The following is an 83,259-nucleotide window of genomic DNA, read 5'->3' as shown; positions in this document are numbered from 1 at the left end:
GCGCGGAAGCCCTCGGCCATCTGGCACATCCCGACCGTGCCCGGCAACTGCTGCAGCCCTCATTGTTCGACGGCGCCACCGTCACCCCTGGCGGTGAGGTGGTCAACAAGCACGGCGAGATCGTCACGGCCACCTCCGAACGCTGCCGGCACGGTGCCGAACTGATCCTGCACGTCCACCAGAAGGACCTCGCCAACCGCCGCGGCGGTGAAGGCGACGCCCTCGGACCCGTGACCCTGCAACACCTGAAGGAACTGCTGGAGCGCTGCGCTGGAACCGTTCGCGTGCGGCCGGTCATCGATCTGGCCGCCCCGGTGATGGTCAACACCTACCGACCCAGTGACGAACTCGCCCAGCGGGTCAAACTCCGCGACCGGTATGTGATGTTCCCCCGCTCGAATCGCAGTGCGTTCGGCCGCGGGATCGACCTCGATCACACGATCCCCGCCCCGGAGGGACCGACCAGCTCGGGCAATCTGGGGCCGTTGAACCGGGCCTCGCACCGGGCCAGAACCCACGCCGGATTCCGGGTCGAGCAACCCTCACCCGGGGTGTTCCACTGGAAAACACCGGCCGGGCAGGAAGCCTGGGTCAGCCGCCACGGCACCTGGGACCATCCACCACCCGACCACCTCATCAACGACCCCGCGGCTTCACTCTCCCGAACCGAAAAGCTTCTCTGGGAGACCCTGTGCAACGGGCGAACCCAGTTGGAGAAGGAACAGGCCGAAGCCGAACAAGCAGCCGACGAAGCCCGTGAACGCGAGCGACTCCGCCGCGCCCGGAAGAACCAGCGCCTTCGCGACCTACGCCAGGCTGCCCGCGACCAAGCCAACGCAGGCAAACAGAAGAGTGCGAAGCAGAAGGCGAAGCAACCGGTTCCACCGGAATCCCAGCCTGCCCTGATTCCCAACCAGGGCTAGGTTTCCGCTCGCTGCGCGAGCTACTCGAGGAACGTGAGGGACACGGTCACTGCGCGAGTTGCGGGGGTGCGTCACAGCTCCAACAGCTTCGTCGCCGTATCGCGCATCTCGACCTTGCGTACCTTGCCGGTCACCGTCATCGGGAAGTCCTCGACGACCAGCACGTACCGCGGGATCTTGTGCCGGGCGAGCTTGCCGGTGGCGAACTCGCGGACATCGTCGGCAGAGAGTTCCTTGCCGTCGCGGGTTTTGACGAAGGCGCACAGCTCCTCGCCGTACTTCTCATCGGGCACCCCGACGACCTGCACATCGGTGATGTCGGGATGGGTGTAGAGGAACTCCTCGATCTCCCGTGGATACAGGTTCTCGCCACCCCGGATCACCATGTCCTTGATCCGCCCCACGATGTTCAGATACCCGTCCGGGTTCATCACGGCCAGGTCACCGGTGTGCATCCATCCATCGTCGTCGATCGCCTCGGCGGTCTTCTCCGGCTCATTCCAATAGCCGAGCATCACCGAGTAACCGCGGGTGCAGAACTCACCGGTTTCCCCACGAGGCATGGTTTTCCCGTCGACGGGATCGACCACCTTCACCTCGACGTGCGGGTGCACCACGCCGACGGTCGCGGTGCGATGTTCGACATCGTCATCGGGCAGGGTCTGCGTGGACACCGGCGAGGTCTCGGTCATCCCGTAGCAGATGCTCACCTCGGCCATGTGCATCTGGGTCATGCACTTCTTCATCACCTCGACCGGGCACGGCGAACCCGCCATGATCCCCGAACGCAGCGTGGACAGATCATAGGATTTGAAGTCGGGCAGGTTCTGCTCGGCGATGAACATCGTCGGGACACCGTGCAGGATCGTCGCCCGCTCCGCCTGCACCGCCCGCAGACAACTCTCCGGATCGAAGGAGGGCGCCGGTTGGATCTGGGCCGCGCCATGGGTCACACAGGCGAGCGAGGACATCACCATCCCGAAGCAGTGATACAGCGGCACGGGGTAGACCAGGCGGTCCTCCGGGGTCATCGAAATCCCTTCCCCCACAAGGAATCCGTTGTTCAGGATGTTGCGGTGGGAGAGGGTCGCACCCTTCGGGAAACCGGTGGTGCCCGAGGTGTACTGGATGTTGATCGGGTCATCGGCGGACAACGTGCGCTCCACCTCTGCGACGGCGGTCGGGTCACCGGAGTCACCGGCGGTGAGCAACTCGGCCCAGCTGAGCGCCTGCATGCCCTCTGGGGCGTACCCGTCGGGCAGCGGCGCATCCGGCTGACCCGGCTCGCCGAACAGCACCACCTGCTTGAGGAACGGCAGGTTGGCCGACACCTCGGCGATCATCTGCGCATAGTTCGAGGTCTTGTACGCCCCGGCCGAGACCAGCATCGTGCATTCGGACTGGTTCAGCGCGTACGCCAACTCGTGCGTCCGGTAGGCGGGGTTGATGTTGACCAGCACCACGCCGATCCGCGCGGTGGCGTACTGCAACAGGATCCACTCGGCACAGTTCGGCGACCAGATCCCGACCCGGTCGCCCTTGCTCAACCCGAGCGCCAGCAGACCGCGGGCGACCCGCTCCACATCGTCGGCGAGCTCGCGGTAGGTCCAGCGACGCCCGGTCCAGAACTCGACCAGCGCATCCCGATCGGGATGGCGGGCCACCGTGGCAGCCAGGTTCTCACCGATCGTCTGGTCCAACAGTGCGGTTTCGGTCGGGCCCGCCGCGTACGACGCATCGTCCGCGTACAACTCTGTCGCGTTCATGGGCCCTACCGTAGCCGGTAGGGCCCATCCGGTTCAGTCCTCGCTGGCGGGCGATTCCGCGGGGGACTCGGCCGTCGCCTGACCGCCGCCCTCGCCGCGGCCGCGACCCCGGCTGCGACGCCGACGCCGACGCGGCTTCTGCTCACCGTCGCCCTGCGCCTCGCTCTTGGACTCGCCCGCGGGCTCGGCGGCCTTCGCCTGCTGCTCGCCCTCGGCGAGCACCTCGCCATTGCGGGTACGCCGACGGTTCCGGTTGCGCTTCGGGCGCTGCTCGCGGGGCCGTTCGGTGCCCTCCTCGCGGCTGCGCTCCTTGCGGGGCGCCGGCTCGGCGTCCTTGATCCGGCCCCGGGTGCCCTCGGCGATGCCCAGATCGGTGTAGAGATGCGCGGAGGTGGAGTAGGTCTCGACCGGCTCGTCGAAATCCAGTCCGAGGGTCTTGTTGATGACCTTCCAGCGAGTCAGATCAGCCCAGTCGACCAGGGTGATCGCGACGCCGGTGGCGCCGGCGCGGCCGGTCCGGCCGATCCGGTGCACGTAGGTCTTGTCGTCGTCGGGGGACTCGTGGTTGATCACGTGACTGACCCCGGAGACGTCGATGCCGCGGGCCGCGACATCGGTCGCGACCAGCACGCGTACCTTGCCCTCCCGGAACTTCTTCAGCGCCTTCTCCCGCGCCTCCTGGCGCAGATCACCGTGGATCGGGGCGGCGTTGAAGCCGCGGTCCACCAGATCGTCGGCGATCCGCTGCGCGGCGCGCTTGGTGCGGCAGAAGACGATCACCTTCTCCACCTCGTCGGCCTGCAGCACCCGGCCGATGATCTCCGGCTTGTCGAGATCGTGGGCCTGGTAGACGAACTGGGTGGTCAGCGGAACGGTCTGCGACTCGTCGTGGTGCTCGGCGCGGATGTTCACCGGCTGGGTGAGATGGGTCCGCGCGAGCGAGGCGATCGCCGACGGCATGGTCGCGGAGAACAGCAGCGTCTGCCGGGAATCCGGGGTGTGGCTGAGGATCCGCTCCACATCGGGCAGGAAGCCCAGGTCGAGCATCTCGTCGGCCTCGTCGAGGACCAGCACCTTGATGTGGCGCAGGTCGAGGGCACGGCGGTTCACCAGGTCGAGCAGTCGGCCGGGCGTACCGACGACCACGTCGACCCCGGCGGCCAGGGCGTCCAGCTGCGGCTCGTAGCCGACGCCGCCGTAGACGGTGAGCACCCGGGCGCGACGGATCTTCGAGGCGACCTCGAGGTCCTTGGAGACCTGCAGGGCGAGCTCACGGGTGGGGGCGACGACCAGCGCCTGCGGGGCGACGCCGGACTCGTTGTCGACGGTGATCCGCTGCAGCAGCGAGACCCCGAAGGCCAGCGTCTTGCCGGTACCGGTACGGGCCTGGCCGATCATGTCGGTGCCGGCCAGCGCGATCGGGATCGACATCGTCTGGATCGGGAACGGATGGGTGATGCCGACGGCGTCGAGCGCCTGGGTGATCTCGGGGAGCACGCCCAGGTCGGCGAAGGTGGTCTGCGGATCGGCGACCCGCTCGTCATCGGTGATCAGATCGGCGGCCACGACGTCTTCGAGTGTGGCTTCGGTCTGCAGATTGTCGGTGGACAGAGTGATTCCTCTTCTCGGTCCCGGACCCGTCAGGACCCGGAGGTGTTCGGCGCCCGGCACCTGCGCGCGATCGCGGCGCGGGCCTGGGGCAGCGCACGCGGGAGCGCGTACGACGGCCCCAGTCTAGCTAGGCTGCGTCCATGAGCGAAACGAGCACCCCGCCCGGCGAGCCCACCCCCGGGGTGGTGGATCTGCTCGGGATCATCGCCTACGGCGAGCTGACCGGCTTCCAGCGGCTGGCCGAGGACGCCGCGCACGCCCCGACGCTGGCCGACAAGGTGATGATGGCCTCGATGGCCGCGGTGCAGTTCAACCACTTCGACCGGGTCCGGCAGTACCTGCTGGAGCAGGACGTCGACGTGATGGCCGCGATGGAGCCGTTCCACAAGCCGTGGGACGCCTACCACGAGTTCACCAGGCCGCGGTCCTGGCTGGAAGGGCTGGTGAAGACCTATGTCGGTGACGGGTTCGCCGCCGACTTCTACCGCGAGGTGGCCGCCAACGTCGACCCACAGACCCGCGATCTGGTCTACGAGGTGCTGGCCGACGACCGCGAGGGCGACTACATCGTGGGCCGGGTTCGCCAGGCGACCGCCGAGGACCCGAAGGTGGCCGGCAAGCTCGCGCTCTGGGGCCGGCGCCTGGTGGGGGAGGCGCTCACCCAGGCGCAGCGGGTGGCCGCCGACCGGGATTCGCTGACCGGGTTGCTCACCGGCACGGTGGATCGTCCCGGAATGGACCTGGCCGCCATCGGGCGGATGTTCTCCCGGCTCACCGAGAACCACGCGCTGCGGATGGATCGGCTGGGGTTGGCGAGCTGAGGCGTACGCCCGGCCCGCAGCCGGCCGACGCTGGGACATGCAGTGGTCGGTGAGTTCCATGATCAAACCCAGTCGGACTGGGTTTGCAATCGCGACAATTCGCAGGACTGCATGTCCCAGCGCACGGCATTCGGTTCAGCTCAGCACCCCAGGGGTCGAGGCGCGGCGGCGGCGAATTGGACCAAAGTACCGGTCGGCAGCGGGATGCTTGTCGGCCTCTGGTGTCCACGATAGGAAGAGGGGCACGACACCCCTCGTACGCCGACGCAACCGGACGGCGTACGGAATCGAAGGAGATTCCCAACAATGGCAGGTAACCCCTCGACCACCAGGCCCTTCGCACGCCGGATGCTGCCCCGACTGGCGACGCTCGCCGTCGCGGGCGCGATGCTGGCCGCTGCCCCGATCACCGCCCAGGCCGGGCCGCCCACCGCCGGCGGCTCGGGACTCGGCGATGACTACTTCCCGAACTACGGCAACTCCGGTTACGACGTGGACCGGTACAACATCAACGTCGACTACCAGCCGCAGGGCGATCTGCTGAACGGCACCACCACCATCACCGCGAAGGCCACCCAGGACCTGCGCCGGTTCAACCTCGACTTCGCGCTCCGGGTCCGCTCGGTGACCGTCAACGACAAACCCGCCACCTTCAACCAGAACGACCCGCACGAACTGGTCGTCACGCCGAAGAAGCCGCTGCGCAACGGCGAGCAGATGACGGTCAAGGTCGAATACTTCGGCGTCCCGTCCGCGGTCAAGGTCGACGGCATCACCCCGTGGATCAAGACAGCCGACGGTGCGATCGCGCTCGGTCAGCCCGAGATCGCCGCCTGGTGGTTCCCGTCCAACGATCACCCGCAGGACAAGGCGAAGTTCGACATCACCATGAAGGTGCCGAGCGGGGTCGAGGCGATCAGCGGCGGCAAGCTGGTCTCCAAGACCCTCACCCCGAACGGCGACACCTGGCGCTGGCGCGAGGACAAGCCGATGGCCACCTACCTCGCCTTCATGGCGATCGGCCAGTACGAGGTCGCCGAATCCACATCCAGCAAGGGATTGCCGATCATCAACGCGGTCGCCGTCAGCGACGACGTCCGGATCCAGCGGGCCAAGGCAGACTTCGCCCGCACCGAGGAGGTCGTCGACTTCCTGGCCCGGCAGTACGGTCCCTACCCCTTCGATGCGCTCGGCAATGTCGCGCCGAACGCCGACTTCGGGTACGCCCTGGAGACCCAGACCCGTCCGGTCTACACCCGCGGCTTCTGGCGCAACGGCTCGAACATGGGCGTGGTCGCGCACGAGTTCGCACACCAGTGGTGGGGTGACTCGGTCTCGCTCACGCAGTGGAACGACATCTACGTCAACGAGGCCTTCGCCAGCCACGCCGAATGGCTGTGGAGCGAGAACCAGGGCCAGGGCACCGCACAGCAGCTGATGCGCCAGACCTACGACTCCTACCCCGAGGGTGACAAGTTCTGGCAGGTCTCGATCGGCGACCCGGGCCGGGACAACGTCTTCGACGGCGCCGTCTACGACCGCGGTGCGATGAGCCTGCAGGCGCTGCGCAACCGGATCGGGTCGCCGGCGTTCTGGCAGGTGCTGCGCACCTGGCAGGCCGAGCGCACCTACAAGAACGGCTCCACCGAGGAGTTCCAGGCGCTCGCCGAACGGCTCAGCGGCGAGGACCTGGACGGGTTCTTCAAGGCCTGGCTCTATGACCAGCGCAAGCCGGCCGCGACCGCGGAGAACGGGCTCGACTTCGGCACCGAGAACGCCCTGCGGCAGACCGACGCCGAGGGCAGGGTGGCTCAGCAGGCCGCCCCGGAGCAGGTCACCGCGACCCGCGCCGAGCTGGCCAAGACCCGCCAGCAACTGCACGGTAGGTGAGCCTGACCGGGGGAATCGTCAGATTCCGTTGCGCTGCAGGAGATCCTCGAGTTCGGTGTAGTGCTGCTCGGCGGATTCCTGGTGGTACGCCCGGGTGTCGGCCATCGTGTAACCGTGCGGGGCGCCGGGATAGGTCTGCTGGTCGAAACGCACCCCGGCGGTGGTCAACGCCGCACCGAGCTGCTCCTGCTGGGCCGGGGTCATGTTCGGATCGTCGTCGGCATGCCGGAACAGCAGCTCACCGCGTACCGTGCCCACCCCGAGATGCGGGGAGTCGGCGGCATCGGTGACGACCTTGCCGGCATGGAAGACCCCGGCGGCGGCGATACGGTCGGGATGGCCGGCGGCGATCGCCAGGGCGAGCACGCCACCGCGGCAGTAGCCGGTCACCGCGAACCGCTTCGCACCGGTGTCGGCGAGCACCTCGAGCCAGGTGCCCGCGTCGGCGACGGTCTCGCTCAGCGGGGTGGCGTTGGCCAGCGGCATCACGCTCTGGAACGCCTTGCCGCGGCCCTCCTCGGTGGTCAGATCGAGCCCCTCGATGAGCGGCGACGGGCGGCGGCGCCAGAACGGGTTGACCGCGAGCACCGCCCGGCTGGGGTTGCTGAGCCGTTCGGCCATCGCGGCGATCTGCGGCCGCAGGCCGAAGATGTCGGGGATCAGCAGCAGCCCGCTGGCCGGCCGCTCGGGGCCGGCCAGCAGGGCATCGCAGACGCCCCCATCGGGCATTGCGATCTGCAACTGCTGAGCGGTGGGCATCAGACCGAGCCGAAGCCCACCTTGCGGGCCTGCTCCTGACCCAGATCCAGATAGGCGATGCTGCTGGCGCGCAGCAGGGTGCGGCCGCCCTTGGTGTCGCTCAGCACCAGGGTGTCGTTGCCGTCCAGCGCGTCCAGATAGGCCTGCTGGACCTTCTCGGCGGTCTCGTCGGTGTCGACGGTGATTTCGCGGGCGATGTGCTGGATCCCGACCTTGACTTCCACTTCTGCCTCCTGTTTGGGTAACGCCTCCACGTTGCCACATCGGCGAAGCCGTACCCGGCGGTGTTCGCCCACGGCGCAGCGGTATCGCGGCAGGTCTCAGCCCTCGGCGTAGAGCTGCTGCTCCTCCGGGGTCGCCGGCCGCAGCACCAACCGGGTCCAGGCGCCCAGATAGATCCGGTCGTCGGCCTGCAGCTCCTTGCGCCGGTTGCCCGGAATCGGCTGGGTCGGCAGCGGATCAGCGGCCTGGGCCACATAGGTGCCGTTGGCCGAGTCCAGGTCCTCCAGGAACCAGCGGCTGCCGTCGGTGGACAGCTGGGCATGCCGACGGCTGATCCCGCTGTCCGGCTCGCAGTCGATGTCCGGTGCGATCCCGCGGCTGCGGGAGGGCCGGCCGATCAGCACCGACCGCTTGCGCAGCGGCTGCACGTGCGGCAACCCCGGCGAGGGCATCGGATCGGGGCTCTGCTGCAGCGCATACCACTCCGGGTCGATCCACACCTCCAGCACCCAATCGGTCGGCCCGGCCGCAGCCGCCGCCGGTGCGGCCGCCGGCGTGGCCTCGTCCCGGGGCTGGCGCGGCGGGGTGGCCTGACTCTCCGGTCCCGCGTCCTGCTCCGCGGCCGGGGCGACGGGCTGGGCCGGGACGGGAGGAACGGGGCGGGCCGGGGCCGGGGTCGACTTCGGCTCGACCAGCACCGCCCGCGGCTCCTCCTGCTGGACGGGGATCTCCTGCTCCGCCGGGGGTTGCGGCTCCGCGGCCGGCGGGGTCGGGGCGTCCAGATCGAGCGGATTGGGCCGCGGCCGGGGCATCGTACCGGTGGTGTAGTCGTAGCCGCAGGCCTCGCAGAACAGCGCCCCCGGCGCGTTCAGCACACCGCAGTTCGGGCACTCCACCCCCGCGGGCGCGGCCGGCTCGTCCGCCTCGGCCGCCTGCTGGGGCGTACCCGAACGGGGCGTGCCCGAGGGGGCGGGGGCACCCATCGGCACCCCGCAGACATCGCAGTAGTCACTGGACTCGCTGGGGTGTCCGGCGGGGCAGCGCGACCGCTGAGCTGGGGTCATCTGGTCAGCCTCGAATCCTGGTGGTCTTGGTGGACGCGGTGTCGAGGGCCATCTCGTCGGCCTTGTCGACGGACCGCTTCAGCCTGACGGTACCGGTTGCGTCGTTGTCGATGTCGACGACCTTCCGCAGCTTGGCGGTGGCTTCGTCGTTACCGGTCTCACGAGCCAGCTGCACCGCCCGGCCCAACCGGGTCGTCGCGGTCGCATCGTCGCCGGCGGCCTTGGCCGCCAACCCCTGCTGGATAGCGTCGGCCAGCTCGGTCTGCCCGGTGTAGTGTGCGACCGCCGGGTTGATCCGGGTGGTCAGCGTGTCATCGGTGGACCAGGTCGCCTTGACCAGCGCCTGGGTGACCACCTGATCGTTGACGGCCAGCTGCACCCGGGCGGCGAGCTGCTCCTGGCCGACCGCGCGGGCCGCCAACCGGACCGCGACGTGGTAGTCGCGGGACTCATCGCCCCAGGCTCCGGTCGGGTACGCCGTGGTGAGCGGGTTGACCTGCCGGGAACGCGAGGTCAGGTCCTCGACGGTGGGGGAGACCTGGCGGACGAACAGCACCTGGGCCCCCTGCGGCGCCCAGACCCGCAGCTCGGCCTCGGCGACGCCGCGGCCCATCGACTTCTGCATCAACTCGGAGAAGACCGCGCTCATCTCCTGCGGGCTCGGGATCAGATCGACGGTGCCGAGCAGCGCCTGGGAGATCCGCCGGATCTCACCGACCTGCCAGTCGACGCCGATCCCGCGGCAGTCCACCTGGAACTGCCCGATCGAGGCCTGGATCGCCGCATCGAGCTGCTGCGGGGTCTCGTTGTGGTTCTCCCCGTCGGTGAGCAGGATCGCGTGCCGCTGGCGCACCCCCGGTACCGAGTTGAACAGCGCCCGGGTCAGGTTCAGCCAGGACCCCATCGCGGTGCCGCCGTCGGAGTGGAAGTAGCGGATGGCCTGCGCGGCCTGGTAGCGGGTGGAGGCGTCCATCCGGACCATGCCCTGGCCGCCGCGGGTCACCGGATAGGCGAGGTAGGCCTGGTGGTTGCCCGCGACCACCGCGAACCAGGTGCCGTCGACGATGTGATCCAGGGCCGCGATCGCGGCGTTCTTCGCGGCCTCCATGTTGGTGTCGCCCATCGACCCCGAGGTGTCGACGATGATGATCTCACCCGCATCCCCGCCGCCGGAGCTCTGACCGGCGGTGCCCGCGCCCGAGCAGGTCATCGTGACGATCGCGTTGACGTCGGTGCCGCCGTCGGGGAGGAACTCGTTCTGGTAGACCTGCGAGGTGAAATCGGCCATCGGTGCTCTCCCCATGTTCAGTGATCGGCGCGTCGGGGCCAGTATGCCAACTGAGAGGCTCCGCCCCACGCCCCTTGGTTGCTTCGCTCGGATGCGATTTCGAATTGCGGTGCCTCGCTTGGGCGTACGCCGAACTTGCACCCGTTCGGTTCAATGTGCACCCACTTCTTGCGCATGGAATGGGTGCAAGGTCGACCGAACGGGTGCAGGACGACCGCAGTCCAGTGCCGGGAGCGTCGTGGGCGTGATCCTCTCGACACGCAACTCCGGCTCCGCTTCGCTGCGCCGGAGTTGCTACTCGAGGATCGTCAGCGGAAATCGCGGGAGCGGTGGGTGGCCGGCAGCAGCTCCCGGGCCTCGGGCAGCACCGCGACCAGGGGCTCGATGCGGTCGGCGACCAGATTGGTCACCCCCTCGGCGTGTTCGACGATGCCGCGGATGATCAGCACATTGGCGCGCCGGGCGGCCTTCCGGTACCGCGCCCACACCCCGACACCGCACACCACGTTGAGCATCCCGGTCTCGTCCTCCAGATTCAGGAAGGTCACCCCACCGGCGGTGCCGGGGTGCTGGCGGTGGGTGACCAACCCGGCGACCCGGATCCGGCGGCCGGCCTGGTCCGGTCCGAGCCGGTCGACCGGCAGCAACCCGTGGGCGGCGAGCAGCGGCCGCAGATGATCGACCGGATGATCGTCCGGGCTGATCGAGGTCGACCACAGGTCGGCCTGAGTGAGCTCCAGCGGCAGCATCTCGGCGAACTCCGGCGGTGCCGCATCGATCGCGGCACCGGGCAGCATCGTCTCGTTGTCGGTGTAACCGGCCGACCACAGCGCCTGCCGCCGGGAGCGGCCGAAGGCATCGAAGGCACCGGCCACCGCCAGCGCCTCGGCCTGGGCGGCGGTGAGCCCGACCCGGCGCAGCACATCGGCCTGGTCACGGAACGGCCCGCGTTCGCGCTCGGCGACGATCCGCTCCGCCAGCTGGGTGCCGATCCCGCGGACCGCGGTCAGCCCGAGCCGGACCGCCCAGTTCCCGTCGCGGCGATGCCGGGCCAGCATCGCCTGGTGCTCCCGGCGCGCCCGGTCCCGGTCGAACTCGGGCGCCGGGCCGGCCGGGGGCTGCTCGGTCGCCAGACAGTCCGGCGATCCGGTGACCGGTGGCTGCCCCGGGTCGATCCGTTCCAGTTCGGCGTGCACCTGGGAGCAGGTGACATCCGGCCGGCGCACCTCGACCCCGCGGCGCCGCGCATCGGCGGTCAGCGACTGCGGTGAATAGAAACCCATCGGCTGGGCCCGCAACAACCCGGCGAGGAAGGCGCCCGGATAGTGCAGCTTCAGCCAGCTGGAGGCGTACACCAGCAGGGCGAAACTGATCGCATGGCTCTCGGCGAAACCGAAGTTCGCGAACGCCTCGATCCGGGCATAGATCGACTCGGCCAGCTCACCGGTGATCCCTTTGGCGGCCATTCCGGCGAACAGCTGCTCGCGGATCCGTTCGATCTTCTCCACCCCGCGCGCCGAACCCATCGCCCGGCGCAGCAGATCGGCCTGGTCGCCGGTGCAGTCGCCGAGCACCATCGCCATCTGCATCAACTGCTCCTGGAACAGCGGTACGCCCAGGGTGCGCTCCAGGATCGGTTCCAGCAGCGGGTGCGGATAGCTGACCGGCTCCTTGCCGGTGGCCCGGCGCACATAGGGATGCACCGCACCGCCCTGGATCGGGCCGGGCCGGATCAGGGCGATCTCGACGACCAGGTCATAGAACCGGCGCGGCAGCAACCGGGGCAGGGTGCCGATCTGGGCCCGGCTCTCCACCTGGAACACCCCGATCGAATCGGCCACGCAGAGCATGTCGTAGACCCCGGCCTCCTCCTTGGGGATCCCGGCCAGGGTCCACCGTTCGCCGAGCCGGTCGGCGACCAGATCGAAGGAGTACTGGATCGCGGCCAGGATGCCCAGGCCGAGGAAGTCGAACTTCACCAGCCCCATCCACGCGCAGGAATCCTTGTCCCACTGCAGGACGGTGCGGTTCTCCATCCGGCCGCGTTCGATCGGGCAGATCTCACCCACCGGGCGTTCGGTGAGCACCATGCCACCGGAGTGGATGCCGAGATGGCGCGGGGCGCCGAGCAGCTCCTCGGCCAGCTCGAGCACCGGGGCGGGGATCTCGTGGCTGCCCGGCGCCGGCGTGCCGTCGGGTGCGGTGAGGTCACCATAGGAGTCGATCTGGGTGGACCAGGCGTCCTGCTGCCCGGGGGAATGGCCGAGCGCCTTGGCCATGTCCCGGACCGCCGACCGCGGCCGGTAGCTGATCACGTTCGCCACCTGCGCGGCATTGTGGCGGCCGAAGCGGCGATAGACCTCCTGGATCACCTCCTCGCGGCGATCGGAGTCGAAATCCACGTCGATGTCCGGCTCGTCGTCACGGGTCTCGGACATGAACCGTTCGAACGGCAGCCCGAACTTGACCGGGTCCACCGCGGTGATGCCGAGGGTGTAGCAGATCACCGAGTTGGCCGCCGATCCTCTGCCCTGGCAGAGAATCCCGCGTCCCTTGGCGAAGGCGACCATGTCGTGGACGATGATGAAGTAGCCGGCGAAGCCCTTGCGTTCGATCACCGCCAACTCGCGATCCAACCGTGCCTGCGCCTCGGCGTACCGCTCACCCGGATAGCGCTCGGCCAGGCCGCGCCGGCACAGCTCCCGCAGCCAGCCGTCCAGGCCATATCCGTCGGGGACCTCCAGCCGCGGCAGTCGTGGCCGGGCCGCCTGCAGTGGAAACGCGCACTCGGCGGCCAACCGCAGCGTGGTCGTGATCGCATCCGGGTACGCCGCGAACGCGGCCTGCTGTTCGGCACCGGTGCGCAGGTGCGCCCCCGGCGGTGCCAGCCAACCGTCCAGTTCGGCCAGCGAACGGCCGGCGCGCACCGCCGCCATCGCGGTCGCCAACCGGTACCGCTCCGGGGTCGCGTAGTGCACGTTGTTGGTGGCGACCACGGGCAGACCGCACTCGGCGGCCAGCTCGATCAGGGCGGCATTGATCCCGCTGTCCCGCGGGTCACCGAGGGCGGTCAGCTCGACCGCCACCTGATCGCGGCCGAAGAGCGCGACCAGCCGGTCCAGGGCGCCGCGGGCGGCGGCGCGACCACCGGTGCGCAGCGCGGACCGGACGATGCCCTTGCGGCAGCCGGTGAGCAGCTGCCAGTGCCCCTCGGCGGTGGTCGCGAGTTCCTCCAGCGAATAGAGCGGGCGACCCTTCTCATCGCCGACCAACTGGCCCTGGGTGATCGCCGCGGACAACCGGTGATAGCCCTCGGCGCCGCGCGCCAGCACCAGCAGGTGGCTGCCCTCGGGGTCGGCGATCCCGTTCTGCGGGGTGGTCAACTCCAGCGACAGCTCGGCCCCGAAGACGGTGTCCAACCGGTGCCCGAGCGCGGTGTACCCGGCGGCCGCCTCGGCGAACCGGGAGGCGGCGTACAACCCATCGTGGTCGGTGATCGCCAACCCGCTCAGCCCGAGCCGGACCGCCTCGGTGATCAGCTCCTCCGGGGAGCTCGCACCGTCGAGGAAACTGAACGACGAGTGGCAGTGCAGCTCGGCATAGGGGGTGTGCGGGCCCTCGCTGACCACCAGGTCCTGGGGCAGCGGGGGCTGCCTGCGGCGGCGCGGGGCCGGGGTCGTCCCGGGCCCCGGGGCATCGTGCGGATCGAAGCGGGGCCGCCCGGAGAGCCGGCGTTCCAGCTCACCCCAGGAGATCGGCGGGTTCTGCCAGCCCATGATCGGCCTCCCGAATTGTCAACCAGGAAAGGGTTTCTCACTGCTGCACTCACTCGTATTGGGCCTCGAGGCGCCACTGCTCGGCATCCCCGCTGGCCAACCAGGCCCGCCCGTCCGCGGCGACGAACTGACAGCGGATCAGCTGCCGGGCGGAGCCCGGATCCCACCAGGACTCATCGACCGGCCAGGGACCCGCCCAGTCGTCGATCGCATCCCGCCGCCCGTCCAGCAGCAGCCAGCGGGGATCACCGGACAGGCCGCCGCGCTCGGTCATCCGGATGCTCCGCCCGGCCTCGTCGCAGACCCGGACCGGGATCGGCGGATCCAGGATGCGCGCGGGGGCGGGCGGCGGGATCGACCCCGGCCACGGCAGCTGCACCGATCCGGGTGGGGGTTCGGCGCGGGCGCGGGCGGGGCGCCGCGCGGCCGGTGCGTCGGCGAAACCCCACGGGGTGAGCCGTTGCCGGCGGCCCGGGTCGCGGCCACCGATCACCGAGGGGCGCAGCACGCCCTCGGGGCCGAGCATTCCCTGCAACCGGCCCACCCCCAGCTCCACCCGCTCATCGGTGCCGGCGCCGAACACGGTGTCGGCGTGGGTGCCGACGGCCTCCACCTGTTCGGGGACGAAGCGGACCTCCGCCAGCGGTGCCCGGGGGCCGCGTCGCTCCACCCGCGGATTGTCACGACGCAACTGCCAGTGCAATCGGTCGACGACCTCGCGCGAGGTGAACCAGCGCGGGTGCGCCCACCGCCGATCGGTGCAGCGGCCCTCGTCGTCGATGCACTCGATGCGCAGCACCGCGCACACCAGGCCGCGCCGATCCAGATTCGCGATCAGCGCCTCGGCGGTGGTGCGGCTGCTGAAGGTGATCACCTCGGCGTTGTCGACCGGTGGCTCGAAGCGCACGATCTCGTCGAACTCGGTCGGTGGGGTGCGCGGGGCGACCGACCGCGGATCGCCACCGCGGGCCAACCGGTGCAACCGGGCACCGGCCTCACCGAATCGGGTCGCGACATCGGCACGGGACAGCGCCGCGAACTCACCGACTCGCCGGATTCCCAATCTGCGCAGGAGTTTCGCCAACTCCGGGTCGTCGAGGACCTCCACCGGCAGGGGAGCCAGATGCTCTGCCGAGCGGCCGGTCGCGACGATCGTGCAGCTCTGGATCTCCGCCTGGCGGGCGGCCTGCTCGGCGGTGAAGAGATCGTCGGCGACACCGATCCGGCAGTCCCAGACCCCGGTGGAGACCAGCCGCTCGGCGAGCACCGCGGCCTGACGTTCCTCGTTGCCGTGGAACCGGGGCGAGGTGGTGGTGGCACACAACCCGGGCCGGATCGGTACCACGGTGGCGCAGGTGTCCTCGACCACCGCCAGCACGTCGTCGAAGACCGCCAGCTCGGACTCTGGCCGATGCGTCACCTCGACGACCTCCGGGCAGGCCGCCTGCGCGTCGCGGCGCCGCATGCCCCGGCGTACCCCGAACCCCCGCGCGGCCGCCGAGCAGGCATGCACCCGGCCGCGGTCCAGCACCACGATCGGGGCATCGGTGGCGAGCTGGTCGGTGGCGATCGCCGCGATCACCGGCCAGTCCGGGCACCAGACCACCATCGCCCGCGGCGTGCTCATCCCGCCTCCCGCAGCGGGTGCACGGTCGCCTCGGTGGGCTGCTCGGGCCGCAGCTCACCGGCCGGGGTGATGCTGAGATCGGCACCGGGCAGCCAGACCGGACAGTGGTGCACCGGACGCCCTGGTCGACGCACCTCGATCTCGGCCCGGCGGGCCGTCAGGTGCCCGGCGCCATGGCCGAGGCCGACCCACCGCGAGGAGCGCAGCGAATAGTTCGCCTCGCTGCGCGGCCAGCCGCCGCAACTCAGCAGCGCACTGCCGCGGCGCCGCAGCCGGGCCCGGAACCGCTCGGCCTGGGACTGGTTCAGTCGACCCGCGGGGCGGGTGAGCACCAGGCCGGTCAGGTCGGTCAGCTCGGCCAGCACCGAGAGCCAGTCCGTGCCCGGGTCGGGGATCACGATCGTCCGGTCCAGCCGCAGACCCGCCTCCTCGGCGGCGAGATAGCCCAGCTCGGGCAGTCCGACCACCGCGACCCAGTCGCCGGCGCGGGCCGGCCCGGCCAGCAGCGCCAAGGCCAGCGCCAGGTTGTCGACCTGGTGCACCGCGCCCGCGCGCAGCGCCGGCAACTCGGCGAGCCCCGGCAGCAAGGGCAACTCCTTCGCCGCCGCGTCCTCGGTGCCCAGAGCGGCGCTGGCGGCGCGGGCGGGGGAGACGTCGTCGCGGCGGGCGAGCAGCTTGCCCATCCGGTTGCGCAGCTCAGCGATCCGTTCGCTCTGCGTCTGGGAACCGAGGGCCGTCATTCCCCCGAGATTAGTACGCGAGTACGAAAGCGGCAACCCCGCTGTCGGTCGCCCGGACGCCCTAACCGGTGGGCGTGCGCTGCACCACCGCCGGCGGGAGATAGGCCCTGCTGGCGGGCGGGTCCTCGACGACCTCGACGCGCACCAGGCAGGTCTGCGCCGTCGGCCCCTGGGCGAGCTGTGAGGTCGGGCGGTCCGAGGTGAGCACGTTCGGATTTCCCTGCAGGCAGGTCGCGTCCGGCTCACCCGGTTGCTGCGGGTCGTACCAGCCCCCGGTGGCCATCAGCAGCACCCCCGCGGTGACACCGCTGGAGATCTTCGCCGCCGCCAGGCAGGAACCCCGGTCGTTGACGAGGCGGACGACATCCCCGTCGCCCACCCCCAGCCGCGCGGCGTCGGCCGGGTTCAGCTGGACGGCCTCGCGGCCGCCGATCTTGGTGCTCTGGCTGGAGGCGCCGAAGTCGAGCTGACTGTGCAACCGCCCCCTGGGTTGGTGCGACAGCAGATGGAAGTGCTCCCCACCCTCGGCCAGGTAACTGCCCAGCCATTCCTCGGGCTCCCGCCAGACGGCATGTCCGGGCAGCCCCTCGAGGTCGAAGCCGGCGATGGTCGAGGAGAAGATCTCGATCCGGCCCGACGGGGTGGTGAGCGGGAACCGCTGCGGGTCGGCTCTGAGGTCACCGAAGACGTCCCGCTGCGCGGGCAGCGGAACCTCGACACCCTCGGATCGCATGAACTCATCGAAGTCCGGGATGGACACCCCGCGGCGGGCCAGTCGGTCGACGGTCTCGGCGTAGAGCCGCCGCACCCAGGCCTCGGTGTCCAGACCCTCGGTGAACTCCTCGGCGCGACCCCGCCGCTTCGCGATCTCCCGGAACGCCTCGAAGTCGGTGGGGACACCCGCCGGCGGATCCTGGATCCGGTGCATCGGCAGCAGATGGTTGTCGTGGGCGCCGGCGGCGATGTCGTCCCGCTCCAGGCTGGAGGCCACCGGAATGACGATGTCGGCGAACCGGGTCACCGGGGTCCACCAGGAGTCGTGGACGACGACCGTCTCGGGGACATTCCAGGCCCGCACGAGCTTGTTCAGATCCTGATGGTGGTGGAAGGGATTCCCACCCGCCCAATAGATCATCCGGATATCGGGGTAGGTGAGCGTGCGGCCGTCATAGGCCAGTTCCGCTCCCGGGTTGAGCAGCATGTCGGAGATGCGGGCGACCGGGATGAACGTCTCGACCGGATTCGTACCCTGCGGAAAGCTGGCGACACCGATGGAACTGCGGTGCATCCCGACACCACCCTCGCCACCCAGCCCGACGGCGTACCCGCCACCGGGGCGGCCCATGGAACCGGCGGCGGCGGCCAGCGACAGACCGGCCCAGTAGGGCTGCTCGCCGTGCTGGGCGCGCTGGATCGACCAGGTCAGCGAGACGACGCTGCGTTGGCTGGCGCAGGCCTCGGCGAGTTCCCGCATCGTGCCTGCCGGGACGCCGGTGATCGGTTCGGCCCATTCGGGGGACTTCACCACCCCGTCGTCCTCGCCGTTCAGATAGCGGGCGAGCTCGGGGAAGCCGACGCAGCAGGCGTCCAGGAAGTCCCGGTCCGCCAGACCCGAGGCCACCAGGTGCTGGGTCATCGCGAACAGCATCGCGGTATCGGTGCCGGGCCGGATCGGCACCCATTCGGCACCGAGTTCGGCGGCGAGATCGTCGCGATGCGGGCTGACCAGGACGAACCGGACGCCCGCCTCGAAACAGGCCACCTGCGCCTCGCGAATCCGGTGCCGCCGCAGCCCGCCGTGGTTGACCTGGGTGTTCTTCAGCGACGATCCGCCGAAGGCCACCACGATCCGGCAGTGGTCGCGGATCTCGGACCACTGCGGGTTCCAGTCGATCATCGACAACCGGCTGCCGCCGATGAGATGCGGCAGCAGCACCTCCAGGGCCGCGAAGCTGTAGGTGTTCTTCGAGGCGGTGTAACCGCCGTCGACGTTGAGGAATCGGTGGATCTGGCTCTGCGGATGGTGGAAGCGACCGGCGCTGCCCCAACCGTAGGAACCACCGTAGACGGCTTCGTCACCGTGCCGGTCCCGGATCCGGGTCAGCTCCGCGGCGATCAGGTCGTACGCCTCCGCCCAGCCGACCTCGACCATCGGCTCGGCGCCCCGCCGGTTCCCGCGGTAACGGGGCCCGTGTTCGAGCCAGCCCTGGCGGACGTGGGGGCGGGTGATCCGCAACGGGTGGTCGAAGGTGTCCGCCAATCCCCGGGCCATCCGGCCGGCCGCCGGATCGTCGTCGAGAGCCGCAGCGGACACGGCCTTCCCGTCGCGAACCTCGAAATCGAAGGTCCCCCAATGGGTCGTCGTCCGACGCGTACCTGCCACCGCTTGCCCTCCTGATCGCCGGCACCGCGTCTGGTTCCCAGGGACCCCGGTGGCCGGATGATGGGCTCGCGGCGCTGCGGTGCAATGTTCTTCGACGCTAGCTGAACCGTTGGTCAGGTTTCAAGCAAAGTCAACCAGCGTGAGAAAACATCGATGGACCGGTCTGGTTCTGCGAGGATGGGCCGGTTCAACCGGGCGGCAGCGCCTGGCCCCCGAAGCGGGCCAGAGCGACGGTGATGTTGTCCTTGCCGCCCTGGGCGTTCGCCCAGTCCACCAGGGCCTCGGCCAACCGGGTCGGCTCGGCATTCGCCGGATCGGTGACCAGCGCCCGGGCGACCACGGTCTCCAGCTCCTCGGGCGTGGAGGCGTAGTTCCACAGCCCGTCGGAGCAGACCAGCAACCAGCCCTCACCCGGCACCGGCAGCACCCCGCCGGTGGGTCGCAGATCGGGGGCGTCGCGGCCCAGCCACTTGGTGATCGCATGCGCCTGCGGACCGTTCTCGGCCAGCTCCCGTTCCACCCCGGCCGCGATCCGCATCTGTGCGACCGAATCGTCGACGCTCAGCTGCCGGGACTCGCCCCGGTCGGCCAACCAGTAGATCCGCGAATCACCGAGGGAGCCGTGCACGATCTCCCCGTCGGCGACGACCGCCGCGGCGAAGGTGCAGGAGGCGGTGCTGCCACCCATCGCGTTCGGATCCACCGGTTGATCGGGATCGGCGGGTTTCGCTGCGGTCGCGACGATCACCGCCTCGTTGGCGGCGCGAACCGCCTCGGCCAGGACCGCCAGCTGGGCCTGCTGCCGGGACTGCTCGGTACCGAGCCCGCTGGGCCGCTGCTGCAGCAGCAGATCCCGCGCCGTCCGGGCCGCGGCCAGCGAGGCGACATCGGAGTCGGCGGAACTGGACACCCCGTCACAGACCACCAGCACCGCCCGGTCGGGTTCGGTCTCGTCGATGGCCAGCGCCATCGCGTCCTCGTTGCGGGGATGCCGGATGCCGCGGTCGCAGACCCCGCCGACCCAGGGCGCCGGTGACTCGGACCAGTGCTCGCGCACGGTCGGTGCCTTCGTCCCACACTGCTCGCAGTAACCGTCGGCATCGATCGTGCCGCCGCACTCCCGGCACACCGCGGGCCGTTCGGGCCGGGCCGCCTCAGCGGTCCGCGCACCCGGCAGGTGCACCGAGCGGCTGTCGCGGGCCGGTTCCTCCGTCGGCTGGGGAGCGGCCGCGGTCGGCACCTGTTCCGCCCCGCAGCCTTCGCAGTAGGCCTCCCAGGGCTGGATCTGCGAACCGCAGAACGGGCAGGGCAGGGGGCCCGGGGCGGATTTGTCCAGGGTCATCGAATCCTCACTCACAGCCAGCTCCACCGTCGCATCCGGTTGGCCCGGTCGATCAGTTCCACCCGACGCTCCGGGTCGTGTCGGGCCAGCGACCGGTACGCCTCCTCCAGACCCTCGCGCAGCGACTCCTCCTGGGCCGGGTACGCACCGATCTGCACCTGCGGTTTCGGGCCCGACTGGCGCACCTCGGCGAGCGCCCGCTCCAGGATGTTCACGCTGAACTCGTCCGCGTCGCGGCCCTCCAGGCGGACACCCTCGATGGAACGCATCGCCTGATCCAGATCGCCGAGCCCGTTGCCCAGGGAGAGCAGATGCCGGGCACGCAACCGGCGCGATTCGGCGTACCCCCGGCTGGTCGCCGGGACCATGTCCAGCGCCGCGACCGCCTGCTCCAGCTCACCGCGGCGACCGCGGATCCGGGCCAGTCCGAATGCCGAGGGGGTGACGTAGTTGGCGTCGGTGGAGACGCAGGTGGCATAGAGCGCCTCGGCGACCTCCGGCTCCTCGCCGTTCTCACAGGCCATCGCCAGCGCCAGCTTGGGCGCCAGCTCTCCCGGTACCTGGCCGTAGACGGCGTTGAACGCCTGCTGTGCCTCGGCCCAGTCCTTGGCCTGCAGGGCCGCCAGGCCGGTCATCCAGACCGCCCGCCACTCCCACGGGTCGGCCTGCAGCAACAACTGGGCCTCCGACTGCACCCGACGCAGATCGCCGACCTGCAGGGCCGCCTGGCAGCGGGCCAGTCGGATCTCCGCGGATTCCTCGGGCGCCTCCTGCAGCACCAGCAACCGTTCACCGGGGTCCTCGATGTCGACGTTGCTCAACCAGCTGTGCTGCGGATCGGTGGTGTCGGGGCGGAGCCGGGGCAGTTGGTGCCAGTCGAGCTGCTCGCCGAGGAAGGTCGGTGGCTCGAAGAGCACCGAGGCGGCCGAGGTGAGTGCGGTGCCCGGGGTGCGCCGGGCGACCGTCTCGCGGAGCACGCCGAGCAGCTGCACCCGCAGCTCGTCGGCGTGCGAGAAGCGATCCGCCGGGTCCTTGGCGCAGCACTTGGCCAGCAGCCGGTAGAGCGAATCGTTCTGCTGGAACAGCGGGGTCTGCTCGACCGGCGGCAGGGTGAACTCATAGGTCGTCTGGTAGCCCTTGAACTCCGCACAGAGCACCATCAGCGTGCGGCCGATGGTGAAGATGTCGGACTCCACCGAGACCCCGGAGCGGGCCACCTCGGGGGCCTGGTAGCCGATCGTGCCGTAGATCGCTGACTCGTCGTCATCGACCCGGCGTACCCCGCCCAGGTCGATCAGCTTGATCGCATCGCCGACCTGGATGATGTTGTCGGGTTTGAAATCGCAGTAGACCAGGCCCATGTCGTGCAGGTAGGCGAACGCGGGCAGCGCCTCGATCAGATAGGCCATCGCCTGATCCGGTGGCAGCGGGTCGTATTCGCCGTTGTTCGCCACCATCCGGTCCTTCAGCAGCTGCTTCAGCGACCGGCCGCCGACATACTCCATCACGATGTAGCCGGCGCCCTCGTGGGTGACGAAGTTGTAGATCTCCACGATCAGCGGATGTTCCACCTGGGCAAGGAATTGCTGCTCGGCGATGGCTGCGGCCAGCGCGTCCGCGTCACCGGAGTTGAGCAGGCCCTTGAGCACCACCCAGCGGTTCGACACGTTGCGGTCGCGGGCCAGATAGATCCACCCCAGGCCACCGTGGGCCAGGCAGCCGGCGACCTCGTACTGGCCGGCGATCAGATCACCGGGCTGCAGTTTGGGGTCGAAGGAGAACGGATTGCGGCATTTCGCGCAGAACCCGGTGGTGCGGCCGGGCCGCCCGTCGCGGGATCGGCCGACCGGGGCACCGCAGCTGGGGCAGTTGCGGCGGCTCTCCGGGATCATCGGATTCTTCATGATCGCCGCCGACGGGTCGACCGCGGGTGCGGGCGGGACGCGGGTCAGGCCCGCGCCGATCCGGTTGCCGCGCATCCGCATCGATCCGGTTCCGGTGCGCCGGGTGGCGCGGGATCCGCTGCTGGCCGCGCGCCGCGAGCCGAGCGCGGTGGAGCCGAGCCGGGAGGAGCCGCGGGTGACCGTGGACAGGGCCGCATCGTCACCGACCGGGGCCGGGGCGACATCGGGCGGGGAGCCGCAGATGTCGCAGTAGCCGTCGCGGATCTCCCCGCCGCAGCCGGGCATCCGGCACCGGCCGGTGGCGCGGGCCGCCGGTGGCGCGCCCTTCACCGGGTTGAGCCGGCTGCTCGGCGGCGGTGAGGCCATGGTGGCCTCCTGGGCGCTGGCGGAGGCGGCCGAGGCGGGGGTCGGGCTGCGCGGCGGGGCGGCGGCCCGGCCGCTGCCGGCCGGTGCCGGGACGCTCGGCGGCATCCCGCAGACATCGCAGTAGCCGTCGCTGATCGTGCCGGTGCAACCCGGCTGGGCGCATTTCACCGGGTCGCTCCTTCGCGGTCACCGGAGAGCAGCCCTTCGCGGTCACGCGAGATCAGCCACTGCACGCCCATCTCGTAGGCCTCGACGAGTTCGGTGGCGAGCGGGATGGGGGAGGGCCGGCGCTGCAGCACATCGCTGGTGATCGCATCGATGGCGACCAGATCGCTGTCACCGGCGAAACCGGCCGCGGCCGCCTTCGCTCGCTCGGATTCCATGCGCTGCAACAGTTTCTCGCGTTCACCCAGGGCCCGGGAATAGGAGTCCTGGACGACCTGCATCGCCCGGCTCACCTGGTCCAGCCGTTGCAGGTAGGCCTCGATCTTCTCGGCGGTGTTCGGCAGTTCACCGAGTGCGGCGACGTCCGGGACGGCATACTTCGGCGCCGGTGCGACCTGCCGGACGCACTGGTCGACGAGCCGGGTGAGGGCGACCTCCCGCGATTCCAGATCGGCCCGCAGTTCGCGGGCGCGATCCACCAGCCCACGGGCGCGGCGGCGTTCCACGCCACCGACGATCAGGTCGCGTTCGAAGCGGGCGGCCTCGATCTCGGCGGGTCCGATCATGCCGCCGACATCACCACCCCGGCTGTGCTTCTCGGTCAGCTCACGGACCCGGGTGTCGAGGTCGGCGAGCTGGGCCTCGGGCGCGGCACGCAGCGCGGCCGGTTCGAGCTGCACCTGGTCGCGGATCCGCTCCAGCTGGGCGCGCAGATCCCGCAGCCGGGAGGTCAGCTCATCGGCCGCCGGGTCGAGCGCGAGCCGGGTCCGCAGCTGGGCCGCCATCGCATCGGAGAGCCGGCAGGCCTCCGGCAGTGACACCGCCAGCCCGCTCTGGGTGCTGCCGGGGGCGTGCGGCTGCCCATCGCCGGCATCCGCGCGGGCCAGCAGCGAGGGGTCGAGGGTGGCGTCCAACCGTCCCCAGACCAGGGCGGAGATCCGCTCCCGTTCGGTGGCACCGACCCGGCCGGAATCCCAGGTGGCCAGCAGCAGATCGAGCCGGTCCTTGACCGCCTTCCACAGCGCCATCGACAGCATCATGTCGCGGGTCAGCTGCGCCCGTTGCGGGGAGCGGACCACGGCGGCGTCGAGCAGGTCGAGCTCGCGGCGCCGGGCGGCGACCCAGGTGTCGAGTTCGCCGAGATAGCGGTGGATGACCTCCGCCGGCAGCGGTACGCCGATCCGCCCGGGGGCGAGCGGGGCGACCGCGGCCCGGGCCCGTTCGGTGGTGGTCACGCGGCCCTCCCGTACTGCGGCTGCGGCGGCCGGCCGTCACCGGCGTAGGGGCGGACCCACCGGTCGTAGCTGCGCTGCCACTCACCGCTGCTGACCCGCTGGGCGAGCACCGCGTTCACGAATCGGATCATGTCCCTATTCTGCTTCGGCGCCAGCACGGCGAACGAGATCGGGATCCAGGGCTCCGGGCCGACCTCGGCGTACGGGTCCTGGGCGGCCAGACCGCGGGCGATGGGCCGCGGTGCGACCAGGGAGTCGGCCTCACCGCGCTGGAACTTCATCAGGCAGTCGCTCCAGGTCCGGCCGGTGACCCTGGGCCGGCTCGGCGCCTGACTCCCGATCCAGGCGTCGATGGCCGTGCCGGCCGGTGTGCAGACGCTCCTGCGCTCGGCAGCATCGGCACTGGGCGACACCCCGGGGCGCTCGATGGCGGCATGATCGGTGCTGAGATAGGGCGCCGACACCGCGGCCCCGTTCCAGGCGGCGCAGTCCATCGCGACCTGGTCGATGACCAGATCGATCTCGCCGCCGTCGATCTGGGCGAGCGCATCGGCGGGAGTGACCACCCGCAGGTCCAGCTTGGCGCCCGGGCCGAGAATCGCCTCGGCGATGCCGCGGGCCAGATCGATCTCGAACCCGGTGATGTCGCCGGTGCGGGCGTCCCGGGAGGCCATCGTGAGGGTGTCGGAGGAGACGCCGACGATCAGCCGGCCACGGTCGGCGACCCGGCCCATCGACGAGTTGCTGGGGACCTGTCCGGCCGGTGGGAGTTCGCTCGGGTCGAAGCTCCGGCCGGGATTCGAGCACTCCTGGGTCAGGCCACCACCCCTCTGAGTGGGGGTTGGCCGATACGGCACGTCGGTGGGCCGGTACCCGGCGGAGCAGCCGGCCAGCAGCACCGCCAGTGCCACCAGCACCGGGGCCAGTGCGCGAGGACGTGGGAAGCGGGGCATCAGGCGTACTCCTTCAACCGGGTGCGTACGCCCCAGACGGCGCCGGCGATGGCCGCGAGCGCGGCCAGCATGCTGAGCACGGCGGCGGCGATCAGGCCGCCCCGCTGGTTGCGCAGACTGGTCGCGGCCCGGACCCCGGAATCGGTCATCACCTTGGTGATCTCGGTGTCGAAGCGGCCGAAGGTCATGTTCGAGCCGCTCGGCTCGCTGTTGGTCGCCAGGTCCCGGGCGTCGTCCCAACGGCCGGCGGCATCGGCGGTCCGGATCCGCAGATGGACGAACGAGTGCTGGTCCCACAACCCGGTCAGGCGTTCGCGTTCGATCGCGTCGGGGACCCGCCGCAATGCATAGCGGGTCTCCCAGGAGGCGTCCGCCCAGGACTGCTCCAGTCGACCACCGCCGGAGCGGGCGATGAGGGTGAGGTTCTCATAGACCTTGGCGTCGGAGGCCTGGGCCCGCGCGGTGGCGGCGGCCTGCGCGGTGGCCAGCGATTCACTGTTCACCGTGTGCATCGTGGTGGCGTTGTTGGTCAGTGTCATCGAAGCGGTCATCAACCCGGCCAGCACCAGCACCGTCGCCGCGACCAGTCCGGGGTTGAACAGCCGGCGGAAGCGGCTCGCGATGACCACCATGGTCAGCGCCAGGAAGCCGAGCGCGAGCAGCCCGCTGACCACGATCCAGCCCTGCGGGGCGTCTTCGGTCTGGTCGGCGACCCGCACGGAATTGCTGTTCACCAAGGAATCCAGGATCGGCAGGATGCCGGTGCGCAGTTCGGTACCGGCTTCGGTCAGGTACGCCTGGCCGACCGGGAAACCCTGCCGGTTGTTGTCGCGAGCCTGCTCCATGGTGCGTGCATAGCTGCCCATCCCGGCATTCACCCGGACCAGCGCGGTGCGGTCGGCCGGTTGCGCCTCGGCCGCTTCGACGACCAGTTGTTCGGCATTCTCCAGGGCCTGCTGGTACGCCTGCTGCTGGGACGCCTGCTCCTGGCCGCCGAGCAGGAAGGAGTTGGACAGGGTCGCGTCGGCGCGCAGCATCTCCGCCCGGATCGTCTGCACTCGCAGCAATTGGTCGGTGTTGCGGACCGCCTCGGCCATCCGGTTCTGGGCGCTCAGCAGCACCGTGCCGGCGGCGACCCCGAACAGCGTCGTGAACAGGATCACGCAGGCCAGCAGCAATCGCAGCAGCTTCGGGGTCGGCAGTGCGGCGACCTTCGCCAGCGGACCGGGCAACCGCGTCGGTGCACCACCGACCGGCAGGGCGACGTCGGGTTTCCGCGCCTGGCCGGGTGGTCGTTGCTGGGCTGCTGGTGCCTGCTGGGGTGCGGGAGCTGCGGTCACGACCTCGCCCCGGATTCCTTGCTGGGTTCGGATTCCGGCTCATCGCCGAAGTCGACGGTGCCGGGATCCTCGGCCTCGGAAACCTCCTCGGGCGCGGTCAGCGGCTGCCCGGGGGCCGGCTGCAGACCGGCCAGATCGGGGAGCTCGTCCTCCTCGTCGTCCAGCTCACCGAGGTCGTCGGGCAGCAGCTGGCGCAGCTCATCCAGCGTCGGCTCGTCCACCTCGCGCAACCGCCAGGCGTGCGCACCGACCGCCGCCTCCAGGCAGTTCCGGGCGTACCTGCCGTTGCCGAAGGTCGAGTCGCGGACCTGTTCGGCGAGCAGACCGCGGAACCGGTCGACGGTTTCGGTGGGGGCGTCGTAGTCGGCGTTCTCGACCATCCCGGTGAAGATCTCGACCAGTTCCTCATCGGTGTAGTCGTCGAAGGAGATGGTGGTCCGGAAGCGGGAGGTGAGGCCCGGGTTCTCGGCGATGAAGACCTGCATCGGCAGCGGATATCCGGCCACGATCACCACCAGATCGTCGCGGTTGTCCTCCATCTCCTTGACCAGGGTGTTGATCGCCTCGGTGCCGTACTGGTCGCCGGAGAGCGAATAGGCCTCATCGATGAACAGCACCCCGCCGATCGCCGAGTCGACGACCTCGGCGGTCTTGATCGCGGTCTGGCCGAGGTAACCGGCGACCAGCTCCGAGCGGTCCACCTCGACCAGCTGGCCCTTGCTGAGCAGCCCGAGCGCCCGGTAGATGCCGGCGACCAACCGGGCCACGGTCGTCTTGCCGGTCCCGGGATTGCCGACGAAGACCAGGTGCCGGGTCACCGTCGGGCTGGCGAGCCCTTCCTTGGCGCGCAGGCCTTCGACGCGCAGCACCGCGGCCTGCTTGTGGATCTCGTCCTTGACCCGGGCCAGGCCGGTCAGCCCGTCGAGTTCGGCGAGCAGCTCCTCCAGCGTCCTGGGCTCCGGTTCCGGTTCGGTGTCCTCGGTGGCCTCGGTAGCGGGTGCCGGCTGGGTCGGTGCGGGCTCGGTGGGCGCGGGCTCGGTCGGGGCCGGTTGTGCCGGTGCCTGACCGCCCGGCAGCCCGCCGAAGGCACCCGGGCCGAGCGGCTGGGTCGGGTCAAGGTCGAGGCTGGAGCCGAGCGGGGAGGTGGCGCGGCCCGGGAAGTCCTGCTGCTGGCGGCGGACGCTGCTCTGCAGCTGGTCCAGCACAGTGCGCAGCACCTGCGGCGCCTGCCGGGCGAACTCCTGGGCCCGGTTCGGCGGCTCGCTCGCCACCGGTGCGGCGGGTTCACCGGGCTGCGGCGGGTTGGCCGGGGTCGGGTTCGGCGTCGGGGGGTGGCCGGGCAGCGCTGCCAGCTGGGCGGCGGCGACGGCCTGGGCGTTGCCGGCGACCCGCTGGTTGGGTTCGCCCAGGTTGCAGGCGCTGGTGGCGACCTCGGCCAGCACCCGCGCGTACGCCGGGGCCTGCTTCGGCCGGGACTGGATCAGCTCGTGCAGCAGCGCGGTGGGCGCGCCGCGCCAGCGGCGACCCCGCTGGGCCATCCCCATGAACCGTTCCGCGCTGGGTGGTTCGCCGACCTGGTCGGCCCAGTCGATGAAGGCCTGCCGCCCGGCCTCGGAGACGGTCGCGGCGAGCGCCATCCCCTCCTCGCGCGCGGCGGCGGGATCGAGCCCGGCGGCGTCGGCGACGACCTCCAGCCGATCGAGGGCGTCGGCAAGACTTCCGGTTGTCTCGGACATCGGTGACTCCTCGGCGCTCAGGGCAGGTCGAGCGGATTGGCGGGCTGCTGGGGGGAGGACTGCATCGGCGGGGATTGCCGTGCTGGCTGGGATTGCGGAGCCTGGGTCGGCTGGGGCGGTTGCTGCTGGGCGGCATTCAGATCGAGTTCGCCACCGGTCGACTCGCCGCCGAAGCGGGCGGTCAGGAAGCGGCCGTGCGCGACCAGGGCCTCGGCGTCGGAACGGGCCACCGCGTCGAAGATCTTGTCCATCGTCGCGCCCAGCAGGTCGAGCTGGTCGATCAGCAGCATCAGGCTGGTCTTGCCGGCCTCGATCGGCCGCGAGTCCGCCCAGTCCCTGGGCAGCCGCAGGTACGCCCCCAGAGCCTCCGGCAGATAGTCGGTGGCGGTGGCCATCACCGCGTAACTGTCCGAGGAACCCAGCCCCACGCTGCGCATCCGCGGCAGCGTCTCGCGCACACCGGTGGAGACCCGGCGTACCCGCGCCAGCACCACCGGATTCAACTGGGCCCGGGCGGCGAGTTCCTCGGTACGGTCCAGGGCGTTGAGGATGTCGTGCTCGGTCGGCACCTTCGGCGCGGTCGTCGCACCCTCGGGCTCGAGCTTCTCGTTGACCCCGCGTACCCAGTCCAGGAAACCCATCGGCTACCGGCCCTGACCGGGCGTACCGCCCTCGAAGTCCATCGAACCCGACGCCAGCCGCTGGTCGGCCTGGGAAACCCGGTCCAGATAGGCCTTGGACTTGTCCACCTCGTGCTCCAGCACACCGATGGTCTGCGCCATCGAATCCAGCGCCTGCAGCTTGAACTGGTCGATCGAATCCATGGTGGCGTAGATGTTGGCGAAGGCGTTCTGCAGCTGCGGCAGCCCGACGCTGGCCTCGGCGGCCTGTTTCTGGATGTCGGCGGAGTTCTGCTTCAGCGCCAGCGAGGTCTGCTCGATGATGTTGCTGGTGGTGGTGTTCAACGCGGTGATCTGGTCCAGCACCAGTCGCTGATTGGTGAGCGCCTGGGAGACGATCACCGCGGTCCGCAGCGCGGACATGGTCGTGGTCGCCGCCCGGTCGACGCCCTTGATCAGCTCCAGGTTGTTCTTGATGATGATGTCGATCGCCAGATAGCTCTGGATCGAGACCGCGAGCTGGGTCAGCAGATCCTGGTGCTTCTGGCGGACATAGAAGAGCACGTCCTGGCTGAGCGCCTGCGCCTTGTCCGGATCGGCCATCTCCAGCTCGGCGATCTGCGCCGACAGCTTCGCGTCCAGGCGTTCGGCGATGTAGATGTACTGGTTCAGCCGGCCCATGGTCGCCCACAGGTTCTGCTTCTCCATGTTCAGCGCGACATTGTCCTTGGTCAGCTCGTCCTTGCCGTTCTGCAAGGAGTGCAGCAGGCCGTTGAGATGGGACTGGGCGGACTGGTACTTGCGGAAGTAGTCGACGATCTTGTCGCCCATCGGGATCATCCCGAGGAACTTGCGCACCCCGGTCGCCTGGGCCGGATCGAGGTCTTCGACGGTACGCCGCAGCTCCAGCAAGGTCTTCCCGATCGAGGAGCCCTGGGAGATGCCGCCCTCCTTGAGCGCCTTGACCGGTGCGTTCAGCAACCGGTTGGAGGTCTCGGCGGCCTTGCGGACATCGGCATCGCCCATGTTGCGGACCGCGGTGGCCTGGGCCTCCATCTCCGGCGATTTGGCCTGCGCCGAGGTGAGCGCGCCCATGAACGCCTCCACCTTCTGATCCAGCACCGGCACCTGCTCGGCCTTGACCGGTGGCGCCATCTTCGGCGCCTGGGTGGCGGTCACCGGTGCCGGCGCCGCGGGTGCTTCCAGGGTGAGCACGCTCTCCGCGCCCGCGGGCGGGGTGAGTGGCGCCGGCTGGGCGGCCGCGGCGGCGCTCGGGTCTGGTTGCATGCTGCTCATCGTGTCCCCTCGGTGGACGGGTGTTGCGGACAATCTACCGGGGCGGGGTGTTGCTTGGCCGCCGGATTCGGCACCCCCGGGAACGGGTTTCGGGGAGGGGTCAGTGTTCGGCGGTGTCGTGCTTGGGGAAGGTGCGGATGCCGCGCCAGGCCAGCGAGTAGATCAGATCCACCGCCCGCCGCACATCGACCTCGGCGCTGGCCTCGGCGGCCCAGTGCCGGGCACTGACCTGGGCCATCCCGACCAGGGACATCCCGAGCAGCTCGGCCTGCTCATCCGGCAGGCCGGTGTCGCCGGCGATCACCGCGCCGATCTCCCGGGCGATGTCCTGGTGGGCCCGCCACAGCCGTTCCTGGACCTGGGCGTCGCCGGTCAGGTCGGACTCGAACACGAAGCGGAACGACCGCCCCGAATCGGCGACGAAGTCGTAGAAGGCGCCGATGGTGCGATAGACCCGCTCGCGGTTCTCCTCGGTGGAGCGCAGCGCGGCGGTGACCCGCTCGACGAGCTGGTCGCAGGCCCGATCGACGAGCGCCAGGTAGAGGTCGAGCTTGGAGGCGAAATGCTGGTACAGCACGGGTTTGGAGACGCCCGCGGCCTCGGCGATGTCATCCATCGCGGCGCTGTGATAGCCCTTGGCGGCGAACACCGCGCCCGCCACGTCCAGCAGCTGCAGCCGCCGTTGCTTGCGGGGCAGGCGTTGTCTGGCGACCGTGCCCTGACGGGTTCCGCTGCTGTCCTGCATTCCGACATGCTACCGGCGCGTCACCGCCGGTCGGCCCTGTCCGGCAACGGCGGCGCGTCGGCCGGATCCAGCAACTCGGCGAACAGGTCACCGTGCTCGTCCACTCGTTGCAGCACCTGGGCTGGAGTGAACTGCAGGTCCTGGGGCGTACCGACCGCGGCGACCTCGTCCCACTCCAGTGGCGTGGAGACACCGGCCCAGGCGCGGCCGCGCAGCGAGTACGGCGCGATGGTGTTGCGGGCCGCCAGGTTCTGGTTGTGGTCCAGATAGACCCGGCCGGTGCGTTCGGCGACGGTGATGGTGCCGACGAAGTAGTCGGGTTCGGTACGCGCCAGCAGCGCGCCGAGCGATTGGGCGTACGCCGTCACCGCGCGGGCAGGGGCCGGTTCGATGGCCGCGTACACCTGAAGCCCTTTCGAACCGGTCGTCTTCACCAGCGGCAACAGCCCGTCGGTGGCGAGCAGCCCGCCGACGAGCTGGGCGGCATGCGCGAGCCGGTCGGCCGACAGTCCCTCGCCCGGGTCGAGATCGATCACCACGGTGTCGCTGAGCGGCTCGCTGGGGGAGTCGCCGGTGCCGCGCACGGTGATCGGCCGCTCGGCCGCGGAATCACCGTGCCACTGCGGTACATGCAGTTCCAGGGCGGCCAGATTCGCCAGATAGACCAGCGTGGCGACCTCGGTGGCGACCAGATAGTCGACGATGCCGTCGCCGGTGGAGACCGGCATCGTGCGCACCCAGTCCGGGCAGCCGTTCGGCTTGTTCTTCTCATAGAAGGTCACCGAACCCGGGGCGACGCCGTCGGGGAAACGGACCCGGGTGAGCGCCTTGTCCGCCAGGTGCGGCAGCATCACCGGCGCGATCCGCAGGTAGTAGTCGATCACCTCGCCCTTGGTCAGCCCAATCTCTGGATAGAGGACCTTCTCCAGATTGGACAGCACCAGCCGCCGGCCGTCGACCTCGGTGGTCACCTCGGTGCGTTCGCTGCGTGCAGGCATACCGGGGATGCTAGCGGCGGGTCAGTGGTCGGCGGGCCGCCAGCCCAGCACCACATCGATCAACCCGGGGAAGCGTGCGTTCAGGTCGGCCAGCCGGACCCGGCTGCGGCGTTCCAGGCCGTACTGCCGCTGGGTGATCACCCCCGCCTCGCGGAGCGCTTTGAAGTGATGGGTGAGGGTGGACTTGGGTCGGTCGAAGCCGAACCAGCCGCAGGTCTGATCGAACCCCTCGGAGCTGTGCAGCAGCCGCTGCACGATCGTCAACCGCAGCGGGTCGGCCAGCACACCCAGCACTCGTTCCAGCCGGATGTCCGCCACCGCCGGTTCCGGCAACCGATCGGGCAGGCCGTCGGGCTCGGTGTCGCTGCGATAGGTGGGGGCCAGCGTGCTCATGGCGCCAGCGTACCCAAAGTACGAACAGACTCGAACTTGTGGATCAGTTCGACTATGTTCGTACTACTACGAGTCGGATCGAACAGGAGGTCAGTGATGCGAACCGTGGAACGACACGGCCTGGGATGGTCGATCGCGGCGGCGATCGCCGTCACGTCGGTGTTCGTGCTCTCCAACGCACCGACACCGCTCTATGTGGCCTGGCAGCGCGAATGGGGGTTCTCCTCCCGCACCCTGACGGTCGTCTTCGCGTGCTACATGGCCGGGCTGGTCGGCACCCTGACCGTGGCGGGGCGACTCGCGGACCGGTACGGACGCCGGGTCGTGCTGCTGCCCGCGCTGGCCGCCGCGATCGTCTCGGCACTGCTGTTCCTCTTCGCCCAGAACGTGGTCTGGTTGCTGGTGGCTCGCCTGCTGGCCGGGATCTCGGTGGGCGGGTCGGTGACCGCGGGAATGGCCGCCGTGGTCGACCTCGCGCCGGCGGCGCGACGCCGGATCGGCGGGCTGTTCGCCTCGGTGTCGATGGTGCTGGGCGCCGGGCTCGGGCCGCTGCTGTCCGGCTCCATCGCGCGCCAGGCCGGTACGCCGCAACCATGGGTCTTCGGCCTGGTGACCGCGCTGACGGTCATCGCCTTCGGCATCGGGGTACGCCTGCCGCTCGACCGGCCGGTGGGGCCGGTGGCCACCGGTGGCCGGTTGTGGCGCTGGCCGCGGCCGCCGCGGGATCGGCGTCGGGAACTGGTCTGGGGTGCGGTCACCTTCGGCCCCGGGATCACCGCCACCTCGTTCGTGCTGTCGCTCGGGCCCTCGGTGCTGGCGGGGCCCGTCGGCGTCCGGGACCCGTTCATCGCCGGACTGATCGCCTGCGCGATGTTCCTGGTCGCCACCGGCATCCAGTTCGCGGTCGGAGGATGGTCCACCCGGACCCAGCTCGCGGTGAGCTCGATCGCGGCCGTCGCCGCGATGGTGCTGCTCGGTCTCGCGGTGACGGGGGCCGGACGGTGGCCGATGTTCCTTGCCGCCGCGCTGCTTTCCGGTGCCGCCCAGGGGCTGGGGCAGCTCGCCGGGTTGACGCTGATCGCCACCCGGATCGCCCCGGACCGGCGGGCGGAATCCAATGCGGCGTTGAACATCTCGGGCTACCTGCCCGCGGGTGCGCTGCCGGTCGCCACCGGTTATCTGGCCGATGCGGTCGGGCTGCCCGTCGCGGTGCTCGCCTTCGTGGCCGTGCTCGGGGTCTTCGCCGTCATCGCCCTGCCACTGGTCCGGATCAGCACCGGCCGCCACCTGGGTGCTGCCGAGGAGCCCTCCACGGCGCGCGTACGCTGAACGGGTGCAGACAGACCCCTTGGTGGAACCGGCGGAATCCCTGACCGCGGAGGAAATGCGGCGATATGCCCGGCACCTGACGCTGCCCGAGGTCGGGGTGGGTGGACAGCGCCGGCTGAAGAACGCCCGGGTCCTGGTGATCGGCGCCGGTGGGCTCGGCTCGCCGACCCTGCTCTATCTCGCCGCCGCCGGGGTGGGCACGATCGGGGTGGTCGACTTCGACGTGGTGGAGGAATCCAACCTGCAGCGGCAGGTGCTGCACGGCGTCGCCGATCTCGGGCGGCCCAAGGTCGACTCCGCCGCCGATGCGGTCGCTCGGCTCAACCCGCTGGTCCGCCTGATCAAGCACCCGGTGCGGATCGACACCGACAACGCCCTCGAGCTCATCGGCGGGTACGACCTGGTCATCGACGGCACCGACAACTTCGCCACTCGCTACCTGGTCAACGACGCCTGCGCCCTGCTCGGCAAGCCCTACGTCTGGGCCTCGATCCTGCGGTTCGACGGTCAGATCAGCGTCTTCTGGGCCGGCCACGGACCCTGCTACCGCTGCATCTTCCCCGATCCGCCGCCGCCGGGTGCGGTGCCCAGCTGCGCCGAGGGTGGCGTACTCGGCCTGCTCTGCGGAGCGATCGGCTCGGCCCAGGCGGCCGAGGCGGTGAAACTGCTGCTCGGTGCGGGCGACCCGCTGCTCGGCCGGTTGCAGGTGCACGACGCGCTGCGGGCCAGCTGGCAGCAACTCCCGGTGTCCGCCGATCCGGACTGCCCGCTGTGCGGTGCGAATCCGCGGATCACCACCCTGCTTGAGGATTACCAGGATTTCTGCGGCATCGGCCGCGGTACGCCGGAGGCCGGCGAAGGCGACGAGGAAGGCGATGGCATGGCGGAAGAGATCTCGGTGGAGGAACTGCGTGATCGGCTCGCCGCCCGCGAGCGCGGTGAGGACCACTTCGTGCTGGTCGACGTCCGGGAACCGGTGGAGCGGGAGATCAGCGTGATCCCCGAATCGGTGCTGATCCCCAAGGGTGCCTTCGAGGAGGACGCAGTCGATCTGGCCCGGCTCGCCGAGGCCGCCGACGGGGGAGAGGTGCTGCTCTACTGCCGCTCCGGTGCCCGCTCGGGTCAGGTGCAGCAAATCCTGCTGAGCAAGGAGATCCCGGCCCTCAACGTGACCGGTGGCGTACTCGCCTGGTCGGATCGGATCGACCCGAGCCAGCCGAAATACTGACCACGCGGGCCGACCCGGGGCCGGACATGCAAGGAGGCGGCACCCCGCAAGGTGCCGCCTCCGTGGCTGTCGACTCTGATCAGATCAGAGCGGACGAACCTTGTCCGCCTGGGGGCCCTTCGGTCCCTGGGTGGTCTCGAACTCAACCCGCTGGCCCTCATCGAGGGTGCGGAAGCCTGTGGTCTCGATCGCGCTGTAGTGCACGAAGACGTCGTCATTCGGGCCACCGCCGTCGACGGCGATGAATCCGTAGCCCTTTTCGGCGTTGAACCACTTGACGGTTCCCTGTGCCATTCTCTCTACCTTCTCCTTGAAACGTGGAGCCGCGCCATGCGACCCCGCAACTGCTGGGGCTCACCCGACGAAGCCCTGGACCCGGAAGAAAACCCGCGACACAAGTACTTCTGCAGTGGGACAAGCCTTGCACACCCTGTACCCCGCTAGCACCGTACTCACCCATCTTTGTCTACTTATCTAGGTATTATTGGGTTTTGCTCCCATCCGGAGGGTGGCATATCCCCTAGTCAGATAGTGATTCGCTGGATGAGGAGACTCTCCTTCTGCGTTGTGATGCTGGACACATCGGCCAGTCACCGGGGCACGGCAGGGTCACTGTCGGTGGGGTCTGCTTGCATGGGAGTCGGCAGCGGACGAGGCGGCGGATCGAGGAGGCAGACGGGGATGGTGCGAGTCGGGCTGCGGCGAGCCGAGACCGTGGTGACGGTGCCGGCACTGGATGCCGATCAGCAGCGGGTCGTCGACCATGACCGGGGCCCCTTGCTGGTCCTCGCCGGACCCGGCACGGGCAAGACCACCACCCTCGTCGAGGCCGTCGTTGCGCGGTTGCGCACGAATGGGACGGGGCCGGAGTCCCGGCGTACGCCGCTGGTGCTGACCTTCTCGCGGCGGGCCGCCGCCGACCTGCGGGAGCGGATCACCGCCCGCCTCGGCCGCTCCACCGCGACCCCGTTGGCGATGACCTTCCACTCCTTCTGCTACGCCCTGCTGCGCCGCTTCGGCGCCGGTGACCACGAACCCGGGGTGGCGGAGGCGTCGGCCGGGCTGCGGCTGCTCACCGCCCCCGAGCAGGAGTTCCGGGTCCGGGAGACCCTCGCCGGGCTGGCCGAGCGGGACCCGGGGCTGACCGACTGGCCGGCGGGCATGCGGGCGGCGTATCCGACCCGCGCGTTCGCCGCCGAGGCCCGGCAGGTCATCGCCCGGGCCCGGCAGCTCGGCCTCGACCCCGAGGATCTCGAACACGCCGCCGAGCTGGCCGACCGGCCGGAGTGGGCCGGGGTGGGCCGGTTCATGGAGGAATACCTCGAGGTGCTCGATTTCGAGGGCGTGCTCGACTACTCCGAGCTGGTGCATCGCTGCCGGATCCTGCTCACCGACCCCGAGGTGCTCGCCACCCTGCGCGCCGAGATCGACGGCATCTACGTCGACGAATACCAGGACACCGATCCCTCCCAGGTCGCCCTGCTCAGCGAGCTGGCCGGTCCCGGCGGCACCGTCGTCGCGGTCGGTGATCCGGACCAGTCCATCTACGGCTTCCGCGGTGCCGAGGCGCGCGGCATCCTCGACTTCCCCGACCGGTTCCGCACCGCCGACGGTGATCCCGCGCCGGTGCTGGCACTCGGCACCACCCGCCGCTACGGCAGCCGGATCGCCGATGCCACCGGTCACCTGGCCGACCGGTTGCCGCTGGCCCGCAGCCTGCCCGCGGAGGTCCGCGAGCGGTTCCGCCACCCGGCCACCGACCCCGCCGGCCCCGCCGGCCGGGTCGAGATCTACGGCTTCGAATCCACCGGCGCCCAGGCCGAACACGTCGCGGATCTGCTGCGCCAGGCCCATCTGCGCGACGGCCTCGACTGGTCCGAGATGGGGGTGCTGGTGCGCAGCGGGCGCCGCGACCTGCCGCCTTTGGTGCGGGCCCTGTCGGCGGCCGGTGTGCCGGTGGAGGTGGCCGGTGATGAGATCGCGCTCTCCGCCGAGCTCGCCGTCCGGCCGCTGCTGCTGGCCCTGCAGGTCGCGCTGCGCGTCGACGGGCCCGATGTCGACGAGACCGCGCGGCTGCTGGTCTCCCCGCTCGGTGGCCTGGACAGCCTGGGAGTGCGCCGACTCGGGCGGCGGTTGCGTGCCGCGGAGCGGGAGGAGCTCGGCGGCGCGCTGCCCGAGTCGTCGGCCGAGCTGTCTCGGCTGGCGCTGATCGATCCCGGCCGGCTGACCGATGCGGAACGGTCCGCCGGCCCGTCCCGGGAGCTGGAGCAGGCCCGCAGGCTGGCGGTGCTGCTCGCCGAGGCCCGGGCCCGGATCGAGTCCGGCGGCACCGCCGAGGAGGTGCTCTGGCTGCTCTGGTCCGGCACCGACTGGCCGGCCCGGTTGCGCGCCGATGCCTTCGGTGGTGGGGATTCCGCCCGCCGCGCCGACCGTGACCTGGACGCGGTCTGCGCCCTGTTCGACATCGCGGTCCGCTCCGAGGAACTGGTCGGTGCCCGCGGGGTCGAGTCCTTCCTGGCCGAGGTGGAGGCCCAGCAGATCCCGGCCGACACCCAGCGCGAGGGCGACCTGCGCGGCCGCGGCGTGCGCCTGCTCACCGCGCACCGGGCCAAGGGCCTGCAGTGGCGGTTGGTGGTGGTCGCCGGGGTGCAGGAGGGCGGCTGGCCCGATCTGCGGGTCCGGGGTTCGCTGCTGGAGGCCGATCGGCTGGGCCGGCAGGGACCCGGTGGCGGCGCCGGGCTCACCGAGGGCCTCTCGCTCGGTGCCCGGTTGGCCGAGGAGCGCCGATTGTTCTACGTCGCCTGCACCCGGGCCCGGGAACGGCTGGTGGTGACCGCGGTCGAGGGCACCGAGGGGGAGGGTGACCAACCGTCCCGATTCCTCAGCGAACTGCGTACGCCGCAGCAGCAGATCACCGGCCGGCCGCGCCGCCCGCTCACCCTGGCCGCCCTGGTCGGTGAGCTGCGCCGGATCTCGGTCGACCCCGACCAGTCACCGGTGCTGCGCGATGCCGCGGCGGTGCGGCTGGCCCGGTTGGCCGACGCGGTCGACGACGAGGGCCGGCCGCTGGCACCCGCCGCGGATCCCGCCAACTGGTGGGGAATGCGTGCGGTGAGCCGGGCCGGTGACCCGGTCGTGGCGCCGGGGGATCCGGTGCGGTTGTCCGGGTCGAGCCTCGGTTCGCTGCTCGCCTGCCCCCGGCAGTGGTTCCTGTCCCGGCGCGCCCAGGGCGAGTCCGGGCGGCGCACCGCCGCGAGCACCGGTGAGGTGATGCACGTGCTGGTCGACCACGCCGCCCGCGAGGACATCCCGCCCGATGAGCTGGTCGGTCACCTCGACGAGATCTGGGAACAGCTCGACTTCGCCGCGCGCTACCGCTCCGCGGTCGAACGGGTGGAGGCCGAGGCGATGGTGGAACGCCATGCCGCCTGGCTGACCGCCAACGCCCACCGCGAGGTGCTCGGCACCGAGGTGCCGTTCAAGCTGCCCGTCGAGGTGGACGGCGAACGGGTGCTGCTGACCGGCACCGTCGACCGGCTGGAACGCCTCGGTGACGGCCGCCTGCACGTGGTGGATTTCAAGACCGGCAAGACCGCGCCGGAGAAGTCGGAGCTGCCCGGACACGAACAGCTCGGGGTCTATCAGCTCGCCGCCCAGCAGGGCGCCTTCGACGACCTGGCCCCCGGCGAACGCCGGGTCGGCGGCGCCGAGCTGGTCTATCTGCGGCTCCAGGATTCCGGTGACCAGCCCTATCCCATGGTGTTCAATCAGGCGTCGTTGGACGATCAGCCCCAGCTGCCCGGCGAGGAGGGCACCCGGCAGACCTGGGTGCACGACAAGATCGCGCAGGCGGCGGCGATCGTGCGCGAAGAGCGGTTCGACGCACGCGTACAGAAATCCTGCAGGTATTGCGCTTTCGCCGATTCCTGCCCGGCCAAGTCGGCGGAGGTGGTCCAGTGATCTCCGCGGTCACCCCGTTGCGGCTCAGGCATCGGCTGAGTTCCCCCGAGGAACTGTCCGAGGCGCTCGGCATCCCGTTCTCCGACCAGCAGCTGACGGCGATCACCGCGCCGCTGGAACCGGGCGTGATCATCGCCGGCGCCGGGTCCGGCAAGACCACGGTGATGGCCGCCCGGGTCGTCTGGTTGGTCGGCTCCGGTGCGGTACGCCCCGATCAGGTGCTCGGGCTGACCTTCACCCGCAAGGCCGCCGCCGAGCTGTCCGCGCGGGTCCGGGCGGCCCTGCTGCGGGCCGGGGTCCTCGATCTGGACGGCATCGACGAGGCCGGTGAGCAGGTGGTGATGACCTACGACGCCTACGCCGCCCGCCTGGTCGCCGAACACGGCCTGCGGATCGGGGTCGACTCCGAACAGACGATGATCACCGGCGCCACCCGGTTCCGACTGGCGTCGCGGGTGGTTGCCGCCGCCGCCGGGCCGTTCGAGGCGATCTCCCGGTTGCAACCCCAGTTCGTCGCCGACCGGGTGCTCAAGCTCGACGCGGAACTGCAGGCCCACCTGGTCGGTCGCGCCGAGCTGGATCGGCACGCCCGCCGGTATCGGACCGACTGGGACCAGGCCCCGCTGGCACGGGGCGGCCGCCGCTACAAGGACGTCGAGCGGGCGGAGGCGGTGCTCGCGGAACGGCTCGAACTGGCCAGCCTGGTCGGTGACTACCAGGGGCTCAAGCGGCGGCTCGGGGTGGTCGAGTTCGCCGACCAGATGGCCACCGCCGCGCACCTGGTGCGTGCCGCCCCCGAGGTCGCCGAGCTGGTCCGCGACCAGTTCAAGGTGGTGCTGCTGGATGAATACCAGGACACCTCGGCCGCCCAGGCGATGGTGCTGCAGGGGCTGTTCTCCGGGCCCGACGCCGACCACGGCCGCGGGCACCCGGTGACCGCGGTCGGGGATCCGTTCCAGGCGATCTACGGCTGGCGGGGCGCCGCGGCGAACAACATTCTCAACTTCAGCAACGAATTCCCGCGCGCCGACGGTGGCCCGGCCCCCGACTTCACGCTGACCGTCAACCGGCGATCCGGGCAGACGATCCTCGATGTCGCCAACGTGCTGGCCGCGCCGCTGCGCAGCGACCCGCTGCTCGCTGACGGGCCGGTCGATCTCACCGACACGCGGCTGGTCGCACCGGCCAGCTCCGGGCCGGGTGAGGTGCGGGCCGCGACCTTCGAGACCTGGCCCGAGGAGGTCGCCTGGATCGGTGAGCAGGTGGCCGCCGCGCACCAGACCGGTGCGGTGGACCAGTGGTCGGAGATCGCCATCCTGACCCGGCGCAATGGCGACATCGGCCCGCTCTATACCGAGCTGACCTCCCGCGACATCCCGGTCGAGATCGTCGGGCTCGGTGGCCTGCTCGGACTGCCCGAGGTGCGCGATGTGGTCGCCACCTTGCGGGTGCTCGACGATGTCACCGCGAACCCCGCGCTGATCCGCCTGTTGAGCGGGCCGCGCTGGTCGATCGGACCGCGAGATCTGGCCCTGCTCGGCAGCCGGGCCCGCGAGCTCGCCGGGGACCGGGAGGACAGCGACGACGGCGAGGAGAGCATCACCGCCGACCTGCAGGACGCGGTCGCCGATGTCGACCCGACCAGTGTGATCAGCCTGCTCGACGCCCTGGAGAATCCCGGCGAGGGGCCCTATTCGGAGGCGGCGCGGGAGCGGTTCGCCGCCTTCGCCGCGGAGTTGGCCGGGTTGCGGGCGCATGCCGACGAACCGGTGCTGGACCTGACCCGGCGGGTGATCGGCACCCTCGGCCTGGAGGTCGAACTGGTCTCCACACCCCAGTTCGCGGTGACCGAGCGGCGCAACCAGCTGGCGGTGTTCACCGACGCGGTCGCCGACTACGTCGATGTCGACGGCGATGCGTCGCTGTCGGGGTTGCTGGCCTATCTCCTCGCCGAGGAACAACAGGGCAACGGGCTGGATCAGGCCACCCCCTCCGAGGCCGACTCGATCAAGCTGTTGACGGTGCACAAGGCCAAAGGGCTCGAGTGGCGGCAGGTCTATCTGCCCGCCCTGGTCGAAGGGGTGTTCCCCTCGACCCAGGTGTTCGACAACTGGGTCAAGAACGCCGCGGCGCTGCCGGCCGATCTGCGCGGGGACCGGGAGTGGATCCCCCAGCTGGAGGAGGTCAGCAACGACGGGCTGAAGGCGTTCTCGGAGTCGCTGAAGAAGCAGCAACTGCATTCGGAGGACCGGCTCGGTTATGTGGCGGTGACCCGCGCCAAGCAGGTGCTGGTCGGCACCGGGCATGTCTGGCGACCGGAGAATTCCAAACCACGCAAGCGATCCGGCTATCTGCAGGCGATCATCGACGAGGCGACCCGGCAGGACCGGGTGCTCGCCGAGGCACCGCCGCTGGCACCGGATGCGACCAACCCGCTGGACCGCTCGGCCGAGCCGACACCGTGGCCGCGGCCGCTGGATGAGGACGCCCAGGGTCGGCGCCGGGATGCCGCCCGGGCCGTCCAGGCCGCCCGCGCCCGGTTCGCCGAGACCGGTGAGCACGAGCCGGTGGACACCGCACCTGCCCTGCTCGATGAGGCCGAGACGATCGCCGGCTGGGACGCCGATGCCGACCAGCTGCTCGCGGAGGCGCGGGCCGCGCGCCGCGGCCGCCGCGAGGTCACCCTGCCGAGCGCGGTCTCGGCGACCAACCTGCTCACCGCCGTCGACGACCCGGAGGCGTACGCCGAGGCGCTGTTGCGGCCGATGCCCCGGCCGCCGTCGCGCAGTGCCCGGTTCGGGACCCGCTTCCATGCCTGGATCGAGCAGCACTATGCGCTGCGGGGTGCACCGACGCCGCTGGTCGATCCCGACGAGCTGCCCGACCGGGCCGACACCGGCGCCGCCGACGAGCTGGCGCTGCGGGAGTTGTGCGCGCGGTTCGCCGGCGGCCGGTTCGGTGAGCGGGTGCCCTACGCCCTGGAGGCGCCGTTCACGCTGCTGCTGGACGGCTTGCTGATCCGCGGCCGGATCGACGCCGTCTATCGCAGCGAGGATCCACGCCACGACTGGCAGATCGTGGACTGGAAGACCGGCCGGGCCGAGGCGACCGATCCGGGCCAGCTGGCGCTCTACCGCCGGGCCTGGGCGGAGCTGCACCAAATCCCGGTGGAGCGGGTCGACGCGGTCTTCTATTTCGTCCGCACCGACCAGCTGGTCCGCCCCGATGAGCTCCCCGACGTATCGGCCATGCTCGACGCGCTAGCGTGAGCGCCGTGGACTACTGGAACCGGGGCAGCCTGCTCGATCGCGTCGAGGCCGAACGGTCCGATCCCGACTGGATCGCCGCCCAGTGGGAGCACGCCAGCGTGCTGCCGATCGATGGGTCCGGACAGGTGGCCTGCACCGCGGACCGCGCCGCGCTGCGGCCGGTCGCGGCCGCTGGGGCGTACGACCCGGAGCGCTGCTGGCTGCTCGGCCGGCTGGATGAGAAGATCTGGTTCACCACCGTCGTCGACACCGACGAGCTGGGGGAGTCCGACACCCTGCGCGGGCTGAACGCGAAGCTCTCCGACGGTGAACGCGACCTCGCCACCGCGGCGATCGCGATCGGGCACTGGCACCGGCTCGACCCGCGCTGCCCGCACTGCGGGGAACCCAGCGTGGTGATCAACGGCGGCTTCGCACGGCAGTGCCCCGAGCCCCGAATTCTCTTCCCACGCAGCGATCCCGCCGTCATCGTCGCAGTCCTCGACGGCCAGGGCCGGATCCTGCTCGGCCATCAGACCGTCTGGGACGCCGGCCGGGTCTCCACCTTCGCCGGCTTCGTCGAGGCCGGTGAGTCGCTGGAGCAGGCGGTGCACCGCGAGATGGCCGAGGAGACCGGGCTGCAACTGTCCGAGGTGACCTACTTCGGCTCCCAGCCGTGGCCCTTCCCACGCTCGCTGATGGTCGGCTTCGCCGCCCGCGCCGCGGGCGTCGACCAGCACGTCGATGGTGTCGAGATCGAGTACGCCGACTGGTTCACCCCCGCCGAACTCGCCGAGGCGGTGCGCTCCGGGCAGCGCGCCATCCCGGGACGCGGCACCATCGCGCGCCGGTTGATCGACGCCTGGCTGGCCGGTGAGTTCGGCGACCGGGATTCCGGTATCGAGCTGGACAGCAGCTGGTGATGTTGGCTCACGACCGGCTGGGTGCCGGACAACCCGCGGTGCTGCTGCACGGCTGGCCGGGGGATCGCAGCGATTACGCCGACCTGGCCCCGCTGCTCGCGGATCGGTGCGAGCTGGTGATCCCCGACCTGCGTGGCTTCGGCGCATCCGACAAACCCGACGGTGATCCGGCGGAACTCTACTCGGCCGCCGCCCAGGCACGCAACGTGCTCGCCCTGCTGGACGAACTCGGGATCACCGCACCGGTGCTGCTCGTCGGTTACGACATCGGCAGCCGGGTGGCGCAGCTGATCGCCAAGACCCGGCCGGACCGCGTGCGCGCCTTGGTGATCGCGCCGCCGCTGCCGGGCATCGGGCGGCGGATCCTGGAACCCGACGCGCAGTGCGAATTCTGGTACCAGCCGTTCCACCAGCTCGAACTCTCCAGCGCCCTCATCGACGGTCGCCCGGACCAGGTGCGCAGCTATCTCGAGCATTTCTGGCGGCACTGGTCCGGCCCGGACTTCGAACCGGACGCCGCGCGGCTCGACCACCTCACCGAGGCGTACGCCCCGGCGGGCGCCTTCACCGCCTCGATCGGCTGGTACCGCGCCGGGGCCGGTGCCATCGCCAGCTCACTGGCCGAGCAGGCACCGGGCTCCGCGGATCGCATCGCCACCCCGACGACGGTGTTGTGGCCCGAGCACGACCCGCTGTTCCCGCGGGCCTGGTCGGATCGGATTGATGAGTTCTTCGCCGGGGCGACCCTGATCCCGGTGGACGGGATCGGCCACTTCGGTCCCGTCGAGGCCCCGAGCGTCTGGGCCGACGCCGTGCTGCGGGCAGCCGACCGCTGAGCCGAACTCTTGGGGCCGATCACCCAGTGCGCTGCGCGAACACTGTGCAGGGTCCCTGACGGGTTCGGGTCAGACGCCGGTCTCCGTGGCCTCGGTGACGCGGCCGTTGACCCAGAGGCAGGTCTAGCTGGTGGCGGTGCCGGGCATGGCGATTCTCCCTTGTCTGCTTCGGATCCCGTTGTCGCCACCCCGGACAGGTCCGGCCGGACGCGCGCGTCAGTCGATGTCCTGATGACGGATGCGCCTGGCGGCGATCGCGGTGAGAACGGCGGTGATGAGGATGAGCAGGAGTGCCGACCACGGGTGGAGAGCACCGTCGGGGAGTTGCGGGACCAGTGCGAAGGGTGAGGCGTAGAGCGCCTCGGGCGGTACCAGGCGGAACTCCACGGTGAACTCGAGCATCTGGAACGCGCCCACCACGATGAACGCGACAGCGGCGGCGGCCCGCGGGATGGTGGCGAGCAGCAGTGTGGTGAGGGCGATGAACACCCAGGCTGCGGGCGCGCGCAGTGCACCGGAGACAGCCAGCGCTCCGAACGAGCCGGGGTCGGTGCCGAGCTGTGCGAGGCCGATGCCGAGCCCGAATGCGGCCAGCACCGCGACGGCTGCGAGGCCACCGGTGACGGTGTGGGCGAGCAGCCAGTGTGCGCGGGCGACCGGGCGGGAGAGGACGGCTTCGGCGCGGCCGCTGGTGACCTCGCCGCGGAGCCGGAGGGTGGTCTGGACGCCGAGGACCGCGGCGAACAGCGGGGAGAGGTAGAGGGCGACCTGAATGAGACCGGCACCGCTGCCGGCACCGCTGCCGAGGGCGAGGTCGATCTGGTCGTCCACGGTCGACGACACGCCACCGATGAGGAGTCCGACGACGAGCGCTCCCGCGGCCCAGCCGATGACAGCTCCGCGACTGGTGCGCAGGGCGAGGGAGATGGGGCCGCGCAGGGCGGCGCTGGCGTGCGCGGGTCCCACCCGTTCGGGAAGCAGTCCCGCGCCGAGATAGCGCCGGGAGGCGGTCCACACCGCGCCGCCGGCGAGCACGAGAGCGAGGGCGAGCACGGGCAGCAGCATCCAGCCGTTGTCGTGGGCGAAGGGGCGCACGGCCGCGACCCAGCCGAACGGGGACATCCAGTAGGCATTGCCGCCGATGGCGTCGCCGGCGCCGCGGAGCAGGTAGCACGCGGCCACGACGGCGACGGCGATGCCGGTCGCCGCCCGGGCGGTCTGCACGATCTGCCCGGTCAGCCCCGCCAGTGCCGCGGCGAGCAGCCCGAATGCGGCGACCTGCGCGCCGACGAGCATCGAACCGGTGCCCGATGCGCCGATGGCGACGAAGCCCCCGGCAACAAGGAACCCGGCTGCCAGGGAGCCGGCCGCGGCGACACCGAGGGCGGCGGCCAAGGGTGCGGCCCGGCCGATGGCCGCGGAGCCGAGCATCTCGCTGGTACCGCTCTCCTCGGGGGCGCGGGTGTTGCGGACAACCGTCAGGATCGAGGCGAGGCTGATGAAGATCGCTGCGATCCCCTGCATCCGCCACAGCCCGATCCCGCCGACATCGGTGCTGGCGACGGGGCCGATCATGAACAGTTCGCCCGCACTGGCATTGACCGAGGCGGCCAAGGATTCCCGGTCGGCAGCGGTCGGGTAGGTGGCGACGATGCCTGCGGCCACCAGCAGCAGCAACAACCCCGAGAGCAGATACCACGCGGAGCCGTGCAGCCGTTCCCGGCGCAGCGTGAGCCCGAGCAGCGGGCGGGTGCCGACCAGCGCGGTTGCCGGTGCGGCTGCGGCCGGGGCGGTTCGAGCCGGAGCACTCATGCCGTTGCCCCCACCCGACCCAGGCTGGTGCCGGTCTGGTCGTAGTAGTGCAGGAACAGGTCCTCCAGGGTGGGCGGGGCGACGGTGAGCGTCTCGATGCCGAACGAGACGAGCCGGGCCATCACCTCGTCGAACCGGGTCGTGGTCAGCTCGACCCGATGCCCGTCCACGGCGACCTGCTCGATGCCGGGCAGGTCAGCCAGCCCGGAGGGTTCTCGCGTCAGCGTCGCGGTCACCACCGTCGTGGCGTGTCCGCGCAGCTCGGCCAGGGTGCCGGTGTCCACGATCTTCCCGGCACGGACGATGCTGACCCGGTCGCAGAGCTGTTCGACCTCGGAGAGGATGTGGCTCGACAACAGCACGGTTCGCCCCTCGTCGCGGGCTTCGGTCACGCACTGCTTGAACACATCCTCCATCAGCGGGTCCAGGCCCGAGGTCGGCTCGTCCAGGATCAGCAGCTCCGCAGTCACACTGAGCGCGGAGACCAGGCCGACCTTCTGCCGGTTGCCCTTGGAGTAGGTGCGGGACCGCTTGGTCGGGTCCAGCTCGAACCGCTCGATCAGCGCGTCCCGACGGGTGCGGTCCGCACCGCCGTGCATCCTGGCGAGCAGGTCGATGACCTCACCGCCGGTCAGATTCGGCCACAGGCTCACATCGCCCGGCACGTACGCCAGCCGCCCTCGGACCTGGGGCGCGGACGTCCACGGGTCCTGTCCGAGCACGCGAGCCGTCCCGCTGTCGGCGTGCAGCATCCCCAGCAGCACCCGGATGGTGGTGGACTTGCCCGCCCCGTTCGGGCCAAGCAGCCCGTGCACCTCCCCAGCGCTGATGGTCAGGTCCAACCCGTCCAGGGCACGGGCATGCCCGAACGACTTCGTGATCCGCTCCAGCTCCACAACGTTCGCCCTGAGGTTCATAATACACATGTTTCGTGAAGTAAGTGAAGTGGCGTTAGGATGCCGTGAGGAGCAACCCCTGGACAGGAGGCCATGGTGGAGGAGCGGGACGACAAGTTCATGGAGCGGTTCGCCGACGTGCTCGCCCGATCGGGATGGCCACGGATGTCGGCCCGCATCTTCGCCGTGCTGATGGCCACACCCAGCGGCGCACGCACCGCCAGTGAGCTGTCCGCGCGGCTCGGCGTCGGCCCCTCCGCGATCTCCAACGGCGCGAAGATGCTCCGCACCCTCAGCCTGGTCGACGTGACGCGGCAGAGCGACCGCCAGATCGTCTACGAGGTCCGCCCGGACGCCTGGATGTCAGCCTTCGCCAGCCGGGACTCCGAATTGCGCGCTCTCGAAGGCATCCTCACCGACGGCGCCAATGCCACCACGGACTCACGGGCCGTCGCACGGCTCGGCGAGACCGCCGACTTCTTCGCCTTCCTCCGTGCCGAGCTCCCCAAACTGGTCGAACGCTGGCGTGACACCCGCTGACGGGTCCGCCCAGCTAGCTCCAACGCTGGCCCAGCCCCGACGCCCGGTTCGCCGGCCGCCGGATGGCCCGGCGTACCGACTCGGCGGGGCCGATCACCTCGACGTGTCCGCTGGCCCGGGTCACCGCGGTGTAGAGCAGTTCGCGGGTGAGCAGCGGCGAATCCGGCGGTGGCAGCAGCAGCGACAGCTCACCGAACTGGCTGCCCTGGGACTTGTGCACGGTCATCGCGTGCACCGGCACCACCGAATCGAGCTGGATGGTGGAGAACAGCATCGGCGCCCCGCCGCGGGCGAAGGCGGCCCGCAGACCGTGCGGGGTGTCCACGAGTACGCCGGTGTCGCCGTTGTAGAGACCGGCGTCCGGGTCGTTGGCGGTCACCATCAGCGGCAACCCCGGATACCAGTCACCCTCGGTGCCGTAACCGGGCACCGCGTCCCGCAGCCAGAACTCCACCTGCCGCTCCCAGCGCGCCACCCCGAACGGCCCGTGCCGGTGCGCGCACAGCACCCGATGCTCATCGAGTGCGGCCAGCGCACCGGCCACGTCACCGGCGACGGCAGCACCGTGCATCGCCCGACCGGCCGCGATCGCCTTGTGGCGCAGGGAATCCAGCGCCTCGGCCGGTGACTGCAACAGGTCGGCCTCGGTGAAGGTGAGCTCGGGCGCACCCGAGCGCAGCACCGCCAGCGCGGCCTCGTCGTCACCACCGCGGATCGCCCGCGCCAGCGCATCGATGCCGCCGTCGAAGCGCCAGGTGTGCTGCAGGGTGACCACCTGGCCCGAGGTCGGGCGGGCCGCCGGACGGCCCGCCGGGGCGAGCTCGTCGAGGCGTTGCTGCAGCGCGGGGGCGAGCGGCAACTGGGCGCGGGTGATATCGGCCAGCACCGCCCCGGCCTCCACCGAGGTGAGCTGGTCCGGGTCACCGACCAACACCACCCGGGCCTGCGGCCGCAGCGCCTCCAGCAACCGAGCCATCAGCGTCAACGACACCATCGACAGCTCATCGACCACGACGATGTCATGCGGCAGCGGATTCTGCGGATGGTGCCGGAACCGGGTCCGCCGCCCCGGCAGCCAGCCGAGCAGCTTGTGCAGGGTACGGGCGCGGACCTCACCGACCCGGCTCTGCCACGGTTCACCGAGGTCCGCCAGCGCGGCTCGCACCGCCTCCTCCAGCCGGGCCGCGGCCTTGCCGGTGGGGGCGGCCAGCGCGATCGACGGTGGGGTGGGGGAGACGGCGGCGAGCAGTCCGAGCACCCGGGCGACCGTGGTCGTCTTGCCGGTACCGGGGCCGCCGGCGACCACGGTGAGCGGATTCAGCACCGCCATGGTCGCCGCGAGCCGTTGCTGATCCGGCTCGTCGGGCGCCAACCCGGCACCGTCGAAGAGCTCATCGAGCAACCGGGCGAGCTGGGCCGGCTGCACGTCCTCGGCCGAGGGCAGGGCGCGGCGGCCGAGCTCGCGGCGTACCGTCTCCTCCTGCTGCCAGTAACGCTCCAGATAGAGCAGGTCGTCGACCAGCCGCAAGGGCCGGGCCTGATCGCCGCCGGCGCCGGGGTCGGTGCCGACCAGCACCATCGGCGAGGCGCGGATGGCCGCCAGCCACTGGTCGGCCTCCGGCCAGGGCAGCTCACCGGTGGCGGGGGCGTCTTCGGCGTCCAGCACGATCTCGTTCAGCCGCGGTACGTCGACACACACCGAGCCGGCGCGCAGCGCACGCACCACCAGGGCCGCCGCCAGGAGTACCCGCTCATCCGGCTCGGTCCACAACTCAGCCAGCAGGTCGGCGGTGTGCAGATCGGCCGGGCCGAGCAGCCCGGATTCGGTGAACGGGGTGAGCAGCGTGCTGCCGGCATCGACGCTCATGCCGCCCCCTCGGTCTCGGCAGAGGAACCGTCGAGCAGATCGGAGAGTTCGACGACCAGCGCCGCCGGCGGGTACCAGCTGAACACCCCGGTCGGGGTGCCGTCGACCGTCGGGGTGTCCTCACCGGCCATCCCGCGGACGAACAGATACGCCACCCCGCCGAGATGCTGGCCGGGATCGTACCCGGGCTGGCGCCAGCGCAGATACCGGTGCAGCGCGACCGCATAGAGCAGTGCCTGCAGCGGATAGTGCGCGGCCATCATCGCCTCGGCCATCGCGGTCCGGGTGTAGTGCGACAGCAGCAGCGGCGCACCCGGGGCCAGCGAACCGAGCCAGTTGGTCTTGTAGTCCACCACCAGATAGCGGTACGCCGGATTCCCTGCTGTCGTGGGTTCTGCGGGGATCCGCAGCACCGCGTCGATCGAGCCGATCAGGAACCCGCGCAGCACCTGCTCGGCCAGCTCCGGGTCGCCGAGGCGCTCCGGATAGGCGGCCAGCGGATCGTCGGCGGCCAGGTGGCGGCGGAGCAGGTCGGCGACCTGACCGAGCAGCACCCGGGCGGTCGGCCGGTCGCCACCGGCGAGCGGGTATTCGAAGTCGAGCTCGGGCAGCCGATCCTTCGCGGGGATGTCGGCCAGCCGCAGGCCGTCGGCGACCGGGCCGAGCGGGGTGAGCACCGCGGGCAGCATCGCCTCGGCGAGCTGGGCGGCGGTCAGCTCACCGCTGGGCAGCCGGAGCAGGGTCTCGGCGGCGACTCGGGAGAGTTCGGCGCGCAGGTCGGCCGCGGCCGGGTCGAAGTGTTCGTAGACGGTGTGCACCAGGGTGCCGAAGTCGGTGCCGCGCGGCAGCTCGGCCATCGGCGAGGCGGCCGCCAGGCCATCGACGGCCGGGACCTGCGGGGCGACCGCATCATCGGCGGCGACCTCGACCTCGTCGGAGGAGGCGGCCAGCTCGTCGTCGCTGACCGGCGCCGGCACCGCATCGTCGGCACCGTGCTGGGCCTGGTGGGCGGCGGCGGTCAGTCCGGAATAGGAGGTGCGCCGCCACTCCTCGTCGGTGGTCCGCTCGAAGCGGCGCACCTGGAGGGTGTCCGGATCGTCGGGAACCCTTGCCGGGAAGGGATTGTGGACCGCGGTGAGCTCCTGCACCGCGAGCTGTGGGAGCCGCAGCTGCGGCAGCTCGCGGGGATGGGTGCGGCTCGCGTACTGCTGGGCCGGCGCGGGGGCGCCGGCTCGGAACAGCATCCGGGTGAGCGCCCCGCGCGGGGTGTTGGAGCCGTTGAACGCATACCAGGCGACGACCTGGCACTGGGCCCGGGTGAGGGCCACATAGAGCAACCGCAGATCCTCCCCGGCCTGTTCCAGGCGGTGCTCGGCGTACGCGTCCGGGCGCTCCGCCGCCGCACCGGGCAGGAACAGGGTGCGGGTGCCGTCGGCGTGGAAGGTGAACGGCCGGGTGTCCTCGTGGGCCTCCCGCAGCCAGCGGTCCCACTGGTCGGGCAGATAGACGATCGGGAACTCGAGCCCCTTGGACCGGTGCACGGTCATCACCTGCACCGCATCCCGGTCGGTGTCCAGGCGCCGGGTCCGCTCATCGCCGCCGCCGGCCTCCTGGCAGCGCTCGGTGAGCCACTCGATCAGTGCGGTGACACCCAGCTGATCGCGGCTGCGGGCCGCGTGCAGGGACTGGGCGATGTGTCGGATATCGGTGAGCCGCCGCTCACCGCCGGGTTCGCTGAGCAACCGGGCCGCCAGCCCGGGATGGTCGTCGGTGGGGGCGTTCATGGTCTCCATCAGGGCGGCGACACCGTGCCGGGCGAGCACCCGGGCCCAGCCGCGGACCCGGGCGGAGAGATCGTTGAGGGCGGTCTCGCTGGCCTCGGTGAGCTCGGCCAGCGTCCAGCCGACGAAACTGCTCAGCGCGACCAGCCGGATGGTGCCGGGCCGCGGCTGCTCGAGCGCGCGCAGCAGGGTCAGCCAATCCTTCGCCTCCCGGGTGCCGTAGACCGAGGTGGCGCCGGCATGGACGACCGGGATGCCGGCGGCCTGCAGGGCACCGCGGATCGACTCGGCGAGCGCATTGCTCTTCACCAGCACCGCGAGGTCGCTGGCGCGCAGCGACCGGGACTCACCGTCGATCTCGATGGTGGCCCCGGACTGCAGCAGCGCGCTGATGTCGGAGACGAGGTCCTCGGTGATCCGTGGGCGCAGCGTGCGGCGGACCTGCGGAATCGACTCGCCGGGTGGCGGCAGCGGGTGCACCCGGAGCCGGAACGGCGCATCGTGCTCGGCGTCCAGATTCGCCAACCGGTTGTGCGGATGGTGGGCGAGCACCGGGCGCACCGCGATCCGCGGATCACCCAGCTCGGCGCCACCGAGCACCGCGTCGAGCGCGGCGAGCAGCCCGGGATCGCTGCGATAGTTGCGTTCCAGGGTGTGCACGTGCACTCCCGGTTGGCCCACTGCCTCCAGATAGGCGTACACGTCGGCGCCGCGGAAGGAATAGATGGCCTGCTTCGGGTCGCCGATCAGCACCACCGTGGAACGGCCGATGAAGGCGGCTTCGACGACCTGCCACTGGACCGGGTCGGTGTCCTGGAACTCGTCGATCAGCACGTGGGTGAATCGGGCGGACAACCGCTGGGCGACCTCGTCGGCCAGCTTCGGGTCGGCGGGGTTGCAGAGGATGTCCCGCAGCCGGGTGAGCAGATCCTCGAAGGTGCGCAGCCCGCGGTCGCGTTTGCGCTCGAACAGCTGGCGGCGCAGGGCGGTGACGAACCCGAGCCGGGTCCGGTTCTCCGCACTGTCCGGGGCCAGCGGCCCGTCGAACTCGGCCGCCCGGCGGGCGATCTCGTCGGCCTCCGGCCAGCTCATCGTCGGCGGGCCGTCCGCCGCGGGGGAGCTGCCGGCGTACTTGCGCAGCCACAGATCTGCCGCGACCTCGCGGACCAGCTCGGGCACCTCCTCGACCTGGCGCACCTGCGGATCGGGGTCGTCGAGCACGCCGAGCCCGTCGAGCATCCGGCCGCAGAACTCATGGGTGGTGGCGATCGTCGCCGCATCGAAGTCGGCCAGGGCGCGCCCGATCCGGCGCAGCCGCTGCTGCAGTTCCTCCGGGTTTCCCCGGCAGAGCAGGTCGATCACCGCGTCGTCGGGTCGGTACGCCCCGGCGAGTGCCTCGCGCAGCCCGGTCTCGGCCTGGGCGAGCTTGGCCCGGATCCGTTCCCGCAGTTCCTGGGTGGCGGCTCGGGTGAAGGTGACCATCATCAGTTCCGACAGCGGGATGCCCGCGGCCAGATAGCGCACCGCCAGGGCGGCGATGGTGTAGGTCTTGCCGGTGCCGGCGGAGGCCTCGAGCACCCAGGTGCCGCCCTCGGGCAGCTCACCGGTGACATCGAAGGGAGTGGGAGCGCTGCTCATCGGCTGACCTCGGCATCCAGCAGCGGTTCCCAGACCCGGTGGGCGAGCGCCTCGAAGCGGGAGCGGGTGGTGGTGCGATCGGCCGGGGTGCTGGGCACGCCGCGCAGCGAATCGAGATCGTTGCCGAGGAACATCCCCCAGGCGGCGTCGTGCTCGCGTTCCCAGTCGGTACGCAGCCACTTGGGATCGCCACCGCGCCGGGTGAGGGACACCTCGGCGGCGGAGGTGTTCGGCGGCAGCGGCAGCCACTCCCGCAACCCCTGGGCATAGAGCGCGACCAGTTCGTTGAGCCGGGCCCGGGCGTCGGTGGTCGAGATCGGGCCGAGGGTGACCGTCCGGCCGCGCCCGCCGACGCAGACGGTGCGCCAGTCGATCTCGGGGTGGCTGCAGCGCAGCGCGAGCAGGGTGATCCAGGCACGCAATCGCTGTTTCCCTTTGATGGCAGAGAATCCGACCTCGACGGCCTTGCTGCCGTGGATGCCGGGGACCAACCCGGTGATCCGCGAACCGCCGAGGTCGATGTCGATCCAGCGGCTCTCGGCGCGCTCGCCCAGGTGCGGTTCGGCCGCCCCGGCGATCGCCACCACCTTGCGTGCCACCTCGTCGAGCAGGTCGCTGCCGAGCCGGAACGGCGGCAGCTCACCGCGCAGCAGTTCCGGCATCCGCAGGTCCGCCAGCGGCGTACCGGCCAGGTGGGCCCGCAGCATCCGGTCACCGATCTGCCACTGCTGCAGGCCGTCGAGCTGCAGGGGCATCTCGTCGAGCTGGGCCTCGTGCTCCTCGTCGGTGGGGTAGAGCCCGGCGCGGCGGCGCAGGAAGGCCCTGGCCGGGTGGGCGAAGAAGGCGAGCAGGTCGCTCAGCGCGATCTCGGTGTGCTCACCGCTGAGCTCGGGCAGCGGCGGCAGCAGGGTGTCGGTGGCCGGCGCGGTGGACTCCCCGGTGCCCCCGGTGGCGCTGGCCAGTGCGGCGGCGCGCATCGTGCCGTCGAAGCTGAACGGCTCGGGTGCGCGGAAATTGCTGCTGTCGAAGGGTTGCAGCGAATGTCGGGTGACCAGCGACTCGGCCTCGGACGGGTCGGCGAGCAGCTCGTGCAGGGCCTCGCGGAGCTCGGTCACCGGGACGCTGGCCGGGCGCGGCTCACCGGTCTGCGGGCTGGCGCCGGAATGCACCACCACCAGGCGTTCGGTCGCCGCCAGCACCGCATCGAGCAGCACCTGCCGGTCCTCGCTGCGCGGGTCACGATCACCGACCCAGGGTTGCGCGGCCAGCAGGTCGTCACCATCGGCATGCACCCGACGCGGGAACACGCCGTCGTCCAGCCCGAGCAGGCAGACCACCCGGTGCGGCACCGACCGCATCGGCGTCATCGTGCACAGGGTGAGCGCCCCGGTCCGGAAGTTGGCCCGTGACGGGCGGCCGGCGAAGGCGTCGGAGAGCAGCGCCCGCAGATCGGCGGGTTGCAGCACCGGTTCGGTGCCGTCGGCATCGGTGGCCGGTGCCGCATCGGTCGCCAGGTCGGCCAGCTCGCCCCAGGCGTGCGCCAGTTGCCAGCGCTCGCCGGCCGGCACCTCGGTCAACTCGGTGAGCGCATCGCGGCAGGCGGTCAGCCAGTCCGACAGCGGCTGGGCCCGGGAGAAGGAGTCGACGGCCCGGCCGAGGCGGGTGACCAGTTCGACCAGCCGGCCGACCAGATCGACATCGCTGGAATCGATGTCGTCCATCGGTGCGACCGTCCCGCGGTAGGGCTGGTCGTCCTCGCTCATCGCGACCCCGAGCAGCATCCGCTGCAATCCGGTGCGCCAGGTGTTCTGCGGGAAACCCTGCATGGCGAAGAGTTCCCGATGCTCGGCATCCAGTCCCCAGCGGACGCCGGAGGCGGGCACCAGCTCGTGCAATCGCTCCAGCTCGCTGTCGGTGAAGGAGAACTTCCGCATCACCGCCGGATCGGCGCACAGGTCCAGCAGCTCGGAGGCGCCGCAGCGCCCGACAGGCAGCTCCAGCAACCGGGCCAGCGTGCCGAGCAACGGGTTGAGCTGGCGCAGGGCCCGATCGGCCAACCGGATCCGCAACCGCTGACCGGGATGGCCGGCGTCGTCGGCGACCCCGTCGAGGGAGAACGCCGCCTCGATCAGCGGGGCGAAGGTCTCGATGTCGGGGCACATCACGATGATGTCGCGTGGTTCCAGAGTGGGGTCGTCGGCGAGCAGCCCGAGCACCACCTCACGCAACACCTCGACCTGCCGGTCCGGGCCGTGGCAGGCGTGGAAGTGCACCGAGCGGTCGTCGGCGGCGACCGGACGCCGCAACACCCGCCCCGCATCGGTATCCGGGTCGAGGTTGCCGACCACCGCCTGCTGCAGCCGGCCGAGCAGTGTCGGCGGCCGCTCCGGCTCGTTGCTCGGCGCGTCGCGGAAAGCCAACGAGGACAGCGAAATCTGCAGTTCGCGGGAATCGCGGCCGAGACGGGCCAGCAACCGGTTGCCGGGCAGGTCGGCGGTCGGATCGTCCTCCCGCGGGCCGACACCGAGCTCGCGGGTGGCCAGTTCGGACCAGAGCGCGGGGGAGGGATGCGGCAGGAACAGGTGCACCTCGCGATCGGCCGCCAGTGCCTCGATCAGGGTGAGCTGTTCGGGGCTGAGCCGGGTCACCCCGAAGATCGACAATCGGGGCGGCAGGTCGACCAACCGCGGATCGGCGGCCAGCCGGCGCGCCACCTCGGCGACCCGCCGGGCCGGGTCGGCCCCCTCGATCCGGGCGATCAGATCCCGCCAGAGTGCCGGCTGCCAGCGTGAGAACTCATCGAGCGGCGTGCCGTCGGGTCCGGTGTCGGCACCGGAGCGCCACGCGTCCAGCAGTCCCGGCCGCTGGGCGGCGTACCGCCGGAAGAGCCGGGCCACCCGCCGCGCGGACTGGAACCGGTTGCGGGCCTGTGGGCCGAGGCCGACCCGCACCGAATCGAACCAGGACTGTCCGGTGTTCTCATCCAGCGCTCGCAGCAGGCCCCACACCGGCCGGTCGCCGTGCCACGGGTCCGCCGGCAGCGGCAACCCCAGCACCTCACCCACGGTGTGCCCGAGCAGCCGGTCGAGGCGGATGAAGTCGATGCCGGCGCAGACCCCGTCACCGCGGCCGGGGCTGGTGCCGAGCCGGGTGGCCAGGGTCTGGGAGAGCCAGCGCTCCACCCCCGGGGTGGGCACGCAGACCACCTCGGTGGCGAACGGGTCGGTCAGCGGGGTGGTGAGCACCTCGGCGAGCTGATCGGCGAGCCGGTCGGCGCGCGAGCAGCGATGCACGATCAACCCGGTCAGTGGCACCGCGGAGGGCGCCGCGGACACCGGTTCGGGGGCGTCCAGGAGGCTGGGCTGGGTGTCGGTGCTGCTCATCGTGGTTTCACTCTAACGACGGCCACCGACAAATCGGTTTCCTCCGCGGCGCGGCATCCGTACGCTGCCCGCCATGGGTGCATTGCAGGGCAGGACGGCGCTGGTCACCGGGGTCTCCCGGCGCAAGGGGATCGGGTACGCCGTGGCCCGGGCACTGGCCGCCGAGGGAGCCCACCTGGTGATCTCCCACCACCGCGCGCACGATGTCGATCAGCCCTGGGGTGCCGACGACCTGGATGCCGTCCGGTCCGGGATCCGCCGGGCGCAGGTCGAGGGTGCGGCCTTCGCCGACATCGCGGCCGATCTGGCCGACCCGGAGGCGCCGGCCCGGTTGATCTCCGAGGCCGCCGCGGTGACCGGGAGCCTGGACATCCTGGTGGCGAACCAGGCCCGCTCCGGTGGCGACGGGTCGATCCTGGACATGACCGCGGACCGGCTGGACGGGCACTGGGCGGTGAACGCGCGGGCGACGATCCTGCTGACCGCCGAGTTCGCCCGGCTCGCTGCCGACCCCGGCGACGCGGCCGCGCGGCCGGGGGATCGGCGGCGCGGCAGCATCGACGAGCACGCCGCCCGGCGGGTGTTCTGGATGACCTCCGGCCAGCACGACGGGCCGATGCCGGGTGAGGTGGCGTACGCCGCCAGCAAGGCCGCGCTGGCCGGGTTGACCGCGACCGTGGCCGCCGAACTGCTGCCGCTCGGGGTGATCCTGAACACGATCAACCCCGGCCCGGTGGACACCGGCTATCTGGAGGCCGAGGGTGCCGACCGGGATCCTGAGGTGATCGCCGAGGCGCTGGCCGCGATGCCGATGGGCCGCTTCGGCGCCCCCGACGACCCGGCCCGGCTGATCGCCTGGCTGGCCGGGGACACCGGCCGCTGGATCGTCGGCCAGGTGCTCACCAGCGACGGCGGGTTCGCGCTGCGCTGATCGGAGGTGTTCACCCCGGGCGGGGTGTCGGCCGCGGCGACTAATCTGTCTGCCGTGCTGCCACCATCAGATCCCGAGGCCCTGCTGGACGCGCTCGACCCCGAGCAGCGGCAGGTCGCGACGGCGCTGACCGGGCCGGTCGCGGTGATCGCGGGGGCCGGCACCGGCAAGACCCGCGCGATCACCCACCGGATCGCCTATGGGGTGCGCACCGGGGCGTACGCACCGACCAGCGTGCTGGCGGTCACCTTCACCACCCGTGCCGCCGGTGAGCTGCGCGGCCGGTTGCAGCAGCTCGGCGTCAGCGGTGTCCAGGCCCGCACCTTCCACTCCGCGGCGCTGCGGCAGGCGCAGTACTTCTGGCCGCGCGCGTTCGGCGGCGAGCTGCCGCAGGTGCTGGACAACCGCATGTCGCTGGTCGCCGAGGCCGCCGGCCGGCTCCGGGTGAGTGTCGACACCGCCAAGCTGCGCGACCTGGTCGGCGAGATCAGCTGGGCCAAGGTGTCGAACGTCGCCGCCGCCGACTATCCGGCGATCGCGCGCAGCGTCGGCCGCGAGCTGGCCTCGCTGGAGCCGGAGACCGTGGCCCGGGTGTTCGCCGGATACGAGGAGGCCAAACGCACCCGCGGCCGGATCGACTTCGAGGACATCCTGCTGTGCACCACCGCGCTGCTCGCCGACCACCCGCAGGTCGCCGATGAGATCCGGCGCACCTACCGGCACCTGGTCGTCGACGAATACCAGGACGTCTCCCCGCTGCAGCAGCGGCTGCTGGATCTGTGGCTGGGGGAGCGCGGTGAGGTGTGTGTGGTGGGTGACCCGGCCCAGACCATCCACTCCTTCGCCGGTGCGCGCGCCGACTATCTGACCGGGTTCGGCCGCCGGCACCCCGACGCCACGGTGGTCCGCCTGGTCCGCGACTACCGCTCCACCCCGCAGGTGGTCCGCACCGCCAACGCGATCATGAGCCGCGCGCCCCGCAACGGTGGCATGGGTCCGGTCACCCTGGAGGCGCAGCGGGCGGCCGGCCCGGAGACCACCTTCGCCGCCGCACCCGATGAGGCGAGCGAGGCCGCCGCGGTCGCCGACTGGCTGAAATCGCTGCGCGCCTTGGGAATCGAGTATCGCGAGATGGCGGTGCTGTTCCGGATCAACGCCCAGTCGCCGGCCTTCGAACAGGCGCTGTCGGACCGCGACATCCCCTATCTGGTGCGCGGCGCCGAACGCTTCTACGAGCGTCCCGAGGTGCGGCAGGCGATGGGCGTGCTGCGGACCGCCACGAAGGTCACCGAAGACAATCAACCGGTGCCCGACCAGGTGCGCGCGATCCTCACCGGGATCGGGTGGACCACCGAGGCGCCGTCCGGCGGTGGACAGGCCCGGGAGCGGTGGGAATCCCTGGCCGCGTTGGCCTCGGTGGCCGACGACCTGGTCACCGCCGACGCGTACACCACCCTCGATGCGGTGGTCGACGAACTGGAACGCCGCGCCGCCGCCCAGCACGCCCCGGTCGCCCAGGGCGTCACCCTGGGCACGATCCACTCCGCCAAGGGTCTGGAGTGGGATGCGGTCGCGGTGATCGGGGTGCACGAGGGGACGCTGCCATTCGTGCTGGCCACCCGCGATGAGGAGATCGCCGAGGAACGCCGGTTGCTCTACGTCGCGGTCACCCGCGCCCGCGAGCACCTGCGGGTCTCCTGGTCGCACAGCCGCAACGGCGGCGGTGGGCATCGCAACGCCTCCCGCTTCCTGGACGGGGTACGCCCGGCCGGCAGCGATCCGCGCCCGGTGCGCAGCACCCGGCAGCAGCGCCGCCGGGGCAGCCAGCTGAGCGCGCGTTGCCGGGTCTGCGACGGCACCCTGGAAAGCGCGGTGGAGCGCAAACTCGGGCGGCACGAGGGTTGCGAATCCAGCTACGACGAGGAACTGCTGGCCGCGTTGAAGTCCTGGCGCAGCGACCAGGCCAAGGAACAGCAGCTCCCGGCCTATTGCATCTTCACCGACGCCACCCTGCAGGCGATCGCGGAGACCAATCCGGGTGACGAACGTGGACTGCTCGCCATCTCCGGGATCGGCAGGACCAAGGTCGATCGCTACGGCGATGAGGTGCTGCGGATCGTGCAGGAGAGTGCCGATTCCTGATTTTCCTGCGTGCACAGGAAAAATCGACATCAATCGGGGCCGATGCCCGCGTCGGCAAAAAAGTTTGGTAAATCAGTTGCGGCGATCGTGGGGAAGTCCGTAAGGTCTTTCATGCCCGTCTGCGGCGCGTGCGAGAGCTCGCGGCAAGGACATCGACACCAAGTTTCGGAGAGGAGGATGCGACATGAGTGACATCACCATCGAGTGCAACCAGGCCTGGACCAATACCGGCGTGGCCGCTGACGCGCGCCCGAACACCCTGCTCACCCCGGATTTCCTGCGTACCAAGGAATACCGGACCCTGCACGGTTTCGGCACCGTTTCCGCCGCCCCGATGACCAAGCGCATCCTGCTGGCTCCACGACCCCTCAGTAGACGCGGGTAGAACCCTCCCGCAGCCTCCGAGGCCGTGAATCCAGCTACCGGGATTCACGGCCTTCGTGTTTCTCGGCCCAATTCAGGCAAACACCATGGGAGGACCACCAATGACCGCGATCACCGACGAGATCGTCATGACGGCCACCGGGCTGCCGTGCCACCTCGTCGACCCCGATGTCTTCTTCGCCGAGGCCCCTGCCGAGATCGAGTACGCCAAGACCCTGTGTGCCGATTGCCCGGTCAAGGACGCCTGCCTCGCCGGTGCGAAGCAGCGCCGGGAGGCCTGCGGCGTGTGGGGTGGCGAGCTGTTCATCAACGGCGTCGTCGTGGCCCGCAAGCGGCCGCGTGGGCGTCCCCGCAAGAACCCGCTGCCGGTCGTGCCGCAGGCCCCGGCCGCGGTGACCCGGGCGGCCTGAGCGGCTGCCCACGCGATCCAGCGAATCCTGGGTGCATCTCCCCAGCCCTGTAGGGCACGGGGATGTGCTCACGGTTCGCTGGATCGCGGTGCGGGTCGGTCCCACCACCTCTCGTCGAGGCGGGCCTCGATGCTGCGGGCGTGGGTACGCGTGCAGTCGGGACAGCGGACCAGCTGCCGTCCGCCCTCGGTCTCGTTCGACCAGGTCCACGGTGGCCGGGTCGGGGCACCGCCCTCATCCGCCCGTGGCGTACGCCCGCAGCCCGCGCAGACCGCCGGTCGGGCGGCGGCCGGGTCAGTCATCGGAGGGGGTCTTCCACTCCGGCAGATACTCATCGAGGATGTCGGCGAACCGGGCGCGCACATCCAGCTGGGACAGCACCGCGATCCCGCCCAGCCAGACCCGGTGGATCAACGCGTACGACGGCGGCAGATTGAGCTGCTGGACCACCGACCCGTGCGCCTTGGTCTCACCCACCCGCTTGAACTCCGCCTGCATCCAGGAACGGGTGAAGTGGAACTCCTCGCTCGCCGCCGGCTCCAGGAACGGGCTCAGATAGTCCAACAGCTCCTGGGCGTCGACGTTGCGGGCACTGCGGGCGATGAAGCCCTCTGCCTTCAACCCGGCGGTGACCCGCTCGGCGTCGCGTTCGGTGGCGATCCGCATCAGCCGGCCCATCGCCGGCGGCAGCCCGTCGGGCAGCTTGGACACCAGGCCGAAGTCGATCACCCCGAGCCGGCTGTCGGGCATCACCAGGAAGTTGCCCGGGTGCGGGTCGCCGTGCAGCAACCCGACCTCGGACGGCCCGGCGAACAGGAACCGGGCATAGCGCAGGCCGAGCTCGTTGCGGCGCTCCGGCGGATCGTCGGCGACCCGGGCCAGCGAGGTGCCCGCCACCCACTGGCTGACCATCGCATGCGAGGTGTGGGCGAGCACCCGGGGGACGAAGAACTCCGGATGCCCATCGAAGCCCTCGGCCGCCTGCTGCTGGTTGGCCGCCTCCAGCTGGTAGTCGGTCTCCTCCATGATCCGCTCGGCGATCTCGGCGACGATCGGCTTGACCTCCATCCCGCCGGCCAGCGGGGAGACCAGGCTGGTCAGCCGGCCCAGCTGCTTCAGATCCGATTCCAGGGCCCGGTCCGCACCCGGGTACTGCACCTTGACCGCGACCGGTTCGCCGGTGGCGCGCCAGACCGCCCGGTGCACCTGGCCGATCGAGGCCGCCGCGGCGGGACGGGCGGAGAAGTCGTCGAAGAGTTCGCGCCAGTCCGAGCCGAACTCCCGGGCCAGCACGGCATGGACCCGGGAGGTGGGCATCGGCGGTGCGGAGTCCTGCAGCTTCCGCAGCTGCACGGCGTAGGGGCCGGCGATGTCGTCGGGCAGCATCACCTCGAACATGCTGAGCACCTGACCGAACTTCATCGCGCCGCCCTTGAGCTCACCGAGCACCCGGAACAGCTGTTCGGCGGTCTCGGCGCGGAACTGGGCGTTGATCGTCTCGGCACTGCCGCCGGCGAGCCGGCGACCCAGGCCGCGGGTGGCGCGGCCGGCCGCACCGAACGGCAGCGACAACAGCCGCGATCCGCGTTGCAGCGCCGAGGAGCTGACGTGCTGCTCGGAGCGGTCCGATTCTCGGTCGCGGTCGGTGGGGCGCGGCATGGTCCCATTCTTCCGCGCCGGACAACAAGGGACGAAACCGGCGCGCCCCGTGGCTCAGGTCCAGCTGGCTCAGGTCCAGCCGCCGCAGCCGCAGTCGGGGTGCCGCGGCCAGCAGCGCTGCCGCACCGACCAGTGGCCCCGGCGTACCTCGAGGGTGGCACCCAGCGTCTCGGCCGCACCGTTCTCCCACCAGGACCGCAACTGCAGCACCGCGGTCTGCGCCGCCCAGCCGAGCAGCTCGGGGCTCGGCCGGGAGCGGGCCCGGCAGAGCTGGGCCAGCAGATGCGGCCAGGCGGGGTCGCGGCGGCGGACCAGATCGGTGCAGCGGGTGCAGCAGGTCACCCCGGGCACCACGAGCGGGCCGAGCAGCACTCCGTCGGGCAGCGGGCGGAGCAGCAGATGCGGACGGTCCTGGCGGAGCAGGGTGTCGGTGAGCGCCCGGTCGCATTCCAGGGTGTCGCTGGCGACCACGGTCAGATCATGATCGGGTTGCCGGTCGCTGTGCCAGTGGTCACCACCGCCGACCGGTCCGAGGCCGGCGGCCCGCAACTGCGCGATCAGCGTCTCCCCGGCGCTGGGCCGCAGCTCCGGATAGAGATCCAGCGCCGGGGGATCCGGATCGACCACCTGGAGGGGGCCGATCTCCGCGGCCAGGTATGCCTCCGCGACCGCCCGGCCCAGTGCCCCCGCACCGAGCAACCGGACCCGCGGGCGGCGCCGGCGGGGTCGTGCTGGCCCGTGGGTGAGCAGGCCGAGCCGCTCGAGTCGGGTGACCAGCACCGCCAGTGCGGTATCGGGAATCCCGGTCTCGGCGGCGACCTGGGCGCAGCTGCGCCGGCCGTCCAGCAGCCGCAGCGCGGCACCCCAGTCACCTGGGCCGGTGGTGGCGATCAACGCCCCGCGCTCGGTCTCGACACCGATCTGCAGGGTGCCGTCGCCGCGCTCCAGCACCGGGAGGGCGGGATCGAGACGGGGTGCGCCGGGCATGCCACCAGCCTGCCGTGCGCGAACCGGCCGTGGGGGAGTGGCACCGGGGTTGTCCACAGGAAATCCGACCGGATCCGGAACCGGACCGGGCAGCGGTGCGGGGGCATGGAAGAGGCCCTCAGGGAATCGAACTCCGCTTGCCTTCCCCTGCGAGCGGGTCGACCATCTGAGGGCCTCGTGCACAGAAAACTATGGCCTCGGCCCGCGGGCGTCAAGTCGGGTCGGGGGCCGGATCGACCGGAGATTTCCACCGGCTGTGGACAACGCTGTGGATCGGGTGTGGACGGGGTGTGCACGAGCACCGGTGCGATGTGGATGAGCGGTGGGCGAACCCGCTCCGACTGGCCGTCGGCTGTGGATGGAGCGGGTTCTGTCGGAGCCGCGGGTTAGCGTGTGGGTCATGGACAGATTGCCCCTCGACAGCAGCGATCCGGTCGCCGACGAGGAGATCGAGGTACGCCGCAGCGCCCGCCGGCGGCGGACGGTGTCGGCCTATCGCAGCGATGGGCGGATCGTGGTGCTGCTGCCGGCGCGGATGTCGCGCAGCGAGGAGGCGCGCTGGGTGCGGGAGATGGTGCTCAAGGTGCAGGCCCGCGAGGCGCGGACCCGGGGCCCGCAGCAGCCCTCGGAGCTGCTCACCCGCGCTCTTGCGCTGCAGCAGCGTTTTCTGGCGCCGCAGCTGGACCAGGTGCGGGCCCCGATCAGCGTGACCTGGGTGGCCAACCAGAACAGCCGCTGGGGGTCGTGCACGCCGGAGAACGCGACCATCCGGCTCTCCGACCGGTTGCGGGTGATGCCTGCCTGGGTGGTCGACTACGTGCTGCTGCACGAGCTGGCGCATCTGGCCGAGCGGGACCACGGGCCGCGGTTCTGGGCGTTGCTGGCGGCCTATCCCCGCACCGAGGAGGCCAAGGGTTATCTGGCCGGCTGGGTGGACGGGCGGGCGGCCGCCGGGTCCTGAGCGGCGAGCCGGCTGTGGGCGGCCCGGACCAACCGCACCACCGAGGGCTCGTCGGTGGGCAGATCGTCGGCGTCGAACCAGCCGACCGCGGTGGATTCCGCGCTGCCGGGCGGTTGCCGGTCCGGATCGGCCAGCACCAGATGGCGCACGTCCAGGTGCCAGCAGGGGCGTACCGGCCCGCAGGGCACCTGATGGGCGTCCAGATGCACGATGCCGGGCAGCAGCCGCAACCCGGGCAGGCCGCTCTCCTCGGTCGCCTCACGCAGCGCCGCCGCGGCCAGCGACGGGTCGGCGGGTTCGAGGTGGCCGCCGGTCTGCAACCAGCGGCCCAGTTTCCGGTGGTGCACCAGCAGTACGCGGTCACCGCCGGGCGAGCAGATCAGCGAGCTCGCCGTCAGGTGCGCACCGGCACAGTCCCGCAGCCAACCGTCGGTGGGATGCGCGTCCAGATGCGCCAGGAAACGATCCCGCAGCTCCTGCTGCTGTGCATCGCCGGCGACCAGGGCCGTCAGCTCGGCGCGGCAGTCGGCGGCCAGGCCGGCGGTCACTTCCCGGAATCCCCGTCCTCGGCGGGCCCGTCCTCGGAATCCCCACCCTGCTTGCGATCCTGGTCGCGTTCCTGCTCGGCCTGGTTGAGCAGCTTCTCCAGCTCGGCGTCCATGTCGTCACCGCTGGGCACCTGTTCGGCGGCCTGCTCGCGTTCGCCCGCGACGTAACCCAGCGGGTCGTCCAGATCCACCGCGGTGGGCAGCAGATCGGGGTGCCGCCAGACCGCGTCCCGACCCTCGGTGCCACGCGCCTCACGCAGCGCCGCCCACAGGTTCGCCGCATCGCGCAGCCGCCGGGGCCGCAGCTCCAGCCCGACCAGTGCGGCGAAGGTCGCCTCGGTCGGGCCGCCGGTCGCGCGGCGGCGGCGGACCACCTCGGCCAGCGCGTTGCCGTTGGGCATCCAGCGTGCGGTGGCCTGGCCGACGACCTCGTCCACCCAGCCCTCGACCAGCGCCAGCAGGGTCTCCAGCTTGGCCAGCACGGCCTGCTGCTCGGGGGTCTGCCGGGGCGCGAACAGGTTGCCCTGCAGCTTCTCGCTGAGCTCGCCGAGCACCTGCGGATTCAAGGCGTTCAGATCCAGCTCGCCGACCGCCTCCTCGATCGAGGACAGGTCGATGGTGATGCCGCCGGCGTACTGCTCGACCAGCGAGAGGATCGCCGGGCCGAGCCAGCCGGCGCCGTTGAACAGCCGCTGCCGCGCCGATTCGCGCAGTGCCAGATAGAGCAGCACATCGGCGTCGCTCTGCTCCAGGCCCTCGGCGAACGCGGCGACATTGGTCGGTACCAGGGCGATGGTGCCGGCGTGCTCACCCGACAGCGGCAGCCCGGTCTCGGTCGCGCTCACCACCGAGGTGGCCAGGGTGCCGATCGCCTGACCGGCCTGCATCCCGAAGATGGTGGCACCGCTGGACTTCAGCCACGGCCGCAGCATCGCCTCCAGGCCGGCCATGCCGGGCTGGTCGGACTGCTCCTCGGAATCCTCCGGGGCGACCGAATCGGCCATCGCCTCCGACATCGACTCGGCGACCGGATCGATCAGCCGACGCCAGGTCGGCATCGTGTTCTCCACCCATTCGGCGCGGCTCCAGACCGCCACGGTGCCGGATCCGGTGAACTCGGTGGTCTCGTCCAGCCACATGTCGGCGAGCCGGACCGCGTCGCGCAGCGCGGTGAGGCGCTCGTGCGCCGGGGTCGGGTCGGCGCCGGCGGCGGAGACCACCCGGCGGGCCACATCGCGGATCTGCTCCCAGCCCTGCTGCTGCGTACCGCCACCCGGCATCCCGAACATGGCACCGCCGCCCATGCCGCCCATCCCGAGCTGGCTCAGCATCTGCTGGAACTGCTGCATCAGCTGCTGCAGATCCGGTTGTCCCGGCTGTCCCGGACCACCCATTCCGAAGCCGGAGAACAGCGCCTCCCACGGGTTCTGACCCTTGTCGGGGTCCTCACCCGGTTGCTTGCGCGGGTCGTCATTGTCGGCCATGCGGGCGACTCCTTGGTCTGCTCGGCGACGGTGTCTGGCACCGGTTGCGTCTCGCCTCCCATTCAACCGCATCGGCCCAACACTTGGGCAGGGCTCAGGAACGCCGGGTATGGTCGGCCCGTGCAGTCCAGCCGAGAAGTGTCGGTATCGGCGGAGATCCTCGCCGAGCCGCTCAGTGTCGACCGCGTTCTGGACGCCGTCCGCGCGCCCTCGGTCGGCGGCGTCGGGCTGTTCGTCGGCCTGGTCCGCGACATCGACGACGCCGGAGACGGTGCGGGGGAGCGCGGGGTGACCTCGCTGGACTACAGCGCCCACCCGAGCGCCGCAGCTGAATTGAGCCGAGTGGCCGCCGAGGTCGCGGAGCGCCACGATGTGCTGGCGGTGGCCACCGAGCACCGCGTCGGGCACCTCGAGATCGGTGATCTGGCCGTCGTCGTGGCCGCCGGTGCGGTGCACCGGGCCGCGGCCCTGGCGGCCTGCCGGGACCTGATCGACACGTTGAAGCAGCAGGTCCCGATCTGGAAGGCGCAGCAGTTCACCGACGGTGACACCGAATGGGTGGGCCTGCCGTGACCCAGACCTCGACCCAGACGCCGCTGCCGGCCGGTGCCGAGCAGTCCGGCGGCGGCACCCCGCGCCGCCGCCTGAATCTGACCCGGCAGACCTGGCTGGCGCTCACCTCGGCGATCTGGTTCGTCGCGCTGGCCCTGCTGATCGCCGTCGTCCCGGTGCCCTACGTCGTCTACAGCAAGGGCCGGGCCTATGACGTGCTCGGCAACGGCAGCGACGGCCGACCGATGATCGTGGTGGACGGGATCCAGACCTATCCGACCAGTGGCCAGCTGCGGATGACCACGGTCTCGGTGACCCGGGCCGATGCCGCCACCAGCCTGCCGGAGGCGGTGCTCGCCTACTGGCTGCCGCGCCGCGACGCGCTGCCGCGGGACTCGGTGTACGAGCGGGGCAAGTCGACCGAGCAGGTCCGCTCCGAGGAGCGGCAGATGATGGACACCTCCCAGCAGGACGCGGTCGTCGCCGCGTTGCGGGCGGCGAACCAGCCCGTCACCGAGATGCCGGTGGTGTCCTCGGTGACCGTGTCCGGGCCGGCCAACGAACGGCTCCAGCCGGGCGATCTGTTCCTCTCGGTGGATGGCACCGCGGTCAACAACCCCGAGGAGGTCCGCCGGATGGTCCAGCGGCACACCCCCGGGGACGTGGTGAAGCTGCTGGTGCTGCGCAATCGGGTGGAGACCCGGGTCGACGTCATCACCACCCCCAGCCGCCGTGACCCGAAGAACCCGGTGCTCGGGGTGGAGGTCGCCACCGGTTACCGGTACGCCCCGATGGTCAACTTCGGCGTCAGCTCCGACATCGGCGGGCCCAGCGCCGGCCTGGTGTTCGCGCTCGGGCTCTATGACCGGATCACCCCGACCGATCTGCTCGCCGGGCGGTCGGTCGCCGGCACCGGCACCATCAATCCCAGCGGTGCGATCGGCGCGATCGGCGGCATCCAGGAGAAGATCGCCGGCGCCGAGGAGGCGGGTGCGCAGATCTTCATCGTGCCCGGGGCGAACTGTCGCGACCTGGCCGGGTTGGACACCGACCTGAATCTGATCCGGGCGAACACCCTGAACGAGGCGATCGACGGCCTGCGGCTGGCGGGCAACCCGGCGACCGCCGCGCAGGTACCGCGCTGCTGAGGCGTACCCCCGCACCCCGAACCCTGAGGACAGCACAGATGCCCGAGCAGACCAGCACCGAACAGAGCGACGCCCTGGTGGCGGCCCTGATCGAACTCGAGCACCACGTCGGCGCCGGCGGCTGGGACCAGCCCGCGCGGTTGTTCGCGCTGGTGCTCTCCGACGAACTGATCGCCGCCGAACCCGAGCTCGCCGCCCATCTGGGCATCCGGGGCAGCGCCGACGGCCACCCGCCGGGCGCGCTGACCGCGATCGAGCAGGAGAACTTCCGCAATGCCGGGGTCGAGGAGGGGGCCGAACCGCTGCCCGAGGAGGCGGATCTGCCCGCGGTGCTGGGGCGGATCGCCTGGCCCGAGTCGGTGCACGGCTGCGCGCTCGCGCTGGAGCGCACCTTCCTGCCCGCCGGTCACGAGGGCCAGTTGCCCGATGATCCCGAGCAGGCCGCGCGGTTCGTCGCCGAGCATCCGCAGCGCGAGGAATTGCGGCTGGTGGTCGGTGTGCTCCGCGACGGCACCCAGCACGCGGTGGCCCGGCTGGTGTCACAACCCGATGAACTTCTGGGGGGAGCGGAGCTCGCACCCGGGGTCGCTGAGGTACTCGCGGCTACGCTGTCCTGAACGGCCGTCCCAGATCGGTCAGCCCGAGAAAGTCAGCACAGGAGGAACAGGTGAGCCAGACCGCCGGGGTCAGCACCCACAACGGACCCCGAAGGCGCGGTGCCCTGCTGCCGGCGTTGGTCATCGTGACCGTGCTGGTGCTGCTGTTCGTGCTGTTCACCAACATCTGGACCGACAAGCTGTGGTTCGACTCATTGGGTTTCCCGCAGGTCTTCGCGACCACCTTCTGGTCCCGGGTCGGGCTGTTCGCGGTCTTCGGGTTGCTGATGGCGGCGGCGGTGGTCGGCAACACCGCGCTGGCCTACCGGCTGCGCCCGACCACCCGCAGCGGCCCGATGGCCAGCGAGCTGCTGGAGCGCTACCGGGAGACCATGGAGACCCGGTTCGTCCAGGTGATGATCGGGCTCGGCGTGGTCACCGCGCTGCTCGCCGGGGTCTCCGCGGCGAGCGAGCTGACCACCTTCCTGGCCTGGCGCAATGCCACCCCCTTCGGCGAGGTGGACCCGCGTTTCGGCCTGGACGTCTCCTTCTACGTCTTCGCCTACCCGTGGTGGCGGTTCGTGATCAGCTTCGCCGCGACCCTGTTCGCGTTCTCCACCATCGCGGCCGCGGTGATGCACTACGTGATGGGTGCGCTGCGGGTGGCGCGCAACGAGCGTCGGCGCACCTCCCCGAAGGCCCAGGCGCACCTGTCGGTGCTGATCGGGCTGACCGTGCTCTGCTTCGCGGTGAGCGCGTTCTTCGACCGGTACGCCTACCAGATCACCACCAACCGGTTGCTGACCGGCATGTCCTACACCGATGACCACGCCCGGGTGAACGCCTCCCTGGTGGTCGCGGTGATCACCGCGCTCTGCGCCGCGCTGTTCCTGGCCAACATCTGGCTGCAGCGCTGGCTGTTGCCGCTGGCGGCGCTGGCGCTCACCGTGGTGGCCAGTGTGCTGCTCACCATGCTCTACCCGGCCGGTGTGCAGGGCCTCGAGGTCAATCCGAACGAGCCCGACAAGGAACGCCCCTACATCGAGCAGCACATCGCGGCCACCCGGGACGCCTATGGCATCGACAATGCCGAGATCAGCAACTACGCGGTCACCAACAATGCCAACCCGGCCCAGTTGCGGGCCGATGCGGACGCGCTGCCCGGTATCCGGCTGATCGACCCGGCCGTGGTGGCCCCGACTTTCGAGCAGTTGCAGCAGGTCCGCGGCTACTACAGCTTCCCGTCGGTGCTCGATGTGGATCGCTACCAGATCGACGGGCGGGAGACCGACACCGTGGTCGCGGCCCGCGAGCTCAACCTGGGCGGCCTGCAGGACCGCTCCTGGAACAACATCCGCACCACCTACACCCACGGCTACGGCCTGGTCGCGGCCTACGGCAACCAGCGCGACGCCAACGGTGCGCCGGTCTGGATCGACCTGCAGCAGCAGGTGGGTGACTACGAGAAGCGGATCTACTTCGGCGAGCAGCACACCGACTACTCGATCGTCGGCGGCCCGGCCGGTTCCACGCCGCTGGAGATCGACAGCCCCAACGGCGGCCCCGGTGGCAGCGAGACCCGGACCACCTACACCGGCAAGGGCGGCGTACCGATCGGGAACTGGTTCGACCGGGTGCTCTACGCCACCCGCTTCGCCGACGCCAACATCCTGCTGTCGCGCCGGGTGAACCCGGAGTCCAAGATCATCTACAACCGCACCCCGCAGGAACGCGTCCAGGCCGCGGCACCGTGGCTGCAGATCGACTCCAACGCCTATCCGACGATCGTCGACGGGCGTGTGCAGTGGGTGCTGGACGGCTACACCACCACCAACAACTACCCGAACAGCCGCAGCATCTCCTGGCAGCAGACGATCACCGACAGCCAGACCCCGACCGGCACCCAGGGTCGCCCGGACACCCAGATCAACTACCTGCGCAACTCGGTGAAAGCGACGGTCGACGCCTACGACGGCACCGTCAAGCTCTACGCCTGGGATGAGGCCGACCCGATCCTGCAGACCTGGCGCAAGGTGTTCCCCGGTGCGGTCTCGGACAAGTCGACGATCCCGCCGGCGCTGCTGGAGCACCTGCGCTATCCCGATGACCAGGTGAAGGTGCAGCGCCAGCTGCTGACCCGCTACCACGTCACCGATCCGTTCGCCTGGTTCCAGGGCAACGACCTGTGGGTGCTGCCGACCGACCCGGTGACCCCGGGGGCGCAGAAGGAACGGCCCTATCTGCTGTCCATCCGGCTGCCCGGCCAGCAGCAGCCGACCTATTCGCAGACCAGCGTGTTCGTGCCCAACCAGCGTGAGAATCTGGGTGCCTATCTGGCGGTGAACTCCGAGGCGACCAGCCCCGACTACGGCAAGCTGCAGATCCTGCGGATGACCGCCACCGAGGTGCGCGGCCCGAACCAGGTCTACAACGACATCCGCGCCAACAACCAGATCGCCGACCGGCTGCGGGCCTTCCAGCAGTCCTCGGCGGCGGTGATCCCGGGCAACCTGTTGTCGCTGCCGCTGGCCGGTGGGGTGCTGTACGCCCAGCCGTACTACACCCAGCGCGGTGACGCCGGTCCCGGTAGCTTCCCGGCGCTGCAGTTCGTCACCGTGCGCTTCGGGGAGAAGACCGGCGTCGGCGACACCCTGCAGCAGGCGCTGGACCAGGTGTTCGGAGCCGCGGGGGCCTCCACCGGTGAGCAGCCCGAGGGTGGCGCGCCGCCGCCTCCGGGGCCGGGGCAGCCGCAGGATCTGCCGGCCGCCCGCCAGGCCCTCCAGGACGCCGACCGGGCGTACGCCGAGGCCGGGAACGCCCTGCGCTCCGGCGATCTGGCGACCTACCAGCAGAAGAACGAGGAGGCCGCGGCGGCCGTCCGCCGGGCCGCCTCCGCGATGGGCAACTGACTATCTGAGGCCGGCTCGCGCGCGGCGCGCCATGACCCCGCTCTTCGGCCCAGTCGTCGAGATCCTTGCGGGAGGTCAGGGCCCGGTGCGATGGACGACGCGTGGATTTCTCCTTGGTGGGCCTGCATCGCGGGGACGCTCAGACCGCGAACCCGGCCTCGCGGATCGGGTCGGTGAGGGCCTCGGCGTCACCGACGACGACCAGGCTGAGCGCGTCGAGATCGACGATCTGCTGGTACGCCGCGGTGGCGGTTTCGGCGGTGGTGGCGCGGATGCCGGCCAGATAACCGTTCATCCAGTCCGGCTGCAGGCCCTGCTGCACCAGCATGGCCGTCTGGTCGGCGAGCCCGTCGGCGGTCGAGTATCGCAGCGGCGACACCCCGGTGAAGAAGTTCTGGGCGTCGCGGACCTCGGCCTCGGTGATCGGCGCGTCACCGAGGTCGAGCAGCGCCCGTGCCTCGGCCAGCGCGGGGCCGGCCACCTCGGTACGGAAACTGCCGGCCACCGCATAGCTGCCACCGGCGCGCAGTGGTGCCTGCTGCAGCCCGACCCCGTAGGTGTACCCACGCTCCTCGCGGAGCACCTTGTTCAACCGGCTCAAGAAGGCGCCGCCGACGGCGTAGGAGGCCACCTGCAGCGCCGGCCACCGGGGATCGGTCCGGTCGATGCCGAACCCGCCGAGCCGCAGGTCGGCCTGCACGGCACCCGGCCGGGGCAGCAGCACCGCCGCCGGCGTACCCGGGACGGCCGCCGGATGCGAGGCCGGGGCCTGGTCGGCCACCGACCAGTCGCCGAGGGCCGCGGCGGCCAGCGGCACCGGGTCCTCGGTGAAGTCACCGGCGAGGATCAGCGTCGCCCCCCGCGGGCCGTAGTGGTCGCGGTGGAAGGCCCGCACCGCGTCCGGGGTGATCGCCCGGACGGTCTCCGGGCCGCCGCCGGCCATCCGCTGCACGCGGCTGATCGGATCGAAGACCAGCTCGCGGAAACTGGTCGAGGCGAGCTGGGCCGAATTGGCGCGCAACTGGTCGATCTCGGCCAGCCGCAGCGCCACCTGACGCTCCACGTCGGAGGCGTTCAACTCGGGGCGCCGAACCGCCTCGGCGAGCAGTTCCAGCGCAGGCCCGAGCCGGCGGGCGGGCACGTCGATCATCGCCTGCAGACCGGAGAATCCCTGTGCTGCATAGAAAGCCGCACCCTCGGTCTCCAGCACCTCGGCGAACCGATCACCGGGATGGGCGACCGAGCCCTCGTCGAGCACGCGGGCACAGATCGTCGCGACACCCTCCAGTTCGCGCGGCTCGGCGGTCAGCGGCAGGTCCAGCTGCAGCACCGCCGAGATCACCTGCTGGCCGGGCATCTGATGCACCAGCACCCGGATTCCGTTGTCCAGAAAGGATTCCTCCGGGGTGGGGTAGTGCCAGGTCTCGGGCGCGCGGACCTCGGGAGCGGTGCTGCTCATCGGGACTCCTCGCTTCGGCGGTAGATCAGGGTGGCCCGGTGCTCGGGATCCAGGTGCGTGCGGGCCGCCCGGCGGACCTCGTCGGCACCGATCGAGAGCACCTCACCGACCCGGGTGTTGACCCGGCCGGGGTCATCGAGCAGGGTTGCGCTCCCGGAGATCTGATCGGCCCGGGTTTCCAACCTGGACAGCGATTGCAGCCAGGCGCGCTCGAACTGGGCGCGGGCCCGCTGCAGCTCCTCCTCACTCGGCCCGTCCTCGGCCAACCGGGTCAGCTCGGCGACCAGGGCCTGTTCGGCGCGCTCGGGGCTGGTGCCCTCCCGGCAGCGGACCGAGGCGAAGCCGAAGGAGGTGCCGCCGATCAGCGGCAGCGCGCTGGCCGAGGCATCGGTGGCGACCTCGCTGCGGCGTACCAGCTCGCGGTGCAACCGGCTGGTCTGCGACCCGCCGAGCACCGACAGCGCCAGGTCGACCGCGTCCTGCTCCCGGGTACCCAGGGCGGGCAACCGCCAGCTGAAGTACGCCGCGTCCGCCGGTACCGCCGCGCTCACCTCGGCGCGCGGCAGGCCATCGATGGCCGGCAGCGGTGTCGCCACCGGTCGTGGCGCCGCGGGCCCGGCCGGGATCTGCCCGAAGTAGCGGTCCGCCAGCGCGAAACCCTGCTCCGGTTCGACATCCCCGACCAGGGTGAGCACCGCATTGTTCGGCAGATAGAAGGTGCGGAAGAAGGCGTGCACGTCGTCCAGGGTCGCGGCGTCCAGGTCGGCCATCGAACCGATCGTGGTGTGCCCGTAGGGATGGTCGGCGGGGAAGGTGAGCTCGACCAGGCGCTCCATCACATCGCCATAGGGCACGTTGTCGTAGCGCTGACGCTTCTCCTCCTTGACCACCTCGCGCTGGTTGTCCAGATTCTGCTGGCCGACCGCGACGGGCAGCGAGGCCAACCGGTCCGCCTCCAACCAGAGCGCCAGCTCCAGCCCACCGGTGGGCAGCGCCTCGAAATAGTTGGTGCGGTCGAACCAGGTCGTCGCGTTCACCGAGGCGCCGGCCGCCTGAAGCAGCGCGATGTGCTGACCGGCGGCGACATTCGCCGAGCCCTGGAACATCAGATGCTCGAACAGGTGCGCGAACCCGGTCCGGCCCGGCTGCTCGTGCCGCGAGCCGACGTCGTACCAGAGGTTCACCGCCACCGCCGGCGCGTGATGATCGGGGGAGACGATCACCCGCAGTCCGTTGTCGAGGGTCCGTTCGTGCAGCGGGTACGCCCCGGCGGTCGGTTCTTTCATACCGGCCATCACACCACACGGCCCGATTCCGATGACGCCCCGTTTCCGATGACGCCCCGATTCCGATGACGGATGTCATTCGCTGAAATGCGCGCCGATCGGTGCCGCTGTCCCTAGGCTTCCGCTTATGGCGGACTCACCCCGGGGGCCAGGCTGGTCGAGCGTGATCGACCGCGGGCTGCGCTGGATGTTCGTCGTGCCGATCAGCGTCTCGGTCTTCTTCTATCTGCCCGTGGTGCTCCAGGAGTACCGCCGGGTGGGTGCGCTGGGCCGGGTCGGATTGCTGCTGATCGCGGTGGTCCAGGTCGCGGTGGTGCTCGGGGCGCTGCGGTTCGGCCGCAGTGGGGAGCGCACGCTGCTGGCCCGGGTGCTCGGCGTGCTCTGCCTGGCCGGGCTGGTGCTGCTGCTGGTCGGTCAGCCGCCGGGGGTGTGGCAGATCGCCTGGTGGCCGACGACGGTGGTCAACTCGATGCTCTGCTTCGTGCTGGTCTTCGGTGGGCGGCACCGCTGGCGCACCGGGATCGTGCTGATGCTCGCCTGTCTGGGGGTACGCCTGGTCGCGATCGTCGGTTCGGGGGAGTCGCTGCGGGCCGGGTTGGCCGAAGGGGTGTCCGGGCTGCAACTGGCCTGGACCGTGGTGCTCGCGGTGGAGGCGCTGCGCGCGGTGGGAGCGACCGTGGACGCCTCGGTCACCGATCGCCGGCGGGTGCTGCTCGATGAGGAGCTGGGCCGGGTGCAGCAGCGCCAGACGCGGGCGGTGGAGCAACTCCTGCACGATGAGGTGCTGCACACCCTGCGCGTGGTCGCCCGGCCCGGGACGATCGGTGTCGACCCGATCCGGGAGGCCGCCGCGCGCACGGTCGCCCTGCTCACCCGCTCGCGGCAGCGGACCGACCAGAGCCTGCTCACCGGGCTCGGCGAGTTGCAGCGCGAGGTCGCGATCCGGATCGACACCGTGGGGCAGCCCCCAGAGCTGCCGACCCCGGTGGAGAGCGCGTTCACCGGTGCGATCCGGGAGGCCATCCGCAACGCCGACCGGCACTCCGGTGCATCCACCGTGCGGGTGCACTGGCGCTCGGCGGGTCCCCGGGTGGAGGTCGAGATCAGCGACGACGGCCGCGGGTTCGATGCGAGCGGTACCGGTGGCGGCCCGGGGCGCGGGGGGATCGTCGGCTCGATCACCGAACCGATGGCCGACGTCGGCGGATCCGCCGAGATCCGGTCGTCGGGCGAGGGCACCCAGGTGCTGCTCGGCTGGCGGGCACCGACACCCTCGACGGCGGTGCTCGCGGAGACCTGGCAGGCGATGCGGCGCGGCACGGTGATCGCGATGATTCCCATCCTGGTGGGGAATGTGTTGATGCTGGCACTGCTGGCGCCGGATCTGGAGCGGCTCGCTCCGGCCATCCTCGGGACGCTGCTGGTGAGCCTGGCCGGGGCCGCCACCGGATGGGCGATCTGGCGCGGTACGAACCCGGCCCTGCTGGCGGTGCTCGCACCGCTGGCCTGCCTGGTCGGCCTGTTCCTGAACGTCCTCGCGATCCCGGCCGGGACCGGTAACGCCTTCTACTTCTTCCTGGCCGGCGGCGTGATCCCGGTTCTGATGCCGCAGCTGGTCGTCTATCCGCTGACGGTCGGGCTGGCCCAGACCGCGGCGGTCTGGGCCGGGATCGTGGTGGCGGGGTGGTGGCGTTTCGGTCTGGCCCGCACGATGGTCGCCTACGCCGGCGCGATCACCGCACCGACGCTGCTGCTGGCGATCCTGATCCTCCGGCTGGTGGTCGGGGTGTACGGGCCCCGGTTGCTCGCCGAGCTGGGCCGACTGGACGCCGCGGAGGTCCGGACCCATGAACGGGAGGTGCGCAACCGGGTGCGGGAGGCCAGGCTGCGGCGGGTGAGCCAGCGCATCGTGCCCTTCCTCACCGGGGTCGCGACCGGCCGGGTGGCCCTCGGTGCCCCGACGACCGAACGCCGGGCGCGGCAACTGGAGCTCGAGGTGCGCGATGAGGTGCAGTTCGGGGGGCCGACACCGGCCCTGGCGAACCGGTTGATCGCGGTGCGGGAGCGTGGCTGGCTGCTGGAACTGCGCCTGGGCACCCGGGATGTGGCCGGATTGGAGCAGGAATTGTTGCGGCTGCTGGTCGCCTTCGACCGTGAACCGTGGTCCGATGAACGGGTGGTGGTCAGCAATCTGGGTGAGCTGGTGGCGGTGTTCGCCGGTGACTGGGTCGGTGCACCGCCCGATGCCCGGGCGGTGCGGTTGGAGCGCGGGGACGGGTTCTGCACGCTACGGCCCACCCCGGTCGGCCCGGGACTGTCCCACGATCGGATGACTGGCAGGGGAGCCGAGGATGGATGAGGATCCGAGGATGAATCGTGGCAACGGACCGGTCCGGGTGGCGGCACTGGATGATCACTGGGTCTGCCTCTACGGGCTGCGGGCGCTGGCCGCCGAGCGGCCCGACAAGCTGCTGCTGACCCGGGAGGCGTACTCGGTCGCCGAACTGCTCGCCGACGGTCTGGACGCCGAGGTGGTGCTGCTCGACCTGCTCGGGGTGCGCGACCAGGAGCACCCGGAGGACACCATCCGGGAGCTGACCGGCCGCGGGATCAAGGTCGTGCTGCACACCTCCTCGGTCGTCCCGATACCGATCCGCGGTGCGATGGCGGCCGGTGCGGTCGGCCTGGTGCTGAAGGCCGACGGCGGCGAGGGCGCGGTGCTGGAGGCCGTCGAACTGGCCGCCGCCGGCGAATACGCGGTGAGCGGCGAGCTGGCGTACGTGCTGCTCAACGATCCGGACCTGGTCGCCAAACTGGCACCGCGCGAGGTCGAAGGGCTCACCCTGCTCGCCCAGGGCGTACCCAAGAAGGCGATCGGCCGCAAGATGGAGGGCCGGCACATCGCCGAGACCACCGTGAACACCTACTTCTCGCGGATCGCCGGCAAGTACGCCGCCCTCGGCCGCCCGGTCGGCAACTCGGTCGATGTGATCCGGGAGGCGCACCGCGACGGTTACCTGCGTCTCGATGACGATGAATGGGCCCGGGAGTACCTCGAGCACTGAGCGTTCGCGCTCTGGGGGCTCGCGCACTGGGGGACGGGGTCAAAATCGGTGGCCCGCACGCACCGCATTTCGTACCCTCGTTGAGGTTCCGCGAGGAACCTCGGAGATCGAGAGTCGAGCAGGTGAGCAGCATGAACGCGATGAACGTCGAATACGGCGACCGGGCCGTGGCCCTGGGCGGGGAGATCCTCCGTTCGGTGGTCGGCAGCGGCGTGCACGGCATCGCGATCGAGGGCACCGACGACCACGACGAGCTGGGTGTCTACCTCGAACCGGAGGCGTACGTCTTCGGTGTCGATCGGCCCCGCGAGGACTACGTGTGGCGCACCCAGCCCGAGGGTGCGCGCAGCGGCCCGGGTGACACCGACCTGATCCTCTATTCGCTGCGCAAGTATCTGCGGCTGGCGATCAAGGGCAATCCGACGGTGTTGCTGCCGCTGTTCGCACCGCCGGAATCGCTCATCGTGCGGACGCCGTTGGGGGAGGAGCTGCGTGGATTGCGTCCGGCTTTCCTTTCCCAGGTGGCGATCGAGCGATTCCTCGGTTACATGCATTCCCAGCACCAACGGATGCTCGGCCAGTCGAAGCGGAACGTGCCGAACCGGCCCGAACTGATCGCGCGGTACGGCTGGGACGTCAAGTACGGCAGCCACGCACTGCGATTGGCCTACCAGGGCCGGGAGATCGCGCAGACCGGTCACCTCACCCTGCCGTTGGCCGAACGGCAGCGGCAACGGGTGCTCGCGGTGAAGCGCGGTGAGGTGCCGCGGACCGAGGTGTCACAGGAGATCGCCCGGGTCTCGGCCGAGGTCCGCGGACTGCTCGACACCCGGCGCACCCCGCTGCCGGAGCGCGCCGATGTGCCGCGGATCAATGCCTGGGCGATCAGTGCGCAGCGGCGACACTGGGGCTGGTGAGTGCCGCGGCCCCCGTTAGGGTGGGCGCGTGGAACGCCGGGGTGGACGCAGCATCAAGGGGGTCGCCCGGGAAGCGGGGGTGAGCATCGCCACCGTCTCCCGGGCGATCAACCATCCCGATCAGGTCTCCGAACCCACTCGGCGCAAGGTGCTCGAGGCGATCCGGCGGCTGGACTACCGGCCCTCGGCGGAGATGGCCGACCGGGCGCGCGGGGCGGGCGCACGGATCGCGGTGCTCGCGCCGTTCTCCAGCTACGGTTCGTACGCCGAGCGGCTGAACGGGATCTTCGCGGTCGTGCAGCCGCGCGGGATGGAGGCCCTGGTCCGCGACCAGCCCTCCTCGGCCGCCGCCATCGAACCGCACCTGGATTCGCTGCCGCTGCGCAGCGATGTCGCCGGGGTGATCGTGATGGGGGTGCCGGTCTCCGGCGACGGGGCGGCCCGGCTCGAGGAGAGCCGGTTGCCGGTCGTGCTCGTCGACTCCGATCACCCCGCGTTCAGCCGGGTCGAGTTCGACGACACCGGTGCCGGTCGGCTGATCGCCGAGCACCTGCTGGGCCTCGGGCATCGGCAGGCGTACTTCGTGCACGAACCGCAGGCCGCCGACTTCCGGTCGGCGGGTCTGGTCCGTTCCGATGCGATCCAGGCCGCCGGCCTGCCCCTCACCTCGGTGCCGGTGACCCCCGACTTCGGCGAGGCGGTGCGCCGGCTCGACCACTGGCTCGGTGGGCTGAGCGACGGGGGAGCGTTCGACGCCGGGCCGGTCGCCGTGGTCGCCAATCACGACCGGCTCGGGGCGGCCGTGCTGGCCGCCGCCCGCGGGCGCGGGCTGCAGGTGCCGGAGCAGCTGCGGGTGATCGGGGTCGACGACGGCGAGATCGCGGCGGTGGCCGGGCTGACCACGATCCGGCAGCCGTTCGCCGAGTCCGGCCGGTTGGCCGCCGACCTGCTGCTCGCCCAGCTGGCCGACCGACGGCGACCGCCGGCCCGGGTGCTGCTGTCCGGTGAGCTGGTGCTGCGCGCCTCCACCTGATCGACGGGCCGTTTCGGCCATCGCCCGAGACCCCTTGCCTGAACTGCGTTTCCATGTAAACATCATCAAGACCGTTCGGTCCGCCCGATGTCGAAGGAGATGTCATGACCTCGCGTGCCCCGCTGGATCCCATCGTCCGCGCCGAGATCGCCCGCCGCGTCGCCACCGGTGACGACCCCGTCCCGGGCACCCCGATGCCGGAGCGCCGGGAACGCGCGCTGCGGGTGAACACCGATCTGTGGCGCAACGCCGGCCGGCCCGGGCCCCGGACCGACACGTGCGAATGGCTGGTCCCGGTGCCCGACGCACCGGACGTCCGGGTGCGGATGCATCGCCCACCCGGTGCCGGCGACCGAGCCCTGCCCGGGGTGATCGCACTGTTCGGCGGCGCCTTCCGGCAGGGCGGGATCGACTACCCGAGCTTCGATGCGGCCGCCCGCGAACGCTGCGTGGGCGCCGAGGTCGCGATCCTCGCGGTCGACTACGCCCTGGCACCGGAGCTGCCCTTCCCGAACGCGCTCGAGCAGGTGTACGCGGTGCTCGACCAGCTGGCCCGCCACGGCGCGGACCACGGCATCGATCCGACCGGGCTCGCGGTCACCGGCGCCAGCGCGGGCGGCAACCTGGCCGCCGCGGCCTGCCTGGCCAACCGGGACCGGGCCAACCACCCGGTGCGGTTGCAACTGCTCGAGGTCCCGGCGCTGGACCTCACCGGGGGCCACCTGGATCGCGGCGTCCTCTCCGACCTCGGGGGCGGAGAGGACGCCGCAATGGCCGACGTGAACGAGGTCGTCTCGATGTATCTGGCCGGTGCCGATCCCCGGGACCCACTGGCCTCACCGCTGCTCGCCGACTCGCTGGCCGGTCTGCCGCCGGCGTACCTGATGGCCGCCGGACTCGACCCGTTGGTCGGTGACGCCCGCGCCTATCTGACCAGGTTGCTGGCCGAGGGCACCCCGGCCAGCCTGTTCGAGGCGGCCGGGCAGACCCATGAGAGCAACAGCTTCGCCGGCATCTCGCTGGCCGCCCGGCACTGGGAGGCCAGCGTGATCGCGGTGCTGCGGACCCTGCACGACGCACCCGGGACGGTGCGCTGATGTCCAGCACGGCGGCCACCGACTCCCCGGAGACCCCCGCCGAGGGCATCATCGGGCAGCGGCAGGGCCCGGCCTTCCTGCCGCTGTTCATCCTCGCCTGGTTCGGCGTGACGATCGCCTTCAACGGCATGATGGGCGCCGCGATCCCCAAGGTCGTCTACCTCCTCGGCCCGGAGAGCAAGGACCGGAACCTGGCGGTGATCACCAGCATCGGCGGTGTGGTCACCCTGGTGCTCACCCCGCTGTTCGGCCGGTTGAGCGACCGGACCCGGCTGGGCTGGGGGATGCGCAGACCGTGGATGGCGGGCGGGGCCGTGGTCATCCTGGCCGGTGCGCTGGTGCTCGCGTACGCCCACGTGGTGCCGCTGCTGGTGCTCGGCTGGTGCATCACCCAGATCGGCATCGCGGCGGTCGCGATGGGCCAGCACACCCTGCTCGCCGACCAGATCCCGGCCCGGATCAGGGCCCGGGTCTCGGCGGCCACCGGGGTCTCGGCCGGTGTCGCCACCGTCGCCGGCGCGGCGATCATCGCGGCCTTGCCGCAGGATCAACAGGCCCCCTGGTTCCTGGTGCCCGGGACGATCTGCCTGGTGCTCAACCTGGCGCTCTGCTTCGGCTACCGCGACGCCCGACGGACCACCCCGGTCGAACCGTTGCGGGCCCGCGAGATTCTGGCCACCTACTGGCTGAATCCCGTGCGCTACAAGGATTTCGCGTGGGCCTGGGTGTGCCGGTTCTGCATCACCATGTCGATCCTGACGGTGTCGCTGTTCCTGCTCTTCCTGATCATCGACTCCCTCGGTGTCCCACCGGAGCGCGCCTCGGCGGTGCAGGCGGTCAGCTACAGCGTCTTCGTGGTCGCCAACATGGTGACCACCGTGCTCTTCGGCTGGATCTCCGATCGCACCGGCCGACGCAAGACGATCGTGTTCTCCGCCAGTGCGCTGACCGTGGCCGGCCTGGTGGTGGCGATGCTGGCCGGCGATCAGACGATGTTCCTGATCGGGTTGGGCATCGTCGGCGCCGGGCAGGGCGCCTTCATCTCGGTCGATGTGGCGATGATGACCGAACTGATCCCCTCGGTCGACGACGCCGGTAAGGACCTCGGCATCGTGGCGCTGTCCTATCAGCTGCCACAGGTGATCGGGCCGATCGTCGGTGCCTGGGTGGTGGGGCTCGGCGGCGGCTCGAACTACACGAATCTGTTCCTGTTCACGATCGTGCTGGCCGCGCTCGGGGCCCTGGCGGTGCTGCCGATCAAGGGCGTCCGATGACCGTCGCGGAACCGGTGGCCGAACAGATCACCCCGTTGATCGACGCTGGCCGGGGGGTGCGGCTGCGGCATCCGGTGCGGTCCACCGACGGTTTCGACACGATCGCCGTCACCGAGCTGCAGCTTCCCGAGGGTACGCCGCCGGCGGGCGGTTGGCCGGTGGTCGTGCACGGCCACGGGACGAACGGTCTCGGACCGCTGACCACTCCCGAGCACCGGCCCCGGCCACCGGAGGAGAACGACTATCTCACCGGGCTGCTGGCCCGGGGGTGGGCCGTGGTGGCGCCGGACTATCTGATCGTCAACGGCATCCATTCCTATCTGGACGGACCGGACGAGGCGTTGGCGATGGTCCGCGGCCTGCAGGCCGCCAGGCGTCACGAACCCCAGCTGGGCAGGAAATGGCTGTCCACCGGTGGCTCCCAGGGTGGGCATGCGGCGCTCTGGGCCGGGTATCGGGCGCCGGAGCTGGCACCCGAACTGGAGCTGGCCGGGGTGGTGGCGCTCTGTCCGGCCAGTCAGCTCGAGTGGATCTTCGGACTGATCGGCCCGCGCACCCCGGCCCGGATCGCGGCCGGTTGCGGCAGCCCGCTGCTGATGGTCGCCGCGGCGGCGGACCTGGTCCGCCCGGACCTGCGGGTGAGCGACTCGTTTACCCCGCTCGGGCAGCGGGTGCTGCGGGAGATCCGGGAGCTGGAGATCTTCGAGATCATGGAGCTGGTGTCGGGGTTCGAGGTGCCGTCCCTGCTGCGCCACCCGGCGGGCCGGGGTGGTCTGGGTCGGCAGCTGCGGGAGCGGGTCAGGGTGCCGACCGGAATCCCTGCCCCGGTTCGGATTCTGCAGGGCTGGCGGGACACCTCGGTACCGCTGCCGCTGACCATCGGGCTCGCGGTCTCGCTGGGTCGGCAGGGGGTCGATGTCGGGGTGCGCGTGGTGGACAGCGGGCACGGTGACATCGTCACCAGGGGTGCCCGGGCCCGGGCGTTGATGGCCGGGTTGTTGACCTAGCCGGCCGCTCCGCCGCGGACCGTGCGGACCGCCAGCTCGGCCAGATCGTCGAGCCGCGCGTTCTCCCAGCCGTGCACGATCTCCCGCCACTGGTCCGGGATCGCGGAGTGGCCCCAGCGCGCACCGAGCAGCGCTCCGGCGATGCAGGCGACGGTGTCGGTGTCGTTGCCGATCGCGATGGCGGCCTCGAGGCCGGGTACCAGCCCGTCGGAGGAGGTGATCGCCGACCAGGCCGCCTGCAGCGCGGTGACGACGTAGCCGTTCGGGTTGAAATGCTGTGAGGGAAGGGATTCCGCCTTCTCGATCGCCGTCCGCCAGAAGTCCTGGCTGGTCCGGGGGAGCTGATCGACCAGGTCGATCAGGGCGGGCAGTTCACCGGTGAGGATCGTGTGCCGGATCGCCAGGCACCAGAGCGCGCAGGCCTGGGCGCCGACGGGATCGTGATGGGTGAGTCGGGCGATCAGCCCGGCCGCTTCGATCAGGGCGGCCGGGTCGTCGAGGTGGGCGAGTGCGACCGGTGCGGTACGCATCAGGGTGCCGTTGCCACCGGTGCGCTGCCCGCGGGCGGCGATGGAGTCGGAGACGGCGCGCATGGTGGCCGCGGTGGGATGGTGACCGGCGGCTCCCAGGACATTGCTGGTATGCACCCCGACATCGGGCGGATCGCCGGCGTACCAGGCCGCGAAGCCGCGGGCGATGGCGTTCAGGGCCGTGGTGTCGCGCAGGTCCCGACCGGTCGCCGCGACCCGGGCGATGGCGAAGGTCTGGGCGGTGTCGTCGGTCCATTCACCGGGGGCGAAATCCCCGAGTCCACCGCCGATCATCTCGGGCCGGCCGTCCAGTTCGACGGTCTCGAACTCGTAACCGGCGCCGAGCGCGTCCCCGCACGCCGCGCCGGTCAACGCCCCGATCGCGCGGTCGAGCTGGGCCTCGTCGAGCTGCATGGTCCAAGCTTACGGAACGCGCTGCGAGCGGTGTCCTTGGACGGATCGGTTCCGACTGCCGGGGGCGTGCAAACCTGTGCCCATGACCATGCGTCCCGATCATCGTGAACTCGTCGGCGAGACCGTCCGACTGACCGCGACCACCCCTGCCGATGCCCCGGAGCTGTTCGCCGCCATGGACGACCCACGGGTCTGGGAGGTCAATCCATCGGTGGCGGCGGGACGCCCGCGCGATGCCGAGGAATACGCCCGGGAGCTGATCTGGGATCCCGCGGTGAAGGTGCAGTACACGATCCGTGACCTGGCCGGCGGCGCGGTCGTCGGGACCACTTCGATCATGGACATCGACCTGCACAACGAGAAGGCGCACATCGGCAGCACGATGCTCAGCCCGTCGACCTGGGGTACGAGAGTGAATCCCGAGGTGAAATACCTGCTGTTGCGCCATCTTTTCGAGGACTGCGGGTTCGGTCGGATCAAGATCCAGACCGATGCGAACAACGAGCGTTCCCAGGCGGCGATCGCCAAGCTCGGCGCCGTCCGCGAAGGGGTGATCCGGCGGGACCTGCGCCGTCATGACGGCACCTTCCGGGACACCGTGGTGTTCTCGATCCTGCGGTCCGAGTGGCCGGCGGTGCGTGAGGGACTCCGTGCGCGGTTGGCTCCGCGAGGGATGACAAGAGGCCCTGCCGGTTCCCGGCAGGGCCTCTCGCACTTTGGTAGCGGGGACAGGATTTGAACCTGTGACCTCTGGGTTATGAGCCCAGCGAGCTACCGAGCTGCTCCACCCCGCGTCGTTGTGCTTGGAATACATTACACGCGTCGGGCCGGGATCCAAAATCGGGGTGAACCGGGGCTTCGACCAGCCCAGCCGACGTGCGGGGCTCATCTCGACACGCGACCCATTGCTCCGCTTCGCTGCGCATGGGTCGCTACTCGACGAGCGTCGGGTCAGTCCATGTCGGGGATGAGCTCGCGGGCGTCGGCGTAGTCCATGCCGGAGAGCTGCACCAGGTCGACCATGATCGATCGCATCTGGGCGAACAGCACCACCGCCGACAA

62 protein-coding genes, 1 tRNA gene and 1 pseudogene (1 of these 64 only partly in view) are annotated in these 83,259 nt (G+C 70.9%); 27 read left to right on the top strand and 37 right to left on the bottom strand.

The genetic code is table 11. From position 1 onward, the window contains the following. Positions 1–923, top strand: a pseudogene (locus BI335_RS21580) (hypothetical protein); the annotation flags it as partial. Between the two features lie 71 nt (positions 924–994). Here BI335_RS21580 and BI335_RS15480 read toward each other — a convergent pair. Both BI335_RS15480 and BI335_RS15475 read right to left on the bottom strand, forming a co-directional pair. Next, the gene (locus BI335_RS15480; protein WP_094431945.1) at positions 995–2,689 is read right to left on the bottom strand and encodes an AMP-binding protein; all 1,695 of its coding nucleotides are present in this window, start codon (positions 2,687–2,689) and stop codon (positions 995–997) included. Positions 2,690–2,722: 33 nt separating this feature from the next. Next, entirely contained in the window at positions 2,723–4,120 is a 1,398-nt protein-coding gene (locus BI335_RS15475; RefSeq protein ID WP_094405477.1) for a DEAD/DEAH box helicase, read from the bottom strand. Positions 4,121–4,440: 320 nt separating this feature from the next. Here BI335_RS15475 and BI335_RS15470 point away from each other — a divergent pair, with 320 nt between their 5' ends. Both BI335_RS15470 and BI335_RS15465 read left to right on the top strand, forming a co-directional pair. Continuing rightward, on the top strand, positions 4,441–5,121 hold the full coding sequence (locus BI335_RS15470) for a ferritin-like fold-containing protein (RefSeq protein WP_094355475.1): 681 nt from the start codon (positions 4,441–4,443) through the stop codon (positions 5,119–5,121). Between the two features lie 306 nt (positions 5,122–5,427). Further along, positions 5,428–7,011 carry a M1 family metallopeptidase gene (locus BI335_RS15465; protein ID WP_229119624.1) on the top strand — a complete coding sequence of 528 codons (1,584 nt, stop codon included), beginning with the start codon at positions 5,428–5,430 and terminating at the stop codon, positions 7,009–7,011. 18 nt (positions 7,012–7,029) lie between these two features. Here the strand turns inward: BI335_RS15465 and BI335_RS15460 are convergent, their stop codons facing one another. The 19 genes from BI335_RS15460 to BI335_RS15370 form a co-directional block, all read right to left on the bottom strand. After that, entirely contained in the window at positions 7,030–7,770 is a 741-nt protein-coding gene (locus BI335_RS15460) for a dienelactone hydrolase family protein (protein ID WP_094431943.1), read from the bottom strand. Further along, positions 7,770–7,994, bottom strand: a complete 225-nt coding sequence (locus BI335_RS15455) for a DUF3107 domain-containing protein (RefSeq protein ID WP_094355473.1) — start codon at positions 7,992–7,994, stop codon at positions 7,770–7,772. The genes BI335_RS15460 and BI335_RS15455 overlap by 1 nt, the downstream gene beginning before the upstream one ends. 96 nt (positions 7,995–8,090) lie before the next feature. After that, entirely contained in the window at positions 8,091–9,056 is a 966-nt protein-coding gene (locus BI335_RS15450; RefSeq protein ID WP_094431941.1) for an FHA domain-containing protein, read from the bottom strand. A 4-nt stretch (positions 9,057–9,060) separates the two neighbouring features. After that, entirely contained in the window at positions 9,061–10,344 is a 1,284-nt protein-coding gene (locus BI335_RS15445) for a vWA domain-containing protein (protein ID WP_094355471.1), read from the bottom strand. Between the two features lie 308 nt (positions 10,345–10,652). Beyond that, entirely contained in the window at positions 10,653–14,120 is a 3,468-nt protein-coding gene (locus BI335_RS15440; protein WP_094431939.1) for an error-prone DNA polymerase, read from the bottom strand. Between the two features lie 49 nt (positions 14,121–14,169). Beyond that, positions 14,170–15,747, bottom strand: a complete 1,578-nt coding sequence (locus tag BI335_RS15435; RefSeq protein ID WP_094431937.1) for a DNA polymerase Y family protein — start codon at positions 15,745–15,747, stop codon at positions 14,170–14,172. Then, entirely contained in the window at positions 15,744–16,487 is a 744-nt protein-coding gene (locus BI335_RS15430; RefSeq protein ID WP_094355468.1) for a hypothetical protein, read from the bottom strand. The genes BI335_RS15435 and BI335_RS15430 overlap by 4 nt, the downstream gene beginning before the upstream one ends. 61 nt (positions 16,488–16,548) lie before the next feature. Next, on the bottom strand, positions 16,549–18,870 hold the full coding sequence (locus BI335_RS15425; RefSeq protein ID WP_094431935.1) for a molybdopterin-dependent oxidoreductase: 2,322 nt from the start codon (positions 18,868–18,870) through the stop codon (positions 16,549–16,551). 187 nt (positions 18,871–19,057) lie between these two features. Continuing rightward, the gene (locus tag BI335_RS15420; RefSeq protein WP_229117787.1) at positions 19,058–20,227 is read right to left on the bottom strand and encodes a PP2C family protein-serine/threonine phosphatase; all 1,170 of its coding nucleotides are present in this window, start codon (positions 20,225–20,227) and stop codon (positions 19,058–19,060) included. Continuing rightward, on the bottom strand, positions 20,224–22,650 hold the full coding sequence (locus BI335_RS15415) for a serine/threonine-protein kinase (protein ID WP_229119622.1): 2,427 nt from the start codon (positions 22,648–22,650) through the stop codon (positions 20,224–20,226). The genes BI335_RS15420 and BI335_RS15415 overlap by 4 nt, the downstream gene beginning before the upstream one ends. After that, the gene (locus tag BI335_RS15410) at positions 22,647–23,882 is read right to left on the bottom strand and encodes a hypothetical protein (protein WP_094431933.1); all 1,236 of its coding nucleotides are present in this window, start codon (positions 23,880–23,882) and stop codon (positions 22,647–22,649) included. The genes BI335_RS15415 and BI335_RS15410 overlap by 4 nt, the downstream gene beginning before the upstream one ends. Further along, on the bottom strand, positions 23,879–24,835 hold the full coding sequence (locus tag BI335_RS15405) for a transporter substrate-binding domain-containing protein (RefSeq protein WP_094431932.1): 957 nt from the start codon (positions 24,833–24,835) through the stop codon (positions 23,879–23,881). The genes BI335_RS15410 and BI335_RS15405 overlap by 4 nt, the downstream gene beginning before the upstream one ends. Beyond that, positions 24,835–26,175 carry a hypothetical protein gene (locus BI335_RS15400; protein ID WP_094431930.1) on the bottom strand — a complete coding sequence of 447 codons (1,341 nt, stop codon included), beginning with the start codon at positions 26,173–26,175 and terminating at the stop codon, positions 24,835–24,837. Before BI335_RS15400 ends, BI335_RS15405 begins: the two co-directional genes overlap by 1 nt. After that, positions 26,172–27,911, bottom strand: coding sequence for an AAA family ATPase (locus BI335_RS15395; RefSeq protein WP_094431928.1), 1,740 nt, complete (start codon positions 27,909–27,911; stop codon positions 26,172–26,174). The genes BI335_RS15400 and BI335_RS15395 overlap by 4 nt, the downstream gene beginning before the upstream one ends. Positions 27,912–27,928: 17 nt before the next feature. After that, positions 27,929–28,552 (bottom strand): hypothetical protein, encoded by a 624-nt coding sequence (locus tag BI335_RS15390; protein WP_179256160.1) that lies wholly within the window; start codon positions 28,550–28,552, stop codon positions 27,929–27,931. A 3-nt stretch (positions 28,553–28,555) separates the two neighbouring features. Next, on the bottom strand, positions 28,556–29,827 hold the full coding sequence (locus tag BI335_RS15385; protein ID WP_229119621.1) for a toxic anion resistance protein: 1,272 nt from the start codon (positions 29,825–29,827) through the stop codon (positions 28,556–28,558). A 100-nt stretch (positions 29,828–29,927) separates the two neighbouring features. After that, on the bottom strand, positions 29,928–30,572 hold the full coding sequence (locus tag BI335_RS15380) for a TetR/AcrR family transcriptional regulator (RefSeq protein WP_094431924.1): 645 nt from the start codon (positions 30,570–30,572) through the stop codon (positions 29,928–29,930). Positions 30,573–30,592: 20 nt separating this feature from the next. After that, on the bottom strand, positions 30,593–31,570 hold the full coding sequence (gene ligD / locus BI335_RS15375; RefSeq protein ID WP_094431922.1) for a non-homologous end-joining DNA ligase: 978 nt from the start codon (positions 31,568–31,570) through the stop codon (positions 30,593–30,595). 21 nt (positions 31,571–31,591) lie between these two features. Continuing rightward, a complete protein-coding gene (locus tag BI335_RS15370; RefSeq protein WP_094431920.1) occupies positions 31,592–31,963 on the bottom strand; it encodes an ArsR/SmtB family transcription factor in 372 nt (123 codons plus the stop codon). Positions 31,964–32,059: 96 nt separating this feature from the next. On the opposite strand from BI335_RS15370, the gene BI335_RS15365 reads away from it, so the two are divergent. After that, positions 32,060–33,292: an MFS transporter gene (locus BI335_RS15365; protein ID WP_094431918.1), complete on the top strand. Its 1,233-nt coding sequence runs from the start codon at positions 32,060–32,062 to the stop codon at positions 33,290–33,292. A gap of 4 nt (positions 33,293–33,296) precedes the next feature. Beyond that, positions 33,297–34,520 (top strand): molybdopterin-synthase adenylyltransferase MoeB, encoded by a 1,224-nt coding sequence (gene moeB, locus BI335_RS15360; RefSeq protein WP_094431916.1) that lies wholly within the window; start codon positions 33,297–33,299, stop codon positions 34,518–34,520. A gap of 84 nt (positions 34,521–34,604) precedes the next feature. Here the strand turns inward: moeB and BI335_RS15355 are convergent, their stop codons facing one another. Then, on the bottom strand, positions 34,605–34,814 hold the full coding sequence (locus tag BI335_RS15355; RefSeq protein WP_094355457.1) for a cold-shock protein: 210 nt from the start codon (positions 34,812–34,814) through the stop codon (positions 34,605–34,607). A gap of 387 nt (positions 34,815–35,201) precedes the next feature. Between BI335_RS15355 and BI335_RS15350 the strand changes: the two genes are divergently transcribed. The 4 genes from BI335_RS15350 to BI335_RS15335 are packed head-to-tail and all read left to right on the top strand — an operon-like array spanning position 35,202 to position 43,487. Beyond that, positions 35,202–38,480 (top strand): ATP-dependent helicase, encoded by a 3,279-nt coding sequence (locus BI335_RS15350; RefSeq protein ID WP_094431914.1) that lies wholly within the window; start codon positions 35,202–35,204, stop codon positions 38,478–38,480. Then, positions 38,477–41,749 carry an ATP-dependent DNA helicase gene (locus tag BI335_RS15345; protein WP_229119620.1) on the top strand — a complete coding sequence of 1,091 codons (3,273 nt, stop codon included), beginning with the start codon at positions 38,477–38,479 and terminating at the stop codon, positions 41,747–41,749. Before BI335_RS15350 ends, BI335_RS15345 begins: the two co-directional genes overlap by 4 nt. A 5-nt stretch (positions 41,750–41,754) precedes the next feature. Continuing rightward, on the top strand, positions 41,755–42,651 hold the full coding sequence (nudC, locus tag BI335_RS15340; protein ID WP_166646693.1) for an NAD(+) diphosphatase: 897 nt from the start codon (positions 41,755–41,757) through the stop codon (positions 42,649–42,651). After that, on the top strand, positions 42,651–43,487 hold the full coding sequence (locus BI335_RS15335) for an alpha/beta fold hydrolase (RefSeq protein WP_094431910.1): 837 nt from the start codon (positions 42,651–42,653) through the stop codon (positions 43,485–43,487). The genes nudC and BI335_RS15335 overlap by 1 nt, the downstream gene beginning before the upstream one ends. Positions 43,488–43,703: 216 nt before the next feature. Here the strand turns inward: BI335_RS15335 and BI335_RS15330 are convergent, their stop codons facing one another. Continuing rightward, positions 43,704–45,299, bottom strand: coding sequence for an ABC transporter permease (locus tag BI335_RS15330; protein WP_208109127.1), 1,596 nt, complete (start codon positions 45,297–45,299; stop codon positions 43,704–43,706). Further along, a complete protein-coding gene (locus BI335_RS15325; RefSeq protein ID WP_094431908.1) occupies positions 45,296–46,216 on the bottom strand; it encodes an ABC transporter ATP-binding protein in 921 nt (306 codons plus the stop codon). The genes BI335_RS15330 and BI335_RS15325 overlap by 4 nt, the downstream gene beginning before the upstream one ends. A gap of 75 nt (positions 46,217–46,291) precedes the next feature. Here BI335_RS15325 and BI335_RS15320 point away from each other — a divergent pair, with 75 nt between their 5' ends. After that, complete coding sequence (locus BI335_RS15320; protein WP_094431992.1) at positions 46,292–46,735, top strand: GbsR/MarR family transcriptional regulator; 444 nt, start codon at positions 46,292–46,294, stop codon at positions 46,733–46,735. A gap of 13 nt (positions 46,736–46,748) precedes the next feature. Here the strand turns inward: BI335_RS15320 and recD are convergent, their stop codons facing one another. The 3 genes from recD to recC are packed head-to-tail and all read right to left on the bottom strand — an operon-like array spanning position 46,749 to position 55,404. Further along, positions 46,749–48,602 carry an exodeoxyribonuclease V subunit alpha gene (recD, locus tag BI335_RS15315; protein ID WP_094431906.1) on the bottom strand — a complete coding sequence of 618 codons (1,854 nt, stop codon included), beginning with the start codon at positions 48,600–48,602 and terminating at the stop codon, positions 46,749–46,751. Then, complete coding sequence (locus BI335_RS15310; RefSeq protein ID WP_094431903.1) at positions 48,599–52,021, bottom strand: UvrD-helicase domain-containing protein; 3,423 nt, start codon at positions 52,019–52,021, stop codon at positions 48,599–48,601. The genes recD and BI335_RS15310 overlap by 4 nt, the downstream gene beginning before the upstream one ends. Further along, on the bottom strand, positions 52,018–55,404 hold the full coding sequence (gene recC / locus BI335_RS15305) for an exodeoxyribonuclease V subunit gamma (protein ID WP_094431901.1): 3,387 nt from the start codon (positions 55,402–55,404) through the stop codon (positions 52,018–52,020). The genes BI335_RS15310 and recC overlap by 4 nt, the downstream gene beginning before the upstream one ends. Before the next feature lie 73 nt (positions 55,405–55,477). Here recC and BI335_RS15300 point away from each other — a divergent pair, with 73 nt between their 5' ends. The 4 genes from BI335_RS15300 (at position 55,478) to BI335_RS15285 (ending at position 59,271) form a co-directional block, all read left to right on the top strand. Then, positions 55,478–56,335, top strand: a complete 858-nt coding sequence (locus tag BI335_RS15300) for an SDR family oxidoreductase (protein WP_094431899.1) — start codon at positions 55,478–55,480, stop codon at positions 56,333–56,335. 54 nt (positions 56,336–56,389) lie between these two features. After that, entirely contained in the window at positions 56,390–58,477 is a 2,088-nt protein-coding gene (locus tag BI335_RS15295; RefSeq protein WP_229119619.1) for an ATP-dependent DNA helicase UvrD2, read from the top strand. A 184-nt stretch (positions 58,478–58,661) separates the two neighbouring features. Beyond that, positions 58,662–58,862 carry a hypothetical protein gene (locus tag BI335_RS15290; protein WP_094431896.1) on the top strand — a complete coding sequence of 67 codons (201 nt, stop codon included), beginning with the start codon at positions 58,662–58,664 and terminating at the stop codon, positions 58,860–58,862. Between the two features lie 85 nt (positions 58,863–58,947). Continuing rightward, on the top strand, positions 58,948–59,271 hold the full coding sequence (locus BI335_RS15285) for a WhiB family transcriptional regulator (RefSeq protein ID WP_094355447.1): 324 nt from the start codon (positions 58,948–58,950) through the stop codon (positions 59,269–59,271). 68 nt (positions 59,272–59,339) lie between these two features. Here the strand turns inward: BI335_RS15285 and BI335_RS15280 are convergent, their stop codons facing one another. The 3 genes from BI335_RS15280 to BI335_RS15270 all read right to left on the bottom strand — a co-directional run bounded on the left by BI335_RS15280 (position 59,340) and on the right by BI335_RS15270 (position 61,917). After that, positions 59,340–59,573, bottom strand: a complete 234-nt coding sequence (locus BI335_RS15280) for a hypothetical protein (RefSeq protein WP_094431894.1) — start codon at positions 59,571–59,573, stop codon at positions 59,340–59,342. Further along, positions 59,566–60,930, bottom strand: a complete 1,365-nt coding sequence (locus BI335_RS15275) for an ABC1 kinase family protein (protein WP_094431891.1) — start codon at positions 60,928–60,930, stop codon at positions 59,566–59,568. The genes BI335_RS15280 and BI335_RS15275 overlap by 8 nt, the downstream gene beginning before the upstream one ends. A gap of 69 nt (positions 60,931–60,999) precedes the next feature. Then, positions 61,000–61,917, bottom strand: a complete 918-nt coding sequence (locus tag BI335_RS15270; RefSeq protein WP_144009130.1) for a hypothetical protein — start codon at positions 61,915–61,917, stop codon at positions 61,000–61,002. 400 nt (positions 61,918–62,317) lie between these two features. On the opposite strand from BI335_RS15270, the gene BI335_RS15265 reads away from it, so the two are divergent. Beyond that, positions 62,318–62,878: a M48 metallopeptidase family protein gene (locus BI335_RS15265; RefSeq protein WP_094401519.1), complete on the top strand. Its 561-nt coding sequence runs from the start codon at positions 62,318–62,320 to the stop codon at positions 62,876–62,878. On the opposite strand, the gene BI335_RS15260 is transcribed toward BI335_RS15265, so the two are convergent. Beyond that, entirely contained in the window at positions 62,833–63,426 is a 594-nt protein-coding gene (locus BI335_RS15260; RefSeq protein WP_229119618.1) for an NUDIX hydrolase, read from the bottom strand. The genes BI335_RS15265 and BI335_RS15260 overlap by 46 nt on opposite strands. Continuing rightward, positions 63,423–64,820: a zinc-dependent metalloprotease gene (locus tag BI335_RS15255; RefSeq protein ID WP_094431987.1), complete on the bottom strand. Its 1,398-nt coding sequence runs from the start codon at positions 64,818–64,820 to the stop codon at positions 63,423–63,425. The genes BI335_RS15260 and BI335_RS15255 overlap by 4 nt, the downstream gene beginning before the upstream one ends. Before the next feature lie 210 nt (positions 64,821–65,030). Between BI335_RS15255 and BI335_RS15250 the strand changes: the two genes are divergently transcribed. Genes BI335_RS15250 through BI335_RS15235 form a run of 4 tightly spaced genes read left to right on the top strand, consistent with a single transcriptional unit; the run spans position 65,031 to position 70,115 of the window. Further along, positions 65,031–65,483, top strand: coding sequence for a molybdenum cofactor biosynthesis protein MoaE (locus tag BI335_RS15250; protein WP_229119216.1), 453 nt, complete (start codon positions 65,031–65,033; stop codon positions 65,481–65,483). Continuing rightward, positions 65,480–66,610 carry a YlbL family protein gene (locus BI335_RS15245; RefSeq protein ID WP_229119217.1) on the top strand — a complete coding sequence of 377 codons (1,131 nt, stop codon included), beginning with the start codon at positions 65,480–65,482 and terminating at the stop codon, positions 66,608–66,610. The genes BI335_RS15250 and BI335_RS15245 overlap by 4 nt, the downstream gene beginning before the upstream one ends. A gap of 38 nt (positions 66,611–66,648) precedes the next feature. Beyond that, positions 66,649–67,227 (top strand): PPA1309 family protein, encoded by a 579-nt coding sequence (locus tag BI335_RS15240; protein WP_094400847.1) that lies wholly within the window; start codon positions 66,649–66,651, stop codon positions 67,225–67,227. 50 nt (positions 67,228–67,277) lie between these two features. Continuing rightward, positions 67,278–70,115, top strand: a complete 2,838-nt coding sequence (locus tag BI335_RS15235) for a UPF0182 family membrane protein (protein ID WP_094355441.1) — start codon at positions 67,278–67,280, stop codon at positions 70,113–70,115. A 139-nt stretch (positions 70,116–70,254) separates the two neighbouring features. On the opposite strand, the gene BI335_RS15230 is transcribed toward BI335_RS15235, so the two are convergent. Both BI335_RS15230 and BI335_RS15225 read right to left on the bottom strand, forming a co-directional pair. After that, complete coding sequence (locus BI335_RS15230; protein WP_094431887.1) at positions 70,255–71,574, bottom strand: M16 family metallopeptidase; 1,320 nt, start codon at positions 71,572–71,574, stop codon at positions 70,255–70,257. Continuing rightward, positions 71,571–72,860 (bottom strand): M16 family metallopeptidase, encoded by a 1,290-nt coding sequence (locus tag BI335_RS15225; RefSeq protein ID WP_166646692.1) that lies wholly within the window; start codon positions 72,858–72,860, stop codon positions 71,571–71,573. The genes BI335_RS15230 and BI335_RS15225 overlap by 4 nt, the downstream gene beginning before the upstream one ends. 127 nt (positions 72,861–72,987) lie before the next feature. On the opposite strand from BI335_RS15225, the gene BI335_RS15220 reads away from it, so the two are divergent. From BI335_RS15220 to BI335_RS15190, 7 genes are all read left to right on the top strand, one after another. After that, a complete protein-coding gene (locus BI335_RS15220) occupies positions 72,988–75,219 on the top strand; it encodes an ATP-binding protein (protein ID WP_144009129.1) in 2,232 nt (743 codons plus the stop codon). Between the two features lie 10 nt (positions 75,220–75,229). Beyond that, on the top strand, positions 75,230–75,925 hold the full coding sequence (locus BI335_RS15215; RefSeq protein WP_094355437.1) for a LuxR C-terminal-related transcriptional regulator: 696 nt from the start codon (positions 75,230–75,232) through the stop codon (positions 75,923–75,925). A gap of 131 nt (positions 75,926–76,056) precedes the next feature. Continuing rightward, positions 76,057–76,842 carry a nucleotidyltransferase domain-containing protein gene (locus BI335_RS15210; protein WP_094431880.1) on the top strand — a complete coding sequence of 262 codons (786 nt, stop codon included), beginning with the start codon at positions 76,057–76,059 and terminating at the stop codon, positions 76,840–76,842. A gap of 28 nt (positions 76,843–76,870) precedes the next feature. Continuing rightward, the gene (locus BI335_RS15205) at positions 76,871–77,875 is read left to right on the top strand and encodes a LacI family DNA-binding transcriptional regulator (protein WP_094431878.1); all 1,005 of its coding nucleotides are present in this window, start codon (positions 76,871–76,873) and stop codon (positions 77,873–77,875) included. A 104-nt stretch (positions 77,876–77,979) separates the two neighbouring features. After that, complete coding sequence (locus BI335_RS15200; RefSeq protein ID WP_094355434.1) at positions 77,980–78,972, top strand: alpha/beta hydrolase fold domain-containing protein; 993 nt, start codon at positions 77,980–77,982, stop codon at positions 78,970–78,972. After that, positions 78,972–80,246: an MFS transporter gene (locus tag BI335_RS15195; RefSeq protein WP_094355433.1), complete on the top strand. Its 1,275-nt coding sequence runs from the start codon at positions 78,972–78,974 to the stop codon at positions 80,244–80,246. Before BI335_RS15200 ends, BI335_RS15195 begins: the two co-directional genes overlap by 1 nt. Further along, positions 80,243–81,253 (top strand): lipase family protein, encoded by a 1,011-nt coding sequence (locus BI335_RS15190; RefSeq protein ID WP_094431876.1) that lies wholly within the window; start codon positions 80,243–80,245, stop codon positions 81,251–81,253. Before BI335_RS15195 ends, BI335_RS15190 begins: the two co-directional genes overlap by 4 nt. Here BI335_RS15190 and BI335_RS15185 read toward each other — a convergent pair. Beyond that, complete coding sequence (locus BI335_RS15185; protein ID WP_094400863.1) at positions 81,250–82,197, bottom strand: ADP-ribosylglycohydrolase family protein; 948 nt, start codon at positions 82,195–82,197, stop codon at positions 81,250–81,252. The genes BI335_RS15190 and BI335_RS15185 overlap by 4 nt on opposite strands. An 82-nt stretch (positions 82,198–82,279) precedes the next feature. Between BI335_RS15185 and BI335_RS15180 the strand changes: the two genes are divergently transcribed. Next, positions 82,280–82,936 carry a GNAT family N-acetyltransferase gene (locus BI335_RS15180; protein WP_094431986.1) on the top strand — a complete coding sequence of 219 codons (657 nt, stop codon included), beginning with the start codon at positions 82,280–82,282 and terminating at the stop codon, positions 82,934–82,936. Here BI335_RS15180 and BI335_RS15175 read toward each other — a convergent pair. After that, positions 82,915–82,991, bottom strand: a tRNA-Met gene (locus BI335_RS15175). The genes BI335_RS15180 and BI335_RS15175 overlap by 22 nt on opposite strands. A gap of 157 nt (positions 82,992–83,148) precedes the next feature. Next, positions 83,149–83,259, bottom strand: partial view of an FUSC family protein gene (locus tag BI335_RS15170; protein ID WP_094431874.1) — the final stretch only. The gene runs 1,020 nt beyond the window's last position; the window shows 111 of its 1,131 coding nt (coding positions 1,021–1,131); the start codon falls outside the window, past its right edge — the gene reads right to left on this strand; the stop codon is at positions 83,149–83,151.

Source organism: Enemella evansiae (assembly GCF_002250705.1).
Taxonomy (GTDB): Bacteria; Actinomycetota; Actinomycetes; order Propionibacteriales; family Propionibacteriaceae; genus Enemella; species Enemella evansiae.
The sequence above is the reverse complement of the archived record's forward strand: the minus strand, read 5'-3'. Positions and strand labels throughout refer to the sequence as shown.

Coding starts and splice junctions, on each gene's coding strand:
- BI335_RS15330 (WP_208109127.1), bottom strand. CDS start 45,299: ATGAGTGCTCCGGCTCGAACCGCCCCGGCCGCAGCCGCACCGGCAACC.
- BI335_RS15355 (WP_094355457.1), bottom strand. CDS start 34,814: ATGGCACAGGGAACCGTCAAGTGGTTCAACGCCGAAAAGGGCTACGGA.
- BI335_RS15185 (WP_094400863.1), bottom strand. CDS start 82,197: ATGCAGCTCGACGAGGCCCAGCTCGACCGCGCGATCGGGGCGTTGACC.
- BI335_RS15385 (WP_229119621.1), bottom strand. CDS start 29,827: ATGAGCAGCATGCAACCAGACCCGAGCGCCGCCGCGGCCGCCCAGCCG.
- BI335_RS15350 (WP_094431914.1), top strand. CDS start 35,202: ATGGTGCGAGTCGGGCTGCGGCGAGCCGAGACCGTGGTGACGGTGCCG.
- BI335_RS15395 (WP_094431928.1), bottom strand. CDS start 27,911: ATGTCCGAGACAACCGGAAGTCTTGCCGACGCCCTCGATCGGCTGGAG.
- BI335_RS15465 (WP_229119624.1), top strand. CDS start 5,428: ATGGCAGGTAACCCCTCGACCACCAGGCCCTTCGCACGCCGGATGCTG.
- BI335_RS15460 (WP_094431943.1), bottom strand. CDS start 7,770: ATGCCCACCGCTCAGCAGTTGCAGATCGCAATGCCCGATGGGGGCGTC.
- BI335_RS15270 (WP_144009130.1), bottom strand. CDS start 61,917: ATGCCCGGCGCACCCCGTCTCGATCCCGCCCTCCCGGTGCTGGAGCGC.
- BI335_RS15220 (WP_144009129.1), top strand. CDS start 72,988: ATGGCGGACTCACCCCGGGGGCCAGGCTGGTCGAGCGTGATCGACCGC.
- BI335_RS15230 (WP_094431887.1), bottom strand. CDS start 71,574: ATGAGCAGCACCGCTCCCGAGGTCCGCGCGCCCGAGACCTGGCACTAC.
- BI335_RS15280 (WP_094431894.1), bottom strand. CDS start 59,573: ATGACTGACCCGGCCGCCGCCCGACCGGCGGTCTGCGCGGGCTGCGGG.
- BI335_RS15450 (WP_094431941.1), bottom strand. CDS start 9,056: ATGACCCCAGCTCAGCGGTCGCGCTGCCCCGCCGGACACCCCAGCGAG.
- BI335_RS15285 (WP_094355447.1), top strand. CDS start 58,948: ATGGGAGGACCACCAATGACCGCGATCACCGACGAGATCGTCATGACG.
- BI335_RS15300 (WP_094431899.1), top strand. CDS start 55,478: ATGGGTGCATTGCAGGGCAGGACGGCGCTGGTCACCGGGGTCTCCCGG.
- BI335_RS15480 (WP_094431945.1), bottom strand. CDS start 2,689: ATGAACGCGACAGAGTTGTACGCGGACGATGCGTCGTACGCGGCGGGC.
- ligD (WP_094431922.1), bottom strand. CDS start 31,570: ATGCCTGCACGCAGCGAACGCACCGAGGTGACCACCGAGGTCGACGGC.
- BI335_RS15405 (WP_094431932.1), bottom strand. CDS start 24,835: ATGCCCCGCTTCCCACGTCCTCGCGCACTGGCCCCGGTGCTGGTGGCA.
- BI335_RS15435 (WP_094431937.1), bottom strand. CDS start 15,747: ATGAGCACGCCGCGGGCGATGGTGGTCTGGTGCCCGGACTGGCCGGTG.
- BI335_RS15200 (WP_094355434.1), top strand. CDS start 77,980: ATGACCTCGCGTGCCCCGCTGGATCCCATCGTCCGCGCCGAGATCGCC.
- BI335_RS15240 (WP_094400847.1), top strand. CDS start 66,649: ATGCCCGAGCAGACCAGCACCGAACAGAGCGACGCCCTGGTGGCGGCC.
- BI335_RS15275 (WP_094431891.1), bottom strand. CDS start 60,930: ATGCCGCGCCCCACCGACCGCGACCGAGAATCGGACCGCTCCGAGCAG.
- BI335_RS15210 (WP_094431880.1), top strand. CDS start 76,057: ATGAACGCGATGAACGTCGAATACGGCGACCGGGCCGTGGCCCTGGGC.
- BI335_RS15290 (WP_094431896.1), top strand. CDS start 58,662: ATGAGTGACATCACCATCGAGTGCAACCAGGCCTGGACCAATACCGGC.
- BI335_RS15440 (WP_094431939.1), bottom strand. CDS start 14,120: ATGGGCTGGCAGAACCCGCCGATCTCCTGGGGTGAGCTGGAACGCCGG.
- BI335_RS15310 (WP_094431903.1), bottom strand. CDS start 52,021: ATGAGCAGCGCTCCCACTCCCTTCGATGTCACCGGTGAGCTGCCCGAG.
- BI335_RS15390 (WP_179256160.1), bottom strand. CDS start 28,552: ATGGGTTTCCTGGACTGGGTACGCGGGGTCAACGAGAAGCTCGAGCCC.
- BI335_RS15445 (WP_094355471.1), bottom strand. CDS start 10,344: ATGGCCGATTTCACCTCGCAGGTCTACCAGAACGAGTTCCTCCCCGAC.
- BI335_RS15365 (WP_094431918.1), top strand. CDS start 32,060: ATGCGAACCGTGGAACGACACGGCCTGGGATGGTCGATCGCGGCGGCG.
- BI335_RS15370 (WP_094431920.1), bottom strand. CDS start 31,963: ATGAGCACGCTGGCCCCCACCTATCGCAGCGACACCGAGCCCGACGGC.
- BI335_RS15190 (WP_094431876.1), top strand. CDS start 80,243: ATGACCGTCGCGGAACCGGTGGCCGAACAGATCACCCCGTTGATCGAC.
- BI335_RS15380 (WP_094431924.1), bottom strand. CDS start 30,572: ATGCAGGACAGCAGCGGAACCCGTCAGGGCACGGTCGCCAGACAACGC.
- BI335_RS15335 (WP_094431910.1), top strand. CDS start 42,651: ATGTTGGCTCACGACCGGCTGGGTGCCGGACAACCCGCGGTGCTGCTG.
- BI335_RS15430 (WP_094355468.1), bottom strand. CDS start 16,487: ATGACGGCCCTCGGTTCCCAGACGCAGAGCGAACGGATCGCTGAGCTG.
- recD (WP_094431906.1), bottom strand. CDS start 48,602: ATGAGCGTCGATGCCGGCAGCACGCTGCTCACCCCGTTCACCGAATCC.
- BI335_RS15325 (WP_094431908.1), bottom strand. CDS start 46,216: ATGAACCTCAGGGCGAACGTTGTGGAGCTGGAGCGGATCACGAAGTCG.
- BI335_RS15195 (WP_094355433.1), top strand. CDS start 78,972: ATGTCCAGCACGGCGGCCACCGACTCCCCGGAGACCCCCGCCGAGGGC.
- BI335_RS15180 (WP_094431986.1), top strand. CDS start 82,280: ATGACCATGCGTCCCGATCATCGTGAACTCGTCGGCGAGACCGTCCGA.
- BI335_RS15215 (WP_094355437.1), top strand. CDS start 75,230: ATGAATCGTGGCAACGGACCGGTCCGGGTGGCGGCACTGGATGATCAC.
- BI335_RS15265 (WP_094401519.1), top strand. CDS start 62,318: ATGGACAGATTGCCCCTCGACAGCAGCGATCCGGTCGCCGACGAGGAG.
- recC (WP_094431901.1), bottom strand. CDS start 55,404: ATGAGCAGCACCGACACCCAGCCCAGCCTCCTGGACGCCCCCGAACCG.
- BI335_RS15470 (WP_094355475.1), top strand. CDS start 4,441: ATGAGCGAAACGAGCACCCCGCCCGGCGAGCCCACCCCCGGGGTGGTG.
- BI335_RS15475 (WP_094405477.1), bottom strand. CDS start 4,120: ATGTCGATCCCGATCGCGCTGGCCGGCACCGACATGATCGGCCAGGCC.
- BI335_RS15225 (WP_166646692.1), bottom strand. CDS start 72,860: ATGAAAGAACCGACCGCCGGGGCGTACCCGCTGCACGAACGGACCCTC.
- BI335_RS15255 (WP_094431987.1), bottom strand. CDS start 64,820: ATGGGTGGTCCGGGACAGCCGGGACAACCGGATCTGCAGCAGCTGATG.